At 70.3% G+C, this 110,616-nt stretch carries 116 protein-coding genes (2 of these 116 only partly in view); 35 read left to right on the top strand and 81 right to left on the bottom strand.

The genetic code is table 11. The features are described 5' to 3' along the window. Together J2Y42_RS04025 and J2Y42_RS04030 are read right to left on the bottom strand one after the other, a co-directional pair. Positions 1-434, bottom strand: the start of a protein-coding gene (locus tag J2Y42_RS04025; RefSeq protein ID WP_309855262.1) for a hypothetical protein. The gene continues 466 nt to the left of window position 1, outside the view; 434 of the gene's 900 nt are visible here — the first part of the coding sequence; its start codon is at positions 432-434; its stop codon lies off the left edge, out of view. After that, positions 431-1,921 carry an FGGY family carbohydrate kinase gene (locus tag J2Y42_RS04030; RefSeq protein ID WP_309855263.1) on the bottom strand — a complete coding sequence of 497 codons (1,491 nt, stop codon included), beginning with the start codon at positions 1,919-1,921 and terminating at the stop codon, positions 431-433. Before J2Y42_RS04030 ends, J2Y42_RS04025 begins: the two co-directional genes overlap by 4 nt. Positions 1,922-1,999: 78 nt before the next feature. Between J2Y42_RS04030 and J2Y42_RS04035 the strand changes: the two genes are divergently transcribed. The 7 genes from J2Y42_RS04035 (at position 2,000) to J2Y42_RS04065 (ending at position 12,247) form a co-directional block, all read left to right on the top strand. Next, positions 2,000-2,848, top strand: coding sequence for a DeoR/GlpR family DNA-binding transcription regulator (locus J2Y42_RS04035; RefSeq protein ID WP_309855264.1), 849 nt, complete (start codon positions 2,000-2,002; stop codon positions 2,846-2,848). Then, positions 2,848-4,209, top strand: a complete 1,362-nt coding sequence (locus J2Y42_RS04040) for a four-carbon acid sugar kinase family protein (protein ID WP_309858014.1) — start codon at positions 2,848-2,850, stop codon at positions 4,207-4,209. The genes J2Y42_RS04035 and J2Y42_RS04040 overlap by 1 nt, the downstream gene beginning before the upstream one ends. Next, positions 4,206-4,871, top strand: a complete 666-nt coding sequence (locus J2Y42_RS04045) for a class II aldolase/adducin family protein (RefSeq protein WP_309855266.1) — start codon at positions 4,206-4,208, stop codon at positions 4,869-4,871. The genes J2Y42_RS04040 and J2Y42_RS04045 overlap by 4 nt, the downstream gene beginning before the upstream one ends. 68 nt (positions 4,872-4,939) lie before the next feature. Further along, positions 4,940-6,949, top strand: a complete 2,010-nt coding sequence (locus J2Y42_RS04050; RefSeq protein ID WP_309855268.1) for an ABC transporter ATP-binding protein — start codon at positions 4,940-4,942, stop codon at positions 6,947-6,949. Further along, complete coding sequence (locus J2Y42_RS04055) at positions 6,930-8,672, top strand: ABC transporter ATP-binding protein (protein WP_309855270.1); 1,743 nt, start codon at positions 6,930-6,932, stop codon at positions 8,670-8,672. Before J2Y42_RS04050 ends, J2Y42_RS04055 begins: the two co-directional genes overlap by 20 nt. Then, the gene (locus J2Y42_RS04060; protein ID WP_309855272.1) at positions 8,651-10,528 is read left to right on the top strand and encodes a protein O-GlcNAcase; all 1,878 of its coding nucleotides are present in this window, start codon (positions 8,651-8,653) and stop codon (positions 10,526-10,528) included. The genes J2Y42_RS04055 and J2Y42_RS04060 overlap by 22 nt, the downstream gene beginning before the upstream one ends. 126 nt (positions 10,529-10,654) lie before the next feature. Then, positions 10,655-12,247 (top strand): stealth family protein, encoded by a 1,593-nt coding sequence (locus J2Y42_RS04065; protein WP_309855273.1) that lies wholly within the window; start codon positions 10,655-10,657, stop codon positions 12,245-12,247. Positions 12,248-12,364: 117 nt separating this feature from the next. On the opposite strand, the gene J2Y42_RS04070 is transcribed toward J2Y42_RS04065, so the two are convergent. Together J2Y42_RS04070 and J2Y42_RS04075 are read right to left on the bottom strand one after the other, a co-directional pair. Continuing rightward, a complete protein-coding gene (locus tag J2Y42_RS04070; RefSeq protein ID WP_309855274.1) occupies positions 12,365-13,288 on the bottom strand; it encodes a phosphodiesterase in 924 nt (307 codons plus the stop codon). A gap of 66 nt (positions 13,289-13,354) precedes the next feature. Beyond that, complete coding sequence (locus J2Y42_RS04075) at positions 13,355-15,919, bottom strand: glycosyl hydrolase 2 galactose-binding domain-containing protein (RefSeq protein WP_309855276.1); 2,565 nt, start codon at positions 15,917-15,919, stop codon at positions 13,355-13,357. A gap of 129 nt (positions 15,920-16,048) precedes the next feature. Between J2Y42_RS04075 and J2Y42_RS04080 the strand changes: the two genes are divergently transcribed. The 5 genes from J2Y42_RS04080 (at position 16,049) to J2Y42_RS04100 (ending at position 20,415) form a co-directional block, all read left to right on the top strand. Beyond that, the gene (locus tag J2Y42_RS04080; protein WP_309855279.1) at positions 16,049-17,059 is read left to right on the top strand and encodes a Gfo/Idh/MocA family oxidoreductase; all 1,011 of its coding nucleotides are present in this window, start codon (positions 16,049-16,051) and stop codon (positions 17,057-17,059) included. Positions 17,060-17,135: 76 nt separating this feature from the next. Then, positions 17,136-18,176 (top strand): Gfo/Idh/MocA family oxidoreductase, encoded by a 1,041-nt coding sequence (locus tag J2Y42_RS04085; RefSeq protein WP_309855281.1) that lies wholly within the window; start codon positions 17,136-17,138, stop codon positions 18,174-18,176. A 71-nt stretch (positions 18,177-18,247) separates the two neighbouring features. Then, positions 18,248-18,496: a hypothetical protein gene (locus tag J2Y42_RS04090; RefSeq protein ID WP_309855283.1), complete on the top strand. Its 249-nt coding sequence runs from the start codon at positions 18,248-18,250 to the stop codon at positions 18,494-18,496. Positions 18,497-18,598: 102 nt separating this feature from the next. Next, positions 18,599-19,294 carry a hypothetical protein gene (locus J2Y42_RS04095; protein ID WP_309855284.1) on the top strand — a complete coding sequence of 232 codons (696 nt, stop codon included), beginning with the start codon at positions 18,599-18,601 and terminating at the stop codon, positions 19,292-19,294. A gap of 98 nt (positions 19,295-19,392) precedes the next feature. Beyond that, positions 19,393-20,415, top strand: coding sequence for a hypothetical protein (locus J2Y42_RS04100; protein ID WP_309855286.1), 1,023 nt, complete (start codon positions 19,393-19,395; stop codon positions 20,413-20,415). 289 nt (positions 20,416-20,704) lie between these two features. Here the strand turns inward: J2Y42_RS04100 and J2Y42_RS04105 are convergent, their stop codons facing one another. The 6 genes from J2Y42_RS04105 to J2Y42_RS04130 all read right to left on the bottom strand — a co-directional run bounded on the left by J2Y42_RS04105 (position 20,705) and on the right by J2Y42_RS04130 (position 28,822). Further along, a complete protein-coding gene (locus tag J2Y42_RS04105) occupies positions 20,705-21,061 on the bottom strand; it encodes a DUF4190 domain-containing protein (RefSeq protein WP_309855287.1) in 357 nt (118 codons plus the stop codon). Further along, the gene (lepB, locus tag J2Y42_RS04110; protein ID WP_309855288.1) at positions 21,049-22,560 is read right to left on the bottom strand and encodes a signal peptidase I; all 1,512 of its coding nucleotides are present in this window, start codon (positions 22,558-22,560) and stop codon (positions 21,049-21,051) included. Before lepB ends, J2Y42_RS04105 begins: the two co-directional genes overlap by 13 nt. Positions 22,561-22,679: 119 nt before the next feature. Further along, positions 22,680-23,123, bottom strand: coding sequence for a hypothetical protein (locus J2Y42_RS04115; RefSeq protein WP_309855290.1), 444 nt, complete (start codon positions 23,121-23,123; stop codon positions 22,680-22,682). Between the two features lie 67 nt (positions 23,124-23,190). Further along, positions 23,191-24,123, bottom strand: coding sequence for a L,D-transpeptidase (locus J2Y42_RS04120; RefSeq protein WP_309855292.1), 933 nt, complete (start codon positions 24,121-24,123; stop codon positions 23,191-23,193). 58 nt (positions 24,124-24,181) lie between these two features. Further along, on the bottom strand, positions 24,182-27,442 hold the full coding sequence (locus J2Y42_RS04125) for a hypothetical protein (RefSeq protein ID WP_309855295.1): 3,261 nt from the start codon (positions 27,440-27,442) through the stop codon (positions 24,182-24,184). Positions 27,443-28,003: 561 nt separating this feature from the next. Next, a complete protein-coding gene (locus tag J2Y42_RS04130; protein ID WP_309855296.1) occupies positions 28,004-28,822 on the bottom strand; it encodes an SDR family oxidoreductase in 819 nt (272 codons plus the stop codon). A 56-nt stretch (positions 28,823-28,878) separates the two neighbouring features. Here J2Y42_RS04130 and J2Y42_RS04135 point away from each other — a divergent pair, with 56 nt between their 5' ends. The 4 genes from J2Y42_RS04135 to J2Y42_RS04150 all read left to right on the top strand — a co-directional run bounded on the left by J2Y42_RS04135 (position 28,879) and on the right by J2Y42_RS04150 (position 30,532). Continuing rightward, entirely contained in the window at positions 28,879-29,547 is a 669-nt protein-coding gene (locus J2Y42_RS04135) for an HAD family hydrolase (RefSeq protein WP_309855298.1), read from the top strand. A gap of 119 nt (positions 29,548-29,666) precedes the next feature. Further along, on the top strand, positions 29,667-29,966 hold the full coding sequence (locus tag J2Y42_RS04140; RefSeq protein ID WP_089879216.1) for a hypothetical protein: 300 nt from the start codon (positions 29,667-29,669) through the stop codon (positions 29,964-29,966). Beyond that, positions 29,963-30,310 carry a hypothetical protein gene (locus J2Y42_RS04145; RefSeq protein ID WP_309855303.1) on the top strand — a complete coding sequence of 116 codons (348 nt, stop codon included), beginning with the start codon at positions 29,963-29,965 and terminating at the stop codon, positions 30,308-30,310. The genes J2Y42_RS04140 and J2Y42_RS04145 overlap by 4 nt, the downstream gene beginning before the upstream one ends. Positions 30,311-30,337: 27 nt before the next feature. Continuing rightward, positions 30,338-30,532 carry a hypothetical protein gene (locus J2Y42_RS04150; protein WP_309855304.1) on the top strand — a complete coding sequence of 65 codons (195 nt, stop codon included), beginning with the start codon at positions 30,338-30,340 and terminating at the stop codon, positions 30,530-30,532. Between the two features lie 114 nt (positions 30,533-30,646). On the opposite strand, the gene J2Y42_RS04155 is transcribed toward J2Y42_RS04150, so the two are convergent. The 3 genes from J2Y42_RS04155 to J2Y42_RS04165 all read right to left on the bottom strand — a co-directional run bounded on the left by J2Y42_RS04155 (position 30,647) and on the right by J2Y42_RS04165 (position 34,305). Next, positions 30,647-31,021 (bottom strand): hypothetical protein, encoded by a 375-nt coding sequence (locus J2Y42_RS04155; protein WP_309855305.1) that lies wholly within the window; start codon positions 31,019-31,021, stop codon positions 30,647-30,649. A 22-nt stretch (positions 31,022-31,043) separates the two neighbouring features. Continuing rightward, entirely contained in the window at positions 31,044-31,256 is a 213-nt protein-coding gene (locus tag J2Y42_RS04160; RefSeq protein ID WP_309855307.1) for a hypothetical protein, read from the bottom strand. Between the two features lie 148 nt (positions 31,257-31,404). After that, a complete protein-coding gene (locus J2Y42_RS04165) occupies positions 31,405-34,305 on the bottom strand; it encodes a hypothetical protein (protein WP_309855309.1) in 2,901 nt (966 codons plus the stop codon). A 119-nt stretch (positions 34,306-34,424) separates the two neighbouring features. On the opposite strand from J2Y42_RS04165, the gene J2Y42_RS04170 reads away from it, so the two are divergent. Further along, a complete protein-coding gene (locus J2Y42_RS04170) occupies positions 34,425-34,652 on the top strand; it encodes a hypothetical protein (RefSeq protein WP_309855310.1) in 228 nt (75 codons plus the stop codon). An 87-nt stretch (positions 34,653-34,739) separates the two neighbouring features. Here J2Y42_RS04170 and J2Y42_RS04175 read toward each other — a convergent pair whose 3' ends face one another. From J2Y42_RS04175 to J2Y42_RS04200, 6 genes are all read right to left on the bottom strand, one after another. Then, on the bottom strand, positions 34,740-34,928 hold the full coding sequence (locus tag J2Y42_RS04175) for a hypothetical protein (protein WP_309855312.1): 189 nt from the start codon (positions 34,926-34,928) through the stop codon (positions 34,740-34,742). A 16-nt stretch (positions 34,929-34,944) separates the two neighbouring features. Then, positions 34,945-35,574 (bottom strand): TMEM175 family protein, encoded by a 630-nt coding sequence (locus J2Y42_RS04180; RefSeq protein WP_309855315.1) that lies wholly within the window; start codon positions 35,572-35,574, stop codon positions 34,945-34,947. A gap of 21 nt (positions 35,575-35,595) precedes the next feature. After that, positions 35,596-36,219 carry a response regulator transcription factor gene (locus tag J2Y42_RS04185; RefSeq protein WP_309855316.1) on the bottom strand — a complete coding sequence of 208 codons (624 nt, stop codon included), beginning with the start codon at positions 36,217-36,219 and terminating at the stop codon, positions 35,596-35,598. Then, the gene (locus tag J2Y42_RS04190) at positions 36,216-37,406 is read right to left on the bottom strand and encodes a sensor histidine kinase (RefSeq protein ID WP_309855318.1); all 1,191 of its coding nucleotides are present in this window, start codon (positions 37,404-37,406) and stop codon (positions 36,216-36,218) included. Before J2Y42_RS04190 ends, J2Y42_RS04185 begins: the two co-directional genes overlap by 4 nt. Positions 37,407-37,408: 2 nt before the next feature. Then, positions 37,409-38,983 (bottom strand): MFS transporter, encoded by a 1,575-nt coding sequence (locus tag J2Y42_RS04195; RefSeq protein WP_309855320.1) that lies wholly within the window; start codon positions 38,981-38,983, stop codon positions 37,409-37,411. 83 nt (positions 38,984-39,066) lie between these two features. Continuing rightward, positions 39,067-39,750, bottom strand: a complete 684-nt coding sequence (locus J2Y42_RS04200; protein WP_309855322.1) for a TetR/AcrR family transcriptional regulator C-terminal domain-containing protein — start codon at positions 39,748-39,750, stop codon at positions 39,067-39,069. A gap of 30 nt (positions 39,751-39,780) precedes the next feature. Between J2Y42_RS04200 and J2Y42_RS04205 the strand changes: the two genes are divergently transcribed. Continuing rightward, positions 39,781-40,533 (top strand): DUF4386 domain-containing protein, encoded by a 753-nt coding sequence (locus J2Y42_RS04205; RefSeq protein WP_309855324.1) that lies wholly within the window; start codon positions 39,781-39,783, stop codon positions 40,531-40,533. Here J2Y42_RS04205 and csrA read toward each other — a convergent pair. The 8 genes from csrA to fliO are packed head-to-tail and all read right to left on the bottom strand — an operon-like array spanning position 40,511 to position 46,998. Beyond that, entirely contained in the window at positions 40,511-40,747 is a 237-nt protein-coding gene (csrA, locus tag J2Y42_RS04210; protein WP_018188940.1) for a carbon storage regulator CsrA, read from the bottom strand. The genes J2Y42_RS04205 and csrA overlap by 23 nt on opposite strands. Positions 40,748-40,756: 9 nt before the next feature. Beyond that, entirely contained in the window at positions 40,757-41,485 is a 729-nt protein-coding gene (locus J2Y42_RS04215) for a hypothetical protein (RefSeq protein WP_309855327.1), read from the bottom strand. Then, positions 41,463-43,457 carry a flagellar biosynthesis protein FlhA gene (locus J2Y42_RS04220; RefSeq protein WP_396427148.1) on the bottom strand — a complete coding sequence of 665 codons (1,995 nt, stop codon included), beginning with the start codon at positions 43,455-43,457 and terminating at the stop codon, positions 41,463-41,465. Before J2Y42_RS04220 ends, J2Y42_RS04215 begins: the two co-directional genes overlap by 23 nt. Positions 43,458-43,516: 59 nt before the next feature. Further along, complete coding sequence (locus J2Y42_RS04225) at positions 43,517-44,611, bottom strand: EscU/YscU/HrcU family type III secretion system export apparatus switch protein (RefSeq protein WP_309855331.1); 1,095 nt, start codon at positions 44,609-44,611, stop codon at positions 43,517-43,519. Then, positions 44,608-45,369 (bottom strand): flagellar biosynthetic protein FliR, encoded by a 762-nt coding sequence (locus tag J2Y42_RS04230; protein ID WP_018188944.1) that lies wholly within the window; start codon positions 45,367-45,369, stop codon positions 44,608-44,610. Before J2Y42_RS04230 ends, J2Y42_RS04225 begins: the two co-directional genes overlap by 4 nt. Further along, complete coding sequence (gene fliQ / locus J2Y42_RS04235; protein ID WP_018188945.1) at positions 45,369-45,644, bottom strand: flagellar biosynthesis protein FliQ; 276 nt, start codon at positions 45,642-45,644, stop codon at positions 45,369-45,371. The genes J2Y42_RS04230 and fliQ overlap by 1 nt, the downstream gene beginning before the upstream one ends. Further along, positions 45,641-46,453 carry a flagellar type III secretion system pore protein FliP gene (gene fliP, locus J2Y42_RS04240; RefSeq protein ID WP_309855333.1) on the bottom strand — a complete coding sequence of 271 codons (813 nt, stop codon included), beginning with the start codon at positions 46,451-46,453 and terminating at the stop codon, positions 45,641-45,643. The genes fliQ and fliP overlap by 4 nt, the downstream gene beginning before the upstream one ends. A 38-nt stretch (positions 46,454-46,491) precedes the next feature. Beyond that, positions 46,492-46,998, bottom strand: a complete 507-nt coding sequence (fliO, locus tag J2Y42_RS04245) for a flagellar biosynthetic protein FliO (protein WP_309855334.1) — start codon at positions 46,996-46,998, stop codon at positions 46,492-46,494. A 136-nt stretch (positions 46,999-47,134) separates the two neighbouring features. Here fliO and J2Y42_RS04250 point away from each other — a divergent pair, with 136 nt between their 5' ends. Further along, positions 47,135-47,863, top strand: coding sequence for an SUMF1/EgtB/PvdO family nonheme iron enzyme (locus tag J2Y42_RS04250; protein ID WP_309855336.1), 729 nt, complete (start codon positions 47,135-47,137; stop codon positions 47,861-47,863). A gap of 13 nt (positions 47,864-47,876) precedes the next feature. Here J2Y42_RS04250 and J2Y42_RS04255 read toward each other — a convergent pair whose 3' ends face one another. From J2Y42_RS04255 to J2Y42_RS04275, 5 genes are read right to left on the bottom strand one after another with little or no spacing between them, the layout of a single operon-like run. Next, on the bottom strand, positions 47,877-48,872 hold the full coding sequence (locus J2Y42_RS04255) for a C-terminal binding protein (protein ID WP_309855338.1): 996 nt from the start codon (positions 48,870-48,872) through the stop codon (positions 47,877-47,879). Further along, positions 48,865-49,866, bottom strand: coding sequence for an agmatinase (gene speB, locus J2Y42_RS04260; protein ID WP_309855340.1), 1,002 nt, complete (start codon positions 49,864-49,866; stop codon positions 48,865-48,867). The genes J2Y42_RS04255 and speB overlap by 8 nt, the downstream gene beginning before the upstream one ends. 10 nt (positions 49,867-49,876) lie before the next feature. After that, positions 49,877-51,508 carry a thiamine pyrophosphate-dependent enzyme gene (locus J2Y42_RS04265; RefSeq protein ID WP_309855342.1) on the bottom strand — a complete coding sequence of 544 codons (1,632 nt, stop codon included), beginning with the start codon at positions 51,506-51,508 and terminating at the stop codon, positions 49,877-49,879. Then, positions 51,498-53,171 (bottom strand): amidohydrolase, encoded by a 1,674-nt coding sequence (locus J2Y42_RS04270; RefSeq protein ID WP_309855344.1) that lies wholly within the window; start codon positions 53,169-53,171, stop codon positions 51,498-51,500. Before J2Y42_RS04270 ends, J2Y42_RS04265 begins: the two co-directional genes overlap by 11 nt. Positions 53,172-53,173: 2 nt before the next feature. Next, complete coding sequence (locus J2Y42_RS04275; RefSeq protein WP_309855346.1) at positions 53,174-54,520, bottom strand: MFS transporter; 1,347 nt, start codon at positions 54,518-54,520, stop codon at positions 53,174-53,176. A gap of 211 nt (positions 54,521-54,731) precedes the next feature. Here J2Y42_RS04275 and J2Y42_RS04280 point away from each other — a divergent pair, with 211 nt between their 5' ends. Continuing rightward, positions 54,732-55,670 carry an Lrp/AsnC family transcriptional regulator gene (locus J2Y42_RS04280; RefSeq protein WP_309855348.1) on the top strand — a complete coding sequence of 313 codons (939 nt, stop codon included), beginning with the start codon at positions 54,732-54,734 and terminating at the stop codon, positions 55,668-55,670. Between the two features lie 10 nt (positions 55,671-55,680). Here J2Y42_RS04280 and fliN read toward each other — a convergent pair whose 3' ends face one another. The 6 genes from fliN to J2Y42_RS04310 all read right to left on the bottom strand — a co-directional run bounded on the left by fliN (position 55,681) and on the right by J2Y42_RS04310 (position 60,853). Beyond that, complete coding sequence (gene fliN, locus J2Y42_RS04285) at positions 55,681-56,397, bottom strand: flagellar motor switch protein FliN (protein WP_396427133.1); 717 nt, start codon at positions 56,395-56,397, stop codon at positions 55,681-55,683. 5 nt (positions 56,398-56,402) lie between these two features. Then, positions 56,403-57,287 (bottom strand): flagellar motor switch protein FliM, encoded by an 885-nt coding sequence (locus J2Y42_RS04290; protein WP_018188950.1) that lies wholly within the window; start codon positions 57,285-57,287, stop codon positions 56,403-56,405. Positions 57,288-57,384: 97 nt separating this feature from the next. Beyond that, the gene (locus tag J2Y42_RS04295) at positions 57,385-57,846 is read right to left on the bottom strand and encodes a hypothetical protein (RefSeq protein ID WP_309855352.1); all 462 of its coding nucleotides are present in this window, start codon (positions 57,844-57,846) and stop codon (positions 57,385-57,387) included. 151 nt (positions 57,847-57,997) lie between these two features. Next, entirely contained in the window at positions 57,998-58,465 is a 468-nt protein-coding gene (locus J2Y42_RS04300) for a hypothetical protein (protein WP_309855353.1), read from the bottom strand. Between the two features lie 80 nt (positions 58,466-58,545). After that, positions 58,546-60,504 carry an alpha/beta hydrolase gene (locus J2Y42_RS04305; RefSeq protein ID WP_309855355.1) on the bottom strand — a complete coding sequence of 653 codons (1,959 nt, stop codon included), beginning with the start codon at positions 60,502-60,504 and terminating at the stop codon, positions 58,546-58,548. A gap of 61 nt (positions 60,505-60,565) precedes the next feature. After that, the gene (locus J2Y42_RS04310) at positions 60,566-60,853 is read right to left on the bottom strand and encodes a hypothetical protein (protein ID WP_309855356.1); all 288 of its coding nucleotides are present in this window, start codon (positions 60,851-60,853) and stop codon (positions 60,566-60,568) included. Positions 60,854-61,036: 183 nt separating this feature from the next. Between J2Y42_RS04310 and J2Y42_RS04315 the strand changes: the two genes are divergently transcribed. The 4 genes from J2Y42_RS04315 (at position 61,037) to J2Y42_RS04330 (ending at position 63,788) form a co-directional block, all read left to right on the top strand. Next, entirely contained in the window at positions 61,037-61,363 is a 327-nt protein-coding gene (locus J2Y42_RS04315; protein WP_309855358.1) for a flagellar FlbD family protein, read from the top strand. Then, positions 61,363-62,181, top strand: a complete 819-nt coding sequence (locus tag J2Y42_RS04320; RefSeq protein WP_309855359.1) for a MotA/TolQ/ExbB proton channel family protein — start codon at positions 61,363-61,365, stop codon at positions 62,179-62,181. The genes J2Y42_RS04315 and J2Y42_RS04320 overlap by 1 nt, the downstream gene beginning before the upstream one ends. A 1-nt stretch (position 62,182) precedes the next feature. Beyond that, positions 62,183-63,010 (top strand): flagellar motor protein MotB, encoded by an 828-nt coding sequence (locus J2Y42_RS04325; RefSeq protein WP_309855360.1) that lies wholly within the window; start codon positions 62,183-62,185, stop codon positions 63,008-63,010. Between the two features lie 100 nt (positions 63,011-63,110). Then, positions 63,111-63,788, top strand: coding sequence for an SDR family oxidoreductase (locus J2Y42_RS04330; protein WP_309855362.1), 678 nt, complete (start codon positions 63,111-63,113; stop codon positions 63,786-63,788). Here J2Y42_RS04330 and J2Y42_RS04335 read toward each other — a convergent pair. From J2Y42_RS04335 to J2Y42_RS04445, 23 genes are all read right to left on the bottom strand, one after another. Beyond that, positions 63,785-65,290 carry an alpha-N-arabinofuranosidase gene (locus tag J2Y42_RS04335; RefSeq protein ID WP_309855364.1) on the bottom strand — a complete coding sequence of 502 codons (1,506 nt, stop codon included), beginning with the start codon at positions 65,288-65,290 and terminating at the stop codon, positions 63,785-63,787. The genes J2Y42_RS04330 and J2Y42_RS04335 overlap by 4 nt on opposite strands. 44 nt (positions 65,291-65,334) lie before the next feature. Next, positions 65,335-66,282 carry a carbohydrate ABC transporter permease gene (locus J2Y42_RS04340; RefSeq protein ID WP_309855365.1) on the bottom strand — a complete coding sequence of 316 codons (948 nt, stop codon included), beginning with the start codon at positions 66,280-66,282 and terminating at the stop codon, positions 65,335-65,337. Beyond that, the gene (locus J2Y42_RS04345) at positions 66,279-67,223 is read right to left on the bottom strand and encodes a sugar ABC transporter permease (protein WP_309855367.1); all 945 of its coding nucleotides are present in this window, start codon (positions 67,221-67,223) and stop codon (positions 66,279-66,281) included. The genes J2Y42_RS04340 and J2Y42_RS04345 overlap by 4 nt, the downstream gene beginning before the upstream one ends. Positions 67,224-67,304: 81 nt before the next feature. Further along, positions 67,305-68,630, bottom strand: coding sequence for an extracellular solute-binding protein (locus J2Y42_RS04350; protein ID WP_309855369.1), 1,326 nt, complete (start codon positions 68,628-68,630; stop codon positions 67,305-67,307). A 104-nt stretch (positions 68,631-68,734) separates the two neighbouring features. Continuing rightward, positions 68,735-69,748, bottom strand: coding sequence for a LacI family DNA-binding transcriptional regulator (locus J2Y42_RS04355; protein ID WP_309855370.1), 1,014 nt, complete (start codon positions 69,746-69,748; stop codon positions 68,735-68,737). 99 nt (positions 69,749-69,847) lie between these two features. Beyond that, a complete protein-coding gene (locus J2Y42_RS04360; RefSeq protein WP_309855371.1) occupies positions 69,848-70,597 on the bottom strand; it encodes an ABC transporter permease in 750 nt (249 codons plus the stop codon). Between the two features lie 128 nt (positions 70,598-70,725). Then, a complete protein-coding gene (locus tag J2Y42_RS04365; RefSeq protein WP_309855373.1) occupies positions 70,726-71,898 on the bottom strand; it encodes a flagellar hook protein FlgE in 1,173 nt (390 codons plus the stop codon). 31 nt (positions 71,899-71,929) lie between these two features. Next, complete coding sequence (locus tag J2Y42_RS04370) at positions 71,930-72,391, bottom strand: flagellar hook capping FlgD N-terminal domain-containing protein (RefSeq protein ID WP_309855374.1); 462 nt, start codon at positions 72,389-72,391, stop codon at positions 71,930-71,932. 12 nt (positions 72,392-72,403) lie between these two features. Next, complete coding sequence (locus J2Y42_RS04375; protein WP_309855376.1) at positions 72,404-73,891, bottom strand: flagellar hook-length control protein FliK; 1,488 nt, start codon at positions 73,889-73,891, stop codon at positions 72,404-72,406. Then, positions 73,888-74,565 (bottom strand): C40 family peptidase, encoded by a 678-nt coding sequence (locus J2Y42_RS04380; RefSeq protein ID WP_309855377.1) that lies wholly within the window; start codon positions 74,563-74,565, stop codon positions 73,888-73,890. The genes J2Y42_RS04375 and J2Y42_RS04380 overlap by 4 nt, the downstream gene beginning before the upstream one ends. Further along, positions 74,562-74,996, bottom strand: a complete 435-nt coding sequence (locus J2Y42_RS04385; protein ID WP_309855379.1) for a hypothetical protein — start codon at positions 74,994-74,996, stop codon at positions 74,562-74,564. The genes J2Y42_RS04380 and J2Y42_RS04385 overlap by 4 nt, the downstream gene beginning before the upstream one ends. Further along, complete coding sequence (locus J2Y42_RS04390; RefSeq protein ID WP_309855380.1) at positions 74,996-76,324, bottom strand: FliI/YscN family ATPase; 1,329 nt, start codon at positions 76,322-76,324, stop codon at positions 74,996-74,998. The genes J2Y42_RS04385 and J2Y42_RS04390 overlap by 1 nt, the downstream gene beginning before the upstream one ends. After that, entirely contained in the window at positions 76,321-76,929 is a 609-nt protein-coding gene (locus J2Y42_RS04395; RefSeq protein ID WP_309855382.1) for a FliH/SctL family protein, read from the bottom strand. Before J2Y42_RS04395 ends, J2Y42_RS04390 begins: the two co-directional genes overlap by 4 nt. Continuing rightward, positions 76,919-77,929 (bottom strand): flagellar motor switch protein FliG, encoded by a 1,011-nt coding sequence (fliG, locus tag J2Y42_RS04400; RefSeq protein WP_309855384.1) that lies wholly within the window; start codon positions 77,927-77,929, stop codon positions 76,919-76,921. Before fliG ends, J2Y42_RS04395 begins: the two co-directional genes overlap by 11 nt. Further along, positions 77,926-79,527, bottom strand: a complete 1,602-nt coding sequence (gene fliF, locus J2Y42_RS04405) for a flagellar basal-body MS-ring/collar protein FliF (protein WP_309855386.1) — start codon at positions 79,525-79,527, stop codon at positions 77,926-77,928. Before fliF ends, fliG begins: the two co-directional genes overlap by 4 nt. Further along, a complete protein-coding gene (gene fliE / locus J2Y42_RS04410) occupies positions 79,527-79,832 on the bottom strand; it encodes a flagellar hook-basal body complex protein FliE (protein ID WP_018188966.1) in 306 nt (101 codons plus the stop codon). Before fliE ends, fliF begins: the two co-directional genes overlap by 1 nt. Further along, on the bottom strand, positions 79,832-80,224 hold the full coding sequence (locus J2Y42_RS04415) for a flagellar basal body rod C-terminal domain-containing protein (RefSeq protein ID WP_309855390.1): 393 nt from the start codon (positions 80,222-80,224) through the stop codon (positions 79,832-79,834). Before J2Y42_RS04415 ends, fliE begins: the two co-directional genes overlap by 1 nt. Before the next feature lie 28 nt (positions 80,225-80,252). Next, entirely contained in the window at positions 80,253-80,594 is a 342-nt protein-coding gene (gene flgB / locus J2Y42_RS04420; RefSeq protein ID WP_309855392.1) for a flagellar basal body rod protein FlgB, read from the bottom strand. A gap of 358 nt (positions 80,595-80,952) precedes the next feature. After that, a complete protein-coding gene (locus tag J2Y42_RS04425) occupies positions 80,953-81,294 on the bottom strand; it encodes a hypothetical protein (protein ID WP_309855394.1) in 342 nt (113 codons plus the stop codon). Further along, positions 81,275-81,706: a flagellar export chaperone FliS gene (locus tag J2Y42_RS04430; protein WP_309855396.1), complete on the bottom strand. Its 432-nt coding sequence runs from the start codon at positions 81,704-81,706 to the stop codon at positions 81,275-81,277. The genes J2Y42_RS04425 and J2Y42_RS04430 overlap by 20 nt, the downstream gene beginning before the upstream one ends. Continuing rightward, on the bottom strand, positions 81,706-83,091 hold the full coding sequence (gene fliD, locus J2Y42_RS04435; protein WP_309855398.1) for a flagellar filament capping protein FliD: 1,386 nt from the start codon (positions 83,089-83,091) through the stop codon (positions 81,706-81,708). Before fliD ends, J2Y42_RS04430 begins: the two co-directional genes overlap by 1 nt. Before the next feature lie 86 nt (positions 83,092-83,177). Then, positions 83,178-84,023, bottom strand: coding sequence for a flagellin (locus J2Y42_RS04440; protein WP_309855400.1), 846 nt, complete (start codon positions 84,021-84,023; stop codon positions 83,178-83,180). Positions 84,024-84,178: 155 nt separating this feature from the next. Next, positions 84,179-84,991 (bottom strand): sigma-70 family RNA polymerase sigma factor, encoded by an 813-nt coding sequence (locus J2Y42_RS04445; protein ID WP_309855403.1) that lies wholly within the window; start codon positions 84,989-84,991, stop codon positions 84,179-84,181. Positions 84,992-85,378: 387 nt separating this feature from the next. Between J2Y42_RS04445 and flgN the strand changes: the two genes are divergently transcribed. Genes flgN through J2Y42_RS04465 form a run of 4 tightly spaced genes read left to right on the top strand, consistent with a single transcriptional unit; the run spans position 85,379 to position 88,566 of the window. Next, entirely contained in the window at positions 85,379-85,870 is a 492-nt protein-coding gene (gene flgN / locus J2Y42_RS04450; protein WP_309855405.1) for a flagellar export chaperone FlgN, read from the top strand. A gap of 4 nt (positions 85,871-85,874) precedes the next feature. Next, on the top strand, positions 85,875-87,299 hold the full coding sequence (gene flgK / locus J2Y42_RS04455) for a flagellar hook-associated protein FlgK (RefSeq protein ID WP_309855407.1): 1,425 nt from the start codon (positions 85,875-85,877) through the stop codon (positions 87,297-87,299). A gap of 14 nt (positions 87,300-87,313) precedes the next feature. Next, positions 87,314-88,186 carry a flagellar hook-associated protein FlgL gene (flgL, locus tag J2Y42_RS04460; protein WP_309855409.1) on the top strand — a complete coding sequence of 291 codons (873 nt, stop codon included), beginning with the start codon at positions 87,314-87,316 and terminating at the stop codon, positions 88,184-88,186. Continuing rightward, the gene (locus tag J2Y42_RS04465; RefSeq protein ID WP_309855411.1) at positions 88,183-88,566 is read left to right on the top strand and encodes a flagellar assembly protein FliW; all 384 of its coding nucleotides are present in this window, start codon (positions 88,183-88,185) and stop codon (positions 88,564-88,566) included. The genes flgL and J2Y42_RS04465 overlap by 4 nt, the downstream gene beginning before the upstream one ends. Positions 88,567-88,581: 15 nt before the next feature. On the opposite strand, the gene J2Y42_RS04470 is transcribed toward J2Y42_RS04465, so the two are convergent. Beyond that, positions 88,582-89,850: a serine hydrolase domain-containing protein gene (locus J2Y42_RS04470; RefSeq protein ID WP_309855414.1), complete on the bottom strand. Its 1,269-nt coding sequence runs from the start codon at positions 89,848-89,850 to the stop codon at positions 88,582-88,584. A gap of 165 nt (positions 89,851-90,015) precedes the next feature. Here J2Y42_RS04470 and J2Y42_RS04475 point away from each other — a divergent pair, with 165 nt between their 5' ends. Together J2Y42_RS04475 and J2Y42_RS04480 are read left to right on the top strand one after the other, a co-directional pair. Beyond that, a complete protein-coding gene (locus tag J2Y42_RS04475; protein WP_018188979.1) occupies positions 90,016-90,429 on the top strand; it encodes a DUF4383 domain-containing protein in 414 nt (137 codons plus the stop codon). A 29-nt stretch (positions 90,430-90,458) separates the two neighbouring features. Continuing rightward, the gene (locus J2Y42_RS04480; protein WP_309855419.1) at positions 90,459-91,001 is read left to right on the top strand and encodes a hypothetical protein; all 543 of its coding nucleotides are present in this window, start codon (positions 90,459-90,461) and stop codon (positions 90,999-91,001) included. A 43-nt stretch (positions 91,002-91,044) separates the two neighbouring features. Here the strand turns inward: J2Y42_RS04480 and J2Y42_RS04485 are convergent, their stop codons facing one another. Beyond that, on the bottom strand, positions 91,045-91,398 hold the full coding sequence (locus J2Y42_RS04485) for an FHA domain-containing protein (RefSeq protein WP_309855421.1): 354 nt from the start codon (positions 91,396-91,398) through the stop codon (positions 91,045-91,047). A 37-nt stretch (positions 91,399-91,435) separates the two neighbouring features. Further along, positions 91,436-92,752 carry an ATP-dependent RecD-like DNA helicase gene (locus J2Y42_RS04490; protein ID WP_018188982.1) on the bottom strand — a complete coding sequence of 439 codons (1,317 nt, stop codon included), beginning with the start codon at positions 92,750-92,752 and terminating at the stop codon, positions 91,436-91,438. Between the two features lie 93 nt (positions 92,753-92,845). Here J2Y42_RS04490 and J2Y42_RS04495 point away from each other — a divergent pair, with 93 nt between their 5' ends. Further along, positions 92,846-93,892: a hypothetical protein gene (locus J2Y42_RS04495; protein ID WP_309855423.1), complete on the top strand. Its 1,047-nt coding sequence runs from the start codon at positions 92,846-92,848 to the stop codon at positions 93,890-93,892. 34 nt (positions 93,893-93,926) lie between these two features. On the opposite strand, the gene J2Y42_RS04500 is transcribed toward J2Y42_RS04495, so the two are convergent. The 14 genes from J2Y42_RS04500 to J2Y42_RS04565 all read right to left on the bottom strand — a co-directional run bounded on the left by J2Y42_RS04500 (position 93,927) and on the right by J2Y42_RS04565 (position 106,218). Next, positions 93,927-95,837 (bottom strand): cytochrome c oxidase assembly protein, encoded by a 1,911-nt coding sequence (locus J2Y42_RS04500; protein ID WP_396427149.1) that lies wholly within the window; start codon positions 95,835-95,837, stop codon positions 93,927-93,929. A gap of 184 nt (positions 95,838-96,021) precedes the next feature. Next, on the bottom strand, positions 96,022-96,306 hold the full coding sequence (locus tag J2Y42_RS04505) for an HU family DNA-binding protein (RefSeq protein WP_018188985.1): 285 nt from the start codon (positions 96,304-96,306) through the stop codon (positions 96,022-96,024). Positions 96,307-96,552: 246 nt separating this feature from the next. Continuing rightward, on the bottom strand, positions 96,553-96,858 hold the full coding sequence (gene rpsN / locus J2Y42_RS04510) for a 30S ribosomal protein S14 (protein ID WP_018188986.1): 306 nt from the start codon (positions 96,856-96,858) through the stop codon (positions 96,553-96,555). Positions 96,859-96,860: 2 nt separating this feature from the next. Further along, on the bottom strand, positions 96,861-97,028 hold the full coding sequence (gene rpmG / locus J2Y42_RS04515; protein WP_018188987.1) for a 50S ribosomal protein L33: 168 nt from the start codon (positions 97,026-97,028) through the stop codon (positions 96,861-96,863). A 2-nt stretch (positions 97,029-97,030) separates the two neighbouring features. Further along, positions 97,031-97,267: a 50S ribosomal protein L28 gene (gene rpmB, locus J2Y42_RS04520; RefSeq protein WP_018188988.1), complete on the bottom strand. Its 237-nt coding sequence runs from the start codon at positions 97,265-97,267 to the stop codon at positions 97,031-97,033. A gap of 138 nt (positions 97,268-97,405) precedes the next feature. Beyond that, positions 97,406-97,822 (bottom strand): Fur family transcriptional regulator, encoded by a 417-nt coding sequence (locus J2Y42_RS04525; RefSeq protein ID WP_020076214.1) that lies wholly within the window; start codon positions 97,820-97,822, stop codon positions 97,406-97,408. Between the two features lie 6 nt (positions 97,823-97,828). Beyond that, positions 97,829-98,719 (bottom strand): metal ABC transporter permease, encoded by an 891-nt coding sequence (locus J2Y42_RS04530; RefSeq protein ID WP_309855431.1) that lies wholly within the window; start codon positions 98,717-98,719, stop codon positions 97,829-97,831. Next, the gene (locus tag J2Y42_RS04535; RefSeq protein WP_309855434.1) at positions 98,716-99,570 is read right to left on the bottom strand and encodes an ATP-binding cassette domain-containing protein; all 855 of its coding nucleotides are present in this window, start codon (positions 99,568-99,570) and stop codon (positions 98,716-98,718) included. The genes J2Y42_RS04530 and J2Y42_RS04535 overlap by 4 nt, the downstream gene beginning before the upstream one ends. Continuing rightward, positions 99,567-100,472, bottom strand: coding sequence for a metal ABC transporter solute-binding protein, Zn/Mn family (locus J2Y42_RS04540; protein WP_309855436.1), 906 nt, complete (start codon positions 100,470-100,472; stop codon positions 99,567-99,569). Before J2Y42_RS04540 ends, J2Y42_RS04535 begins: the two co-directional genes overlap by 4 nt. A gap of 98 nt (positions 100,473-100,570) precedes the next feature. Further along, positions 100,571-102,028 carry a dihydrolipoamide acetyltransferase family protein gene (locus J2Y42_RS04545; protein ID WP_309855438.1) on the bottom strand — a complete coding sequence of 486 codons (1,458 nt, stop codon included), beginning with the start codon at positions 102,026-102,028 and terminating at the stop codon, positions 100,571-100,573. A gap of 59 nt (positions 102,029-102,087) precedes the next feature. Further along, entirely contained in the window at positions 102,088-103,047 is a 960-nt protein-coding gene (locus J2Y42_RS04550; RefSeq protein ID WP_309858016.1) for an alpha-ketoacid dehydrogenase subunit beta, read from the bottom strand. A 386-nt stretch (positions 103,048-103,433) separates the two neighbouring features. Then, positions 103,434-104,573, bottom strand: coding sequence for a pyruvate dehydrogenase (acetyl-transferring) E1 component subunit alpha (gene pdhA / locus J2Y42_RS04555; protein WP_309855439.1), 1,140 nt, complete (start codon positions 104,571-104,573; stop codon positions 103,434-103,436). 4 nt (positions 104,574-104,577) lie between these two features. Further along, positions 104,578-105,687 (bottom strand): pyridoxal phosphate-dependent aminotransferase, encoded by a 1,110-nt coding sequence (locus J2Y42_RS04560; protein WP_309855440.1) that lies wholly within the window; start codon positions 105,685-105,687, stop codon positions 104,578-104,580. A gap of 42 nt (positions 105,688-105,729) precedes the next feature. After that, positions 105,730-106,218 (bottom strand): hypothetical protein, encoded by a 489-nt coding sequence (locus J2Y42_RS04565; RefSeq protein ID WP_309855442.1) that lies wholly within the window; start codon positions 106,216-106,218, stop codon positions 105,730-105,732. Positions 106,219-106,275: 57 nt separating this feature from the next. Between J2Y42_RS04565 and J2Y42_RS04570 the strand changes: the two genes are divergently transcribed. Next, positions 106,276-106,662, top strand: a complete 387-nt coding sequence (locus J2Y42_RS04570; protein ID WP_309855444.1) for a phage holin family protein — start codon at positions 106,276-106,278, stop codon at positions 106,660-106,662. A 69-nt stretch (positions 106,663-106,731) separates the two neighbouring features. Next, positions 106,732-108,111, top strand: coding sequence for an adenylosuccinate lyase (gene purB, locus J2Y42_RS04575; protein ID WP_309855446.1), 1,380 nt, complete (start codon positions 106,732-106,734; stop codon positions 108,109-108,111). A 35-nt stretch (positions 108,112-108,146) separates the two neighbouring features. Here the strand turns inward: purB and J2Y42_RS04580 are convergent, their stop codons facing one another. After that, positions 108,147-108,446 (bottom strand): hypothetical protein, encoded by a 300-nt coding sequence (locus J2Y42_RS04580; RefSeq protein WP_309855449.1) that lies wholly within the window; start codon positions 108,444-108,446, stop codon positions 108,147-108,149. Positions 108,447-108,472: 26 nt separating this feature from the next. Next, a complete protein-coding gene (locus J2Y42_RS04585) occupies positions 108,473-109,075 on the bottom strand; it encodes a DUF308 domain-containing protein (protein WP_020076203.1) in 603 nt (200 codons plus the stop codon). Positions 109,076-109,171: 96 nt separating this feature from the next. Between J2Y42_RS04585 and J2Y42_RS04590 the strand changes: the two genes are divergently transcribed. Continuing rightward, a complete protein-coding gene (locus tag J2Y42_RS04590; protein ID WP_309855452.1) occupies positions 109,172-109,882 on the top strand; it encodes a Pr6Pr family membrane protein in 711 nt (236 codons plus the stop codon). On the opposite strand, the gene J2Y42_RS04595 is transcribed toward J2Y42_RS04590, so the two are convergent. After that, positions 109,875-110,378 (bottom strand): hypothetical protein, encoded by a 504-nt coding sequence (locus J2Y42_RS04595; protein ID WP_309855453.1) that lies wholly within the window; start codon positions 110,376-110,378, stop codon positions 109,875-109,877. The genes J2Y42_RS04590 and J2Y42_RS04595 overlap by 8 nt on opposite strands. 85 nt (positions 110,379-110,463) lie before the next feature. Here J2Y42_RS04595 and J2Y42_RS04600 point away from each other — a divergent pair, with 85 nt between their 5' ends. Continuing rightward, a protein-coding gene (locus tag J2Y42_RS04600) for a gamma carbonic anhydrase family protein (RefSeq protein WP_309855455.1) crosses the window boundary here: on the top strand, positions 110,464-110,616 show its beginning. Its footprint extends 447 nt past the window's final position; the window shows 153 of its 600 coding nt (coding positions 1-153); it begins with the start codon at positions 110,464-110,466; its stop codon lies off the right edge, out of view.

The raw sequence follows: 110,616 nt of genomic DNA on the forward strand, positions 1-110,616 counted from the left end.
TCGACCAGCCGGACGCGCTGCTCGCGCTTGGCGTCGCGCCGCCAGATCACGAGCAGCTTCAGCGCGGAGACGCCGGCCAGATCGGTCTGGTCGAGGACGACCTCGTCGAGTGCGGTCTCCTCGACCGGACCGCCGTCCTCCTGCGTGAGGGCGTCGGCGGCGAGGATGAGGCCCGTCTCTGCGGGCAGCGCGTCGCGCACGGCCTCGAACCCGTAGTGCCGGTCGATCAGGAAGCCGGACGCCAGCGGGCCGAGCGCCTCGGCTACGTCGAGCTTGAACCGGATGAGCACGTCATCGGCCGGGCGTCCGGCGCCCGCCAGGTCGAACATGTGGCGGAGGCTCTCGCGCTGATCCATCGCGACCATCGCGAGGCCGCCGCTGGGGCGGGCGATGGCGTCGAGGTCGAGCGCCGGACGGGAGGTGGTGTCGGTCATGCGTGTTCCTTGTCGTGGAGCGTGGCCGCGCGCACGAAGGCGTCCAGCAGTGCTGGATCGCCCGCGGACGCGGCGCTGTCGGCGCTGCGCAGGGGCAGCGAGGTCGTGAGGCCGGTGACGCGGAGGGCGGCCAGCATGGCGGCGCCGGTGGCGACCGGCTCCGCAGCGTCCGCGCGACGCAACGCGCCGGGGACGAAACGCTGCTTGAGCCGCCACCAGGCACCGTTGGCCGCACCCGGACCGCCGAGCACGGCGAGGTCGGCGGAACGCGGGCCGGCGAGGTCGGTCTGGGCCGCATCCATCCACGCCAGCTGCAGCGCGAGTCCGGCGAGCACCGCGGTCAGCGTCGCTGCGGGGTCGGCCAGCCCGGTGGATGCGGTGCCCGCGTCGCCCGCGGAGGCGAGCTCGACGAGGCGCAGCGTCGCGGCGGGGTCCGGCGCGGGCGACTGACGCCCGCGGAGGTAGGGCAGCAGGACGGCCTCGACCGGGCCGCCCGCGAGCCCGAGTGCCTGCTCCTGAACGTCGTGGCGATCGGCCCCGGGCAGCAGCTCGGCGAACGCCCATTCCACCAGCGCACCGGCGGTGGGATTGCCCGCCAGCAGCGTCTCGTGGGCGCCGTCCACGGTGCGCGCGAGGCTCATCCCGTGGTGGCGCGCGCCCTGCCGGGAGACGTCGTCGGCGACCCGCAGCAGCGCCTCGGCGGTGCCGACCGAGTCGGCGGCCTGGCCGGGTTCGCGGACTCCCGCGGCCCAGGCGCCGACGGTGTGGTCGTGGCCGGCGACGACCACGGGCAGCCCGGCCGGGAGGCCAAGCGCGGCGGCGGCCGAGGCCGTCAAAGTCCCGGCGATAGCGCCCGGCTCGACGACGCGCGGGAAGCGCTCAGGGGTCACGCCGGCGAGCGCGAGCAGCTCCAGGTCGAAGGATGCGGCGAGCGCTCCCCCGCGCTCGGGCAGGCGATACGCCATGGTGCGGGCGGCGAGCGTGTGGTCCGTGGCCGCCTCTCCGGTGAGCGCCTCGACGATCAGCGCGTCGGCGCCGCGCCAGCGCGCGTCGCCGAGCCGCGCATCCCCGTCTGCCGCCAGCCGCAGCCAGTGCGTCAGCGGCGACTTGGCCGGGGCGGGCACGCCGGTCGCCGCGTACAGCGCTTCGGCGCCGGCGGCCGCGACCAGGCGGTCGGCGGTCGCCGTGTCTCCGTCGGCCCAGCGAAGGAGGTCGCCCTGGGGGCGTCCGTCCGGGGCGACCAGGCAGCCGGTCTCGCCCATCGAGGCCACGCCGAGCGCGGCGATCGGGTACGGGCTGTCGGCGGCGATCTCCCGGATCGCCCCCAGCACGACCGCCTGGAGCCCCGCGCCGTTTCCGGGCGTCGGGACGGTCAGCGTCCGCTCTTCCCGCACGGAATCACCCAGCAGCGCCAGGACCACCTTGGTGTTGGTGGTGCCGACGTCCACGCCGAGGGCGGCGAGAGAGGCGGAGGTCACGTGCTCCATTCTGTTCACTTCTGAACATTCACGTCAAGATTTGTGCGTTTGTTGACAAGCGTTCGGGGCAGCCGCTTGGATGGACGCGTGCGTTATACCGATGCCCCCGCCCGCCGCGAGGAGCTGCTCCGACGGCTCTCCGCCGAGGGCTACGTGTCGTCGTCGCGCGTCGCGGAAGAGCTCGGCGTCTCCGAGATGACCATCCGCCGCGACCTCCGGCAGCTCGAAGGGGAGGGGCTCGCCCGGCGGGTGATCGGTGGCGCCAGCCTCCCGAACCTCGGCCACGGGCGCCCCTTCGACGAGCGTGCGGTCACGGGCAGCGGCGAGAAGCGCGCCATCGCCGAGGCCTGCCTCGACCTTCTCGACGGGGCCATCACGGTCGCCCTCGACGCGGGCACCACCGTCGCACCGCTCACCGGGATGCTGCGGCCCGGGACCACGATCGTGAGCCACTCCGCGCCGGTCATCCAGGCGGCGATCGAGCGCGACGACGTCGAACTGGTCGCCGTCGGCGGCGTCTACCAGAGCGAGACCCGGTCCTTCGCCGGCGCCACCGCACGCCGGACCATCGCCGACTACTCCGTCGACATCGCCGTCCTCTCGGCGACGGCGGTCGACACCACCGGCATCCTCTGCGCCAACGCGCTCGACGCCGAACTCAAGCAGGAGCTCGCCCGCGCAGCCCGCACTACCATCCTGCTGGTCGACCACTCCAAGCTCGGGGCGCGCGCCCCCATCCGCGTCGGCGGTCTGGACCTGGTGGATGTGATCCTCACCGACCCGGGCGCCGACCCCGACGACCTGCAGGCGCTGCGCGACGCCGGTGCGACCGTCGTGGTCGCCGGCGAGCACGTCGCGCCGGGCGCTCTGACCGCCGGCACCGCCATGACCGCCGGCACCGCCCCCGCCGACGCACCGGGGGTCGGTGTCTCGTGATGCGGCTCGGCGCTGTCGCCGACGACGTCACCGGAGCCTGCGACCTGGCGGGACGCGTCGCCGAAGCGGGGCTTCCCGCGAGCGTGCTGCTCGGCATCCCGCGCACCGACACATCCCGTGATGACGTCTTCCCCTCGGCCGGTTCGTCGTGCGCGGTCGTGGCCCTGAAGGTTCGGACCGCGCCCGTGGCACACGCGGTCGCCGCCTCGTCGGAGTCCGCGCGTTTCCTCGTCGGTGCGGGCGCGACACTGCTGTACCAGAAGTACTGCTCGACCTTCGATTCGACGCCGGAGGGCAACATCGGGCCGATCGCGGACGCGCTCGCGGCCGTCGCCGCAGAGAGCGCCGCGCCTGACGCGCCGTCGCCCGTGACCATCGGCACGCCCGCCACCCCGGACGCCGCCCGCACCCAGTACCAGGGCGTGCTCTTCGTCGGCGGCGTGCCGCTCGCCGAGTCCCCGATGCGCGACCACCCGCTGACGCCCATGCGCGACTCGAACGTCGTCCGGCTGCTCGCCCCGCAGACCCCCGCGCCCGTCTCGCTGGTGCGCTGGCAGGACGTGCAGCGCGGGACCGACGCGGTCGTCGATCTCATCGGCGACGGACACACCCTCGTCGACGCCCTCACCGAAGACGACCTCGACACCGTCGCGGAGGCCGTCCTCCGTGTGGCCGCCGAGCGTCCCGTCGTCGCGGGCGGCGGGGCCGGAGTCGGCACGGCGCTGGCGCGTGTCGCGGTCCGCACGACCGAGACCACCGAGGGCGACGCCGCGACGGGCCCGGATGCATCGGTCTTCGCCGCGAGCGGCGCACCGCATTCGACGCGAGCCGCTGCGTCCCTTCCGGACGTACCCGTGACCGGAAGACTCATCCTGGCCGGGAGCGCCTCCGCCGCCACCCGCGGTCAGATCGCGGCCTTCACCGGCGAGCGCCACGAGCTGCAGCCGCTCGACCTCGCGCGCGACCCCGGCACGCTCGACCGGCTCCGCCGTTCCCTCGCGAATCGCACCGACCGGCTCGCGCCCGTCCTTGTGCATGCGTCGCCGGATGTGGCGACAGCGCAGCGCGAGCTGGGCGCCGACCGCGCGGCGGCGCTCCTGGAGGACGCCCTCTCCGCCCTCGCCGCCTGGGCCGTCGACGAGCAGAACGTCAGTCATCTGCTCGTCGCCGGGGGCGAGACCTCCGGCGCCGTGACCGCCCGCCTGGGCATCGAGCGGCTGCGGATCGGTGTGCAGGCCGCCCCCGGAGTGCCGTGGGCCGTCGCCTCCACCGGCTCGGGCCGCACTGTCGCCGTGCTGCTCAAGTCGGGCAACTTCGGCCGCCCTACCCTGTTCACCGACGCGTGGGAGGTCGCACCGTGACGCGCTCCGACGACACGGTCCTGCGGGAGAGGGGTGCGCGCGAGGCCGAGGCCCGCGCGGCGGTCGTCCGCGCCTGCCGCCACCTCTCGGCGGCCGGTCTGTCGCCTGGAAGCTCGGGCAACGTGAGCGTGCGCGTCGGCTCCCGCATCATCGCGACGCCCACCGGCTCCTCGCTCCGCTCCGTGACCGAGGAGCAGCTGGCCGCGACGCCCGCCGATCAGGAGGGCGCGCCGCGACCCACCAAGGAACTGCCCCTCCACGCCGCGATGTACGCCGCGCATCCCGACGCCACCGCGGTGGTCCACCTCCACTCCCCGTACGCCACGGCGATCGCCTGCCTCCCGGCCACGGAGACGGGGTTCGCCCAGCTTCCCCCGCTGACGCCGTATCGCGTGATGCGGCTCGGGGATGTTCCCCTGGTCGCGTACGCGCCTCCGGGAAGCGCTGAACTCGCGGCGGGCGTCGCAGCGGCCGCGCCCGGGCATCCTGCTCTGCTGCTCGCCAACCACGGCCCCGTGGTCGCCGCCGCGACCCTCGACGGGGCGATCGACCTGGTGGAAGAGCTCGAGACGGCCGCCCAGCTGACGCTCCTGCTGAAGCAGGCTCCGGCCGTCCCGCTCGACGCGGCGGCGATCGCCGCGCTCACCCCGCCGGGCCGCTGAGCCGCCGTTCCGCCCCACGCACCCCTCCCCACATCCCACACCCGCTCGATCCCCCCTCAGGAGCACTCGTGTCCAGCGTCCGCGCTGCTCGTCCGTCCGCCTCCCGTCCGCCCTCGCGCACGCCGCGCGGCGCCCGCATCCCCGCTGCCCGGCCCTCCGAACGGCACCTGTCGTCGGTGCCGCGGTTCCTGCTGTGGCAGGCTGCGCGACAGCCCGCCAGCCTCGGCGCCGGCATGCTGTTCGGCGTCGTGTGGATGCTGTGCCAGGCCGTCTGGCCCTACCTGCTCGGCCGCGCGGTCGACGAGGGCGTCTCCGGCGACTCCGGCCGCCTGTGGACCTGGTGCGGCGCGCTGCTGCTCGTCGCGGTCGTGCAGGCGATCACCGGGATGCTGCGTCATCGGATGGCGGTCTCGAACTGGCTGCGCTCGTCGCTGGGCGTCGCCCGGCTGATCGGCTACCACTCCGCCGAGACCGGTCCGGCGATCACCGCCACGACCTCGTCGGGCGAGATCGTCGCGACCGTGAGCACCGACTCGCTGCGGCTGGGTGCGATGTACGAGGTCACCGCCCGGCTCGGCGGCGGCGTCGTCGCGTTTGTCGTCGTATCGGTCATCATGCTGTCCGCCAGCGTTCCCCTCGGCCTCGCCGTCGTCATCGGCGTCCCGGCCGTGGCCGCCGTGCTCGCCCTGCTGCTGCGGCCGCTTCGCGCACGGCAGGCCGTGTGGCGCGAGGAGTCCGGCGGCCTCACCACCCTCGGCGCCGACACGGTCGTCGGCCTGCGCGTGCTGCGCGGCATCGGCGGCGAGCAGGAGTTCGTCGAGCGGTACGCCACCCAGTCGCAGCGGGTGCGCGCGGCCGGGGTCGGCGTCGCCAAGACGCAGAGCTGGCTCGACGGACTGCAGGTGCTGCTGCCCGGCGTCTTCCTGGTCTTCATCGTCTGGTTCGGAGCCCACCTCGCCGTCGACGGCACGATCACGCCCGGCCAGCTGACCGCCTTCTACGGCTACGCGACGTTCCTCGTGCTCCCGCTGCGCACCGCGGTCGAGGCCGCGCAGACCTTCACCGCCGGGGTCGTCTCCGCCCGCCGCGTGCTCTCCGTGCTCCGCACGCGGCCGGCCGCGCAGGACGCCGACGAGACCGCGGAGGCGCCGGCCTGGGGATCGGCGATCGAAGACCTCGCCTCCGGTGTCGTCATCCCGCCCGGCCGGTTCACCGCGATCGTGGATGCGAGCCCCGACGAGGCCGCCGCCATCGCGACCCGCATCGGCCGCTTCGACGACGCCGTGCACCGCGAGGCGCCCGTACTGTGGGGCGGCGTCGACCACACCCGCGTCCCGGTCCGCGACGTGCGCCGGCGCATCGTCGTGAACGACGCGAACCCGCACCTGTTCGGCGGTCGCCTGCTGGACGGCCTGGACACGCTGCCCGTGCGCGACGAGGAGACGGGCCGCCGGCGCGAGGACGACACCTCCACCGGGCGCATGCGCCGGGTCTCCGCCGCGCTCGACGCGGCGGCGGCGACCGAGACCGTCGACGCGCTGCCCGAGGGCGTGCACGAGCGCGTCGCCGAGCGCGGCCGCACCTTCTCCGGCGGCCAGCGGCAACGTCTCAGCCTCGCCCGCGCACTCCTCACCGACGCCGAGGTGCTCGTTCTCATCGAGCCGACGAGCGCGGTGGATGCGCACACCGAGTCGCAGATCGCCGAGCGGCTTCGGGAAGCCCGCGAGGGGCGCACGACCGTCGTCGTCACCGCCAGCCCGCTGCTCCTCGACCGGATGGACACCATCGCGGTGGTGCGGAAGGGCCGGGTCGTCGGAACCGGGACGCACCAGCAGCTGCTGCGCCAGGAGGACGACCTCGGCGACCTGTACCGCGCGATCGTCTCGCGCACCATCTCCGCCGCCGAGCCGGCCGAGGGCGAAGACCTCGACGCCGCCTGGACCGGGTCCATCGACGCGCTCTGGACGGCGACGCATCCCGTGACGGCGCAGCGTCCGGAGGGCGGCCGCACGGCCAAGAAGGCGAAGAAGAAGGACAAGCGGAAGAAGGGAACGGGCGATGCTGCTGCCGATCGCTAGCACCAGGACGGTCCGGGAGACCGGCGCGCGTCTCATCCGCCAGCATCGCGGCGGCCTGTCCGTCGTCCTGGCGCTGCACACCCTCGCCGCGGTCGCCGGTCTCGCCGGACCGGCCCTCATCGGCGTCATCATCGACGGCGTCACCGGCCATACCCTCGCCAAAAGCGGGATCGACACGATCGCGCTCATCCTGCTCGTCGCCATCGTCTGCCAGGCCGTCCTGATCCGGTTCGCCCAGCGGCAGTCGATGATTCTCGGCGAGGGCGTCTTCGCGCAGCTGCGGGAGGAGTTCCTCGCGACCGTCGCACGGCTCCCGCTCTCCACCGTCGAGGCGGCGGGAACGGGCGACCTGCTCGCGCGGACCACCAACGACATCCAGTCGGTCGCCCAGACCGTGCGGTTCGGCGTCCCGCGCATCCTCGTCGCCAGTGTCACGGCGGTGCTGACGGTCGTCGCGGCGTTCCTGGTGAACCCGGCCGTGGCCGTCGCCACGTTCGCCGGCGTGCCGATCCTCGTGATCGCGGCGCGCTGGTACCTCAAGCGCTCGGGGCCGGGCTACCAACGCCAGCTTGCCTCCTACGCCACCCTCGGCGGCACGATCAGCGAGACCGTGGACGGCGTGCGCACCATCGAGGCGCTCAGCCTCGCCCCAGCGCAGCGCGCCAAGATCGACGCAGCACTCCGCGAGCGCCGCGAGTCGGAGTGGTACACGCTCTGGCTGCGCTCCTGGTTCTTCCCGAGCACCGACATCGCGTTCCTGCTCCCGGTCATCGTCGTCATCGCGTGGGGCGCGTTCCTCGTCGGCAGCGGCGCGGCCACCATCGGCGCCGTCACCGCCGTCGCCCTCTACGCGATGCAGCTGGTGTCGCCGGTCGACGAGCTGATCAGCTGGCTGGACGAGATCCAGGTCGGCACCACCGCGCTCTCGCGCATCATCGGCGTCGCCGACGTACCGGAGGACCGCCACGCGACCGGCGAGCAGCCGGCCGACGAGCACGTGCTCGCAGAAGACGTGCGCTTCTCCTACCGCGAAGGCACCGAGGTGCTGCACGGCGTCACCCTCGACCTGGCCGTCGGCGAGCGCCTCGCGATCGTCGGGCCGTCCGGATCGGGCAAGTCGACGCTCGGCCGCCTGATGGCCGGCATCACCGAGCCGACCGGCGGACGTATCACCGTCGGCGGTGTCCGGCTGGTCGACCTCCCGCTCGACGACCTCCGCAGCCACGTCGCCCTCGTCACCCAGGAGCACCACGTCTTCGTCGGCACCATCGCCGAGAACCTGTCGCTCGCGAAGCCGGGCGCCGGTCGCGACGAGCTCGCCCGGGCGCTTCGGGTGGTGGATGCGCTGCGCTGGGTCGCCGCGATGCCGAAGGGCCTCGACACGGTCGTCGGCTCCGGCGGCGTCGTCCTCACCCCGGCGCAGGCGCAGCAGCTCGCGCTCGCCCGGCTGGTGCTGCTCGACCCGCACACGCTCATCCTCGACGAGGCGACCTCCCTGCTCGACCCCACCGCCGCCCGCGACCTGGAACGCGCGATGAACCGGGTGCTCGAGGGCCGGACCGTCGTCGCGATCGCCCACCGCCTCCACACCGCCCACGACGCCGACCGCATCGCCGTGGTGCGCGACGGTCACGTGGACGAGCTGGGCAGCCACGAGGAGCTGGTGGCCGCCGGCGGCGCGTACGCGGAACTGTGGGCGTCGTGGCACGGGGGCGAGCGGTGAGCGCCGCCGGACGGCCGGGCGCGCTCGCGTGGCGCGGCGTCGTCGAGGGTTTCTACGGCGAGCCGTGGTCGCATAGCGACCGGCTCGCCTGGTTCGAGCGCGGCGGCGCGATCGGGCTCGACCGCTACCTGTACGCCCCCAAGGACGACCCGTGGCACCGCGACGAGTGGCGGGAGCCGTATCCCGCCGACCGGCTGGCCGACCTGGCCGAGCTGAACCGGGCCGCCGCCGACCGGGGCGTGCTGTTCGTCTACGCGATCTCTCCCGGCCTCTCGATGCGCTTCGACGACGATGCCGAGCATGAAGCGCTCGCCGCGAAGTGCCGTCAGTTGCTCGGCGCGGGCGTCCGCTCGTTCGCCCTCCTCTTCGACGATGTGCCGATGGATGAGCCCGAAGCGCTCGGCCGCGCCCACGGCGAGGCGGCGGCCCGGTTCGAGCGCAACTTCCTCCGCCCGGCCGGCATCCACGAACCCGTCCTGCTCTGTCCGACCGACTACGCCGGCGTCGAGCGGACCCCCTACCGCGTCGGGCTCGCCGAGACGCTCCCCGCCGACGCGCGCCTGCTCTGGACGGGCGCCGACATCGTGGTCGGGGAGGTGACGGCCGCCGACATCACCCGGGCGGTCGAGAGCTTCGGCCGCGAGCTGGTGCTCTGGGACAACTTCCCCGTCAACGACTTCGACCGCTCGCGCGTCTTCCTCGGTCCACTCACTGGCCGCGAGGTCGCGCCCGGCCTCGTCGGAATCGCCGCCAACCCCATGGTGGAGGCCGCGCCCTCCCGCTTCGCGCTGGAGACCGTGGCCGAATGGGCGGCGGACCCGGACGGCTACGACGCATCCACCGCGGCCGAGCGCGCGTACCTCGCGGTCGCCGGCGACGACCCCGGGCTCCGGACGCTGGTGCGCGCGTGCAGCGCCTGGCCGCCGGGCGCCCCGCGCTGGCCCGACCTCGACGCCGCCGTCGACGCCGGACGATGGGATGCGGCAGGCAGCCTGCTCTCCGGGCTCGCCTCGACGCGCGGAACGACATCCACCCCGGCCGATCTCGCGGCCCAGCTGGAGCCGTGGATCGTCGCGGCGCGGGCCGCCGGGGCCGCCGGCGTGCTCGCATGCCGTGTGCTGGACGGTTCCGGCACGGGCGCAGAAGGCGGCGGCCCCGGAGACGCCGCCGCGCTCCTAGCCGCCCGCCGCGAACTGGAAGCCGAGTTCGCCGACGTGGCCCGTGGCGCTGTCCTCGCGCTCATCGACACTGCGCTCGAACGCCTGGGCGTCGAAACCCGTCGCACCTACGGCGACGGCGCGCTCGTCGCCGTGCTCAGCGGGCCGAACCCATCGCCGGGAGACCGCGAGCTCGTCGAGTTCCTCGGCCGGTCCGGGATGCGCGCGCAGCTCGGCGACGACCCGGACGCCGACCTGGTCATCGTGACCCGGCGTGCGTCCGAGGAGGCCGCCCGTGCCGCCGCCTCCCGCCCCGTACCGCTGCTCGCGTGGGGGCATCTGGTCGCGATCGGGCTGGCGTCGGCGTCCTCCGTCCCGCTGTCGGCGGACCGCATCCGCATCACCGCCGCCGAGCACCCGGCGGCTGCCGGTCTGGACGGCGAGGTGGTCGTCTTCCGCGGGCGTACCAAGCTGACCGTCGGCGATCTGCCCGCAGCCGCGGATGTCGTCGCGCGCGACCCCGAATCGGGTCGCGCGGTCATCGGCTTCACGCCGGCCGGCGCTCCTCTCGCGGACGGCACACGTGCTCCCGCGGCGCGGGCCACATTCTTCCTGGCGGCAGACGGCCTGGCACCGTGGCTCGTCACCCCCGAGGCGCGCGCCCTGCTGCTGGCAACCGTCCGCACCCTCCTCCCCTGACCCCCTCCCCCCGCAGATTCGTGCCGAATGTGCGGTATGGCGAGCCGTTAGCGCGCATTCGGCACGAATGTCGCGTAGGCGGCGGCGGAACGCACTGCCACGCGAGCGGCTTAGAGTAATGCGTGTATGGCTGAGCATCCTCCCGCATCCCTCTCCGACCAGCCCGAACCCGTTGTCGTCACCCACGACCCCGGTTCCGGCGCGCCCCGGTTCGCCCGCGACGACATCGTGCTACGCAAGGGGCTCTTCACGCTGGTCTCCGGCCCCTTCACGCCGCGGGAGTCCATGATCGAAGACCTCCTCGCCGTGCGCGACGCCCTCGACGCCGCCGGGCTCGAGTACCTGCTCGTTCGCGACGACGACAACCGCCTGATCGTGGCGCTGGACCGCCGGCGCCGCAAAGAGGTCTCGGCGGCCCTCGCGTCAGCGTTCGCCGACGAGCCCTTCTACTCCCGCAGCATCGACCCAGAGAAGGACGAGCACGGCGATGACCTGCTCATCGCCGACGGCCGCCTCTCCCGCCGGAAGGCCGACATCCTGCGGCTCTACCGCCCTCGGCTCGAGCCCATCGGCCGGCTGCGCTACGGCGCCGAGACCGCGTTCCAGTTCGAGTTCTGGCGGTTCGGCGACGATGAGATCACCGCACCGCGGGAGAACGCGCTCATGCGGCCGCGCCTGCCCCGCAGCGAGGCGGTCGAGGCCGAAGTGGAGCTGTACGGACGGCGCTGGCGCACCCTCCAGCACATGTTCGACCCGCTGGCGAGCGACATCGCCTTCGACGTCGACATCGTGTTCTCGTGGGTCGACGGCTCCAGCGCCGAATACCAGCGGCAGCGGGCCGCGCGGATGGCGGCCTACGTCGTCGGGGAGGGCGACGACAACGAAGCCCGCTTCCGGCAGATCGACGAACTCAAGTACGCTCTCCGCAGCGTCCACATGTTCGCGCCGTGGATCCGGAACATCTACATCGCGACCGACTCCCCGGTTCCGCCGTGGCTCGATCCGGAGCATCCGCGCATCCACATCATGCGGAGCGAGGACTTCTTCGCCGACACCTCCACACTGCCCACGCACAACTCGCACGCTGTCGAGAGCCAGCTGCACCACATCCCGGGCCTGTCGGAGCACTTCCTGTACAGCAACGACGACATGTTCATCGGCCGTCCGCTGTCGCCCGACGTGTTCTTCTCGCCGGGCGGCATCACCAAGTTCGTCGAGGCCGGCACCCGCATCGGGCTCGGCGAGACCGACCCGGCGCGCAGCGGATTCGAGAACGCGGCTCGCGTGAACCGCCGCCTGCTGTGGGAGCGGTTCGGCGCCGTCACGACGCGCCACCTCGAGCACTGCGCGGCCCCGCTGCGCATCAGCGTTCTGCAGGAGATGGAGCGCGAATTCGCCGAGGACTTCCGGCGCACCGCGGCCAGCCCGTTCCGCTCGGCGACCGACATCTCGGTCACCAACTCGCTGTACCACTACTACGCGCTCATGACCGGGCGCGCGGTGACGCAGACGCAGGCGAAGGTGCTCTACATCGAGACGACGCTGCGGCAAGCGCCCGACATGATGCGGCGCCTCCTGAAGCGCCGCGACCAGGACATGTTCTGCCTGAACGACGGCTCGAAGCCGGAGATCAGCCCCGAGGAGCGGACGCGGATCGTGACCGACTTCCTCGAGCGCTACTTCCCGTTCCCCGCCCCGTGGGAGCGCCCCGGCACCTGAGACCCGCTCCCGCCGCCGCCCGGGGTGGCTACGATTTGCGCCAAATCTCGGTTATGGCGCGTCCATAACCACGATTTGGCGCAAATCTCGGTCCGGACAGGGGCGCGGGCGCGACGGTCAGGCGAGGACCGCGATGGGCTCGGTGGGGGTCTCGTTGCGCGGCGCCGGGGGGATGCGGATGCCGTCGGCAGCCAGTCGCCGCGCCGACTCCTCGGGGTCCACGTAGTCGAGCGTCGGGTAGTGGCCGAGCGGCACCACGGAGTGCAGCACCGTGTTCGGGTACACGTGCACCAGGTTGAAGGCGAGCGCCCCATCCCGGCCGCGCGTGCCTCCCACGGGCACGTTGAGGTCCTGCGTGTAGCAGCTTGCGGACGACACCGACACGGGGATGCCCGCGAAGGTCGCCGTCGACGAGTAGTGCAGATGCCCGGCGAGGATGCTGCGCACGTCGCTGCCCTCCAGCACCTCGCGCAGCTGCGACTGGTCGCGCAGCTCCACGGAGACGGCGAGGTCGAGAACGCTCGGGATGGGCGGGTGGTGCATTGCGAGAATGGTGCCCTCCGGCGCCGGCATCGCCAGCTCGGCCGCCAGCCAGTCCAGCTGCGATTCGCTGACGTCGCCGTAGTGGTGTCCGGGCACAGTCGAGTCGAGGACGATGACGCGCAGGCCGCCGAGCCAGTACACGTCGTCGACCGGTGACGTGTCGCCGAGCTCGTCGCGGAGGCCCTGCCGGAACGACGCACGATCGTCGTGGTTGCCCATCACCCAGATGACGCGGGCGCCCATCCGCTCGGCCGCCGGGTCGACGAGGGCGCGCAGCCGCGCATAGGCGTCGGGCTGACCGCGGTCGGCGAGATCGCCGGTGAAGACGATCGCCTCCGGCCTGCCACCGGACGCCTCGACCTCCGCGAGAAGGGCGCGGAGGTGCTGTTCGCTGTCGACGGTGCCGTAGAGCTGTTCGCCTCCCGCCAGCAGATGGGTGTCGCTGATGTGGAGGAGGAAGTGGTCCGGCCGCGGGTATTCCGCGATTCGCGTCTTCACGGGGCTATCACACCACCTACGTCTGAACGGACCGTGAACGCTCACGGTGTGCCGCCTGCATTCGTTTCACGCCAGATCCGCCGGTTCGGCGTTCCAGGCCTCGACGCGCACGGGCATTCCGGCGGTCGCAGCAAGCGTCCGCTCCTCCCCAGGGAGCAGCGGTCGGGGGTCGCCGCCGACGCTCAGGATGCCGGGCGCACCGACCGGCCGTGGGTCCGTCAGCCGCACGGTCAGGGCGGCCTGCGGGCCGTCATTGCGGACGCGCACGGCTCCCGTTGCATCCCGCGCGACGGTCAGCACGGGCGCCGGCACGTCGAAGAGCGCAGCCCAGTCCGCGGTCGTCGTGGCGAGCATCCGTTCGCGGTCGAGCTCGCGGCCGTCCGCATCCCGCCACTCCGCCTCCCACAGGAACACCTCTGGCAGATCGGCGGTCGCGATTTCCAGCGTCCCGACGGGTTCGGGGTACCGCACAGCGCCCACGCGCACCTCGCGCGAGGCGAGCACGGCGCCGTCCAGGCCGCGAGCGCGCAACGTCAACTCGGAACCGGGCGGCACCGGATCCTCGGCCCACAGCCACGCGCCGACCGTCGCGACCGCCTCGCCGTCCCACACAGCGCGCGTCACGCGGAGCGTCGCACGTCGCCGCTCGTACGCGCGGGCGACAGCGAAGTACGCGGGCTTCGGATCGCCCCGGAAGTCGACCGCCGCCGTGCACCACGCGTTCGGGTAGCTCTCGTTGAGCTGCCACGGCAGCACCATGCTGCAGCGCGGCGAGCGCCGCCGGTCCGCCTCGACCGCGTACTGCAGCCCGGTGGCCTGGAGCAGCTGGGATGCGCAATTCAGCGTCTCGAGCGTGTCCGGACGCCCACCGAACAGCTCGACCACCTGGTCGGCGTTGTTCCACCACTCCCCGAGGTGCCGGTACACCGGGTTCGTCCGGTTCGCGGGCCAGCGATCCGCCTCGGGCACGAGCGCTTCGAGCGAGCGCAGGTTCGTCATCCCCTCAACCCCGAACTCGGTGTGCGCGAGGTTCGTTCCGGCGTTGCCGAGCGTGTACTGGCCGACGAGACCCTGGTGCTCCCACGGCCCGTGGACGTCATGCTGTCCGTCTGGGTTCGCCGCGATGCGGTCCAACCGGTTGTGAAACTCTGGACCGGTCGGCGAGGTCGGCAGCCAGCTACGGCCCGGATCGAGCCGCGCGACCGCGGCGGAGAGAGCGGCCAGCACGGGCGAACGGTCGTCGGAGAGCGGCACCCCGCCGTCGTCGAGCTCGTTCCCGCCGCCCCAGAGCAGCAGCGATGGATGGTGCACCCGGGTCGGGATGAGCGCCTCGGCCTCCGCACGCATCAGCGCCACGAACTCCGGGTCGGTGCTGGGCGCGCTCTGCATCCCGGAACTCGACTGCGAGAACTCCTGCCAGACCAGCAGCCCGAGACGGTCGCAGGTGGTGTAGAAGTGCTCGGTCTCGATCAGACCGCCACCCCAGACGCGCATCAGCCGAGCGCCGGAGGCCGCCGCCAGGCCGAGCAGGCGCTCGACCGTGCCCTTGTCGATCGATCCGAAGAGAGTGTCGGCGGGCGTCCAGTTCCAGCCGAGCAGCGGGACGGGGACACCGTTCACGACGGCCGTGTACGGGAGGGCGTCCGCCGGAGCGCCCGGGTTCGGCACAAGCGCTGCCGCCCGGAACCCGACCCGGCGCTCGGTGCGGTCGGTCTCGCCCTCCTCGTCCACGAGAACGACCGTGACCGTGTACAGCGGCTGGCCGCCGACCGTGTTCGGCCACCATAACTCCGGGTCCGGGATGCGCACCTCCGCCGACCCGTCGGCCGCGGGGATGCTGCGCTCGGCCACCGGGCGTCCGTCGCGCTCGACCGTGACCGTCACGGTCAGTGCCGCGTCCGACCGCTCCGCCGGTGGCGCGTCCCACGCGACGGCGACGACACCGTCCACGCCCGAGCCCACACCACCCGGCTGCTCGGTCACCGACGCACGGACCGTCACGTCGCCGAACAGGGCACGCCCGACGCGCAGGCGAACGCTCTTCCAGACGCCCTGGTGCCGCAGCCGCGGCGAGAAGTCCCAGCCGTAGCCGAGCCGCGGGGTGTGCACCCGCACCCGCTCGGTCCGTCCGACCTGCGGCTCGGAGTCCGGCGCGGGATGCACGCGCAGGGCCAGCTTGTGCCGCCCGGCCGAACGGAGGGATGCGTCCAGCGGCACCCGCAGGCGGTGGTACAGCCCCCGCACCGAGCCGATGCGCTCTCCGTCCCAGTACACGTCGGCTCCCGGGTCCACGCCGTCGAACTCGAGCACCGCCACGCCGTCGGCCGCGCGCACATCGAGCTCCACCGCCCGCCGGTACACCCACGACCGCTCGGCCACCCACTCCGCCGCGCGCGAGTTGCGGCCGACGCGCGGATCGGGCAGCTCGCCCGCGCGGTGTAGGTCGTCGATGACCGCGCCCGGCACGCGGGCGGGCAGCCAGCCGGGCGCCGCCGCGATCGCCGCGGACGCCTCCGCCACGTTGTTCCCGGCCTCCGGCAGCGGTGCCCCCAGGTACCACTCGGCGGTGTCGCCCAGGGCTTCGCGGATGGTCCAATCGCTGCCGTCGAGGGTGATCGTCGTTGAGCTCACCCCACGATCATGCCGAATCTGGGAACGATTCCAGAAATTTGCCCGAAGGACTATCTACTGCTCCCGAGCAGAAGGTACGCTTTCGTGGTTCGCGCGCATCGAATACCAGGCAAGGAGGCCTTGACAGGCATGTCCCACCCACTCGCTGTCGCAGCGATCGGCTTCTGGCACGTCCACGCGGGCGACTACGTGCGCAACGTCCAGCAGCATCCCGACACCACCCTCGTCGCCGTCTGGGACGACGACGAGCAGCGCGGCCGTGCGGCCGCCGACGAGTTCGGCGTGGAGTTCGTCGCCGACCTCGACGAGCTGCTCGCCCGCCCCGAACTCGACGCGGTGACCATCACCACGGCGACCGACCAGCACCGCGACGTCATCGGACGCGCCATCGCGGCCGGCAAGCACGTCTTCACCGAGAAGATCCTCGCCCCGACGGTCGCCGAAGCGGAGGAACTGGTCGACCTGGCCCGGGAGGCCGGCGTCGCACTCGTGGTATCCCTCCCCCGGCTCTCCGACGACTACACGGTCGCCATCGAGCGCATCCTTGACGACGGCACCCTCGGCGAGCTGACGTACTCCCGCGTGCGCCTCGCGCACGACGGCTGGGTCGCCGGCTGGCTGCCGGAGCAGTTCGCCGACCCGGCGGCCGCGATCGGCGGCGCCCTCACCGACCTGGGGTGTCACCCGGCGTACCTGACGCGGCTGTTCCATCGCGCCGAGCCGCTCACCATCTCGGCCGCCTACGGGCACGTCACCGACCGCGCGGTCGAAGACAACGCGGTCGTCACGGCCGAGTTCCCCGGCGGCCGCATCGGCGTCTTCGAGGCGAGCGTGGTGACCACGCCCGGCGCGTTCACGATCGAGCTGCGCGGCACCGCCGCGACGGTCATGTTCGGCTTCGGCGGCGAGCGCCTCCTCGCGAAGGGCGGCGCGTTCGGCGACGAGTGGCAGGAGCTCCCCCTCCCCGAGCGGCGGCCCGGCGCGTTCGCGCAGTGGGTGCAGCACATCCACGACGGCACGACCGCCGACGACAACCTGCGTCACGCCGTCGAACTGACCCGCATGGTCGTCGCCGCCAACGAGTCGGCCGCCACGGGTCGCGCGGTCGCACTGACCGGACAGCCGGCGCCGGTCGCCTGACCCGACCCACCATCCCCACTCTCCCCCCCTTTCCGTGCATCCGCACGCCCATCCACTTCTCCGAAGGAGCATCACCATGCCCAGCACCACCGTCCGTATCGGTCTCATCGGAGCCGGCGGCATCGCCGGAGCCCACGTCGCCGGCTACCTCCGCAACCCGGAGACCGTCACGTTCGCCGCCGTCGCCGACCCGGTCCGCGAGGCCGCCGAGCGCCGGGCCGGCGACAGCGGGGCCGAGGTCTACGCCGACTACGCGACCATGCTCGCCGAGGCCGACATCGACGCCGTCGACATCTGCCTGCCGCACCACCTGCACAAGGATGCGATCGTCGCCGCCGCCCGCGCCGGCAAGCACATCCTGTGCGAGAAGCCGCTGTGCCTCACACCGGAGGAGGCCGCCGAAGTGGATGCCGCGGTCGCCGAAGCCGGCGTCACGCTGATGTGCGCGCACAACCAGCTTTTCCTCCCCGCCGTCGCCACGGCCAAGGAGCTCATCGACTCCGGCGTGCTCGGCCGGGTCTACGAGGTGCGCACCACCGACAGCTTCTACAACGACTTCGACCCGTCGAACATGGGATGGCGGGCCCACGCATCCACGAGTGGCGGCGGCGAGCTGATCGACACCGGCTACCACCCGACGTACCTCCTGCTGCACCTCGCGGGCGGGTCGCCGGTCGAGGTGACCGCGATGCTCGCCACCCACCGCCTCTCGTTCATGGAGGGCGAGGATTCCGCGCAGGTGCTGGTCCGCTTCGACAACGGCGTGATCGGCAGCCTCGTCACCAGCTGGGCCTACCAGCCGGCGGACGGCACGGAGAAGTTCTCGGTGGTCGGCGAGCTGGGCAGTCTCGCCAGTGACGGCACGTCGCTCAGCTACCGGCTGCGCGGCGAGTCCGAGCCGACGGTGCTCGAGCTGGCGCCGGTGCACGAGTTCCAGGAAGAGGTGGGCCACTTCGCTCGCAGCATCCTCGACGGCACGCGCCCGCTTCACACGCAGAAGGAGGGGATCGAGGTGCTCGGCATCATCCTCGCCGCCTACGAATCGGCGCAGAACCGCACGATCGCGCCGGTCCGCTCGGTGCGCGAGCTGGTGACCGCCTCCACACCCGAGAACTGAGTTTCGAGAAAATTCACCCTGGGGTGAATTCAGGTATATCCAGGCGGTCGGCCGCGGAGTTACAGTTCAGCATGAGCATGCAGCGGACGGGGGCCCGCAACCGGTCACTGGAGCCCCATCGTCAAGATGATTTCGTCGCCGTCCCGTACCTGCGACAGGGCCAGCTGATCTCCCTGATCCGTTGGTCGCTCGTCGGAGGGGAGTGGAAGTACACCACGATCCTCGCGGAGTACCTCCATCGCGACGAAGGGTCGTGGTACCTCGTCATCAACGGCAGCCGCGCCAAGCTCGACCGCTCCGAGTGGGCGATCTTCAACTGACAGTCCGACCTCTCCGCCGAAGGCTCTCTCGGCGGAGAGGTCGCGGCACCGCCCCGCGCCGCCTCCCGCTCCACCGCGGGCCCCGGCGGTACTGTTCCCCCTGTGACCCAGACCGAGAACCGGGAGCGGTCGGCCCAGCCGGAGCATCGCTGGCCCGCCGTGATCGCTACGCTCGTCGCCCTCGCGGCGTACGCGTTCCTGCCCAGCGTCGTCCCCCTGCTGGAGCGCTACGCCGTCGTCGGGATCTGCATCCTCATGGTGGTCGCGCTGGTTCTCTACAACCCCCACCGGCTCAACCGGGAGTCGCGGTGGTCGCGCCGGGCGGAGATCGCCCTGGCGATCTTCATCCTGGTGGCCAACCAGATCGCGTTCGCGGAGACGGTGGTCCGCCTCCTCAACAAGCACGGCAACGGGTACGAGCTGCTGCTCGCCTCGATGCAGGTGTGGCTGACCAACGTGATCGCCTTCGCCCTGGTGTTCTGGGTCCTCGACCGCGGAGGTCCCGTCGCTCGCGCGACCGTTCCTCGGCCGAAGCTGGCGCTGGCGGACTTCCGGTTCCCGCAGGACGAGGACCACGACGCGGTGGACGAGGTGGCGCGCGGGTCCAGCAAGCAGGCGGACTGGGTGCCGAACTACATCGACTACTTCTACTTCTCGCTGTCGAACTCGATGGCGTTCAGCCCGACCGACACCATGCCGCTGACCCACCGCGCGAAGCTGCTGATGTCGCTAGAGTCGTTCGCCGGTTTCGCGCTCCTCGCCCTCGTGATCGCGCGTGCCGTCTCGCTGATCGGCTGAGCGGTGGGCGACCCCTCCTGTGGATGTCGTCCTCCTGCGTAATCAGCCGCTCCTTCCCGAGTCCTTATTAACGAGCGCTCAAGCGGAGGAGACCGTCGATGAACAAGGCCACCAGACGTCGCGTCGCACGGGTTGCCGCCGCCACCGCAGCCATCGCCGCGGTCCTCGGCGGAGCGAGTGGATGCGCGGGAGCGCCGTCGGCGCCGGCCGCCTCGACCTCGGCTCCCGCATCCACCGGTGCGTCGGTGTGGAAGCTGCCCTCAGGCCCGCGGATCGTGTTCCGGAACACCGCCCCCGGGCCCGACTCCGGGCTCGTCGCCTCCGTTCCCCTCTCGTCCCCGCAGTCGAAGAGGACCGTCTCCGACCTCGCCTGCGAGCGCGTCTACGCGACCCGCAAGGCGCTGTCGTGCATGAGCAAGAGCGGGACGAACCCGATCGGCTACCGCGAAACGCTGTACGACGCAGATGGGGTGGAGACGCGGTTCTGGCCGCTGCCCGGCGCCCCGAGCCGGACGCGCCTGTCGCCCGACTCCAAGCTGGCGGCCTGGACCTCCTTCGTCGAAGGCGAATCGTACGAGGGCGTGAAGTTCTCGACGCAGACCATCATCACGGCGCTCTACGGCACCTACTACGGCCCCCTCGACGCGTTCACCTTCCTCATCGACGCCAAGCCGTACACGGCCGTCGATCTCAACTATTGGGGAGTGACGTTCACCGACGACGGCAACACGTTCTATGCGACCGCCGCCTCGGCCGGGAGGACCTGGCTGGTCAAGGGCAACCTCCGCGGACGCACGCTGGTGGCCCTCCACGAGGGTGCCGAGTGTCCATCGCTGTCGCCCGACGGCACCCGAGTCGCGTACAAGAAGAACCTCGGGACGACGGATGCGCCGCGGTGGACGCTCGCGGTCCTCGACCTCGCGTCGGAGAAGGAGACGGTGCTTCCGCTCGAGGGGAACGTCGACGACCAGACCGAGTGGCTGGACGACCGAACGCTGCTGTTCGGCCTGCCCGCTGCGGGGAAGGACGGGGACTTCAACGTCTACTCGGCGCCGGCGGACGGTTCGGCGGCGGAGACACTGCTGATCGAGCACGCATGGTCGCCGTCGGTGGTGCGCTGAGCGCAGCGGACTGCCGGGGGGCGGGCCGCGGGCTGCCGGCAGTGGACCGCGAGCTGCCGGTCGCCGGGCTGGCGGCTGCCGGTCGCGCAGCCGCCGGTCGCGCGGCTGCCGGTCGCGCGGCTGCCGGTCGCGCGGCTGCCGGCCGCCGGTCGCGGGGTTGTCGATTGCCGGTCGCGCGGCTGTCGGTCGCGCGGCTGTCGGCCGCCGGTCGCGCGGCTGTCGACTGCCGGTCGCGCGGCTGTCGACTGACGGTCGCGCGGCTGCCGGTCACCGGTCGCGCGGCTGTCGATCAGACGGCGGAGTGCAGGAAGACGGCGACGGCGACGTTCAGCGACAGCAGGGCGAGCAGCAGGATGTTGAGGTAGCCGATCACGATGGCCGTCTGGGCGACGGCCCGACCCCGTCCTCCGTCGTGCTGGAGCGTGCGGGTGACCTTGTGGGCGAGCGGGATGGCGACGATGGGCAGCAGGAAGGCCAGGATGAGTGCGACCACGGCGACCGGGTGAACTCGTCGGGGCACGACCGTGGGGAGCGCATAGTCAGCGGCGTACTCGGACGCCGTGTGGGGCGCCGGTACTCCGACCGCGGACTCATCGAGTCCGTCGACCTCGTCGTCGCTCAGCTGATGAGCCTTCAGATGGGACATGTCTGGTTCGGAACGGACGCAAAAGTCTCTCGAGCCGAGGAGATCGGCGCGAGTTGGTTGAGGGGCCAGAGTTTGAGGGCTGCCTGGCCGACCACATCCACGATGGGGACGAACCCCTTGGTGGGCAGGTCTTGGGTGTGGCTGGAGTCGCGCGAGTTGTAGCGGTTGTCGCCGAGGACCCAGAGCTCTCCTGCGGGAACGGTGACGTCGAACTCGGCGGACGCCGGCTGTCCTTCGGGGATGACGGCGTACGGCTCGTAGAGCTCGACACCGTTGACCGTGACATGGCCGTTCGTGCTGCAGCAGGAGACCTTGTCGCCCGGTATGCCGATCACGCGCTTCACGAGGTAGTCGCCAGTGCCGGCCGCCGCTGCGGTGGTCGCGGAGTTGGAGCCGTCGAGCCAGCCGCCGGGATCACTGAAGACGACGACGTCTCCCCGGCTGACGGGCGCAGCCCCGTACGCGAGCTTGTTCACCAGAATGCGGTCGTCGGTGTGGAGCGTGTTCTCCATCGAGACGGAGGGCACGGTGAAGGGGGTGACGATGACGTTCTGGACGAGGATGGTCACCGCGAACGCGACCACGACGAGGAGGGTGCCGAGGATCACACGGCGCCGGGTGCGGCGGCGGCGCAGCATCGCCCTCCGCGGATGGCTGCTGTCGGCTACGCGACCGCGTCGACCGCGGGTCTTGGGGACGAGTGCGACGTGCCGGGACCGCCGCGCGTGACGCTGGTGGTCGGAGTCGTCGAGCGCGACGGGGCTGCTCGCCGAGACGGGAGGGGCGAATGCGTGCGCCTCCGCGCTCGGCAACGGCGACGCGGCGACGACGGGAGCCGGCTGCGCGTGAACTGCCGCGTGCCGGTTGGCTCGGCGGGACGTGGGCCGCGATTCAGTGGCCCGGGATACGTCACTCGGCTGCAGGGTGGCGGCAGGTGCCGGGGCGGCCATCGCGGGTGCCGCCGGAACGCCGGGCGCGACAGGGGCAACGGAGATATGGGCGGCTGCGGGCGCAGCGGCGGGCAGCGGTGCACCCTCCGGTGACAGCCCAGGCGCCTGGACCTGCCCGTCGGCGTGGCGCGGATCGTGAGGCGCCGGAGCCACTGTGCGGCTCTGCGGCGGTGCGAGTGAGACGTGGTCGGAGATCGATGCGGGAACGAAGCTGGTCTGGATGGTGCCGAAGTCGTCGTCTTCTTCGCGGAAGGAACGCTTGTCCCACCAGACGACGCCGAGCTGCTGGTTACGACCGTGGAAGTCGCCCCCGGCTTCCATCACGGCGAGGTCGATGACGCCGTACGGTCCGGCGTCGATGACAGTGCGGTCGGACTCGGTGATGCTCGCGGCCGTCCACGCAGCCGGACCTTTCGGGGCCGTGGTCGTGTCGTTTTGCTCGCGCCAGGAGAGAGCGTCAGGGACGACGCTGGAGCGGTTCGCCGGCGGTACGTACGAGGAGCGTCGCTGCTTCGACCTCCTCGACGGGATGCGAGGCATCACGGTCATCTCGCCTCCCTTTCTGAACGCTGGCGATACACGGGTTCACTGATTTAGACGGAGCCGGCGGCGCTCCATGACGCGGAATGCGAAGATCCCGATCATGTGAGCGCCGCCGTTGTGCTCCCTTACTTCTTGGGGACGACGGCGCCGAGGACGCAGGACACGGAGTCCGCGTTGGCGGGGAGGGTGGCCGTGGTGGTCCACTCCTTCTTGTCGCCGGCGGCGCCCTTGACGGTGGTGACCCCGCGCCCGTAGACGGACGAGTTCTTGGAGTTCACCCAGCTGACCGACACGACGACGTCGCCTTTGGTGTCCTTCGGCATCGTGACCGTGCCCTTGGCGGTGACGCTGGAGCCGGTCGTCTCGCAGCTGTCCATCTTCGTGGCGGAGATGACGCCGGTGCCGGTCGGGATGGTCGGCAGCGGCGTGGAGCCGCCTGCCGCCGCCGGGTTGCCGCCTGCGCTGCTCGAAGACGGCGACGTGCTCGGGGTGCCGGTGCAGCCCGCGAGTCCGGCGACGGCGAGGGCGGCCGCGGCGATCGGGAGGATGAGGTTTCTTCTCTTCGTCATGGTGTGATCCTTTGCTTCACGGAACGGTTGTTCAGGGTGCTGGGTTGGGCCCCGGGAGAGCTGACTCTCAGGGGACGATCGTGACGCTCGTGCCGAGGGGCAGAGCGTTGACGGCCGTGACGGCCTCGTCGGACAGGCGGATGCATCCGTGCGAGATGCTGCCGCTGTGGGAGGGGAAGTAGTGCATGCCGATAAGTCCTCCGTCCTCACCCTGGAACGGTTCGTCCTGAGCGGACGCGTGCAGGGATGTCAACTGAATCGGGTAGGTCGCCTGGCCCTGTTGGGGGTCGAGGTAACGCTCTTGCAGGTAGCCGGTCACTCCTGTGGGGGTCGGTGTTCCCGGCGCTCCGACGGCGACGTCGAACGTCTGCTCGACCGTGCCGGAGAAGTCCTCGATGCGCAGCTTCTGCTCGCCCGTCGACACGACCACGCGGCGGTCGAGCGTCGTTGTCCGGTCGAGGGCGTCGGTCCGCACCCATCCGGCCGTCTGTGCCGGCGCTGCGCCGTTCGACTGGGACGGCAGCTTCTGTCGCGCGGGTGTCATGACGAGCGTCCACGCGCCGTCGGAGCGCACGGGGACGATCACGGTCGGCCGTCCGGTGAAGTTCATGAACGCGAAGCGGGCGACCGCGACGTGTTCGTCGTTGTAGATGGGCGTGTCCGTCGCGATGGTGTAGACGTCGTGCGACACGGGGGGCACGTCGGAGCTCGCGTACGGGAGAAGTCCGGGGATGACCGCGTCGTACCGGGCTTCCGGGAGTGCCGCGACCTGGTCGGCGGTCAGCGCCGTGTGGTCGCCGGCGCGCACCGCCACCCCGCCGTCCTGCGTCGAGGAGCCGGAAGCGCGGTCGGCGCCTTTCTGCTGCGGTTGCGCGACGACGGTCGCCACGGCCCCGACCGCGAGGACGACCGCCGTCGCCCCGAGGACGACGGCCATGACGAGCCGGCGCCGGTGTCGGCGCCGGCGGTCACGCCGCGGGTGTTCGGGCAGCTCCGTCATCCCATCCCTCCCTCCGAGGACGGCGCCTGCATCGCCATGGCCTCACGGCCCGCGCGGATCATCCGGAGACTCCCGGGAGAGCGTTGCGCGGCAGGGGGGTGTCGACCGTGGCGGGTGGCGTGGCGGTTACCTTGCCGCCGCCGGGCGTGGTGCCCGTGACGAACGCCGTGTTGTCCACGTGTCCCGCATCCAGGTCAGCCTGCGTCAGCTGGTAGGTCGCCGTTGCCGTGACCTTCTGGCCCGGGGCCAGCGTGCCCGGGGTTCCCGGCCAGGCGTAGGTCAGCGGGGACAGGCCCGGCATCAGGTCGGCGACCGCCACGTTGCTGATGGTCACGTTTCCCGTGTTCTTCGACGTAAAGGTGTAGGTGACGACATCGCCGACCTTGGCCGGGTTCGAGACCCCGGCCGAGTTGGCCGACTTGGTCAACGTGAGGTCCGGGCCCTGCGTCAGCGGTACTTCAGCGGAAGCGGGAGTCGGCGTCACCGTGAGACCGCCGGCCGTGGCTGACGCGGTCGCGGTGTTGGGAACCAGGCCGTTATTAATGTCGGCCTGCGTCAGTTGGTAAGTCGCCGTCGCGGTGACCGTCTGGCCGATGCCGAGTATGCCGACGATTCCTGGCCAGTTGTACGTCAGAGTCGAGAGGCCGGGATGTGGGTCTGTGATGCTTGCGCCCGTGACCGCAATGCCACCAATATTCTTGAGCGCGAAACTGTAGGTGATCGTGTCGCCGACCTTCGCGGGAGACGCGACAGCGGAAGGATCTGCCGTCTTCGTGAGGGTGAGCTCCGTGATCTGAGCCCGCGCCTTACAGGCTGCAGCGGTTGAACCGGCGGGGCAGTTGCTGCCCTGCGTGGGGGAGACAATGACGTTGTCCATGATTTTGTTGCCGACGTCGGAGTGCTTGGCGGTCACCGAGTAGGTGATCGTCGCGGTGGCGCCCGGTGCGAGCGGACCCGACCATGCCAGGTTCGGCGCCGTGTACGCGACCGCCCCCGAGGACGCGGTCTGGTCGCCGTTGTAGGTGCTGTCGACCAGCGTGTCGGTCAGATCATCCGTGAATGACGCGTTTTCGTACGCCTGAGTGCCGGTGTTGGTCACCGTCACCGTATAGGTGAGCTTGTCGCCTATTCGGGCGACCGGCGCCGAGACGGACTTCTTGAACGCCAGGGAACACTGCGACGGGTCGGCCTGGACCGTGAAGCGGGTCGGGCCGGAGGAGTTGCCGCCGGGGGCATCGCTGCCGGCCGGGGAGGTGGTGACCGCGTTGGCGGTGTTCGAGAGAGTCACCGGAGCTGCCGCGTCACAGGAGACCGGCGGAGCGGTGGTCTGGAAGCAGAGCTGGGGAGCGTCGCCGTTCCAGTTGAGCTTGATCTGACCGCTCACGACACCGGAGGGGTCGTTGACGCCGTTCACCGTGACGGAGGCTGTGATCGAGGTGACCGTGGTGGGGATGGTCGCGAGATTGAGCGTGCCCCCCGCTGCCAAGGTGACGTTGTTGAAGCCGCTGATGATGTTGTTGTTCTGGTCACGCAAGGTGACCGACGAGTTGGTGTAGGTGCCCGCCACCATGCCCGGCAGGGTGAGCGAGGTCCAGCCGCGGAAGCTCGAGGATCCCGTGCCGCAGTAGTAGGCGGGCGGGTTGACCGTGATGGAGCTCGGCCCGGTGACTCCGACGCACCCGCCGCCGGTGATCGCGTTGAAGAAGGTGATCTGACCGGAGTCGCCGGTCGCGACGAGACAGTTCGGGGCGACGTCATAGGCCGTGCGCGTCGTGTAGTTGATCCGGTTCTGCGGCTGAGTGAAGCCCGCGCACGCGGGAACAGCACCCGTGCCGCTCCAGAGGGAGAAGTCGCGACACGTGACGTTGTTCGTTGCCGCCGTGTACACCTTGGTCCCCAGTTGGAACCCCTCACCCATGAGATACGTGAAGTTGGCCCCCGTGCCGGTGTACGGGTTGGCCGTGGTATTGCCGTTGGTGTCCCAGCACGCGGAGCTGCCGCTGTTGGCTGTACTTGCCATGGCGCAGATACCCTTTTGGGCGCCGGTCGTGGTCAGAATCGGCGCGTACACGACCGAGCCGTTGGTCGCGAGACCCGGGTCCACGACGGGCCAACTACCGGCACATGCACCCAGAGTCGAAATGCTGAAGCAGTAAGTGCGGAAGGACGTGCCGGCGACCGGTGAAACCGGCGCACTGACGTATACGGCGTTCCCGTACACGGCGGACGAGCCGGAAACGTTGGTGACGGCAACGGCGTTGGGCAGCAAGACGCTGTTCTGCAGGGTTCCCGTCGGGGTGATCTGGAGAAGGCGCACGCCGCTCGTCGTCATCACGGCCGCGTACGTGAACCCGTTGTAGAAGAGTCCGGTGCCATTGATCATGGCACCGATGTTCGTGTCGATGTCCGGTGCCGGGAACAGCGGCCGGAATCCACAGCTTGTCGGGGTCGTAGTCGACAGATCGAGACAGGCTACGCCCACCTGACCGGTCGAACTGTCGGTAGTTCCGCTGCCGGCGTACCAGTACATCTTGTTCGCGTTGATCCACATGCCGTTCTGCATGGCGGAGAACCCGACGAACTCGGTGCCCGTACCGATCGGCTGGCCGACCGTCGAGGACCAGTACTGGTTGTTCGCGTTCGTGGGCCAGCCGGGGCAGGTCGTGCCGTCGGTCTTGGCGCAATAGACGATCGGCCCGTTGCGGTGGTGATACACGTTGTACGTCAGGCCGTTGCGCGAGAGCGTCATGTAGGCGTCACCGGACGCCGTCGTCAGGATGTTCGAGGTCGGGCTCGGGAACTTGGCCGACACCTGGGCAGTGCCCTGCGGCACCACCGTTCCGGTGTAGCCGAGACCGTTGGCGTTCGACGGGGGCGTGCCGTTCGTCCAGGTGACGCCGCCGTTCGTCGAGTACTGGGGCGTGACCGCGCCCTCGGCGTTCTGGTTGGGCGGGAGCTGCAGCGACCCGGGGACGTACGTGCCGGAGCTGGAGATCACGTCTTTGAGGTTGACGGATCCGTTCTCACCCGTGTTGTTCTGGTAGCTGACGACCCACTTGAGGTTGTCGCCGGGCTTCGCCGTGCCGGTCGCCGCGCCGCCGGGGGCGTCGGAGGATCGCGCCACGGAGCCGTTCGTCGTGTTGGTCGCCGTCTTGAAGATGGTCGAGACGGCGGTGGTCGCGGCGTTGGAGTAGTACTGCGGGAGGATCAGGGTGCCGACGAGCGCGCCGACGGCGACGCACGCCGCGACGAACATGCCGAGGCTCCAGCGGCGAGCCAGCTTGACCCGGCGGGAACGGCTTCGGATTTGACGCGTCATGGTCAGCACTCCCCCACTCGCGCCCAGTCGTTGCACAGGGGGGACCAGCCGACCAGGGGTCGGTCGGTGAGCACGTGTGTCGTCACGAGTGAGCGCTTCAAAATGTTCCTCAACGTTCAGCGATCGCAGCGCCTCCGACGAGTCGGAGGAGCGCCGCTTTCACGAGCGAATGCGTTCGGGGACCAGGTGTCCTCACTTATGAGGACGATGGTTCCGGTGTTCTATTACGCGACGACGGCCAGGTTTTTATTACCGAACTATCACCACGTCCGGAACGGACCCGAAAGACAGCTGTCGAAGAAAAACACCTGATCAGGCAAAAGAAACGCTGCAAGGACAGCACGCGAGAAGGGAGGCGCCGGCGGGTTCGCGGGCACCCGAAGCCAGGCGAACCCGCCGGTCTTCATCTCGGGGCGGCGGATGGGAGACGCCGACGCGGGAGATGGCCCCGGACCGATCACAGCAGGCGGCCGCCGACAAAGAAAGACAGCTGACGCAGAAAGACCGCGCCGCCGCACGACGGGGTGCGACGGCGCGGCCGTCAGAACGTGACGAGTCGGACTACAGGCGACGCCAGTCGTCCGAGGTCAGGTGCGACCCGGCCTGCGGGCCCATCTGCAGCATCCCGCCGTCCACCGCCCAGGATGCGCCGGTTACGTACGAGGCCGCCGGTGACGCCAGGAACGCGATGACCGCGGCGATCTCGCGTGCGTCTCCCGGACGTCCGAGCGGGATGCCGGGGCGGTGGACCTCGCGCGGGTCCTCATCCTCCGCGTCGTTCATCGGCGTCGAGATCTCGCCGGGCGCGACGGCGTTCGCGGTGATGCCGTACTCGCCGAGCTCCAGCGCGAGGGTCTTCAGGAGGCCGCCGAGCCCGTGCTTCGCGGCATCGTACGCGGCGGATCCGACCCGCGGCTGGTGCTCGTGGACGCTGGTGACGCCGATGATGCGGCCGCCGCGTCCCGCATCCACCATCCGCCGGGCCATGCGCTGGATGCAGACGAACGCGCCGTCGAGGTCGGCGCAGACGGTCTTCCGCCAGGTCTCCCAGTCGGTCTCGAAGAAGGGGGTGCCGCCGTTCAGGCCGGCATTGTTGACGAAGACGTCGCAGCCGCCGAGCTCGTCGGCCATGCGGTCGACGACGTCGCCGCAGGCCGGGGCGTCGGTGGTGTCGAGCTGCGCGACGACGGCACGGCGGCCGGTCTCGCGGACGAGGCGCGCGGTCTCCTCCGCGCCCTCCTCGTCGGAGTGCCAGGTGATGCCGACGTCCATGCCTGCCTGGGCGAGGGCGGCCGCGGTCGCTCGGCCGATGCCGGAGTCGGAGCCGGTGACGATGGCGGTGCGCGGGTCGGTGAGTTCCGGATACGAGTGATCAGCCATGCCCGGAACGGTGCACCCCATGCCGGGCGTGCGCAAGGGGTGGTAGTCGTGGAGCCATGACGATCTCCGCAGTGCTCTTCGATGTCGACGGGACCCTGGTCGACTCCAACTTCCTTCACGTCGACGCGTGGAGCCGCGCGTTCGCCGACATGGGGACGCCCGTCGACTCGTGGCGCATCCACCGGGCCATCGGGCAGGACTCCGCCCGGCTGCTGGAGGGGCTGGTCGGCGATCGCGACGACGACTGGATCACGCGGGCGAAGGACCTGCACTCGCGGTACTACCGCGAGCAGGCCGGGCGGCTGCGGGCGTTCGAACACGCGGGCGACCTCCTGCGGGAGCTGTCGTCGCGCGGGATCCGGGTGGTGCTCGCGACCTCCGCGCCGACGGACGAGCTGGAACTGCTCATGGATGCTCTGGATGCGGAGGACGCCATCCACGCGACCACGAACGCCGACGATGTGGCGACGGCCAAACCCGAGCCCGGGATCATCGAGGTCGCGCTGGAACGCGCGGGATGCGCGCCATCCGACGCGCTCTTCATCGGCGACTCGACGTGGGACATGATGGCCGCGGCGCGCGCGCACGTCCGCGCGGCGGGCGTGCTCTCCGGTGGGGTGGGGCCCTCCGAGCTGCTCGAAGCCGGAGCGGTGTCGGTGTTCGACGATCCGGCCGACCTGCTCGACCGCATCGACGGCGTTCTCAGCGGTCGACGGTCGGCCTGAGAGCCCGCTGGGCCTGCGGCGAGCGCGCGCTCCGCAGCGACCGCTCGCGACATCCCTCTTGCCAAGCGCGGGCGCTGGGCGTTCGATAGGTGCCGACGAGTCCGACGAGAGGAGTCGCCATGTCGGCGAGCGAGCTCGAGATGTCCAGCGTGCGGTACCCGTACCGGGGCCGCATCTTCCACGTGGAGAAGAAGACGGCGGGGGTGTGGGTCGTCCTCGACGAATCGCACGCCGAACTGGGGACCCTGATCCGCGTCGCCGTCGAAGGGGAGGAGCACGAGCCGGTGTTCGGCGCCGTGCCCCCGGGCTACACGGAGACCCTGCACGAAGGATCCGACTGGAAGATGCTCGTCGCATCCCTCATCAACGAGTCGCTGGACGCGGAGACGGCCGCGACGGGCAACCAGGGAGAGGCATGACGGTCCGTCTCAACAAGAAGGCGCTGGAGCACGCCAGAAAGCTGGTCGAGCAGGGCAAGGTCGTGCACGACGAGCGCGACGACTGGAGTGAGCACGCCCCCAGTGCCGACGAGGAGAACCGGTACGTCGAGAAGAACGGCTGGGACGACTACGCGCTCTGGCACCTCGGCGAGGATCCGGACAAGAGCGAGGAGACGAAGGGCCGCTTCAGCTTCCCGTTCGGCGACTTCTCCAAGGTGCACCGCTGTGCGGTGATCTCGCTGGAGAGCCGCGCCGCACAGAACGACCACGACGACATCGCCCGCGAGACCAAGCGCCTGCTCGACCTGATCGACGGGGAGTAGCCCGCGCGACGGGCTACGATTGCCCGGATGAACGCGACGTTGCGCACGACACTCGGCTGGGTCTCCGCCGTGACGCTCAACGTCGGCGCGCTGCTCTTCGTCGTCGGACTGCTGCTGCCGCGGACGGGTGGCGACGCCCCGGTTCTCGGCGTCGGCGTGGGGATGTGCGTGGTCGGTCTCGTCGCGGGCGGCTGCTGGCTGGCCGGGCGGCCGCACGTCTGAGTTGTGCGGCTGCTCGCCGACGGCCGCACCCGGACAGCGAGCAGCCCCGCCCTGGGATGAGGAGGGCGGGGCCGGTCGGGTACCGGTGTGATGCCGGTGGCTGGATGCGGTGGATCAGTCCGGGGGCTCGACGTGCCCCACGAGGTCCGGGTTGGACGGCTGGTCGGCCGGATCGAAGTCGGCGGGCGGCGGCTCGGCCTGGTCGGTGCCGCTGTCGGCGGCCGTCACATCCTCCGCCCCCTCGGGAGCGACCCCGGTCTCGTGCGGTGCGGAGACGTCTCCGGACTGGCCGGCTTCCGTCTCGGCGGGCTCGGCGGCCTGGGCGTCGCGCTCGGCGCCGGCTGCGGTGTCCGATCCGGCCTCCTCCGCGCCCGCGACATCCTGATCGGAGGTGTCGACGGCGCCCTGGCCCTGCTCGAAGCGCTCGGGCTTGTCCTCGGCCGGAACGCCCTCGGCGTCCGTGTTCGGCAGTCCGCTGGTGTCACTCATGCTTCGCTCCTTCCCGGGCGCCTCACGGCTTGCCCTCTTCGCTGTACGAGGTGGCGGAGTTTCCGTCATCCGGTTCTTCGCGGGCGTCGTCGAGATCCGGAATGACCTCCTGGATCACGTCCTTGTCCGCGGTGGGCTCGGCGGCACCGCCGTCGTCGCCCTCGAGGTCGCCGGCCAGACCGTTGGTGGGGTCGTTGCCGTTGATCGGCTCCTGTGCGTCTCGCGAATCGGTCATGGGCCCCACGAAACGCCGCACCCCCGCCGCCCGCAAGGGGGGTGCCCCGCCGTCGCGCCTCGGCGTACCGTGGCTGCCCCTCCCCCGCGCCCCCTCGCCAACGGCTCCGGAGTTTTTCCGCGTTTCGCGGTCGAAAAGGGCGAAAAAGTCAGGAGCTGCGGGATGGGTTGCCGGGCGGGGGCGGAGGCGAGGGCGGGGCGGGGGTGTCGAGGCGGGCGATGAGGTCGAGCAGCGCGACGCGGTACTGCGGGGCGGACTGGTAGTCGGGATGCGTCGCCACCTTGACGAGGTAGCGCGGCGGACCGAACTCGTCGGCGCCCCGGTCGATGTCGTCCGGGCGGCGGTCTTCGAGGCGGTAACTGTTGACCGGGAAGCCCAGGTAATCCGTCCGGCGCCACAGGTTGATCCAGGCGACCGAGCCGTCCTCCTGCGTCAGCAGCTGGACGAGCGACGGGTCGGATGCGCCGGACGCACCCACGACGACCGGGTCGCCGTCCTGATCCCGCTCCACCTGGGTGAACCACGGGTCGGCTTTGCCCAGCAGCGGACGCCGCGAGCCGAGGGTGCCGAGAGCATCCGGCCCGAACAGTTCGGGGAAGAACCGGCCGAAGTAGACGCGCAGCTGCGACCCGTAGGTGAGGAGGGCGACGTTGCGCAGCCGGTCGGCGTCGTCTGGTCGCAGGGTGAACAGCGTCGAGACCGCCAGCACGGCGCCGAGGCTGTGGGCCGAGAGGACCACGCTGAACGGGCGCTTCTCGCCGAGCGCGGCCTCCTCCTGCTCGTCGCGCCAGCGGAGTCGTTCGGCCAGCGTGAGGCCTTCCGGCGGCTCCAGGTCGTGCGTCAGCCAGTCGGCGACGCGGTCGCGCAGCTCGGGGACGACGCGCTCCGCGTAGCAGGGCGGCCCGAACGGATGGCCCGCCCGCGGGAGGAAGCACATGAGGTCCCACATGATGCTGATCGGGCGCTCCTTGGCGGTCAGCGCGTTCTCCACCACCACGGCGAGGATGGCGGCGGCGATCACCGCGAGGGCCGGTCCGACGAGGGCGTCGATCCAGCGGAAGACGACCGAGTACGAGACGGCGAGCGCCACGACGAAGCCGACGGCGAGCAGCGCGGCGAGGATTCCGAGGATGGGCTCGCCTCGGTGCACCAGCGCGGCCAGTCGCCGCGCACGCAGGATCTTCAGCGCCAGGCGGTCGGCCGTGGTGCTGGCGGCGATGCGGCCGTCGCGGTACGCATCCACCTGCTCCAGCAGCGGGCGGCGCCCGTCGCGGGTGCGGGGCGTCGTCAGCAGCGGAACCCAGCGCAGGACCGCGGCGGCGACGCCGATACCGACGAGGGCCAGCGCGATGGCGATGAACGGGAGCACGTCGCCGAAGTTGTGATAGACGATCGGCGGTCTCAGCACCGCGTGCGGCGGGGTCGCACAGCCGCATGGCGGAGACCCGCTGACGAGCCAGCCCTGCACGCCGAGCACGAGCAGGGTGGAGAGGATCATCGCGGCGCCCAGCGACCACAGCATGACGACGCCGGGGCCCATCCCCGCCCAGCCTTCGGCCCGGAATCGCTCCGGCGGCCCGGCCCGGCGGCCGCTCGGGAAGTACGGCCAGCGCCAGACGAGGATCAGCTGGGCGAGGGTCAGCACGGCCGCGATGGCGAACAACGGCAAACGAAGCGGACCCGGCGCTGCGTTCTGCGTCGGCGGATTCTGCGCGACCCCGGCGAGGAAGGTCAGCCCGGCACCGGTCATCAGGGCGATCGACAGCCAGTGCGGCACCCCGCGCCGCCATCCCAGCGCCGAGACGCAGATGGCGAGCAGTACGCCGAGGATGATGGATGGGGCGGTCGCGAGCCCGAGGAACGCCCCCGACGGCGGCGCCGCGTACTCACCGCCGAACCACAGCGAGGCGCCGACATACAGGTAGACGAGGACGGACACCACCAGCACCCAGGCCGTGACCGTCCCGGTCGTGCGGAGGCGGTCGCGCAGGAACTCGTCGACCGAGGTGTCGCCGGCATCCCCCGTGCTCGTCGTCTCGGCGAACACCCCCACCAGGACGATCACGATGATCAAACCGAGCGCCGCGATGAGCCCCCCGCTGAGGGCGAGGAGGTCACGTGATCCGAATGCCGCGCCGAGGCACTCCCCCGACACGAAGGTCTGGAGTTTCACGCATGCAGCGGCGCCGGCGAACATGCGGTCCCAGGCGAGCAGGAGGGCGACCAGCAGGAACGCGGCCGCGAGGTGCAGACGCTCGGTCGGGGAGCCGACGCGCGCCGTGCGCCAGAAGCCCTCCGACGCGAGCGGACGCAGCCGGCCGCTGCGCCGGACACCGCGGCCGCCCATCCGGTCGGCGGCGTCGAAGATCGCCGCCTCGTAGCGCGCACGGGCCCGGCGCGACACCAGGAACAGGAGCAGGACGCCCGCGATCGGCACGAGCGAGAGCAGCGACAGCTGCGGCCCGCGCCAGCTCAGCGGCGCGTTCGCGAAGAAGCCGGTGACCGCCTCCGGAAGAGCGGTGCATGCGGTGCCCGTCACGCACTGGACGCCCAGGTCGAGGCTCACGGAGCCGAGGGCGCAGACGTAGAGCAGGGTCAGCCCGAGCGCGAAAATGCGCAGTGACGCGCCGCCGACCCCGGCATCCCATTCGCCGCCCGGCCGCTGAGTCGGGATGCGCCGGGTCCAGTACGCCGCGTTCGCCAGGCCGAACGGGGCCAGCAGCAGCCACGCGAGCTGGACGAACAGCTGCCCGATGAACAGGAACGGCCCCGCACCGTACCGCGCCAGCCGCCCCCACGAGTAGGCCTCGGTGCGCACGCCGTCCGGCGGAACGGCCGGGTCGATCGTGCCCGGGGCGTCGTCGGGATCGCGGTCGGGCTCATCCTGCTTCGGGGCCCACCAGAAGCCGCCGTTCTCGTCGCCCTGCGTCTGCCGAAGCTCGCTCTGCTCGCGCCCCAGCATCTCCGTCGGCGGGGTGTTCTTGATGCCGTGGATGCGCAGCTCGAGCACATGATGGGGCCAGTCGTGGGGTCGCGCCTCGTCGCTCATCCCTCCGCCGATCGTCCGGGTGACGCGCGCAGACTACTCTCGGCCGCGCCCGGACGGCTACAGCGATGTCGCCCCCGCACCTGTAGCCGAGCGCGGCGGCACGGCGTAGTGTCCCTGCTATGAGCAACCCAGAGCAGCCGACCGGCGACGCACGCGAGAACCTCGAGGGCAGCTACACCGAGGTGGATGGCGAGGTGCCGCACGAGCGCAGCGTTCACGGTCAGTACACCGAGACCGAGGAGAACCCCGGCCCCGACCCCTCGGTCGAGGGGACCTACACGGACGCGGACGAGCCCGCCGACGCCCCCGAGGGCGAGTACACCGACGGGGATTACGACGAGCCCTGAACCTCGCTGACCCCGTCGGATCCACTCGGGCGGGATCCGCGCGGGTCAACCCGCGATCAGGTCAGGCGATCAGGCCCGACAGAGCCGTCAGGACAGGCGCTTGCGCGTCTTCTGAGCCTGCGCCACGGCCTTTTTGCGCGCCTTCTTCACATCCGGCGCGTTCCAGAACGACGTGACGGCCTCGGTGATCTGCTCGTAGCGTTCGCGCCCGGCGCGGGCTCCGAGCAGGTAGGCGACGGCCACGACGACGAGGATGAGAAGGGTCTTCAGGCGCATGCCCCGACGCTAGCCCTCAGGCTGTCGTCTGGGAAGGGCCGTACACCAGCCTGTGGAGAAGGGCGTGCACGGGGCCCGACAGGAAGAGCAGGAACAGCCAGAACAGGTTGATGCTCGGGAACAGCACGGCGAGCACGAGGGCGACGGCCATGATGCTCGCCTCGGCGATGCCGTTGGTGCGGTCGATCTGCGCCCGCGCCTCCTCGGTGAGCAGCTCCGGGTTGCGATAGAGCACCTCGGCGATCAGCCGGGTCGCGATCGTCGCGACGAGCATGTCGCCGATGTAGAGCGCGTAGACCTCCGCCCGCTGCCCATCGGACTCGGCGAGAACGTTGGCGCTGAACGGGATCGCGACGATGGCGAGCAGCCAGAGGAAGTTGAACCAGACGACCCAGGAGTTGTAGTCGCGCACGCTCTCGAACATGCGGTGATGGACGACCCAGAAGCGCGCAATCACCGCGAACGAGATGACGAAAGCGAAGATCTCCCAGCCGTTCTCGGCGAGGAAGTCGCCGAACGACTTGCCGCCCAGCTTCGAGGCCTGATCGACGAGCGGCAGGATCAGCAGCGTGATCGCGATCGCGACCGTCGCGTCGGAGAAGTTCACGAGCCGGTCGAGCCCGCGCTCCGTCCTGATCACCGCCATGCGGACATTCTGCCGCAGCGGTCAGTCGAGGAGGCCCAGTTCGAGGGCGCGGCGCACCGCGGATGTGCGGTCCGAGACGCCCAGCTTCTCGTAAGCGCGGCTGAGGTACGTCTTGACGGTCGCCTCGCCGATGAAAAGCCGCGCGCCGATCGCCGCGTTGGTGAGGCCGTCGGCGGCGAACCGCAGCACCTTCACCTCCTGGGCGGACAGAGCCGGATCGGCCCGCCGGCCCTGCACCCGTCCCAGCAGCGCCGTGGCGGCCGAGGTCGCGAGCACCGTCTCCCCCGCCGCGGCAGAACGCACGGAACGCGCCAGCTCCGCCGGGGCGATGTCCTTCAGCAGGTATCCGCTCGCACCCGCCTCGATGGCGCGCAGGATGTCCTGGTCCGTCTCGTAGGTCGTCAGGACCACAACGCGGGTCGCGGGATGCGCGGACGCGATCGCGCGCGTCGCCGAGACCCCGTCGCCGCCGGGCATGCGCAGGTCCATCAGCACGAGATCCGGGCTCAGCGCGGCCACGAGGTCGACGGCCTCCGGCCCGCTCCCGGCCTGACCGACCACCTCGATATCATCGTAGCCCTGCAGCATCCCCCGGATTCCCTCACGCACCACGGGGTGGTCGTCGGCCAGCACGATGCGGATCACGGCACCTCCTCGATCGGGGCGGGAAGCCGGACGGTCAGCAGCGTCCCCTCGCCGAAAGCCGTGGTCAGCGCGAACGTGCCCCCTGCTTCCCGGACGCGGGCCTGCATCCCGTCGAGGCCGTATCCGTCGCGCGGAGCCGACGCGTCGAACCCGCGCCCGTCGTCGTGCACCGTGAGCACCAGGGCGTCGGGCTCGTAGGCGAGGGACGCATCCACCGAACCAGCAGCGGCGTGCTTGCGCACGTTGGCGAGCGCCTCCTGGAACACGCGGAGCGCGACCACTTCGAGGGCGGGCGGGGCCGGCCGCGGGTCACCGGTGACGCCGAAAGCGACAGGCACGCCGGCCTCCTCCTCGAACCGGCCGGCCACCCGCCCCAGCGCCTGTTCCAGCGTCGACTCGGCCAGCCGACCCGGCGTCAGGGCGGCGATGATGCGCCGCGACTCCTGCAGGTTCTCCTGCGCCGTATCGGTCATCAGCTCGATGTGCCGCCGAGCGGTCGCCGGGTCGGAGTCGAGCTCGCCCTGCACCGCATGGCCCAAGGTGACGATGCTGGTGAAGCCCTGCGCGAGCGTGTCGTGCATCTCGCGGGCGATCCGCTCGCGCTCGGCCGCCGCTCCCTGTTGCTCCGACAGCTCGGCGATCTCGCGCTGCTGCTCGCGCAGCCGCTGGATGAGGAGCCCGCGTTCGCGGCTCTCCTTCGTCACGGCGGTGATGCGGTTGCTGAAGTAGACGGACACCGCGATCACCAGCACGGTCAAACCGAGCGTGCCCGCCACATCCCCCGGCTCCAGGTCGCCCACCAGCCAGCGGACGAGCACCCCGCCGAGATTGATGACGACGATGGCGACGGCTGCGGGCACGGCCGAGAGCACGAGGAAGAACTGCGGCGAGACGATGAACAGCGCGATGTTGGCCCAGTTGTTGAAACCGTAGGCGACAAAGTAGACCGCGGTCGCGATGCCGACGTACAGCCACGCCCGCCAGCTGTCGCTGCGCACTCCGGCGCGGCTCGGCCGCGCCAGGAACCAGTAGATCGGGAAGAGCGCCAGGACGAGGACGGCCGAGGCGATCGTCCGCGGCCAGCCGGTGATCGGATTCGCCAGGATCAGCAGCACCGACGCCAGCGTGGCGGCGGCGGAGTACCCGATCCAGTCCCCGAACCAGCGGTCGTCCGCGCGCTCTGCCACGATCAGACTGTAGCCGCTCGCTGGGCCGGCTCGGACGGGGCGTCCGACTCCGGGAGGGACGTGCGGCCCGCTGGATAGAAGAGGCCCACCACGGCGACGATCGCCATCGCCGCGGCCATGCCCCAAAACGCCCACTGCACGGCGGAGGCGTAGTCGACCCGTACCGCGTGCATGATCTGCTCCTGGATGGCCTGGGACAGGTTCGACATCCCGTCACCGGAGTCCGAGGCGCCGCTGATCCGCTCCACCGCGGTCTGCGCGTCCGCGGCCGATCCGCCGAACTTCGCGAACGAGTCGGTCAGCAGGTCGGTCAGTCGCGAGGTGACCACCGTGGTGAACACCGCCAGACCGAGCGCGCCGCCGAAGTTCTTCATGGTCTGCGTGATGGCGCTCACCTCGCCGTAGCTCGCGCCGATCGCGCGGTTCACGGCGTCCGTCGAGACCGGGCTGAACATGAGCCCGATACCGGCGCCGGCCACCACGATCGGCCAGGTCTGCGGGTTGAAGAACGCGTCGGCGTGGATGCTCAGATCGGTCACGCTGACCGCCAGCCACCCGAAGCCGAACGCCCCGATCACTCCGCCGAACAGCACCACCAGGCGGGCGCCGCTCTTGTCGAAGCGCACCGAGCCGATGCGACTCGCCACGACGAACCCGATGAAGAACTTCAGGAACAGCAGCCCCGTCTCCGCGGCGGACAGCTGCAGTGACACCTGGCCGTAGACGCTGAGGAAGAAGAAGGTGCTGATGAACGCGATGGAGGCGAACAGCGTCGCCACGGTCGACAGCATGAACCCGCGGTCGCGGAACGCGGCGATGCGGATGAGCGGCTGCGCGATCCGCCGCTGCACGAGGACGAATACCACGAGCAGCGCGGCGCCGACGACGAGGGAGGCGATGACGGCCGGGCTGCCCCATCCCCATGGGCTCGCCTGCTGCAGGCCGAACACGATCAGGCCCATCCCGGCGGCGACGATCGCCGCGCCGAGCCAGTCGATGCGCTCACGGCGCCGGACGGACGGCCGCGCCGCGACGGCGACGATGACGAACGCGGCGAGGGCGATCGGGACGTTGACCCAGAAGATGGCTCGCCAGGTCCAGATGGTCAGGTAACCGCCGGCGATCGGTCCAAGGGCGGTCATGGCGCCGGTGATGGCGAAGAAGATCGCCATGGCCCGGCCGCGGCTCTCGCGGGCGAAGCCCTCGACGACGATGCCGATGGCAGCAGGGAACATGATCGCCCCGCTCACGCCCTGCAACGCGCGCGCCGTCACCAGCCACGGCTCGGCCAGGTCACCCGTGGGCGCCAGGCCGCAGAGCAGCGACGTGATGCCGAAGCCGGCGATGCCGACCAGGGCCATGCGCTTGTGCCCGACGACGTCGGCGATGCGGCCGCCCAGAAGGAAGAAGGCGGCGGTAGTCAGGAGGTAGACGTTGACGGCCCACTGCATCCCGTCGTGGGTGAGCCCCAGGTTCTGCTGGATGCTGGGCGCCGAGAGGGCGACGATCGTCTGGTCGATCGTCGTCATCGAGACGGCGAAGATGAGCCCGGTGAGGGCCAGGGTTGACGACTTCATGCCCTCAGCCTCGCGGAGCGGCCGCGCGGGCGGCACCGGCGGGCGGACGTCATCCGTGTCCGCCGATCGGTGGACGCGGGGCGTCAGTCGGCCGCGATCCACTCCGGGCGCAGGCGCTCCACGCCGTCGAGGATGAGGTCGAGGCCGGTGAGGAACGCCTCGTCGTAGTCGTACCCGGCGCGGGCGAGCTCGGAGACCACCTCGAGCAGGTGCGGGAACTGCTGCGCCAGCTCCGGAGGGGTGGCGTCGAGCTTGGCGGCGGCCGCATCCCCCGACTCCTCGGGTGTGCCGAACGGGAGCGTCTTCTCCTGCAGCGCGAAGCCGTACACGTAGGCGTCGAGGGCCGACGTGACGTGCACCGTCGTGCGGAACGTGAAGCCGGCGGTGCGCAGGCAGCCCATCATCGCGTTGTGCTGGCTGAGGTTCGCCGGGCCCGGACGCATCCGGGCCTCCAGGAGCCCCACCGCCCAGCGGTGCCGAAGGAGCGCGTCGCGCAGAGAGATGGAGCGGCGGCGCATCGCGTCGCGCCAGCCGAGTTCGGGCGAGGGAGCCTCGACCTCCGCCCACACGGTGTCGACCATGCCGTCGAGCAGGTCGTCCTTGTTGGCGACGTGCTTGTACAACGCCATCGGGACGACGCCGAGGCGCTGCCCCAGTTCGCGCATGCTCAGGCCGTCGAGTCCCTCGCGGTCGGCCAGCTCGACGGCGGCGGCGATCACCCGGGACGTGGTCAACGTCTGCCGGGGTGCCGCGGCGTCTCTTGACATGGTGTACAGCGTACGCCTACTCTGATCCCGATGAAGGTGTACGCCGTACACCTCGTCTTCCGAGAGGACATCATGGACCCGGACCGTCGCCGCTCGCTCCTCGCGGGCGTGCTCTTCCTGCTCACCTTCGCCACCTCCATCCCCGGCGCTCTGCTCTACGGACCGGTGCTGAACGACCCGCGCTTCGTGCTCGGCTCTGGGTCGGCGACACCGGTGCTCGCGGGCGCTCTGCTCGAGATCGCGTTGGTCATCGCCAACCTGGGCACGGCTCTCGTGCTCTATCCGGTGCTCCGGCGGACCAGCCCGTCGCTGGCGCTCGCCTACGTCGTCGCCCGGGTGATGGAGTCGACGCTGATCGCGGTCGGGATCCTCAGTCTGCTCTCCGTGGTGACGCTGCGCGAAACCGATGGTGGCGCGGCGGGGTCGGCCGTCGTCGTGGCGCATGCGCTCGTCGCGCTGCACGGCTGGACGTTCCTCCTCGGGCCCGGCTTCGTCGTCGGCATCGGCAACGGCCTGATGCTGGGCTGGATGCTGCACCGGGCCGGACTCGTGCCCCGCGGCTGGGCGTGGGTCGGCATGATCGGCGGGCCGCTGGTGTCACTGTCCGGCGTCGCCGTGCTCTTCGGCGTCTGGGATCAGGTGTCGCCGTGGTCGGCGGTGCTCACGCTGCCCGAGATCGTGTGGGAGCTGTTCCTCGGCATCTACCTGACCGTCCACGGGTTCCACCGGCGGGCAGCGCAGACCGTGCCGGGGCCGGCGGTCAGAGTCCCAGCGACTTCTTGATCAGCGCCTCGGCGTCGTCGGTGCCGGCGGCGCGCTCGGTCGCCTCCTGGTTGGCCTCGGTCACGGCCTTGACGACCTCGTCGCGCTGGATGCGGATGCCGCGCGGAGCGTCGATGCCGATCCGCACGCCGTCACCACGCGCTTCGAGGATCGTCACGACGATGTCGTCGCCGATGAGCACCCGCTCCCCCGCCTTGCGCGTCAATACCAGCATCCGTCCAGCCTATCCGCCGGGCGGCGCGTCCAGCCAGAGCACCGGCAGACCGAGCCGGTGCACGTCGTCCGGCGTCGAGGTGAAGGATGCGCCGGTCGCCGCCACCGCGTCCACGGCGAGCACCGCATCCACCGCCCGGACCCAGGTGCTCGTGTCGCCGAACGTGCGCGAGACGTCGACGGCGACCCAGACCTGATCGGGGGCGATGCCGGCCAGGTCGGCGGCGAGCGCGGGCACGGCGGCGGGCCCGGCGAGCGGGAACGCGGCCACCACGGGGATGTCGCGGCGCACGCCGTCCGCGCGGGCGGCGAGGGCGTCGCGGCGATCGGCGACGTGCTGCACCTCGGCGCCCGCGTCGGCGGAGGCGGCGAGGACGCGCGCGGCGGCCTGCGCGTCCGCACCGAGCCCCACGACGAGGGTGAGGTCGCCGCGGCCGCGCAGCCGCGCCGGAGGCGGCCCGGCGGGCACCACGCCCTCCACGCCCTCGACGCCGTCGAAGTGCACGTCGTGGCTGCTATTCGAGCCGTTTTCTCGCCACAACGTGCCCTTCGGCTCAGAGGTGGGCGGGGTGGGAGGGGCGGGCGGGGTGGGCGGGACAGGCGGCGGAGCGAGGTCGGGCGCGTCGACGGCTCGGACGAGGTCGTCGAGGACCGCCTGGAACGCGAGCGACGACGTCGAGACGGCGGGGAGAACCTCCTCGTCGCCGCCGACCCACTCAGGCCGCGATCGACTCCGCACCGCGGACCACCCCCACCGTCTCGATCGCCGCCTGCACGGCGGTCACCTCCTGGTAGGAGAGCACCGCGAGTCCCGCGATCTGGCCGGCGACGAGCCGTCGGATGGCCGGGCGCAGCGCGGGGGCGCAGACCAGGACCGCCGAGACGCCCGAGTCGTCGAGGCGGGCCGCGGTGTCGCGCACGGACGCGAGCACCGCCTCCAGCCGCACAGGGTCGAGCACGATCTGGGTGCCGCCCTCCGACGGACGCAGGCCCTCGAGCATCGACTGCTCGAGCCCGGGGTCGATCATGATGACCCGCAGCGTCCCCTCGTCGAGGTGGGGGGCGACGACGGCCGGTCCGAGGGCGGCGCGGGCGGCCTCCACCAGACCCTCCGGGTCGTTCGACACCTTCGCGCGCAGGGTCAGCGCCTCCAGGATGCGCGGCAGGTCGTTGATCGGCACCTGTTCGGCGAGCAGCCCCTGCAGCACGCGCTGCACTTCCGCCAGGGAGAGAAGAGCAGGGATGAGCTCCTCCACCGCGGGCGGGTTCACCTGCTTGACGCCCTCGGTGAGGAGGCGCACATCCTCTCGGGTGAGAAGGCGAGCCGCGTTCGCCGTGATGATCGACGACAGGTGCGTGATGAGCACGGAGACGCGGTCGATGACCGTGGCACCGCCCAGTTCGGCGCTGTGTCGCATCTCGGAGGGGATCCACTTCGCCGGGAGTCCGAACACCGGCTCGACGGTCGGCGTGCCCGGCAGGTTGTCGAGGGCGTCGCCGAGGGCGAGCACCCGGCCGGAGGGCGCCTGTCCGCGGCCGGCTTCCACCCCGGCGATCTTGATGACGTAGGTCGACGGCGGCAGCTCCGCGCTGTCGCGGGTGCGGACCGGCGGGACGATCACGCCCAGTTCGAGCGCGATCTTGCGCCGCAGGGCCCGCACCCGGGCGAGCAGGTCGTCGGAGGCGCCGCTGACGATGTCGACGAGGTCGGGGGCGAGCGTGATCTCGAGCGCGTGGACGCGCATCTGCTCGATCAGGTCTTCGGTCGTCTCCGACTTGGTCGCCGTGGCGACGGCGTTCTGCGCCGCCTGCGCCTTCTTCGCCGCCGCCTGCGCGGTCTTGATGCGCTGCGACGCGAGGATGAGGAACGCGCCGACGAGCACGAACGGGATGGGCGGCATCCCGGGGATGAGCGCCATCACGATCGCGGCGCATCCCGCGATCATCAGGGCGTTGCGCGACTGGCTGAGCTGGTTGCTCGCCGTCGTGCCCATCTCGGATTCGGCGTTCGACCGGGTCACGATCATGCCCGTCGACACGGCCATGAGCAGCGCGGGGATCTGCGACACGAGACCGTCGCCGATGGTCAGCAGCGTGTACGAGTTGACCGCGTCGCCGAGCTGCATGCCGCGCTGGATCATGCCGATCGCGATACCGCCGACGACGTTGATGACGATGATGAGGATGCCCGCGATCGCATCGCCCTTGACGAACTTCGAGGCGCCGTCCATCGCGCCGTAGAAGTCCGCCTCGGCCGAAACCTCCGCGCGCCGCGCCCGCGCCTGCTCCTCGGTGATGAGCCCGGCGTTGAGGTCGGCGTCGATCGCCATCTGCTTGCCCGGCATGGCGTCGAGGGTGAAGCGGGCGCCCACCTCCGCCACGCGCTCCGCGCCTTTGGTGACGACGATGAACTGGATGACCACCAGGATGAGGAACACCACGGCGCCGATGATGATCGAGCCGCCGACCGCCACGTGCCCGAACGCCTGGATGACCTGCCCGGCGAACCCGTCGCCCAGCACCAGGCGCGTGGAGGCGACGTTGAGCCCGAGCCGGAACAGGGTCGCGACGAGCAGCAGCGACGGGAAGACGGAGAAGTCGAGCGGCTTCTTGACGAACATCGTCGTGAGCAGGATGACCAGCGCCAGCATGATGTTGACGATGATGAGCATGTCGAGGATCCACGACGGCACCGGGACGACGAGCAGCATGATGATGCCGACCACCCCGATCGGCACGGCGACCTTGGCGGCGAGACCCTTGTTCGGTTTCACGACATCCCTCCCTGGAGCTGCGGTCGCATCGTGTGGAGTCCGGCCGCGGAACCGCGCTGCTTGAGCGACATGACGAAGGCGAGCACCCGCGCGACCGCGTTGTAGAGCTCGACGGGGATCTCGTCCCCGACCTCGCAGCCGGCGTGCAGCGCGCGGGCAAGCGGGATGTCCTTGACGATCGGCACGCGCTCCTCCTCCGCCTTCTCGCGGATGCGCAGGGCGATCGCGCCCGCGCCCTTCGCGACGACCCGCGGGGCCGACTTGCCCGGTTCGTACTTCACCGCCACGGCGATGTGCGTCGGGTTGACGAGCACCACATCCGACCCGCCGATCGCCGCGATCATGCGGTTGCGGCTCATCGCCAGCTGCCGGGAGCGGCGGTGCGAGCGCACCAGCGGGTCGCCCTCGGTGTTCTTGTTCTCGTCGCGCACCTCCTGCTTGCTCATGCGCGTGTGCTTGCGGTTGCGGCGCATGACCACGAGCACGTCGAGTCCTGCCAGCACGAGACCCGCGCCGACCGCCGCCTGCAGCAGCCCGGCCGTTCCGCCGGAAGCGGCCGAGAGCAGGGAGGCGAGCGGCATCGAACCGGAGGTGAGCAGCACCGGCATCAGCCCCTGGACGACCAGGAACAGCCCGATCGCGACAACCGCCGACTTCAGCAAGGTCTTGGCGCCCTCCCAGAGGGCGCGCATCCCGAACACCCGGCCGATGCCCTGGACCACGTTGAACTGCTCGTACTTGCCCTCGAGCTTCTTGAAGTGGATGCCGCCCTGCACGGCCGCGGCGCCCACCACGGCGAGCGCGCCCACCGCCAGCAGCGGTCCGATCGTCGCCATGATGCTGCCGAGCCCGTCGCCGAGCGCGGCGACCGCCTTCGCCGGGTCGGGGCTCTCGATCACCGAGCGGATCGAGAACAGCTGCTCGATCGCGGCGGTGCTGCCGGCCTGAAGCGTGAACGGCAGCATGACGGCGGCGGCTCCGACGCCGACCCAGGCCGTCAGGTCGGTCGACTTCGAGAGGCGGCCCTTGGAGCGCGCCTCCTTCATCCGCTTCTCGGTCGCCTGCTCGGTGCGTTCCTGCGCGTCGCTCATCGGCCCACCCCCAGCATGGTCTTGACGGCAGTGTCGGTGAGGCCGGAGACGACGCCCGGAAGCGCGACGAAGACGATGGCCGCGAGCACGACGGTGAGCATGATCTTCAGCGGGAAGCCGAGCGAGAACGCGTTCAGCGCGGGGGCGACCCGGGTGAGGAGGCCCAGGCCCACGTCGGCGAGGAACAGCACCACGATCAGCGGCCCGGCGATCTGCAGTGCCGCGAGGAACATCTGGGTCAGCCCGTCGACCATCTGCTTCGCCGGGTCGGCCATGCTGAGGCCCGCGGCGAGCGGGACGGCGTCGAACGTGCGGATGAGCCCGCCGATGATCAGCTGGTAGCCGCCCGACGCGAACAGCAGCGCGAGGGCGGTGAGCTGGAACATCCGCGTGAACTGCGCGCCGTTGATCATCGACTGCGGATCGAACGCCTGCGCCAGCTGGAAGCCGCCGAACAGGTCGATCAGGCTGCCCGCCGACTGGATCGCCGCGAACACCACGAAGACCAGGAACCCGAGCGTCGCCCCCACAGCGAGCTCGCGCACCATGTCGAGCAGGAAGGCTCCGGTGTCGGCCGACCGGTAGCCGGCGCCCACGCGCGGAGCGACGGCGACGGCGAGCCCGATGGCGAGCATCCCCTTCACCTGCGCGGGGAAGCCGTTGTACGAGAACGGCGGCGCGATCACCAGGAAGGCGACCATGCGGAGGGAGGCCAGCGCGATCGCCTCGATCGCGGCCAGGTCGATGGGGATGGACATCAGCCACCGCCCAGCAGCTGCGGGATCTTGTCGAAGAGGACGTGGGTGAAGGAGACCAGCTCGGCGATCATCCACTGCCCGCAGATGATCAGCGCGATGGCCACGGCGGCCGCCTTCGGCACGAACGAGAGGGTGACCTCCTGGATCTGCGTGATCGACTGCACCAGCGAGATCGCGAAGCCGACGACCAGCGCGGTGACCACGATCGGCGCGGCCAGCTTCGCGGTCACCATGAGGCCCTGCATGGCGATGTCGAGGACGGCGTTCGGGTTCATCCGCCACCACCCCCGTAACTCGTGATCAGGCTCGTGATGATGAGTCCCCAGCCGTCGACCAGCACGAACAGCAGGATCTTGAACGGCAGCGAGATCATCACCGGCGGGAGCATCATCATGCCCATCGACATGAGCGCCGCCGAGACCACCATGTCGATCACCAGGAACGGCACGAAGATGACGAAGCCGATGATGAACGCGGCACGCAGCTCGGAGATCATGAACGCAGGGATGAGCGTCAGCAGTGGCACCGCGCTCACGCTGTCCGGGTTGGGGCGGCCTGCGGCACGGGTCATCAGCGCGATGTCCTCCTCGCGGGTGTGCGCTGCCATGAACCCGCGCAGCGGCGCCTCCGCCGCGTGGGCGGCCGCCGTGAAGTCGATGTGCCCCGCGAGATAGGGCTGCACGGCGGTGTTGTTGATGTCGACGAGTACTGGGCTCATGATGAACAGGCTGAGGAACAGCGACAGCCCCGCGAGCACCTGGTTCGGCGGGATGGACGGGAGCGCGAGCGCGTTCCGCGTGATCGCGAGCACCACGAAGATCTTCGTGAACGACGACATCATCAGCAGCAGCGCGGGCGCCACCGACAGCACGGTGATGCCGAGCAGAGTCAGGATGGCGGCGCTCGGCGTGCCGTTCGGGCCGTTGATGTCGAGGGTGATGCCGCCGGAACCGCCCGTGGGTCCGGCCGGCCCGGACGGGGTCGGGACGGGCGTGGGCACGGCGTGCGCGGCGGTGGCGCTGAGGAGGACGATGGCCGCGACGATCAGTGCGACCAGGACGCCGGCTACCGCGAGGCGGGGCATGCGGGCGCGCGCTGTGCGCGCCGTGACCTCCGGCGCCGTCACTTCTTGGGGCGCACCGCCGAACTCGCCTGACGCCACGTTGCCGGGGACAGGATCGAGCCTTTGAGTGCCTCGTCGAAGAGCGAGGCGCGTCCCTGCGCCGTGAGGAAGTCGGCATCCTGCCTGGTGGTCGTCGTGGTGCTGGTGCTGCTGGTGGTGCCTGTGGTGCCTGTGCTCGCCGGCGCGTCGGTGGTGCCGGTCCTGGCCTCCACCTCGCGCACGGGCTTGAGCGGGGTGACGTCCGCATCCTGCGGGCGGTCACCGGAATGGAGGACGCTGACCTGGCGCTCGGTGACGCCGAGGACGAACCGGCTGCCGTCGACATCCACGACGACGACCGACGCCTTCTGGCCGATGCCCTGACGTCCGACGACGGTCACCGCGTTGCCGCGACGGCCGCGTGCCGAGGTGCGCCCCTTCGTCACCCGTCGCTGCACGAACCACAGCAGCGCGACGATGACGCCGAGCACCACCGCGACGCGCAACGCAACGAACAGGGTCTCCACGCTGCGCACTATCGGCCGCCGGGTCCGTGCCGTTAGGGGTTCGCCGAGGTGCGCGTCGTGGTCGCTATTCGCGCCGAATACCTGCCACGACGTGCACTTCGGCGCTGCGTGGGAGGGTGGAGGAGTGGAGATAGAGATGGCGAGCGTTGGGGGCGGGACCGTGCAGCTGCACGATGCCCGGCGCAAGCGGCGCTGGTCCGTGGAGCTGGAGCCGTTCGAGATCGGCGTGTTCGCGGTGACCGAGGAGCAGGTCGCCGAGCTGATCGGCGAGCCGGCCCCGCATCCCCGCCGTCCGGCGACCGGGATCAGCTGGCTGCGGGCTGTGCGCATCTGCAACGCGGCCTCGGAGTGGGAGGGACTCGACCCCGCGTACACCTTCGACGGCGAGGACGTGACCTGGCACGTGGATGCGGACGGCTACCGTCTGCCCACTGAGGCCGAGTGGGAGCACGCGTGCCGCGCCGGATCGACGACTCCGCATTACGGGCCACTGGCGGAGATCGCCTGGACGAGCGCCGACGGCCTGACCGCTCCGGCGGACGTCGGGCTGCGGCTGCCCAACCTCAACGGGCTCTTCGACACCCTCGGCAATGTGTGGGAGTGGTGCTGGGACTTCTTGGACCCGGGCCGGTACCGCGACTACCGGGTGTTCCGCGGCGGCGGGTTCGCGGACGACGCGTGGAACGTGCGGGCGTCCGTCCGGCGCGGCGGCCCGCCGCGCACGCAGCATGAGGACGTCGGCTTCCGCCTGGCCCGTGGCGGGTTCGACGCCGAAGGCGCGGCGCAGGGCTGGTCGGCGGCGGCGGATGCGGAGCGCGCCGGACTGGGCGGCGCACTGCCGCCGGGGTGGACGCCGCTGCGGTGAGGGACGGCGGGAGTCAGCCCGGACGGTTCACCGGCGAGTCCGGGCTCCCTGTCGCCAACGCGGTCACGGCGTTCTGCGCCTGGATGCGGACGTACTCGATCTCGGTGCGCCGCGAGAAGTAGGCGATGTGCGGTGTCAGCACGACGTCATCCCTCCCGACGAGCGGATGCTGCGGGCCCGGCGGCTCCTGGTCCAGCACGTCGAGCGCCGCGCCGGCCAGCCGCCCGGAGTCCAGCGCAGCGACCAGGGCGGCGTTGTCGATGAGACCGCCCCGCGACACATTCAGCAGCAGGGAGCCGGGGGGCATGTCGTCGAGGAAGGCGGCATCCACCATCCGCTCGGTCCCCGGGGTGAGCGGGACGTGCAGCGAGAGCGCGTGCGAACGGCGGCGGACCTCGTCGAGCGACGCGCGCTCGATCCCCAGCGCGCTGAGGTCGGCGGCGGTGGATGCGGTGTCCGGCAGCATCGGGTCGTAGCCGAGCACGCGCCCGAACAGCGGACCGGCAACACGGGCGAACTCGCGACCGATCCGGCCCAGGCCGACGATGCCGAGCGTCAGCTCGCTGAGCCGCGGCGGCGCCGGGACGGCACGATCGTTCCACCGCTCCGGCGTCGCGGACGCCGTGTAGAACCGGAGCTGCCGCGCACTGGCCAGCAGCAGGGCGAGCGCGTGGGTCGCCACCTCCTCCGTCGCGGCGCCCGGCACGTTCGTCACCCAGACCCCGTGTTCCGTGGCGGCATCCACGTCGACGTAGTCGAATCCCATCGACATGAGCGCGATGATACGCAGCTGCGGGAGGGCCTCGATCATCTCGCGCGTGATCGACGCGTAACCGGGCAGCAGGGCATCGGCATCCCGAGCGCCCGCCACGATCGCCTCGGGGTCGCGGGTGCCGAGAACGCGCACCTCGAAGCCGTTGGCCTCGAGAAGCGCGATGCCGGGCGCCGGGTCGGTGTCGTCGACATCGGTGTAGACGGCGACCGGGCGGCGGGTGGCTGCGTCAGTCATCCGAATCCGCCGCACTCCGGGGATGCGCGCTGCCCTCCCGCACGATGACCTGCGCCATCGCCGTCATCAGCTCGTAGGCGACGTGGGCGGCGGCGATCCCGGTGATCTGGGCGTGGTCGTAGGCGGGCGCCACCTCGACCAGGTCGGCCCCGACGATGTTGAGGTCGGTGAGTCCGCGCAGCAGGCGCAGCAGCTCGCGGCTGGTGAGACCACCCGCCTCCGGGGTGCCCGTGCCGGGCGCATGCGCGGGGTCGAGCACGTCGATGTCGATGGAGATGTACAACGGTCGATCGCCCACCCGCCGGCGGATGCGCTCCAACGCGGCCGGGACGCCGTTCTCCTCGATGTACTCGCTCGACACGATCGCGAACCCGAGCCGCTCGTCGTCCTCGAGGTCCTGCTTGCTGTACAGCGGGCCGCGGGTGCCGACGTGGACAGACGCGGAGCGGTCGAGGAAGCCCTCCTCGGACGCCCGCCGGAACGGGGTTCCGTGCGTGATCGGCTCGTCGAAGTAGGTGTCCCAGGTGTCGAGGTGGGCGTCGAAGTGCAGCACGGCGACGGGTCCGTGCTTCTCGCTGATCGCCTTCAGCAGCGGATACGCGATGGTGTGATCGCCGCCGACCGTGAGGATGCGCTGCACCCGGCTGCCCAGGTCACGCGCCGCATCCGCGATCTGCCGAACGGCTTCGTCGATGTGGAACGGGTTGACGGCGATGTCGCCGGCGTCCGCGATCTGCACGGCCTCCCACGCCGAGAAGTCCTGCGCCGGGTTGTAGGGCCGCAGCAGACGGCTGGAGGCGCGCACGTGCTCCGGACCGAATCTCGCGCCGGGCCGGAAGCTGACGCCCGTGTCGAACGGGATGCCGACCACGGCGAGGTCGACGGCGGGGACGTCCTCGAGGCGGGGCAGGCGGGCGAAGGTGGACAGCCCGGCATAGCGCGGGGTCTTCGACGCGTCGGACGGGCCGATGGGCGGGGTGCTGGGGGTGTTCATGGGTGGTTCCTTACGCGGAGAAGTCCGTCTGGGGCAGGTGGATGAGGTGCAGACCGCCCGCATCGCTCGCGACGGCGACCGCCTCGGCCAGCTCGCCTGCGGATCGGACGCGGTGCCCCGTCCCGCCGAACGCCGCGGCCAGGGCGGCCCAGTCGGGCTGCGCGAGGTCGACCCCGATCGGCGCGATGCCGGCATCCGCCTCGTTCTGCTTGATCTCGGCGTAGCCGCCGTTGTCGACGACGATCACGGTGATGTCGAGCCGCTGCTCGACGACCGTCATGAACTCCTGCAGCGAGAACATCAGCGCGCCGTCGCCGACGACGGCGAACACCGGCCGGTGCGGTGTGGCGATACGTGAGCCGATGGCCGCGGGCAGGCCGTACCCGAGCGTCGCATACGTGGCCATGTAGGGCGTCGAATTCGGGGTGGCGACCCGGAGCCGGTTGAGCAGGCCCCAGTAGCCGATCTGCGACGAGTCCGTGGTCACGATCGCGTCGGCGGGGAGAGCGGCGGCGATGGCGTCGGCGATGGCGGTGTTGACGGGTGACAGGTCGGCGCATTCGGCGGCGACGGCTGCGAGGGTCTCCTCCACGCGGGCGTCGGTCGACGGCTCACCGGCTCCCAGGGCTTCGGCGAGCGCGGCGAGCGCCGCCGCTGCGTCCGCCACGATGCCGATGTCGGCGGGCTGGTTCTTGTCCAGTTGCGACTCCAGCACATCGATGCGGATGACGCGGCCACGCGCCTCCAGCCTCTCGACCCACAGCTCGGCCTCGCCGAGCTTCGAGCCGACGACCAGGAGCACATCCGCATCCCTGGCCCGGTTGCGGGCGGCGGCCAGCCGCAGGTTCGCACCGAGCGACAAGGGGTGGTGCTCGTCGAGCACGCCCTTCGCGTTCAGCGTCGTGATCACCGGTGCGCCCAGGCGTTCGGCCAGGGCGCGCAGTTCGGCGGTCGCACGGCGCGACCCGCCGCCGGCGAGGATGACGGGGTCGCTCGCCGCGGCGAGCAGGCGGGCCGCGTCCGCGATCGCGGCACTGTCGGGCGCGGGGATACCGGCGGGGCGGCGTGGTGCCACGACCTCGGGTGACAGCTCCGTCTCCTCCTCCAGGAGGTCGAGCGGCACCTCGATGTAGACCGGGCGCGGTCGCCCGGTCGCGAACAGCGCGAACGCGTCATGAACGGCCTCGACGGCCTCCTCGTCCGACTGCACGCGGCGCCCCCACTCGACGATGGCGGAGGCGGCGCCCAGCTGGTCCTTGGTCTCGTGCAGAGTGCCCACGTCCGCGAACTCGTGCCCGCGCGCGGGGCCGGGCGCCAGAAGGATCATCGGCCGCGACTCGCAGTACGCCGTCCCGGCGGCCGAGAGCGCGTTCAGCAGGCCCGGTCCGCTCGTCGTGATCACCACGCCCGGCTTGCCCGTCTGCAGCGACCATCCATCGGCCGCGTATCCGGCGCCCTGCTCGTGGCGGGTGGTCACCGGATGGACACCGAGCGCGGTGAGCGGGCGGTAGAACTCCAGGTTGTGCGTGCCCGGGATTCCGAACACGGAGTCGACCCCGTAGCCGCGCAGCGTCTCGATGACGGCCCAGCCCGTTGTGCGCCGGGCCTGCGTCTCCCTCTCCTCCGTGGTCTCAGGCGACATCGACGCGGTGCCTTTCGGTGCCGTCCACCCAGGTCGCCACGACCGGGATGTCCGCGATCGTGTCCGCGTCGGCCGTCAGCGGATTCGCGCCCAGCACGACGAAGTCGGCCCGCTTGCCCGGTTCGAGCGACCCGAACTCGTTCTCGCGGCCGAGGGAGATCGCCCCCTCCAGGGTGTGCGCCCGCAGCGCAGCCTCCGCGCTGATGCACAGAGAGTCCGGGCCGAGCTTGTGGCCGCGACGCGTGACCCGGGTCACGGCGGCCTGAATCGCCTCCAGGGGCCGCGGCTCCGCCACGGGAGCGTCGGACGAGATCGTCACCGGCACTCCCGCGTCGACGAATTCGCCCAGCGGATTGAAGCGTTCGCCAGGTGTCCCGATGGCCTGCTCGACGCCCTCGCCCCAGTTGTAATAGTGCTGGGTCTGGTTCACCGGCCGGATGCCGAGACGCGCCATCCGCTCGATCTCGGCGGGGGCCGGCAGCCCGCAGTGCTCGATCCTGTGACGCGCATCCGGATCGGGATGCTCGCTCAGCACCTGCTCGACGGCGTCGACGACCATCGCGATGGCGGTCGGCGACTGCGCGTGCGTCGCCGTCTGCAGCCCGGCGGCATGCGCCTTCGCCACCAGTCCCGCGTACTCTGCGGGCTCGTGGTACAGCTGTCCGCGGCGGCACGGGTCGCCCACGTACCCTTCCGGGAAGTACGCCGTCCAGCCGCCGAGCGTGCCGTCGGCGTACAGCTTGATGCCCGCGACCGAGAGGAAGGCGTTGCCGAACGGCCCGGTGAGGCCGATGTCGATCGCCTGGTCGAGCAGATGCGACAGGAGGTACATCGAGACCCGCATCGAGAGCGCGCCGCGGTCCGCCATCGCGAGGTAGGCGGCGAGCTCGCGCTTCGAGACCTGCGCGTCGCCGAGCGCGGTGACGCCGGAGGAGAGGAACTCGCGCTGCGCGATATCGAGCTGGCGCTGGTGCTCGGCCGGCTCATCCCCGAGGTGGAAGTTCGGGCCGTGGTGGCCGATCTTGACGCCGTGCAGACCGGTGAGCACGTTGCAGGCCGCATCGGAGAGCTCGCCCGTGAGCTCGCCGTCCGCGTCGCGGAAGAACTCTCCGCCCTCCGGGTTCGGAGTATCGCGGGTGATGCCGTACTTGTCGAGCGTGAACGTGTTGACGACTCCGCCGTGACCCGAGGCGTTCATGACGTACACCTCGCGGTCGGTGGCGATCGCGTCCAACTCCTCCTTGGTGGGATGCCGACGCTCCGCGAGGTTGCGCTGCTCGTAGCCGTAGCCGCGCAGCGGGACGCCGGGCGGGAGCCGGTGGGCGCCCTCGCGCATCCGCTCCACGATCTCCGGGATCGAGCCCGCCTTCTCGGGGCTCACATCCACCCAGGTGAGCAGCTGCCCGTACATGAGGGGATGCGCGTGCGCGTCGACGAAACCCGGCACGATCGTCGCACCCGGGAAGTCGGCGCGACGTGGTTCGAGGCCCAGCCTTCGCGCCTCCGCCTCGACCTCCTCCCGCGAGCCGACGGCCACGACCCGCCCACCGGCGGTGAGCATGGCCTCCGCGCGCGGGGCGCTGTCGTCGACGGTCAGGATGAGGTCGGCGGTCACGAGCGTCGGGGCCGAGTCGCGGTCATCGAAAGTGGCCAGGTGTCGCACGGTCAGATCCTCGTGGTCTTGATAGCGGTCGTGTCCAGGCGCGGGTTGAACGACCCGGTCACCGGGGCGGAGTCGGAGTGCTGCGGGGCGAACCACGTACCGATCACGGCGATGAGCGCGAGCGCCCCGAAGAACCAGATCGCCGACCAGAAGGTGCCGGTGGCGACGATCAGCCCGGTCGCGATCGCGGGAGACAGGCCGCCCCAGACGGCGGCGCCGATCCCGTACGACAGCGACATCGACGTGTAGCGGGCCTGCGGCCGGAACATCTGCGTCATCACCGTGGACAGCGGGGCCCACGCTCCGCTGAGGGTGATGCGGATGACGCTGACGAACACGTAGATCAGGGCGACCTGATGGTTCTGGATCACCAGCACGAGCGGGATCACGGCGACGAAGGAGAGCACCGAACCGAGGATGATCACGCGCTTGCCTCCCCACTTGTCGCCCAGCATCGCCAGCGGCAGGGTGACCAGCGCCTCGATGAACGACGCGACCGTCATGGCACCGAGGATGATGCTGGCCTGCAGCCCCACCTCCGGACTGGTGGCGAAGTTCTGCACGAACGTGGTGGCGATCACGTAGCCGCCCGACGACATCGCGATGATGCAGAAGCCCAGCAGCATCGGCAGCCAGTTGTTCCGCAGGGCGAACAGGATGGGGGTCGACTGGGTGTGGCCCTCGATCTTCTCCTCGAAGACCGGGGTCTCCTCCACCCGGTACCGCACCCAGATGCCGACGCCGATCAGCACGATGCTGAACAGGAACGGGACGCGCCAGCCCCAGGTCAGCAGGACGTCGTCGCCCGCCGCTGCGAGGATCCAGAAGGCTCCGGAGGCCAGGAGCGCTCCGAGCGGGTTGCCGAGCTGGGTGAACCCGCCATAGAAGGTCTTGTACTTCGGCGGCGCGCTCTCCACCGACATCAGGCTCGCGCCTCCCCACTCGCCGCCGACCGCGAGGCCCTGGGCGATACGGAGGAGGATCAGCAGGATGGGCGCGGCGATCCCGATGGCGGCGTAGCCGGGCAGGCAGCCGACCAGGACGGTGGCGACGCCCATGATGAACAGCGTCAGGGTCAGCGCGCGCTTGCGGCCGAGCTTGTCGCCGATGTGCCCGAAGATGATGCCGCCCAGCGGACGCATGAAGTAGGCGACGGCGTACGTGCCGAACGACGCGAGCGTTCCGAGCGCGTGGTTGACCTCGGGGAAGAACACCTGGGGGAAGACGATGGCCGCGGCCGTCGCGTAGACGTAGAAGTCGTACCATTCGATGGTCGTCCCGACCACGGAGGCGAGACCGGCTTTCAGCGCCCGCCGGTGTCCGACGGGGCGTGCTTCGGTGACAGACACACACAGCTCCTTTGCTCGTATTGTCATCAAGTTCGTCGTGAAGTCTCACGCCGTCCGGCCGCGGGCGCAAGCGCAGTTCCGCGTGACGGAACGCCTCTCGCCGTCGATCTGCCGACTTTGGTCGTCATTTGCAGCGCGGATCGTCACATCCATTGTCCTTGCGTCGATGATTCGACGCGCACGGGGAGCGATTCCGGGTATTCTGCCCGATGTGCCGATCCGCCACGACCGAAGCACCCCCGATCGCGACAGCGACGCGCTCGACAGCAGCCTGGTGCGCGCGCTGCAGGCGGACGGCCGCGCCAGCATCCACGAACTCGCCCGAACCCTCGGCGTCTCACGCGATCTCGTCTCCCGGCGTCTCAGCACGCTGATCGGCCGCGACGGTCTGCGCGTCGTCGCGGCGCTCGACCCCGGCTTCGCCGGCCTCAACGTGCTCATCCACGGGCTCGTCGACGTGGACGGGCCGGCCCGACCGGTCGCCGAGCGGATCGCCGAGCTGCCGGACACGGTGTTCGTCTCCCTGGTCGCCGGCGCGTCCTCGCTGGTGTTCGAGTCGCGCCATGGGGATGCGGACGAGCTGAGCGCCACGCTGGCCGCCATCCGGGCGATCCCCGGCGTCCGCCGGGTGCGCGTCACGACGTACGACGCATTGCTGAAGGAGTTCATCACGGCCGCGTCGGTCAGCGATGTGCGTCTCGATCGGCTCGACCACGACCTCATCGCGATCCTGCAGGACGACGGTCGCGCCAGCTATCGGGCTCTCGCCGACGCGGTCCGGCTCTCCCCGTCGTCAGCGCGCGCTCGTGTGCGTCGGCTGCTCGACGCGGGCGTCATCCGCATCGCCGCGATCGACGCCGGTGGCCTCTCCCGCAACCGGGTCGCCGTCGGCGTCGGGATCGCCCTGCGCGGCGACCCCGGGCCGGTGCACCGGTACCTCGTCGCGACCTCCGCCGTCGACCTGGCGGCGGCCGCGCACGGTGCTTACGACGTCATCGCGACGATCGTCGGAACGGCGACCGCGGGCGTGCTGGCCGTCATCGAGGAGTTGCGCGCGCTTCCCAGTGTCGGGTCGTTGGAGACCTGGGCGCACCTCGACATCATCAAAGAGGACTACACCCGTACGCTCGGCCGCATCGTGCGGCCGTAGCGAGCCTCGGTCAGTCCAGGTCTTCCGCCGTGTCGAGGATCTTCGTGATGCGGACCGCGTAGTCCTGGTCGACGACCACGATCTCGCCGTGCGCGATCAGACGGCCGTTGAGCAGCACGTCGGCGGGCGACCCGGCGGAGCGGTCGAGCTCGATGACCGCGCCCGGCTCCATCGCGAGCACGTCGCGCACGGCCATGCGGGTGCGGCCGATCTCGACGGTCAGCGCCATCTCGACGTTGCTGATGCGCGCGAGCTTGCCGCCCAGCGCGCTGTTGCCCGTACGCTCGGCGACCGACGCGCGCCCGCGGACCGCGAACCAGCCGGCGATCCCGGACGGGCCGGAGAGGGCGAAGACCGAGGTGGCCGGGTCGGCGAACAGTTCCGAGGCGTCGTCCGGGCGGGCGTCATCCAGGACGCCCGCGCCGAGCGTGTCGCTGGCGGCCTCGAGGGCCGGCTGCAGCACATCCTGGAGCGCCACCACCGGCGCGCCGTCCGCACCCTCGTCGACCAGCTGCGGCGCCTCGAGCAGCACGACGGCGAGATCGGCGGAGACGGCGCCGACGAAGGTCGCGACAACGGCACGCGCGGCGTCCTGCACCTCCGACCCCTGCGACAGCAGCGGGGTCAGCGGCGCGCCGGTCGGCAGCACGCGGGCGAGCGCCTCGGCGGCGGCCTGCGCCTGCCCGAGCGAGAGGCCGGAGGCGTGTGCGGTGCTGGTCATGCTCATCGGAATCAGTCCTCTGTGTTGACGATCACGCAGGCGAGACGCGAGCCGCTGGAGCCGAGAGCGGCCGAAGCGACGGTCTGCCCGCCGACCGTGAGATCGAAGGGTCGGTGCTGTGGATGCGGGAGCGGCAGCAGGTCGCCGACCGCCAGCCCCAGCACAACGCTGGGACGCACGGCCGCCGGGGCCAGCCGCAGGGCCACATCCACGGGGACGCGCGCCAGCTGGGCGTCGACCAGCTCACGCGCGTTCTCGGTGCTGTGGGTCGGGTTCGTCTCGCCCAGCTGCGGGAGCAGGGCGACGGCGGGCAGGGCGACGGTCGCACGGGCGACGTTCTCGCCGACACGCAGCTCGAAACCCGCCACGATCATCAGCTCGGAGGTCGCGGCGGCCTGAGCGAACTGCGAGTTGTACTGGATGGCGTCCACGGTGATCGGCGCGAGCAGGATGGAGCCGAGCGAATAGCGCAGATCCTCCAGTGCGTCATCCATCAGCCGGCGCACCAGCGCGTGCTCGATCTGGGTGAAGGTGCGCTCGTGATCGACCGGGGTGCCCTGACCGCCGAGCATCGCGTTCACCCACGACAGGGCGGCCGTGGTCGGGAACTGGATGACCGCCTTCGGGGCGATGTGCTCCAGCTCGCACAGCACCATGGCCGTGGTCGCCGGAAGCGACGCCGCGTACTCGTCGTACGTCTGCAGCTGAACGAAGTCGCACTCTACCTGGCTGAGCACACGCACCTTCGCGGTCAACTGCGTGCCCCACTGCCGGGCGAACGTCTCGAACGCCAGCTCCAGCACGCGCGAGTGCTCGCGCGCGAGCGTCGTCGGCCGCCGGAAGTCGTAGACCGGCGCCTCGGGGGCGTCCGGCGACGGGGCCTGCAGAGTCGTCACGGGAGGGACTATCGGCAGGTGGGCGGCTCTTGTTAGGGAACGAGGTGGACGGACGGGTTCGAGGCGGACACCTGGTTGGCGGTCGCCCCGACGCGGGTCAGTCCCACTTAGTGCACTCGCCGGAGGCGGAGATGCCCAGGATCTCGGTGTTCGCGGAGAAGCTGATGGAAGCGCTATGCGGCAGGTCGACGATGATCGACCGGTGTCCCCCGCTGTCCTGCGCGGCAGGCCCGATCTGACGGACCCGGTATCCGAGACCCTCCCAATAGGAGCGCACCTTCGCGCTCAAGGCATCAGGATCGAATTCGGACGACGGACCGGCCAATTGCCGCACATTGACGTCGTATTGACCCGTGGTGGCTCGGTGGTCGCACGATAGCCAGGACCAGCCTTCCCTGTCTTCAAGGCTGAAAACAGTGGGAGGCACCCCGGCATCGAGCCATTCGCCGCCGACGAGTTGGGCGACTTCATCGACATAGTTGAGCGCTTCGTCGAGGAGTTGAGTCTTGGATTTGGTCGAAAGCCCGTCATGTGGGGTGTTGACGCCGGGCTGCGGCATGGGCCCTCCTTGATAGACGCATCCTGTGAGTGCGGAGACGATGACGAGGCCTAATGCAGTTCGAATGCTGCGGATGCGCCTCAAGGGATGCCTGCCTTCGAACCACCCTCCATACCGGCCGAAGCACCGTCGTCGACCGGCCGTAGGCGGGTCAGTCCCACTTACCGCACTCGCTGGAGGCAGAGATGCCCAGGATCTCGGTGTTCGCGGAGAAGCTGACGGAAGCGCTATGGGGCAGGTCGACGATGATCGACCGGTGACCCCCGCTGTCCTGCGCGGCAGGCCCGATCTGACGGACCCGGTACCCGAGACCTAGCCAATAGGTGCGCACCTTCTCGCTCAGGGCATCAGGATCGAACTCGGACGGGCCGGCTAGTTGCCGCACATTGACGTCGTATTGGTGGGTGGTGGCCCGGTCGTCGCACGGGGCGCGATGCCATGCGTCGCGTTGTTCGGCGTTCGCGGGATCGAATGCGACGGGCGGGGTCCCCACATCCAGCCAGTCACCACCGACAAGCTGCGCGACATCGTTTACGTGTTGCAGCGCTTCATCCAGGAGCTGGGCCTTGGGCTTGGTCGAAAGTCCGTCGTACGGGGTGTTGATACCGGGCTGAGGCATGGGTCCTCCTTGATAGACGCATCCTGTGAGTGCGAAGACGATGACGAGGCCGAATGCAGTTCGAATGCTGCGGATGCGCCTCATTTTCCGCCTCCACCTCGGTCGTGCGGGACGACCGAGGGTTGGTTGCGCGGGATGCTCCGGGTGCCGCCATTGATTCTTCCATCCGCACCAACGGCTGCTGCTGCGGTGTTGCGGAGCGACTCGGTGTCCTTGTTGAGGTAGCCATGGCCCGAGCTGGCGTGCAGGTTGAAGGCGCCGCGATCATTGCCGTATCCGAAGATGTCGTGCCCGTCGGTGGGTTCAAGGCGCTGGGCCGCGTCGCCTTCGGAGGAGAACACCTGGGCACCGTAGCGGTCGTCCCGGGGATCGACCCGCCCCGAGTAGGCGCGGCCGGTGCCCGCGATGGCGTCTTGCGAGGATTCGCTGGCGTAGACGTGCTGCATGCCGCCGTCCACCTTCAGGTCCCTCGCGGCGGAGTAGCCACCTTCGACACCGGCCGAGGCGAGGAAGACGACCGACTGCACGTTGTGGCTCAGACCACTGATCGCGTTACTGGCCACGGTCGTACCGTACGAGTGGCCCACGACCGCGGTGAACGGACGGGGGTTGCCGCCGAGGATGCTGTCAGCGGCCCATTGCCCATCCAGCTCCGCCGACAAGCGACGGCCACCGGACTCGGCCTTGTCACCGTGGAGCACCGAATCCATACCCGGTGCGTCGTACCCGATCCAGGCGACCACCATATGTGGCAGGCCATCCAAGATGCCGTGCTCGTTGTAGAGATTGATGCCGGCGTTAGCCCAGCTCTCGAGGCGTCCATCCACGCCGAGTCCGCTGTCCATGCCGGGGACCATCCAGGTCACCTTTCCCGAGGTCTCCGCGCTCGCCTCCCCGATGGCCACGGCTGCCAGAGGGGGCTCGTGACGGAGGTTGTAAGAGAGCAACCCGCGGGCCGGCTTCTGGGCCTTCGCCAGCGCCTCGTAGCCGGCCGCGGTACCACCCGGCAGCTTCTCCACCCCGAGCGCCGCGAGGATGTCCCTCAGCGTCCTGCCCCGCGCCGAATCCGGGCTGATCGTCGGGTCCTTCAGGTCGCGCGCGAGTTGGATCGCATTCGCGTGGATACGGGTGTCGGCGTCGAGCCCGGGCAGGTTGCCGATGACCTCCGGGGCGGACTGACACCATCGTTCGCGGACCTCGGACGGCAGCTTCTTCCACCAGGCCGCCACCTTCTCCGGTGCGGGCGGGTTGTCCCAGAACTCCTGTGCCAGCTTCGGGTCGGCGGCGAGAAAAGCCGCCAGCGTCTCCGGCTTGAGCAGGGTCAGCATGTCCAACAACGCGGAGTCCGCGTCGGTGGACGGCGGGAGCAGGGCGAACTCGCTGACCGTTGTGACGAAATCATCCAGCTGGGAGGGCGCGAGTGCGGGCATCGCGCCGTAGAGCGTCGCCTGCAGAGCACGGACGAGGACCTGTTCCTCGGTCTCGTACTGTTCCTTCGCGGTGTGCGCCTGCCGCTTCGCCTGCTCCAGCCGCTCCTGCGCGTCCTGAAGCCCCGACCGCGCGCTCCGCAGCTCATCCTCGGCGGCCTCCGCCCGGCGCCGGACTGCCGCAACCTCCGTCGTCGTCGGCGCGGTGGTGCCGGCAGGCGGCGGAGTGGTCGCGTACTGTCGCTGGGTCTTCTGGAGGTGGGCCAGGGCCGCAAGCAGGCCGGCGTGTTCGGTGTTCAGCAGCCCGAGGGTGGCTTCGGCCCTCTCGATCTCCTCCAGAGCCTGCTCAGCTGCGGTGAGGGCTGCATCGGCGGCGTTCTGCTGGCCCCACAGCGCCAGGACCCACTTCAGCGCCGCCTCGCGCGCCTCCATGAAGCGCTTCGACGTGTCCCTGCACGCCCGGCTCACCGTGCGCAGGCGCTCACCGAACGCGTCGGCCGCGTACCCGGACCAGTGCGGCTCACCGACCCGCTTCAGAACGTCGTCGAGCCGATCGGCCCGCCACCACATCCATTCGGCGGTGGTCTCGAACTCCTTGGCTTGCTGGTCCACCGTCTCCGTATCACCCGGCGTCGGGTCGTCGTCCAGGCCGACGGGAGACCAATCCGTCGAGCTAGAACGCACGGGGAGCACCCAACGTGAATGCCTGAGCGCTCTCCGCATCACGTCGCTCATACACGTCGGCGGCGGACACGAGCGCCTCCCGCAACGAGACGACGCTCTCGGACACGGCGCGCAGAGCGGGACTCCAGTACCCGTCGAATTCGTCGAACGCACCGATCGCACTGGCGGCGCCGAGACTGCCCGGCGCCGACGGCGAACTCGACCGCTCGGCGTTCACCTCGCTCAAGCTCTGGGCGTTCAGTCGGAGCTGCCCGGTGTCGACGTGGACCCTCTTCACCGTGCCGCCTCTCTCGTGTACTCGGAGCGAGGCGAGACTAGCATACGTACACACATATCGGTGCGATGTGCTGCACATTAACGGCATCCCGCATGCACCGAGCGTCCCCCTAACGACCGACCGGCGCAGGCCGATAGTGCACTCGTGACGGCTCACCCGGAGCCGAGACCAGGATTCGCGCCCATGATCGTCGTCACCCGACTGAACGACAGCCAGTTTGCGGTCAACCCCGACCTCATCGAGCGCATCCACGCCAGTCCGGACACCACTCTCGTCATGGTCGACGGGGCGAAGTTCATCGTCACCGAGTCCCTGCCCGAAGTGATCGAGAAGATCGCCGCGTACCGGGCGCATGTGATCGCGCTCGCCCACGATCTGCCCGCCGCCGGCCCTCGACCCGTGCCGGCGCCGCCGCTCGGGCTCGTGCCCCTGACCGGCCTGGAAGACGACGAGACGGGGAGGGCTCACCCCGAAGCCCGCGCCGTCCCCCTGCGAGCAAGGAAGAAGTAATGGATCCGGCAACGATCATCGGCATCGTCCTCGCGTTCGGCGCCGTCGTCGCGATGGTGACGATGGAGGGCGCGCACCTGAGTGCGCTGCTGCTGCCCGCCCCCATGGTGCTGGTCTTCGGGGCCACCATCGCGGTCGGGATCGCCAGCGGCACGATCAAGGACTTCCTCACCGCGGTCAAGGCGCTCCCGCGCGCGCTCCGCGGAAAGGTCGAGCCGCCGCAGCACGTGATCGACCAGGTCGTGGGCCTGGCGGAGAAGGCCCGCGCCAACGGCCTGCTCGCCATGGAGCAGGAGGCCGACAACGTCGACGACCCGTTCCTCAAGCGCGCTCTGCAGAACATCGCGGACGGCACCGACGGCGACGAGCTGCGCGTTCTGCTGGAGGACGAGATCGCGACCCGGTCGAAGAAGGACCGGGTCGCCGCGAAGTTCTTCAGCGCGATGGGCGGGTACGCGCCCACGATCGGCATCATCGGAACCGTCGTCTCCCTCACCCACGTGCTCGAGAACCTTGCCGAGCCGGGCGAGCTCGGTCCGATGATCGCCAGCGCGTTCGTCGCGACCCTCTGGGGTCTGCTGTCGGCCAACTTCCTCTGGCTCCCGCTGGGCGCGCGCCTGCGCCGGCTGTCCGAGCTGGATGTGGAGCGCATGACCCTGCTCATGGAGGGCGTGCTCGCGGTGCAGTCCGGCTCGCAGCCGCGCCTCCTCGGCGAGCGCCTGCGCGCGATGGTCCCCGACGGCGACGCCGAGAAGGGCACCGCGAAGGCCGCCAAGCCCGCACGCGGTTCGAAGGATCCCGTCGAGGAAGCGGCCTGACATGTCGGCCCGCCGTCGGAAGAGGCACGAGGAGCCGGAGGAGCACGAGAACGAGGAGCGCTGGATGGCCTCCTACATGGACATGGTCACAGTGCTCATGTGCATGTTCATCGTGCTCTTCGCCATGTCGACGGTGGATGCGAAGAAGTTCGAGCAGCTGAAGGACTCGCTGGCGACCGGCTTCGGGCAGGTGAAGACGCAGAAGGTCGACACCGCATCCGGAGTCGTGGTGCCGCCCAAGCACGTCGACGAGTCCGGCAAGTCGACCGACTTCGCCCTCGCTCAGCAGGAGGCGCAGAACCTTCAGCACCTGAAGGACCTCATCCAGGCCGCCCTCACCCGCGATGGACTGCAGGATGCGGTGGAGCTCAAGATCGACGAACGCGGCCTCACGATCGGGCTGGTCGGCAACTCGACGTTCTTCGACTCGAACCGCGCGGAGCTCAGCGCGCGCGCGGTGGCCGTCCTCAACGACATCGGGCCCGTGCTCGCTCCGGAAGCGTACGAGGTCTCGGTGGAGGGGCACGCCGACCTGCGGCAGCCGGGGGCTCCGTATCCGACCAACTGGGAGCTCTCCGCCGGCCGGGCGACCAGCGTGCTGCGGCACCTGGTCGAGGTGAACGGCTTCCCGCAGGAGCGCATCGCCGCGGTCAGCTTCGGCTCGGCGCGTCCGGTCGCCGGGCACACCGGCACGACCGACTCCGACCTGGCGCAGAACCGCCGGGTGGATGTGGTGGTGCTGTCGTCGCAGCCGGACGCCATCCGCAAGCTCATCCCCCAGGCGCTGCAGTCCCCCGCACCCACCACGGCCCCCGCCGCCTCCCGCTGACGCCTCGCCCCCATCCGCCCACCGTCGAGTACGCACAAACTGCACAGAAACCACGGCTCAGGCGTGCAATTTTTGTGGACTCGACGGGGTTGGGACGGGTATGGATCTTCAGCTTGAGAATCGCGTCGTCCTCGTCGTCGGCGGCACCGGCTTCATCGGCTCGGCGGTCGCCGACCGCCTCCGCGCCGAGGGCGCGACCGTGGTCGTCGCCTCCCGCAGCGCCACCGAAGGAGTCACGCTCGACGCCTCGGACGAGGAGTCCGTGCGCCGCGGCATCGACACCGTGCTGGAGCGCCACGGACGCATCGACGGCCTGGTCGTGACGGCGGCGCCGCCGGCGCAGACCCTCGACCCCGCCCGCAGCTCCGACCCCGAGCAGATCCTCAGCGCGATCGACGGCAAGGCGCTGTCGTTCCTCCGGGTCGCGCGCGCGGTGATCCCCGCGATGCGGGAAGCCGGCTTCGGCCGGATCGTCGCGATCAGCGGCCAGAACGCCTACATCAGCGGCAACATCACGGCCGTGGTGCGCAACGCATCCACCATCCTGATCGCGAAGAACCTCGCCGACGAGCTCGCGGGGACCGGCGTCGCCGTCAACGTCATCAACCCGGGCCTCGTCACCGAGACCCCCGACGCCCAGGTCGCACCGGGGCGAGGCGGGGAATCGTCTCCGGACCAGATCGCCGACCTGGTCGCCTTCCTCACCTCGCCCCTCTCGGCGGTCGACGGCGAGTCCATCGCCATCGGCCACCGGATGCTGGGCACGACCCTGCTCTAGCCGAGCGAGACGCCCGTCCACGAGACGGGCGGGAGCTCGAGCGTGAGCACGCCGTCGTCGAGGGATGCGGTGGGCGTCGGGCGCAGGCCCACGCGGTTCTGGTCGTGCAGCGTGTTCTTCGCGTACACGTCCTCATCCCACAGGGAAACGGCTTCGCGCACCGAGGAGACACCGAGGTCGCGCACGTCCACCCGGACGGTCTGCGTCTCGGTGAGGCTGCGGTTCACGACGAAGAGCGCGGCCGAGCCGTCGGCCTCGTCGAAGGTGGCCACCGCATCCACCAGGTCCGCTTCGCCGTAGACGGCGGTCTCGTACGAGCCGGTCTCGATGCGCGGGCGCAGGACCTCGCCGCGGGCCAGCCGGCTGGTCACCGAGAACGGGAAGAACGTGGTCTGGCGCCAGGCGTCGCCGCCCGGCTCGGTCATGATCGGAGCGATCACGTTCACCAGCTGGGCGAGAGACGCGCTGGTCACGCGGTCGTGGTTCTTGAGCAGGGTGATGAGGAGGTTGCCGAGCACGACGGCGTCGGCGGCCGAGTAGACGTCCTCCAGCTGCCGCGGGGCGTACCGCCACTCGTCGTTGACCTCCTCCGACTCCTTGTGCTCGTCGAGGTACCAGATGTTCCACTCGTCGAACGAGATCTGGATCTTCTTCTTGCTCTTGAGCCGGTTGCCGACGTGATCGGCCGTCGAGACGACCGTGTCGATGAAGTACTGCATGTCCACGGAGGAGGCGAGGAACGAGCCGAGGTCGCCGCCGCGCTCCTGGTAGTACGCGTGCGCCGACACGTAGTCGACGTGCTCGTAGGAGTGCTCGAGAACGATGCGCTCCCACTCGCCGAAGGTCGGCATCCCCGAGCCGGAGGAGCCGCAGACCACGAGCTCGAGGTCCTTGTCGGCCATCTTCATCGCCGCGGCGGTGCGGGCGGCGAGCTTGCCGTAGTCGTCGGCGGTCATGTAGCCGGTCTGCCACGGGCCGTCCATCTCGTTGCCGAGGCACCACATCCGGATGTCGTGCGGCTCCGGCGTTCCGTTCGCGATCCGCTGGTCGCTGAGCGCCGTGCCGGACGGGTGGTTGGCGTACTCGAGCAGGTCGAGGGCCGCCTGGATGCCGCGGGTGCCGAGGTTGACCGCGAGCATCAGCTCCGAGTCGGTGAGCTTCAGCCAGCGCGAGAACTCGTCCAGGCCGACCTGGTTGGACTCCAGCGAGTGCCAGGCGAGGTCGCGGCGCACCGGGCGCTTGACGCGCGGGCCGACCGAGTCCTCCCAGCGGAACCCGGAGACGAAGTTGCCGCCCGGGTAGCGGATCGTCGTCGAGCCGAGCTCGCGGACGAGCTCCACGACGTCGAGCCGGAAGCCGTCCTCGTTCGCGGTCGGGTGCCCCGGCTCGTAGATGCCGTCGTACACGCAGCGTCCCAGGTGCTCGACGAACGAGCCGAAGATGCGGCGGTTGACGGTCGCGACGCGCGCGGTGCGGTCGAGGGCGATGCGGGTCTCAGACAAATGGATCTCCTGTTTTCGAATTTCTGTAGCTGTGCCGTGAGGCTTTACTTGACGCTGCCGATCGAGAGCCCGCCCTGCCAGTATCGCTGCAGGGTCAGGAACGAGACGATCAGCGGCACGATCGAGATGAGCGCGCCCGTGATCACGAGGTTCCAGAGCGACTGGCCGCCGGTGTTGACCTGGGCCTGCGACTGCAGGGCTCCGAGGCCGACGGTCACCGGGAACAGCTGCGGGTTCGAGAACATCACGAGCGGCAGGAAGAAGTTGTTCCAGGTGCCGACCACCGACAGCAGCAGCACGGTCACGACCGCCGGCCGCATGAGCGGGAGGGCCACCCGGGCGAAGATCCGGATCTCGCCCGCGCCGTCGACGCGGGCCGCATCCACCATCTCCGAGGGGATCGCCTCGTCGGTGTAGACCTTCATCAGGTACACCGCGAACGGGTTGAGCATCGAAGGCAGGATGACGGCCCAGATCGTGTTGGTCAGGTGCGCGCCGCTCATCAGCACGAACAGCGGGATGACGAGCACGGTCGCCGGGACCATGACCGACCCGAGCACGATGGCGAAGAACGCCCTCCGCCCGCGGAAGCCGTACATCGAGAACCCGTACCCGGCGAGGACCGAGAGGACGGTCGCCCCGATGCCGCCGGCGATGGCGTACAGGAACGAGTTGCCGAGCCAGTGCGCGTACAGGCCGCCCGAGTAGCTGAACAGCGACGAGATGTTGCCGAACAGGTCGAACGATCCCCCGAACCACAGCGGGCTCGTCTTGCCGTCGAACAGGGTCTGCTGGCTCTTCGTGCTGGCGACGATCAGCCACCAGAACGGCAGGGCGAAGTAGACGATGAAGGCCGCGAGCACGATATGCGGGATGACCAGGCGGCCCGTCCGGCGACCGGCCGGGGCATCACGTCGAGCGCGGACGGGACGGCCGGTACGGATGCTGCGGGTGTCGGCGGCCGGCTCGATGCCGGCGAGTTCTGTCGTCATTTCATCAGTCCGCTTCTCTTGCGCGTGGCGAACATGAACGCGTACGACCCGATGAAGACCACGATCCCGAGCGCGAAGGCGATCGCGGAGGCGTAGTTGAACTGGTGGTACGAGAACGCCACCGTGTACGCGTAGATGTTCGGCGTGTAGTTGGAGGTGATGGAGCCGGACGCCATCCCGCGCAGCATCTGCGGCTCGTTGAAGAACTGCAGCGTCCCGATCAGCGAGAAGACGAGGACGAGCAGCAGCGAGGAGGCGACCATCGGGATCTTGATCCGCAGCGCGATCTGCCAGGCGTTGGCGCCATCCACTCGCGCCGCTTCGTAGATCGTCGGGTCGACGCCCTGGAGAGCCGCGTACAGGATGATCATGTAGTAGCCGGCCCACTGCCAGGTGACGATGTTCACCAGCGAGCCGAAGACGTTCTGGTCGGAGAAGAAGTTGGGGGCCTGCAGGCCGACGAACCCGAACAGCTGCTGCGCCGGCCCGAAGCTCGGGCTGTAGAGGAAGCCCCACATGAGGGCGCCGATGACCACCGGCACCGCGTACGGCACGAAGATCAGGAGGCGCGACACCTTCGCGAAGCGCGTCGTCAGCGCGTCGATGAGGAGCGCCGCGATGAGCGCCACCACCATCTGCGCCGGGATCATGACGACGGCGAAGAGCAGGACGCGCCAGACGCCCTCGAGGAAGAGCGGGTCGGAGAACGCCCGCATGTAGTTGGCGAAGCCCACCCAGGAGGTGCCCCCGGCGAGCGTCGTGTTCTGCAGGCTCAGCACGAAGGCGTAGACGAGCGGGATGAGCAGGAACGCGACGAGGAAGACGGCGAACGGAGCGGTGAACGCCCAGCCCCAGCGCGCACGGCGGAGGCCGACCATGTCACGGCGGCGAGGCGTCCGCGGCGTGCGCTGCCGCGGCGGTGCGACGGCGGTTTGGGTCATCGGTGAAGCCCTTCGGAGTGGAACGGATCGAGGGGATGCGCGGTGCCCGGGCCGGGGGAACCCGGGCACCGCATCCTGTCGCTACTTGACGGTGTAGCCCTGCTGCTTGGCGTAGCTCACGACCGCCTTCTGGTAGGTCTCGAGCGCTGCCTCCGGCGTCGCCTTGCCCTTGTTGGTCGCGTTGACCGCGTCGGTCAGCTTGTCGTACACGAGGTTCTGGAACGGGCTGAACTGGAAGCCCTTGTAGTCCTTCGCCGCGGTGAGGAAGACATCCTTGTTGATCTGCTGCCCGCCGAAGAAGGGGTACGCCTTCGACGTGAAGTAGTCGGACTCGAGGATGGGCTTCCAGAGCGGGAACAGCGCCGCCTTCTCGATGCCCAGCTTCCAGGCCTCCTCGGTGCCGAAGATCTCGGTGGCGACCTTGGCCGCCGCCTTCTGGTCCTGCGCCTGCTTGCTCACCGCGAAGGCCGAACCGCCGATGTTGATCTGGACGGGGTTCGCCGGGTCCCATTGCGGGACGGGAGCGACGGCCCACTTCGCCGTCTTGTCGGCGCCGGTGAAGCCCTGCAGGTAACCGGGCAGCCACGCGGCCGCGATCACCGAGGCGTAGGTGCCGTTGACGAGGTGCGTGTTGTAGTCGGTGGTGGAGGAGTCCTCCGTGCCGACGAGCTTCTTCTGCACGAGTCCGTTCCAGTAGGTGAGCACCTTCTGGCTGGCCGGGTCGTCGAGGTCGACCTTGATGTCCTGCTTGCCGCTCAGCTCGAACGGAGCGGCGCCCGCCTGGGCGAACAGCGCCGTCTGGTAGGCGCGGCCGTTGCCCGGGAAGTCGGTCATCAGGGTCTTGCCGCCGGTCGCGGCCTTGATCTTCTCGGCGTCGGCCGCGTACTCGTCCCAGGTGGTGGGGACGGTGAGGCCGTACTTGTCGAAGAGGTCCTTGCGGTAGAGCAGGCCGACCGGGCCGCCGTCCACCGGGATGGCGTACGCGGAGCCGTTGCTGCTGACGTCGCTCCAGGCGCCTTCGGAGTAGTTGTCCTTGACCTTGTCGGCGCCGAGCTTGCTCAGGTCGACGATGGAGCCGTCGGCGATGTAGCTCGGGACGACCTCGCTCTCGAGCATCACGACATCGGGGGCGCCGGAGCCGGCCTGGATCGCCGTCGAGAACTTCGTGTACTCGTCGTTACCCGCACCGGTGTTCGTCCAGCAGATCTGGACGTCCTTGTGGTTCTTGTTGAACAGGTCGACGACCGGCTCGAAGTTGGGATACCAGGCCCACATGGTGACCTGCTTGGCATCGGAATGGACGATCTTGTTCTGGCAGCTGGCTGCTGCGCCGCTGCCTCCGGAACACCCGGTGAGCGCCGCGACCGCGACTGCGATCACGCCGCCCGCTGCAAGGAGCTTCTTCATTGGATTCCCTTCGCGGTGTGCTGACACCCTTGTCTACAACGTTAGAGAACAACGTTGTAGAGACCATGATGCAGAACGGATGTGACCGTGTCAAACGGATTTCGTCAGGCCCGTGTCGACTCGCGTTCGACCAGCCGGAACGGCATCGGCAGCCGCTCGGGGACGAACGGCTCGTCCGGGTGCTCGATCCTCCGCACCAACAGGTCGATGGCCGTGCGGGCGATCCGCTCCCGGCCCGGGTCGATCGACGACAGGCTCGGGATGGAGTACTCCGTCTCCTCGATGTCGTCGAAACCGATCACGGCAACGTCCTCCGGGACCCGTCGTCCGGCCTCCTGGAGCGCGCGCAGCGCCCCGAGCGCGATGGCGTCGTTGAACGCGACGACGCCGTCGAACCGCATCCCCGTCGCGAGCAGTTCGCGCATCGCGTCCGCACCGTTGCGCCGGTGCCAGGGGTCGACCGGAACCACCAGCGTCTCGTCGAACGGCAGGCCGGCGGCCTCCAGCGCCTGGCGGTATCCCTCCAGACGCAGCGCGGCCGAGCCGACCTGGTCGGCGGGATGCGCGCCGAACGCCACGATCCGCCGGCGGCCGGAGTACAGCAGGTGCTCGGTCGCCGCACGGATCCCCTCGGTGTTGGCGATGATCACATGGTCGCGCGGCACATCCACGTTACGGTCGCCCAGCAGCACCACCGGCGTGCCCAGCTCCGCCAGCAGCTCGACGTCGCTCTGATCGAGGGCGAGCACGCTGTGCAGCACACCGTCGACGGTCTGGGCGTGCGGATGCCGCAGCGCGCCGATCTCCTGGCGACGGTCGAGGCCGTACTGCTCGATCAGGACGGCCAGCCCTCGCTCGGCCGCCGCCATCATCACCGCGTCCGCGAGTTCGGCGAAATACGCGTTCCGCAGATTCGGGATCATCAGCGAGATCACATTGGTCCGCCCCGAGCGGAGTCCGCGTGCGAGGAAGTTGGGCCGGTAGCCGAGCACGTCGATCGCATCCAGCACCTTGCGCCGCGTCTGCTCACGGACGTGAGGGTGGTCGTTGATCACGTTCGAGACGGTCTTGACCGATACTCCGGCGAGCACGCTCACGTCCTGCATCGTCGCGGCCATGCACGCTCCCCTCTCGCAGCCCTGCTGTGACTTTATAACGTTGGAACGACGATCGTCGTCGCAGCGGCCGGAACGCGCGCCGAGCCCCGCTGCGACGGGTCAGCGGAGGGCGGCCGGCCGAACCCGGACGGGCGCGAGCCACGCCGAGACGATCACCGCCGTCAGGGCGCCCGCCGCCATGATCGCCGCCAGCACGACCACCTGGAAGCGGCCGGCCTCGAGCGGGGACACGCCTCCGAAGATCGCCCCGACGAAGGCGCCGGGAAGCGTCACCAGGCCGGTCGTCTTCGTCTGGTCGACGGACGGGATCAGCGCAGAATAGACGGCGTTGCGCGCCAGCTCCAGCGTCGACTGCCGAGGGGTCGCACCCAGCGCGAGCCAGCCCTCCACCTCGTCCCAGTGATCGCCGACCGCCTCCGTGAAGCGGCGCCCCGCCAGCGTCGCGATGCTCATCGAGTTGCCGATCACGATGCCGCCGATCGCGAGGGCGTAGCGCGCGCTGAACTCGATGGCCCCGGTGAGGAAGACCACCGAGAACGACACGATGACGCCGACCGCCATGGCGGTTGCCATCATCACGGCGTGCTCCGACGACCATCCGATCCGGCGCGTCGCCGTCGCGGCCGCCACGGAGAACATGACGAGGAGGGCCAGTGCGACCCAGAGCGGATCGGTGATGACGCCGGCGAGCACAACGCTGATGACGGCGAGCTGTGCGGCACCGCGGAGGATGGCGAGGGCGGGCGCCCAGCGATGCGGCACGCCGTAGGCGGCGAGCACCCCGACGGCGACGAGCGCGAGCACGGCGACGCCCAGCAGCGTGGGCGCCAGCTCGTGGACGATGGGCACCCGACGAGCCTACGGCGCGGCGCGGGAGCAGCGGAAACGGAGGAGATCCGGACGGGGGATGCGGCCGGATGCATGAAACGGAGGGGACCCGGCCGGCAACGCACCGGAGCCCCTCCGTTTCGACGAGATCAGCGCTTGAGGTTGGTGAGCTCCTGCAGCACCTCGTCCGAGGTCGTGATGATGCGGGCGTTCGCCTGGAAGCCGCGCTGCGCGACGATCAGGTTGGTGAACTCCTGCGAGAGGTCGACGTTCGACATCTCCAGCGAGCCGCCCTGGAGCTGGCCGAGGCCGTCCTCGCCGGGGCCGCCGAGCTGGGCCGCACCCGAGTTGACGGTGGCGCGGTAGGTCGAGCCGCCGCCCTTCTCGAGGCCGCCCGGGTTCACGAACGTGGCGAGTGCGATGCGGCCCACCGCCTGCTTGTCCCCGTTCGAGAAGAGTCCCGTGATCGTGCCGTCCTTGTCGAGGGTGAACGACTCGAGGGTTCCCGCCGCGCGGCCGTTCTGGTCCTTGAAGGCGACCGTGGTGATGCCCGAGTAGCCCGTGACCGCGCCGAGGTTGACCGCGACGCCGCCGACCGTTAGCGCGCCGCCGCCGGTGAGGACGCCGTCGGTGAAGGTGAGGGTGCTGTTTCCGGTCGCGCCCGTGGCGTCCGTGCCCGCCACATCCCAGCCGGTGCCCGTCTTGGTGAACGTCAGGGTGAGCTTCCGGGCGGTGCCGTTCGCGTCGTACACGGAGATGTCGCGCACCAGCTGGTCGCCGGCCGCGGCGTCGGAGGGCAGGTTGCCGGTGACGTTCGAGGTCGTGGTGGCCGAGGCGGGGGTGACGGCCTTCAGCGGGATGGTGATGTCGCTCAGCGCGCCGCCCTGCTGGATGACGCCGTTGACGGCGTTCCAGCCCTGCAGGATGGCACCGCCCGGACCGACCAGGCGGCCGAGCGCGTCGGGATCGAGCGACCCTGCGCGCGTGTAGACCGTCTCGCCGCCGACCTTCATCACGAAGAAGCCGTCGCCGTTGATCATGATGTCGGTGGAGCGGCCCGTCGCCTGGGCGGCGCCCTGCGTGAAGTTGGTCGAGATGCCCGCGACGAGCACGCCGAGGCCGATCTGGGCCGGGTTCGTTCCGCCGGTCTGGCCCTGCGGCGCGCCGGCGCCCTGCACCAGCTGCGACAGGGTGTCCTGGAACTGCACGGCGGACGACTTGAACGCGGTCGTGTTGACGTTGGCGATGTTGTTGCCCGTCACATCCAGCATGGTCTGGTGCGAGCGGAGGCCGGAGATTCCGGAGTAGAGCGAGCGGAGCATGGCGTTTCCTTTCTGAGGAAGGTGCGTGAGGTCAGGCGGTCGGCGTCGTGGAGCCCGAGCCGGCTGGGGCGGGGGTGACCACGCCGAGGATGGCGTCGAGGGCGAGCTTCTGATCGCCGACCGTGACGATCGGGACGGCGCCGGCGTAGGAGACGGACGAGGCGAGCCCGGTCTGGGTGTCGCCGTTCTTGTCGAGGTAGCTCACGGTGTGACCGATGAGCGCGGCCGCGGCCTGCCGCATCTGGAGGGCGAAGCCCTCCTGCGCGGTCGTGTCCATGTTGGTGAGCTTCTCCATCATGGCCAGCTGCGTCGTCTGGGCGATCATCTGGTTGGTGTCCATCGGCGAGCTGGGGTCCTGGTTGCGGAGCTGCGTGACCAGCAGCTGCATGAAGGCCTCGCTGTCGAGCGACTGCTTCGGTGTCCGCGTGGGCGGAGTGGAGTAGATGCCGCCCGTGGGGGCGGTGTCTGCTCCGGTGATGGGGTCGACGGCCACGGTGGCTCCCTTCTAGACGATCAGGTCGATGGTGTGCGCGGACCCGTCCGCGGGTGCGGACGGGGTGGATCGGGGGGCTGCGACGCCCTCGGAGGCTCGGGTCGCGGTCGGGCGTCCCTCCGGTGCGCCGTGACGACCGCCGCCGGGTGCGTCGTGCTGCGGCGCCGGCTGGTTCTGCGACGACAGGTCGAGGGTGCCGGTGAGGCCTGCGCCGCCGAGGTCGCGGCGGAGGTCCGGGAGGATGGCACGCAGCGCATCCCTCCCGGCATCCGTCGGCGCGAACAGCTCGACGCGGACGCCCTCTCCGCCGACGTGCGCGCGGACCGTGACCGGGCCGAGCGTGTCGGGGGTGACGTGCACGGTCATCACGTGCTCGCCGGCGCCGGCCGCGGCGAGGGTGAACACCGGGCGGGCGAGTTGGGCGCCGAGGGTGGGCTGGGGTGCGGAGGACGCGGGGGCGGCGACCGGTTGCGCGGCCGGAGCGCGGTCGAGACCGGGCAGCGGCTGCGGGGCGGCCGTCGGTGCGGCGACCGGGTCCGTCTTAGACGGCTCCGGGCGAGTGGATGCGGTGGGCGCGGCAGCTGCGGACGTCACCGCCGCGGCTGAGACTCCGGCGGTGGCGGTCTGCGGGGCCGGAAGGGGCGCCGTCGGCCCGGCGTCTGTTCGGGCGACTGCCGCTGGAGCCGTGGACGCGGGCGCCGCTCCGCCGATTCCCGTTGTGGGAGCCGCGGCAGCGCCGGCCTCGCCGGAATTCGCGCGCGAAGCGGCAGCGGGGTCGCTCGCACCGCGAGCTGGTCGAGGCGAGGCGCCCGCCTCTCCGCTCTCCGCCGCGGCCGCGACCGCGGCGGTCGCCACGAGTGGTGACTCGTTGCCCTGATTCGGGCCGAGCGGTGACGCGATGTCGCTGCTCGGTGCCGGGGCGCCGGAGACCGGGGACGTCGCGGCGGTGGGTTGGGGCGCGGCGGCGGCCCCGGACGACGCGCCGACGATCTGGGCGACATCGGAAGGCGCGACAGCGGCCGTGGCGGCGGCGAGCGGGGATGCGGCGGCCGGGGCGGGTGCGGCTGGGGCGGATGCGACTGGAGCGGTCACGACGGGCGACGTCGTAGCGGCCGGCAGACCAGGAACGGTGGTGGCGGCCTGCGTCGGCGCGGTCGGCGATGATGACGCCGTTTCCGTGCCGGTCGCTGCGGCACCCGCTGACGTGCCGTCAGTGCCGGCGGCAGCATTCTTCTGACCGTCCGCACCCCCGGCCTCCGCCGGTCGGGCGGTGTCTCGCGTGGCGGCAGCTCCGGACGCATCCGGCTTGTCCACACCCCGGTCGTGCTCGCGCGCCGCCTTCGGCCGCGATCCGCCGTGCGCATCCCGCGGGGTGGCATCCACCGCGCCCTGCAGGAAGGCGTCGAACGCGTCGGCGGAGCCCTTCGTCGCGCCGGCGCCCGGCCGGGCCGCTGTGGACGGCGCGGCGGGCGAAGCGGAGGTGACCGTCGCCGGGCTCACAGGGAGCCTCCCTGAACGAGCGACGCGAACAGCGAGCGCATCATGTCCGCCTGGGCGGAGGACGCGGACGACGCAGAGCCACCGAGCCCCGAAACCGCCGACGCCGCACTCGCCGGCGCCGCCTGGGGAAGCACCCGCCGGATCGTCACGATGTCGGAGTCGCTCATCCAGTTGTCCACGAGGCTGACGTTGCGCCCTTCGCTCGGAGCGTGGATGACCTTGCCGTCTCCCGCGTAGATGACAATGTGCTCGCCGCCGTTGGTGACGATCAGGTCGCCGGGCTGCGCCTGAGCGAGTGACGGCACCTCGGTGCCGACCGTCGACTGCCCGGAGACGAGGCGCGGCACGTCGATGCCGAGATCCTTGAACACGCGCTGCACCAGCCCGGAGCAGTCGAGCCCGGAAGCACTGGTGCCGCCGAAGACGTAGGGGACGCCGAGGTACTTCTTGGCGTCCGCGACGACATCGGCGCCCGTCGGTGATCCCGAACCGCTCGTCGCACCGAGCGCGCCGGACAGCGCAGCGGCGAAGTCGGTGGCCGACGTGGCCGACGCGCCCGATGTCCCGGAAGCGGACGACGCCGACCCGGCAGCCGCCGTCTTCGCCGGGTTCTCCAGCTGCACCAGCGTCGCCTGGATCTGCGCGATGCGCCCGATGGCGTCCGTGACGGTCATGCCTCTCCCCCTTCTCGCGCGCGCTGCCACGCGCCCGTGGCCATCTCGTCGATGGCCGACTGCTCGGCGCTCAGCTCGCCGGCGATCACCTCGGCACGGTGGCGGTTCTCGAGCTTCTCCAGCCCGACCGCGCGCTTCTTCGCCTCGGTGAACGCCTCCTGCGCAGCAGCCGCATCGGCTTCGCGTTGTGCGGCGAGCGCCGACAGGTCGGCGAGCATGCTGCGGCTGGATGCGCGCGCGGCGGCCATGGCGAAGAGCGTCCCCGCATCGGTCGCCTCCGCGGGCACGGCGTGCAGCGCGGCGATGGCGCGCGCCTGCCGCTCCCCCGCATCCCGCCGGAGGGCGTTGGCCGCGGCGAGGTCGCTCGCGGCGTGCTCCTTCTCGATCTGCCGCAGCCGCAGCAGACCGGCCAGTGCGAATGCTCGTGCCATCACACGCCTCCCAGCATCCCGATGAGTGCCTGCAACCGGGCCCACGACTCCGCCGACGGGGCCGGTTCGCCGATTCCCTGGCGCAGGAAGGCGTCGATCGCGTCGGCGTTGGCGACCGCCGCATCCACCTTCGGATTGGTCCCCGGCTTGTAGGCGCCGACATCCAGCAGGTCTTGTGCCGCGACCTTGGCGGCCAGCACGCTGCGCAGGGCGATCGCCGCCGCGCGCTGCTCGGGGGTCGTCACGCGGGAGGCGAGACGGGAGACCGAGCCCAGCACATCCACCGACGGAAAGTGCCCCACGACCGAGAGCCTGCGGTCGAGCACGACGTGACCGTCGAGGATGGAGCGCGCCGCGTCGGCGATCGGCTCGTTGTGGTCGTCGCCGTCCACGAGCACGGTGTACAGGCCGGTGATCGAGCCGGTCTCGCCCGTCCCCGCCCGCTCGAGCAGTTGCGCGAGCAGCGAGAACGTCGACGGCGGGTAACCGCGCGTCGCGGGCGGCTCTCCGGCCGAGAGGCCGATCTCGCGCTGCGCCATGGCGACACGGGTCAGGGAGTCCATCATCAGCACGACGTCGGCGCCCTCGTCGCGGAACGCCTCGGCGATGCGGGTCGCCGCGAACGCCGCACGCAGGCGCATGACGGCCGGTTCGTCCGAGGTCGCCACGACCACGACCGAGCGTGCGAGGCCGTCGGGGCCGAGGTCGTCTTCGAGGAACTCGCGCACCTCGCGCCCGCGCTCCCCCACCAGCGCGATGACCGACACCTGCGCGTCGGTCCCCCGCGCGATCATCGAGAGCAGCGACGACTTGCCGACGCCCGAGCCGGCGAACAGACCCAGGCGCTGGCCGCGGCCGGTGCTCACCATCGTGTCGAGCACGCGGACGCCGAGGCCGATGGGCTGCAGGATGCGCGCGCGGCGCATCGCGTCGGGTGCGCGGTTGCCCAGTGCGACGAAGCTGTCCGCCTCGATCGGCCCGCGGCCATCGACGGGGCGGCCGAGCGCGTCGACGACGCGGCCGAGCATCCCCCGCCCGGTCGGGACGAGCAGCGGGGCGCGCACGGCACGCGCGGCGGCACCCGCCGCCACACCGGTCAGCGGGCCATACGGCATCACGCGGACACGGTCGGCCGTCGTCGCCACGACCTCGGCGTGAACGCCCGGCTCCTCCCCGATCACGACGACGTCGCCGATCGCGGCGGGTACTCCTTCGAGTTCGGCGCCGAGGCCCACCACGGCGCTGACCCGGCCGACGGTCTCGACCTGCGCGGCCGCGACGGCCGCATCCCAGCGACCGCCGACGACCGGGTTAAGCACCGCGCTCACGACAGGGCCTCCTTCGCCCGGTCGAGGGCGGCGTGGATGCGCGCATCCAGCCAGCCGTGCGGGAGCTCACCGATGGCGTCGCCCGGCGCGAGCGTCGGGTCGGCGACCAGCTGCAGGTCCTCCCCCGCCCCGGCCGCGCGGAGGGCGGCGATGTCATCGGGATGGAGGCGGACCGCCGGCACGATGCCGCCCGGCGCTGCGGAGACCACCCGTGCGACGGCAGCGCGCGCGGCGGCGACCCGGTCCTTCAGCGCGACGCCGACGACGGCCGTCGCCAGCTCGAACGCCGCATCCACCAGCGCGGACTCCGCGTCGGCGAGCACCGGAACGGTCGCCTCCCGCAGCTCGACGGCCGCCGTGCGGAGCGCCCGCGCGAGCACCGCGACCTGCTCGGCCGCCTCCGCCGACTCCGCGGCACGGGCCGCGTCGGCCCGGTCGACCCACTCCGCCTGCTCGCGCGCGGCCGCACGGCGTCCCTCGGCGTAGCCGGCCGCGTAGCCGCGGGAACGGGCTGCCGTCATGGCGGCGCGCTCGTTCTCCGTCTCGGCCAGCACCGGGACGGTCAGCGGCGCGAAATCGCGCACGAGGGCGGCGTCATTCGACATACGCGTCCTCGTCCCCGCGCTGCACCGTGATGGCGCCCGTCGCCTCCAGGTCGCGGATGGCCCGGACGATCTCGGCCCGGGCGTCCTCCACCTGCGACACCCGCACCGGACCGAGGATGCGTACCTCGTCCTCGAGGATCTCGCGGTTGCGCTCCGAGAGGTTCGTCGTGATCACCTCCGTGACCGCCTCCGACGCGCCCTTCATCGCGACGGCCAGGACGGCGGCGTCGACGCCGCGCAGCACCTGCTGCACGTCGCGCGATTCGAGCCGGACGATGTCGTCGAACGTGAGCATCCGCGACCGCACCTCCTCGGCGAGCTGCGGGTCGCGCTGCTCCAGCGCCTCCAGCAGGGCCTTCTCGGTGGCCGCATCGGACCGGTTGATGATGTCGACGAGCGGCTGCACTCCCCCGACGGCGTCGGACGCCGCCCGCGACGACACGACCGCGCTGGCCCGCTGCTTGAGCGTCTCGGCGACGACCCGCACCGCGTCGGGACTGGGCGATCCCATGGTGGCGATGGCGTGGGCGACCTCGGTGCGTGCCGTGTCATCCAGCCCGGCGAGCACGCGGGACGCGTGATCGGCCCGCAGGTGCGCGAGCACGAGCGCGCTGGTCTGCGGCAGCTCCCCGGCGAGCAGCATCTGCACCTGCGCCGGCTCCACCGCGTCGAGGAACTCGAACTGCTTGCCCGCCAGGTTGGATGCGACCCTGTTGAGCACGCCCGTCGCCCGTTCGGCGCCGAACGACGCCTCGAGCAATCCGACCGCGATGTCCCGGCCGCCCCGCGTGGTCACGGCACCGCGGGTCGCCAGGTCGTGGAACTCGCTGAGCGCCTTCTCGGCGACGCCCGGATCCACCCGGCGCAGCCGCAGGATCTCGGCGGTGATCTCGTCGGCCTCCTCGTCGGAGAACTGCTTCATCACCTGGGCGGCGCGCTGCTGATCCATGTTCATCAGCACGACCGCGACCTTCTGCGCGCCGGTCAGGACGGTGTTCATACGCCCGCCCTGTCATCCATGAGGCTGCGGAGGAACTCCGCCGTGCGCTGCGGGTCGCGCTCGGCGAGCGCCTCGATCTCGGCACGCCGCCGGTCGGCCTCGACCTCGGCCGGGTCGGGCGTCGGGTCGGGAAGCGGGTCGAGCTGCATCGGCACCGTCGGCGCGGCCTGCTCCAGCGCGATCGGGAAGGCCGCGGCGTCGAGGGCCAGCGTGTCGGCGTCCTCGGCGAGCGCCGCCGTCTCGGCCGCACGGCGCCGGCCGCGGCGGAACAGGAGGAACGCGATGATGGCCGCGGCGACGATCGCGGCTGCGATCACGGAGGTCCGGATGATGCCGCTGAGCTGGTCGGCCGCGGCGGCATCCTTCGCCTCCTGCAGCGCCTTGGCCGCCTCGGTCGCACCGGTCTTGCTGAACGGCACCATCTCGACGCTGACCGAGTCGCCGCGTTTGACGTCGATGCCGGCGGCCGCGTTCACCAGATTGCGGATCTCGTTGGCGCTGACATCACCCACGGCGTCCGAGTTCAGGGCGACGGAGACGGTCTGCCGGTTGATGGCACCGGCCGGGATGGTGCGCTGCTCGGTGACCTTGTCGACCGCGTTGTCCTTCGTGCTCGACTCGGAGTTGAAGGTTCCGTTGCCGTTGGTGCCGTTCGGGACCGCGATGTTGTCGGGTCCGAGCACACCGGCGTTGCTGCCGCCGGAACCCGTGTAGGTCTCCTTCTGGGTCGTCTCGCTGAGCGACGGCGCATCCGTCGGGGCCGAATACGACTCCTCCGTGCGCTGCGCGCTCTCGGTGCTGACGTCCGCCGCGACGGCGACGGTCGCGTTCCCGGCGCCGACGACCTTGTCGAGCATCTCCTGCACCGCGGACTTCACCCGGGTCTCGTAGTCGCTCGCCTGCTTGTCCGCTCCCCCGGTCGCTCCGCCGCCCACCGTGCTCAGCACGGTGCCGTCGGCGTCCACGACGGCGACGTCCGTCGGCTTCATGCCGGGAACGGCAGCGCTGGTCAGGTGCACGATGGCCTGCACCTGGTCGGCGCTGAGGGTCACCCCGCTCTGCGTCTCGACGAAGACCGACGCGGTCGGGTCCTTCTTCTCGGCCGCGAAGACCGTCTCCTGGGGGATGGCGAGGCGCACCGACGCCGCCTTGACGCCCTTCATGGCGGCGATCGTGTTGCCGAGCTCGCCCTCCATCGCGCGCTTGTAGGTGACGTTCTGCTGGAACTCCGACGAGGTCACGCCCATCTTGTCGAGCAGCGAGTACCCGCCGGTGGTGGATGCCGGGAGACCGGCCGAAGCGGCCTTGAGGCGCTCGTCGTAGACCTTCTCCTGCGGGACGAGGATGGTCGAGCCGCCATCGGTGAGCTGGTACGGCACGCCGTCCGTGCGCAGCTGGTCGACGATCGCGGAGGCGTCCGACGCCGCGACACCCGAGAACAGCGGCGTGTACGACGGCTGCGACGCCCACAGGGCGAGACCTGTCGCGCCGAGGGCGACGACCGCGACACCGATGATGGCGATCACCCGCTGGGCCACGGAGAAGCCGCGGATCGAGTCGCCGATCCGCCGGAAGAAACTGGTCACCTGCTGAGGCATCAGGCCTGCATCCGCATGATCTCGTTGAAGGCGTCGACCGCCTTGTTCCGGACGCCGGCGACGAGCTCCAGGGTGACCTGCGCGCGCGTGGAGGCGAGCGTCGCGTTATGGATGTCGTCGAGGTTGCCGGTGACGGCCTGGATCGCCAGGCGGTCGCTCGTGCCCTGCAGCCCCTGTAGGTCGTCGATCGCCCCGGTGAGGGCGTTGCCGAAGGCGGCTCCCCCGGTTCCGCCGGTCTGCTGGGTCGCTGAGACCCCGGCGGTGGCGTCGATGCCGGAGAGCGCTCCGATCGCGGGGATGGGCATCAGTTCCTCCCGATCTGGAGTGCTGCCTGATAGGTCTCCTTGGCGCGGTCGACGACGGCCGCGTTGGCCTGATAGCCGCGCTGCGCCATGATCAGCGAGCCCATCTGCTCGGACAGGTCGATGTCGGGGTACCGTACGTACCCCTTCTCGTCGGCGACGGGGTTGTCCGGCTCGTAGACCATGCGTCCCTCGGCACTTCCGAGGGCGGCGCCGGCGACGTAGACGCCCGAGACGCCCTCGCCCTCCTGCGCGACCACGTAGCGCGCCTGGAAGGCGGCCCCGTCCGTCGGCTTCGCGGTGTTGATGTTGGCCAGGTTGTCGGAGATGGCGTCCAGCCAGTGGCGGTGCAGGTTCAGCCCCGTCCCGGCGATCCCGATGGCGTCGAAGGTCATGTCGTGCTCCTCTCGTCGGTGTCCTGGCTCAGGTGGTCTTCAGGGCGGCGCGGATGGCCGAGAACTGCCCGCCTGCGGCTTGCGAGGCGAACTGGAAGCGCAGCACCGTGTCGACGTTCGAGAGCGTCTCGGTGTCGAGGTTGACGTTGTTGCCGTCGAGCCGCGTCGGCTCCAGAGAGCGAGCGGTCGTCGCGGCGGCGTGTCCGTCGTGGTCGGCGACGGAGGCGGCGAGGGCGTCCTCGAACGACACGCGCTCGGCGGTGTAGCCGGGGGTGTTGACGTTGGCGATGTTGTTCGCGATGGCGCGTTGGCGCGCGGCGAGGCCGTCGAGGGCGCTCGCGAGGGCGGCGCTGGTCACGGATTCGAGCACAGCTGCACTCCTGGGTCGGGGGCGGCCCATCCGTGGCCAAGTCGATGAGCGATCCGTGCTCGAAAGGAGCTATCGGCAGCTCTCCCCCGACCGTTAGGGACGACGTCCCGGGCGTGTTCGCCGGGCGATTTCCCACACCGTCATCCACAGCGTGTACCCCGATGTGAATTACACCGGTGTGGTTTCGAAGGGGTGTTCGATCTTCACAGACTGGGAGGGAAACTCCTGGTCAAGCCGGGTTTTCAGAACCTGGGAATCTGAGAGTGCACACATCTCGCGCGTGTCCTCCACACCATTCGCGCTCTCATCCACTGATTCTGCACAGAGTTATCCACAGGTGGAGAACTGCTATGGGGAGTCAGCCGATCAGGTCGAAGTAGACCGGGTGCGCGCCGACCTCGGACCGGGGTACAGCACGCACCGCCGCGAGGTGCCGCGCGGTCGTCTGACGCACGTCCTCGAGGTAGCGGATGGTGTGCAACTGGGCCTCCAGGAGACGCGTCGCGCGCTCCTGCAGCTCCGGCGGGATCGGGCCCAGCGCGATCGGCGGACGCCAGGGCACCGGGTCCACCTGCGCCAGCGCTCCGTGGAGCTCCTGCTCCATCCGGTCGAGTGCATCGGCCCAGGCAACGGCATCCGGCGGAGTGTCGCGCACCGTCTCGTCGGCGCGCGATGCGCCGTCAGGCGACGCCGAGGTCACGACCGGTCTCCGCGGTGACACCGACCGCCGGCAGCAGCGCGGCCGCCTCGTGCCAGGTCTGGCGCAGCGGCTCGGCCAGCGCGATCGCCTCGCGCACCTTGCCCGGGTCGCGCTCGATCATTCCGCCGACGATCAGATCGGCCAGGTAGCCGTACAACTGGAGGAGGCCCTCTGCGCCGTCCCACAGGTCCACGCGCAGGGTTCCCGCCAGCTCGGCGACGATCTGGTCCGCGTGACGGAGGTTCTCCCAGGCCGTCGGCCACTGCTCCGCGACGAGGGCGGACTCGCCGCGGGACAGGTCGAGAAGCAGGCGGTCGTACAGCATCGTGAGCAGCCGGGCCGGACTGGCCGACAGGACGCTGTCGCGGTTGTAGGCCGAGAGCTTTGCGGCGGCGGAGGTGAGGACGTTCATCATTTGCTCGCAGAGGGGAGGGAGGACAGCTGGCCGGTCAGCCACGACGACTGCGACTGCAACTGCTGCAGCTGGACCTCGAGGTTCGCGTAGGTCTTCTCCAGCGAGGACCTGCGGTCGGACAGCCGGGTGTCCCAGTCGGTGATCTGGTCGTTGAGGCTCTTGACGGTCGCCTGCTCGCCTTGGATCTTGAGCGAGAGCGAGCCCGAGTACGTGTCGCTCGCACCCTTCGACGTGTCGGCGACGCGCTGCGCGATGACGGCCACCGCCGCGTTCACCTTGTCCGGGTCGGCGGCCATCGCTTTCGCGAAGACGTCGGGGTCGAAGGTGACCGCGCCATCCCGCGTGATGCTGATGCCGTAGGTCGACGGGGAGACGCCGTCGATCGGAGCGATGATCGCGTCGACGAGCTTCTGGTTCACGTCGCGCGTGACGGACTCACCGGTGAACACGCCCGCGGTCACGACCGTCCCGCCGGCAGTGTCGGTGGAGGTGGAGACGGCCTGCTTCGCGCTGATGTAGCTGAGGATGTCGTTCACCGTCGAGACGAGCGATTTCGCGGCATCCGAGATGGCCTTGTCGTCGCGCGCGACCGTGAGCGTCACGGGGGTGGTGGATGCCGCGGTCGCCGTCACCGTCACGCCGGGCAGTACGTCGGAGAAGGTGTTGGTGGCGCTGGTGACCGCCTGAGCGGCGCCGGTGCCCGCCCAGAGGGTGAGCTGTGCATCCTGCGCCTGGCGGACCTGAGACGCCCCGGCGTCAGCGAGGAGGTTGGTCGCAGTGCCCGCCGTCACATCCGCCGACGTTCCGCGATAGGCGGTGAATGCGGCCGCTGCGCCCGTCTTGGTCGAGCTGAGCTGAAGACGATAGAGCTGCTGGCCGGTCGCGGGGTCGAGTCCCGCCGCGACGCGGGTGGCGCTGACGCCGGCCCCCGCCTTGTTGATGGCGGCGGCGACATCGGCCAGGGACGAACTGCTCGCGGTGACCTGGGTCACGGTCCCGTCGGCGGCGACGAAGGTCAGAGTCGGCGGCTGGTCCGGCCATTCGGTGAGTGGCCCGGTGACCATGACCTGCGACTGCGCCAGGCGGTCCACAGTGAAGTCGATAGTGCCGTCCACGGCCCCCGTGCCCGCGGTCGCGGTCACGGTCGTGGAACCGGTGGTGGCGGTGTGCAGATCCGTGCCGGTCGGCAGAGCCAGCTTGGAGGCGGAGTCGCTGAGGGCGGCGATCTTCGAGTTCAGCGCCTGCATCGCCGAGATGAAGCTGGAGGAGTCTGCGACCTTGTTCTTGAGGAGGGTCTGCGGAACCGCCTCGGCCTGCATGAGGCTGTCGATGAGGTCCGTGGTCTTCAGGCCGCTGATGAGGCCGTCGATGGCCATGCCCATGCGGTGATCTCCCTCCTACGACGTGGTATGCGGTTGGTCGGCGGCCGGGGCGCGCTTTGGGGACTACGCCCCGGCCGCCGGGCCTATCAGCGGAGCAGCTGCAGGACGCCCTGGTTGCCCTGGTTCGCCTGGGCGAGCATGGCGGTGCCGGCCTGCGACAGGATGTTGGAGCGGGTGTACTTCACCATCTCCTCCGCCATGTCGGTGTCGGTGATGCGGCTGGACGCGGCCGACAGGTTCTCCTTCGAGACCGCGAGGCTGCGCGACGCCGACTCGAGGCGGTTCTGCGAGGCGCCGAGCTCCGCGCGAGCCGTCGACACCGAGGTGATGGCGGCGTCGATCGCGGTGATCGTCGTCTTCGAGGTGGCGTTGTCGGTCACCGCGAAGCCGGCGCCGGCGGCGATGCCGTCCGTCGAGGCGAGCGTGCCCACCGCGGTGGAGACGTTCGCCAGGTTGACGTCGATCGAGTCATTCGCGGTGTCGCCCGCGCCGACCTGGAACGTCAGCTTGCCGCCCTTCAGCAGGTCGATCCCGTTGAAGTTCGTCCCGTTGGTGATGCGGTAGAGCTCCTTGCTCAGCTCGTCCGCCTCCTTCTGGATGGCCTTGCGGGAGTCGACCGAGTTCGAGTCGTTACCGCCCTGCACCGCGAGGTCGCGCATGCGCTGCAGGATGGAGTGGACCTCGGTGAGCGAGCCTTCAGCGGTCTGCACGACGCTGATGCCGTCCTGAGCGTTGCGGGCCGCGACGGTCAGACCGCCGACCTGTGACTTCAGGCCCTCCGAGATGGCGAGACCGGCCGCGTCGTCCGCCGCACGGTTGATGCGGAGGCCGCTGGACAGCTTCTCGAGCGACTTCGAGAGGTCGCTCTGCGTGTTGTTCAGGTTGCGGTAGGCGTTGTTCGCCGCGATGTTGGTGTTGATCTGCATACCCATGATGTTTCCTCCATGACTGGGTGGTGATTCGCGGCCCTTCCGTGGTCCGCATCAGCCTCTATCGGCTGTCTTGTCCGTCCCGTTAGCAGCAATCCGCTCCTGACTTTTTCGCTCTTTTCGGCCGATTCAGGCGGAAAAAGTCAGGAGCTGATGGCTCAGGACGCCCGGGCAGAGCTCGGGGACGTGGGGGAGAGGCGCGAGACGCCCGCGACCGCGTGCTGCGCGAGACGCGCCAGATAGGCGCTGCGCCGGGCCTGCGAGGTCTTCGCCTCGATGATGACGGGGTCGCCCTCGTCGGCGTAGTGGGTGGCCATGCCTTCGCGCATGAGGCGGATGGCCTCCGAGCGCTGCTGCGACACAGCGGAGTGGGTGATCCCCAGCTCCTCCGCGATCTCGGTCACCGTGCGGTCGTCGAAGTAGATGGCCTCGACGATGGATCGCATCCGCTCGGGGAGGGCGGCGACAGCCGCACGAACGTAGGCGGTCTGCTCATCGGCCAGCAGGGACTCCTCGGGGCCGACCGTCTCGGAGACGAGCAGCGGCTCGATGGTCTCGTCGAGCGCCGTCACCGTGCGGGAGGCGTCGGCGAGGCCGGCCGCGGCCGTTTCGCGGTCGACGCCGAGCGCCCCGGCGATCTCGTCGACGGTGGGCTTCCTCCCGAGAGCGGAGGTCAGGCTCTCCTGCACCGCGAGGGTCTCCTTGATGCGCTTGCGCGCGGAGCGTGTGGCCCAGTCGGATGCACGCAGCTCGTCGGCGAGTGCGCCGAGGATGCGGGTACGGGCGTAGGCGCCGAACGGGACGCCCGTGGTGGAGTCGTACGCGTCGGCCGCCTGGACGAGGGCGACGGCGCCGGCCGAGGCCAGGTCGTCGCGCGACAGGTGGGTGGCACGGGAGCACAGGTCGGAGACCAGATAGCCGACCAGCGGCAGGTTCTCCACGACGAGCGTGTTGCGTTCGTTCCGGTTCACGCTGGGCGACCCCTCTTCATCGGACGGGTACCGCGCGTCGACCTCGTTCGGGGAGGGCGTCACGGGTACTCGGGCGGTGCGGTGGACGCTCGGGCTGGGTCGGGTGCCGAGCGAGGTGCTAGGAGTCTTCCGCTGTTCACGGTAACAATTCGAGACTGTTCAGATTGCATGCTTTCTGTCCCCATTATGGGGCAGTGCGTACCCCCAGTACGGGGAATACTGGCAGCACCCCGGAAAGCGGTACGTCGTGCCTCTCGCCGGGGTGGTCACGCGCCTAACATCGGGCGCAAGCGTGCCGATGGTCTGGGGTGGCGGAACACATCCACCGCCTTCGGAACCCGAGGAGACCAGGTGCGCACATCGACTCACGAGGAAGTTGGTAGCGACATGGCCGCGAGCGAACTCTCTGCGCAGCTCTGGAAGGAACGCGAGCTCCTCGAGCTGCTGCTGTTCAAGCTGGAGGAGGAGCAGCTGCTGCTCATCGCGGGCAAGTCGCGGTGGATCTCGCACGCCACCCGTGAGGTCGAGCAGGTCATCGAGCGGATGCGCGCTGTCGGCCTCGCCCGCACCGTCGAGGTCGCCGCGCTGGCAGAGGAGTGGGGCCTCGGCCAGGATGCGACCCTCCGTGAGCTCGCCACCGCCGCCCCGGACGGCATCTGGTCCGACATCTTCGGGTCGCACCTCGCGGCCATGACCGAGCTGACCGCGCAGATCGCCGAGGTGCGCGACACGAACGAGCGCCTGCTCCGGGAGGCGGCCCGCTCCACGCAGGAGACGCTGAGCTCGCTCTCGGGCGCCGGCAACGACCCGGGCGTGTACGGAGCAGGCGGCACGGATCGGGCGGGCGACACCGCGCGCTTCTTCGACACGGAGGCCTGACCGGATGAGCACCTTCAGCGGCCTGAACACCGCGTACACCGGGCTGGTCGCCGCCAAGGCGGGCCTCGACGTGGTCGGTCAGAACCTGGTGAACGCGAACACGCAGGGCTACACCCGGCAGCGCGTGACGACGTCGGGAGTGCCCGCGCTGTCGTCCGCCGGGCTCTTCAGCGGCGGCGTCCGCCCGGGTCAGGGCGTCACGATCGACGGCATCCAGCGCCTCGACGACGCCGCACTGGATGCGCGGGTCCGCACCACCACCGCACTGTCCGGCTACACGAACACGCGCGCCGACGCCCTGGCCACCCTCGAGCAGTCGCTCAACGAGCCGGGGACCAACGGTCTGTCGGCCCAGCTGCAGAAGTTCTGGTCGGCCTGGGGCGACGTCGCCAACCAGGCGGGGGAGCAGGCGCCGGCCGGCGTGCTGCTCGGCCAGGCGGGCAGCCTCGTCACGCAGCTGCAGACCGGGTACCGTTCGGTCGACGACCAGTGGAGCACGCTCCGCGCGTCGATGGACGGCATGGCCTCCGACCTGAACACGGCCGCGACCGCCGTCGCCGACCTCAACGGCCGCATCCGCTCCGCACTGGCGTCGGGTCAGTCGGCGAACGAGCTGCTCGACAGGCGCGACCTGCTCACCGCATCGATCGCCAGGCTCGCCGGGGGAGTGGTCCGGCCGAACGACGACGGCACGGTGGATGTGCTGGTCGGCGGAAACGCGCTGGTCTCCGGCACCAGCACCAACCTCGTGAAGGCAGCCGGGGCCTCCCGCATGACCGACGCCGCGACCGACCCGGCGCGCCTCGAGTGGGCGTACCGGCCCGGCGCCGCGATCGCGCTCGAGGGCGGATCCATCGCCGGAGCCGTCTCCACGCTCGCCCCGGCCGACGCCTCCGGAACCGGGGGAGTGCTCGCGGAAGCAGCCGTCAGCTACAACGCGTTCGCCGTGACCCTGGCCCAGCGCGTCAACGCCGTCCACTCCACCGGGGCGACGCCCACCGGCGCCACCGGCCTCGACTTCTTCGCCATCGACCCCACGAAGCCGGCCGCGCTGGGCCTCTCCGTCGTGCCGACCGGCGTCGGCCAGATCGCCACGGGCACCCCCGGAGCGGGTGGCAGCGACGGCAGCATCGCCGACGCGATCAGCCAGCTCGGCACCGGCGCGAACGGCGTCGACAAGCAGTGGTCGTCTTTCGTCGTGCGGGTCGGCGTCGCCAGCCGCACGGAGAAGCAGCAGTCGGACCTCGCCGACCTCGCGAGCAGCGCCGCGACGAACGCCCAGCTCGCCGGCTCCTCCGTCGACCTCGACGAGGAGAACATGAACATGCTGTCCTTCCAGCACGCCTACCAGGGCGCCGCGCGCGTGATGACCGCCGTGGACGAGGCCCTCGATGTGCTCATCAACCACACCGGACTCGTCGGGAGATAACCGTGATCAGCCGCGTGACCAACGCCACCCAGACCCTCAATGCCCAGCGCAACCTGCAGCTCAGCCTGCAGCGCCAGGCGCAGTTGTACGACCAGGCCACCAGCCGCCGGCTGCTGAACAAGCCGTCGGACGACCCCACCGCCACGGCGAGCGCCATGGGCGTGCGGTCCGATGCGGCCGCCACCGCTCAGTACCAGCGCAACGTCGACAACGGCGACGCGTGGCTGACCACCGCCGACTCGGCCCTCAGCTCGGTGGAGACGCTGATGCGCCGGGTCCGCGACCTCACCCTGCAGGGCGCCAACGACGGCGCCATGTCGCCCGCGGCGAAGGAGTCGATCGCGACGGAACTCGACGGTCTGAAGAAGAGCCTCCTGTCGCTCGCGAACAGCACCTACCTGGGCAGGACGGTCTTCGCCGGCAATTCGGACGCGGGCGTCGCCTTCCAGCCGGACTACTCGTTCACCGGCGTGGCGGGAAGTACAGTGGAGCGCAGGATCGGCCCCGACACCACGGTGCGGGTGGATGCGGACGGTGCCGCGGTCTTCGGAACCGGCGCCACGTCGGTGTTCGCGCTGATCGACAACACGGCGAACGATCTCCGCACGGGCGTGAACGTCGCCCCGCGGCTCGGGGAGATCGACGACAGGATGAAGGCGATCGTGGGAGAGCACGCGGAGGTCGGGGGTCGGCAGACCCGCATCGACAAGGCCAAGGACGCCCTCGCCGTCGGAGCCAACGCGCTGGAGGGCCAGCGCTCGTCGCTGGAGGACGTCGACCTGAGCAAGGTGATCCTCGACCTGAAGACACAGGATGTGAACTACCAGACCGCGATCGCCGTCACGGCCCGCGTGCTCCAGCCGACGCTGATGGACTTCCTCCGGTGAGCGCCGTCCGCTTCCTCACCCCGCCGCCCGGACTCGAGCCGCTGGACGTCTTCGACCTCGACCCGGTCGCCGGCGCCGACGGGCTGTACACACTGGCGTCCGTCGAGCGGCCCGAGATCCGGCTGTTCACCATCGACGCCGAGCGCCACCTCCCCGGCTATTCGCCGGAACTGCCGGACGACCGCGCCACCGAGCTCGCCATCGCCGAGGCCTCGGACGCACTGCTGCTCGTCGTGGTCACGCCGTCGCGCGAAGGCAGCACGGTCAACCTGCTGGCGCCCGTCATCGTCAACCGGGCGACCGGGTCGGCGCTCCAGCTGGTGCTCGACGACGACGCCTTCCCGGTGCGCGCCGAGCTGGCTGCTCTCGCAGGAGCATAACCCCGCGTTCGCCGGCTAACCGGCCTTCTTGGCCGGGCAGGGGGCCGACTTGGTCATGCCGTCGACCGTCTGCTGCTCGGACCAGGGCAGCGATGCGACGACCTTCGCACCCTTCTCCTTCGCCGGCGTCTTGGAGACGATCGAGGCGAGGCGCTGGGCCAGGAGCTGGGCGAAGCCCGGTCCGGGGGTGGAGTTGTTGAGCGCAACCACGATCGTCAGGCCGGACGCCGGATCCGCGTACACCGCGGACAGGTATCCGGGCACCGCGCCGCTGCTGCCACGCAGCGGGCCGAGCATCTGCATCCCGAGCCCGTAGCTCTCCCACGACTGGCCGATCACGATTCCGTCGGCCTGCGCCTTGCGCGACTTCTCGCTGAGGAGGCTGCCCGACGCGAGCGCCTGGCCGAACGCCTTCAGGTCGGTGACGGTGGAGACGACTCCGGCCGACGTCCAGCCCTGAGACGGCGACATGCTGCTCACATCGCGCATCGGGTCGCAGACGATGGCGCCCGCCCCGTCCAGCCCCACCGAATACCCGGTGGGATGCGGCCCGGGCACCCTGAACTGCGCGCTCTCGGGCAGGGAGCTCGCCGTCATCCCGAGCTTGTCGAAGATGTACTGCTTGTAGAGGTCGTGCCAGCCGCGACTCGTCGCGTTCTGGAGGGCCATGCCGAGCAGGACCGCGTTCGTGGAGGAGCGACCCCACTTCTCGCCGGGGTTGCCGTAGCGCTGCATCGCGATCCCGTCGCTGGCCAGCTCCAGCGGGGGCCACTGCCGCGTCGGGTTCATGATGAACTCCGGGTTGAGCTGCGCCAGGTAGTCGCCGATGCCGGACGTGTTCTGGCAGAGCTCGCGCAGAGTGACGCCCTCGACCCCGACCAGCCCCGGAAGCCATTTGGTCAGCGGGTCGTCGAGCCCCACCTCACCGTCGTCGACGAGCTGCAGCAGCACCGTGCAGGTCATCGGCGTGGTGTTCTGGCCGATGCGGAAGCGCATGTCCGCGCTGACCGGCTTCGAGCCTCCCCGCGTCGTGGTCCCCTGCGCGGTGGTCCAGGTTCCCGACCACGGCGCCCAGACTCCGGCGAACCCGGCCGAGGCATCGGCGAGGGTCATGGCGTCGGTGACCGCCGAGTCGAGCCGCTTGTCCACGTCGGCCGAGAACCCGCCCTTCTGCTGCTCGGGGAGGTTCGCGCCCGCCGTCGAGGTGCAGGCCGAGAGGACGAGCGCCACGAGTCCCGCGGTCGCGGCGAGCGCGATCCGCCCGAACTTCGTGTGACGTCGCATCGATGAAACTCCCCGGGGTGTCGGCCCTGCGTGTCCAGCGATTGTAACGTGCGGCAGAAAGCGAGCGGTCGCGCAAGGGGCTGTGGCCGCAATCCGATCGGGCCGATGCTGCGAATGGACAAGTGAGGCGCGCGTCCGTGCGCCGTCCTACGGAAGGAACGAACAATGCGCACATCTCCGAACCGCCTTGTTGCCACCATCTTCGGAGCGGTCTACCTGCTCGTCGGGCTGCTCGGCTTCGCCGTCACCGGAGGCGTCGGATTCGTCGCCACCAAGGGCGGACTGCTGCTGGGCATCTTCGAAGTGAACCCGCTGCACAACATCGCCCACCTCCTCATCGGCGCCGCGCTGCTGATCGCCGGCCTCACCCGGGTCGCTGCCGCGAAGGCCGTCAACATCACGGTCGGTGCGGTCTACCTGCTGCTCGGTATCGTGGGCTTCTTCCTCGTGGGCACCGACGCGAACATCCTCGCGCTGAACACCCCCGACCACTTCCTCCACCTGGTGAGCGCGATCGTCCTCCTCGGCACCGGCCTCGGCGCCGACCGCGGAACGCGCGCCACGACGGCCGCCGCCTGACCGGCGGGGCCACGGCTCCCATGAGCAGGATGACAGGAACGCTGCGGGTCGCCCCCGCCGCCTCGGCCACCACGGCCGTCGCGGTGGGCTCGGCGACCCGCGCCTTCCTCGCCGTGGCCGCTCTGGGGGCGGGGCTGCTTCACGCGGCGCTCGCCCCCAGCGCACCCCCTGCTCTGCTGGCCGCCTTCCTCCTGCTCGCCGTGGCGGAGCTGGGATGGGCGGCCGCGACCCTCGCGCGCGATCGTCCTCCGGCGTTCCGCCTCATCCCCGCGCTGGCCCTCCTCCCGGTGGGGCTGTGGGCGGCGCTCGCCATCGTCGGGGCCACGGCGTCCGGCGGCACGGTGATCGCCCTCCCGCTCATCCCCATGGGCGCGGCCTCCCTGCTCGATGTCGCCGTCGCCGCGACCGCAGCGGTCGTCATCCGCGCCGGCAAGGCCCGACCCCACCAGGGCGGACTGCGCTTCTTCCTCGCGCTCGTTCTGAGCGCCTGCGCGGTCTGCGCCGTCACCATCCCGGCGCTCGGACTCACCGACGCCGGCATCGCCGCCGTCACGGTGCATCACCACCACTGACGACGCGCCGACCGCGCTCCCGCGCGGCCGGACAAGAGCCGGATCAGCGGCGGGTCAGTGCGAACGACTCCGCGCCGAACCGCACGACCGACCCCGGGTCGACCTCGTGCCGCGTCTTCGGGTCGCACGCGAACGTGCCCTCGCCCGGGTAGGTGATCGTGGTGCCGTTGGCCGACCCCAGGTCCATCACCCAGAACACGCCGTCGTACTGACCGAACGCCAGATGCGCCCGCGACACCGACTTCACGTCGTCCTGGATCGTGATCAGCTGCACATGGCCGGGGTCGTCCATCTCCGTCCCCGGCGTGTGGACGGCCGGATTTCGGCCGATCACGCCGTTGCCGCTCGTCTCGATGTGCTGTCCGTCGCTGAAGTCCAGCACGAAGGTCACCGCCACGTCCGACCCCTCTCCCGATCCACCGTCGGCACTCGTCTCATCCGGCCTGCTGAGCACCCGCGACCGGGATGGTCACCGGCCGGGCGTCGCGCATGAAGCGTTCGACATCCGGGTCGACCGTGATGTCGCTCGGCCGCAGCGGCCTCGTGAGGTACAGCCCGTCGAGAGTCGTGATCCGGCTCAGCGCGACGTACGTCTGGCCCGAGGTGAACGCACGCGTCCCGAGATCGACGATCGCCGCGTCGTAGGTCTTGCCCTGCGACTTGTGGATGGTGACGGCCCACGCCAGCCGCAGCGGGAATTGCGTGAACTCCGCAACGACGTCCTTCGTCAGCTTCTTCGTCTCGGGCGACCAGGTGTACTTGAACTTCTCCCAGATGGCCGGCTCGACCTCGTGCACCTCGCCATCGACGTCCACGTAGACGTTGGAGTCGATGCGCGTGACCGTGCCGATGGTGCCGTTCACCCAGCGCGGCCCGTCGCCCTGGCCCACGTCGTTGCGCAGGAACATCACCTGGGCGCCCACCTTGAGCTCGAGCGACTCGTCGGCCGGGAAGTTGCGTCCGCCGAAGTCGCCGCTGACCTCGGCCTTGGCGGTGAGTGCGCGGCCAGGCAGTCGCTCCAGCGCCTGCGCGTTGATCCGGTTCACCGTGTCGTTGCGGGTGGCGAGCGTGATGGTCCCGTCGTCGGGCGCCGGGCGCGCGCCGACCTCGTTCAGCCGGTCGGCGATCTCCTTGGTGACCTGTCCGTGGCGCACGGCATTGAGCATGAACCGGAAGTCGGACTCGTGCTGGCGGTGCACCTGCAGCAGCTCGACGATGCGCAGGTCGGTCTCCTGCCAGACCCGCGCGTCGAAGAACCACATCGAGCGGTAGGTGTCGGCGAAGTAGGCGCGCTCCTCGCGGTCGCCGGGGACCGGGGCCAGCTGGTACGGATCGCCGAACAGCACGACCTGGACGCCGCCGAACGGCTCGCCCGCCCGCTGACGTGCCTGACGCAGACTGCGGTCCACCGCATCCATCAGGTCGGCGTTCACCATCGAGACCTCGTCGATGACGAGAGTGTCGATGCTGTTCAGCAGCTTGCGCAGCTCGGCGCTCTGGTCGATGGCGTGGTCGGCGATGACGCCGATCGGCAGCCGGAAGAGCGAGTGGATGGTCTGGCCGCCGACGTTGAGCGCCGCGACACCCGTCGGGGCCGCGATGACCAGCGACTTCTCGGTGTTCCACGAGAGGTGGTTGAGCAGCGTCGACTTGCCCGTGCCGGCTCGGCCGGTCACGAAGACATGCTCGCGGGTGTGCTCGATGAGCTCGAATACCGCCTGCTGCTCCGGCGAGAGGGAAAGCCGGCCCATCCCCGCCCCTTCCGTGTCGCCCGACCTGCCGGACTACTCTAACCCGGCGCAGTGCCCCGGAGCCGCTCATCCACAGGACCCTAGGATGGCCTCATGGCTGTGGGGGATGCGCACGCGCACCGACGCGCCGTCCTGATCTGGTCGGGTGTCGGCGTCCTCCTGATCGCCGCCTTCCTGGCGGGGCTCGGCGCCGTCCAGCGCGCCTACTACAGCCCGAGCGGTTTCGTCACGGCCTTCGCCGAGTCGATCGCCGCCCATGACGTGTCCACTGCGCTCGCGATGCCGGGAGCCGACCCCACCGCCTCGGCGCTGGACGCCGCCCGCCTCCCGGTGGGTGCCTCCCGCGAGCTGCTGCGCTCGGACATCCTCCCGACCGTGCGCGACATCGAGGTCACCTCCGACACCACCGGTGGGGATGGTGTCCACACCGTCGTCGTGCGGGCCGTCGCGAACGGCGATCCCGTCTCCGCGACCTTCCGCGTGCGCAAGACGGGAGCCGCGCTCGGGATTCTGCCCACCTGGTCGTTCGCGACCTCGCCCGTCGGCGTCGCGCGCATCACCGTCGCGCACGCACCCACCTTCACGGTCGGAGGCCACACCGTGAACCCGCGGGCCGCGTCGCCGGATCAGCCCGCGAACGCCTTCACGGTCTCCGCCGACTACCTCGTGCTGCCGCTCGCGCCGCTCGAGCTGACCCACAGCTCGCGCTACGTCCGTGCCACGCCTGTCGCCGCATCCGCCTCGCCCGGCCGGATCACCGAGACGACACTGGATGCGCAGCCCACCCCCGCGTTCACCTCCGCGGTGCAGAAGCAGGTCGACGGCTTCCTCGACCGCTGCGCCGAGCAGCACGTGCTGCAACCCGCCGGGTGCCCCTTCGGCGTCGAGATCGACGACCGGGTGCAGGGCGACCCCTCCTGGTCGATCGACACCTACCCTGACGTCCGGCTGCAGGCGGGCGACGCGGGATGGGTCACCGGCCGGATGGTCGGCGTCGCGCACCTCGACGTGACCGTGCAGTCGCTGTTCGACGGAACGGTGACCCCGCGCAGCGATCCCGAACCGTTCGCCATGAGCCTCAGCAGTGTCACCATCCGCCCGGACGGCTCGCTCGACATCGTCGTCGCGCAGGAGCCCTGAGCCGGGCCTCGCTCGGGCCTGCCCCGCGTGACGGTCAGCGGGAGACGCGGTCCCGGTCGGCCATGCGCGCCAGCCGCTCGTTGTACGCGTTCAGCTCCGCGTCGCCGGTGCGATCCGCATTCCGGTCGCGCCGCTTCGTCTCACGCTCGTCGCTGCGGCTCCACTGGATCGCCACGACGATGGCGAGGATGACCGTGGGGATCTCGCCGATGCTCCACGCGATCCCGCCACCGGCCTGCTGATCGACCAGCGGGGAGTCGCCCCACGTGCGGCCCATGGCGCCGAACCAGTCGGCCAGCAGCAGCCCGTGCATCTGCATGATCGAGAGCCCGAAGAAGGCGTGGAACGCCATCGTGAGCAGCAGCAGGAGCAGCCGGAACGGGTAGGGGAGCCGGTACTTGACCGGATCGATCCCGATCAGCGACTGCACGAACAGGTAGCCGGTGATCAGGAAGTGCACGATCATCCACTCGTGCCCGATGTGGTCGGTCGTCGCCCACCGGAAGACAGGCGTGTAGTAGAAGACCCAGAGCGACCCGGCGAACAGGATCGCCGCGACGATCGGGTTGGAGATCACACCCGCGAAGCGCGAGTGCACGGCGAGGAGCAGCCACTCGCGGCCGCCGCGCGAACCGTCGCGACGCTTCCGGATCGCCCGCGCCGCCAGGGTGATCGGAGCACCCGGGACCAGCAGCAGGGGCACGCCCATCGTCAGCACCATGTGCGCCGACATGTGGGCCGAGAACAGGTACTTCTCGTAGACGTTGACGCCGCCGTTGGTGATGTAGAACAGCAGGACGATGCCCAGCGTCCACAGCACCGTGCGGTAGATCGGCCACGCGTCGCCGCGTTTGCGCAGCCGCCAGACCCCGGCGAAGTAGAAGAACAGGCCGAAGGCGCAGGCCAGCACCCACAGCAGGTCGAAGTTCCACGAGGTGAAGAGCCGGTCCCAGGTGAGCGCGGGAGGCAGCTTCTCTCCGGTGAGGATCTCGGCGGGCGTCGGGGTGGCCGCACGCGTCTCCGGGACGGGCGTGACCGTGCGTGCGAGCGCTGCGGCGACCCCGGACGCGATGCCCATGAACGCCAGCTCGGCCACCACGATCCACCAGAAGCTCCGCGGCTCGCCGGACTGCTTGAGGCGACCGATCAGGTACCGCCGCTGCGTCAGGCCGAACAGGCCGAGCACGACGAGGGCTGCCACCTTGACCAGAACCAGGATGCCGTACGGCGTCGCCAGCTCGGCCAGGGTTCCGACGCGGAGTTCGGCGTTGACGTACCCGGAGGCGGCGACGACGACGAAGCAGATCAGCGCCACGGTCGAATACCGCTCCAGGACGGTGACGAGGCGTCCGTTGCCCAGCCGCTGCTTCACCACGATGAGCGTCACCAGGCCGCCCAGCCAGATCGCCGCGAACAGCACGTGGAGACCGAACGACGTCACCGCTGCGTCGTGGCCGGCCGCCTCGGCGCTGTGGCCCTGCTGCGCCATGGGCACGACCGTGGCCATGGCCAGGAGGGTGACGAAGACGATCGCCGTCTGGTTGCGCACGGCGAAGCAGAGCACCGTGACGGCCGCGGCGATGAGGGTGATCCCGAGCCACGCCTGGCCGAGCGAAACACTGGTGATGAACGAGCTGAGCCCGTTGCTGAACGTCGCGTCGAACGACCAGGGCACGTTCGAGACACTGACGAAGGTGAACAGTCCTGTCGCAGCTGATGCGACCGTCATCACCGCGGCGCTGCCGGCCGCGAAGTCGAGCGCGTTGCCGTACTCGTCGCGATCCGGGCTGAACGCGAAGCAGGCCAGGACGAGGGCGCCCACCGTGCCCGCCAGGCTGAGGTTGACCACGAGGGTCGCCGCGGGGAGTCCCCAGCGCACGAGCGCACCCGGGTCGGCCAGCAGCGGCGCGTTCGCTCCTCCGCCGTACGCGAGGGCGGCGATCATCGCCGCCACTGCTGCGACGAGCAGCGCGGCAGGGCCGATCACGCGGAGGATTCGAGGCACCCGTCCAGCCTACGTCCCCGGCCCTGGACGGCCGCCCACAGACTGTTCGCCGTCAGCCCGCCGGAGATACGACGAGGGCGGCGCCGCACGATGCGGCGCCGCCCTCAGGCAAAGCTGGGAAGGACTACTTGACGGCAGCCTTGAGCTTCGAGCCCGCGGTCAGCTTGACGCGGTGGCCGGCCGGGATGGAGATCTCCTCGCCGGTCTGCGGGTTGCGGCCGGTGCGGGCAGCGGTCTCGCTGCGCTCGGCGGCGAGCCAGCCGGGGATGGTGACCTTGCCGCCCTTGGCGACGGTCTCGCTGATGGTGCTGAAGAACGCGTCGACGACGCTCGAGACGGTGGCCTGGCTCTGACCCGACGCCGCAGCGACGGCAGCAACGAGCTCGGTCTTGTTCAGGTTGTCAGCCATTGAGTGTCCTCCTCGGACCTTGTGCTGGATCTACAGCTATCTTGTGGAACGGTTGAGGCCACTGAGGGCCGTAACGTTTGGTCGGTTGACCGCCTTGAATGTATCAGAAACCCGCGGAAACACGCGGAACTTCGCCCTCTTTCACCGACATCGGACCGGATGCGCAGCTTCGAGCATCCATTCGGGTACGGCAAAGGGGCGCCCGGCCGAAGCCGGACGCCCCTCGAGGTGCGTTGTCGCGCTGGGTTACCAGCTCGACTTGGTGATGCCGGGCAACTCGCCGCGGTGCGCCATGTCACGGAAACGGACACGCGAGATACCGAACTTGCTGAGGTTTCCGCGCGGACGGCCGTCGACCGCGTCGCGGTTGCGCACGCGGATCGGGGAGGCGTCGCGGGGCAGCTTCTGCAGGCCGAGACGTGCGGCCTCGCGCGACTCGTCGGAGCCGTTCGGGTCGACGAGAGCCTTCTTCAGCTCGGCACGCTTCGCGGCGTAGCGCTCGACGATGACCTTGCGCTGCTCGTTCTTGGCGATCTTTGACTTCTTGGCCATGTTTAGCGCTCCTCTCGGAAGTCGACGTGCTTGCGCACTACGGGGTCGTACTTCTTGAGCACGAGTCGGTCGGGGTCGTTGCGGCGGTTCTTGCGGGTCACGTAGGTGTACCCGGTGCCCGCCGTCGAACGGAGCTTGATGATCGGACGGACGTCCTGCTGCTTCGCCATGCTTAGATCTTCTCCCCACGGGCCAGGAGGTCCTTGACCACGGACTCGATGCCACGGGCGTCGATGACCTTGATGCCCTTGGCGCTCAGGGTCAGGGTGACGTTACGGCGAAGCGACGGCACGTAGTACGTCTTCTTCTGGATGTTCGGGTCGAACCGGCGCTTCGTGCGACGGTGCGAGTGCGAGATGTTGTGACCGAAGCCGGGAACGGCTCCAGTCACCTGGCACACTGCTGCCATTGCTTTCTTCTCCAATACCGTGGTGCCGGTCGGCACCACCCAAGGTCACTTGTCGGCATACGACTTCCCCGTCTTCTTCGTGATGGGGGTTTCGCATACGATCTGAGCGGGAGGAGCCCACTCAGCCAAACATCCATGCTACGGCATGGATGCGGTACCGGCCAAATCGCTCTTGGCCGTGCACGCGGCGCACAGTCCGAAGACGTCGACGACGTGCTGCGCCTGCGTGAATCCATGGGCCGCGGCGGCCTGCCGCGCCCACTGCTCGACCGCATCCGCCTCGATCTCCACCGTCAGCCCGCAGTTGCGGCAGATCAGGTGGTGATGGTGGCCGGTGGTGCAGGCGCGGTACAGGCTCTCGCCCTCGGGCGACTGGAGCGAGTCGGCGTCTCCTTCAGCCGCGAGGTCGGCGAGCGCGCGATACACGGTGGCCAGGCCGATCGGGGAGCCCGCCTCGTGCAGGCTCAGGTGCAGCCCCTGCGCGCTGATGAAGCCCTCCGTCGAGGTCAGAGCCTCACGGACGGCCTCCCGCTGCCAGGTGTTCCGCTTCACCATCCCAGGCTAGCCCGCCTGGCTCACGAGTCGCCGAGAAGTCGTCGCCGCACCACGGCGGCGCACGCGCCGGCCGCCCACGATGCGGCACACGACGTAGATCACGAACGAGATCGTCGTCACGTAGGGGCTGATGGGGAGCGCGCTGCCCAGAGCGAGCAGGATCCCGCCGACCACCGAGACCAGGGCGAAGACCACGCTGAGCACCGGGACACCGAGCGGCGACGACGAGATGCGCATCGCGGCCGCGGCGGGTGTGACCAGCAGCGAGAGCACGAGCAGCGCGCCCACGATCTGGACGGACACGGCGACGGCCAGGCCGAGCAGCACCATGAAGGCCAGGGCGACGAACCGGGTCGGGACGCCGCGTGAGGCGGCGACGTCCGCATCCAGACTGTCGAAGGTCAGGGGCCGCCACATCAGCAGCAGCGCGACCAGCACGATCGCGCCGATGATCAGCAGCCAGCCGAGCTGCGGGTCGTCGACCGAGACGATCTGCCCGGTGAGCAGCCCGAACTTGTTCGCGCTGCGACCGGGGTAGAGCGCGAGCGCCAGGATGCCGAGCCCGAGGCCGAAGGGCATCAGCACGGCGATGATCGAGTTGCGGTCGCGGGCTTTCGCCCCGAGGAGACCGATCAGCACGGCCGCGACCAGCGATCCGGCGAGCGACCCCGCCACGACGTTGACGCCGAACAGCAAAGCGATCGCCGCTCCGGCGAACGACAGCTCGCTGATCCCGTGCACGGCGAACGCCATGTCGCGCTGCATCACGAACACGCCGATCAGACCGCCGACGATGCCGAGGATCGCCCCGGCGAAGATCGAGTTCTTCACCAGCAGGAGCAACTCGCCGTAGTCGGTGAAGTCGAACAGCTGCTGCCAGATGTCAAGGTGCATCATGCCGCCGGCTCCGAGTGCTCGGTGTGGATGTGGTGGTCGTGCGTCTCGGCGTCCGGGATGCCCACGACCACGATCCTGCCGCGGCTGCGGATGACATCCACCGGCGTCCCGTACAGGTCGGTCAGCACGTCGCTGCGCAGGACCTCGTCCGGTGTGCCCGTGCGGAAGCCTCCGCCGGCCAGGTACAGGACGCGGTCGACCATCCCGAGCACCGGATTCACGTCGTGGGTCACGAAGACGACGGCGCTTCCGTGGTCGCGGCGCCGGCGGTCGATGAGCTCGCTCACGCCGCGCTGGTGCTGGAGGTCGAGCGAGAGCAGCGGCTCGTCGCAGAGCAGCAGGGCCGGGTCGCCGGCGAGCGCCTGCGCCACACGCAGCCGCTGCTGCTCGCCGCCGGACAGCGAACCGACCGCCGTGTCCGCGTAGCGGCGGGCGCCCACGGAGTCGATGAGCCGGTCGACCTGCTCGCGGTCGGAGCGGCGGGGGAGCGGCAGCCCCCAGCGGTGACCGTTGACGCCGAGGGCGACGAGGTCGCGGGCGCGCATGGGCGTGCCGGCCGGGATGAGCTTCTGCTGCGGGATGTAGCCGATCCGTCGGTCGCCCCGGCGTACCGGGTGCCCCTCGAAGGCGATCTCTCCGCTGTCGAGGTGCTGCTGCCCGAGGATGGTCCGCAGCAGACTCGTCTTGCCGGAGCCGTTCGGCCCGAGCACCGCGACGAACTCGCCCGCGTGCACGTCGAGGTCGAGACCGCTCCAGAGGGTGCGGTCGCCGAAGCCGAGCGACGCATCGCGCAGCCGGAGCACCACGTCCCGGGAGTCGGGGACGGGCACGCGTTCGAGCGGTTCGGTCACTTCGCCAGCGCACCCTTCACGGCGTCGAGGGTGCCGCTCATCCACTCGATGTAGTGCTTGCCCTCCGGGAGGGTCTCGGTGACCGGGACGACCGGGATGCCGGCCGCCTTGGCCGCAGCGAGGACCTTCTCGGTCTCGGCGCCGGTGGTCTGCTCGTTGTAGGCGAGGAGCTTCACCTGGTGACCGCTGAACAGCTGGAGGGTGTCCTTCAGCACGACGGGGGAGACGTCGTTCTCCTCCTCGATCGCCTCGCTGAACTTCTCGGGGGTCTTGTTGACCAGCCCGATGGCGTCGAGCAGGTACAGCGGAACGGGCTCGGTGATGGCCACGCCTTCGCCGGCGTAGGCCGACTTCAGCTGCGCCTCGGTGGCCTCGAGGGCCGACAGCTTCTCGCCGAACGCCGCGGCGTTCTTCTCGAACGCGGCCTTCTGAGACGGATCCGCCGCCGACAGCGCGTCGGTGAGCGCGTCGGCGAACTTCTGCACCGTGGGGACGTCGTACCAGACGTGCTCGTTGAGTTCACCGTCGACGGGCTTCTTGCCCGAGAGGTCGACGACGTTCAGGACCTTCACGTCGCTGTTCTTCGCGCCCTTCACCAGGTTCTGCATGTAGTCGTCGTAGCCCCCGCCGTTCTCGATGACGACGTCGGCCTTCGACACCGCGAGCTGGTTCTGGGCGCTCGCCTCGAAGGAGTGCGGATCCTGTGCGGGGTCGGTCATCAGCGAGGTGACGTGCACGGCGTCGCCGCCGATGGTGGTCGCGATGTCGCCGTACACATCGGTGCTGGCGACGACGCGCACGGTGCCATCGTCGGAGCCGGCCGACGACGAGGAGGAGCAGCCGGCCAGGGTCAGGCCGATGGCGGCTGCGGTGAGGGCGGAGACGAGAGAACGCGTCTTCATGGGTGAGCCTGTCTAAGTCGCGAGCGACGTGAAGAAGTGGATGCCCGCGGTCGCGGGCACCGGCTCACATTACGGCTTATTGAAAATGATTGTCAAATTCAGTCGAGGAGCAGCGCGGGCTCTTCGATGATCGACGCGACATCCGCCAGGAAGCGCGACGCCACGTCCCCGTCGACGACGCGGTGGTCGAACGACGCGCCCAGCGTGGTGACGAAACGCGGACGAACCTCGCCGTCGACCACCCAGGGCTTCTGCTTGATCGTGCCGAGCGCCACGATGCCGACCTCGCCCGGGTTCAGGATGGGCGTACCGGTATCCATCCCGAACACACCGATGTTCGTGATGGTGATCGTGCCGCCGCTCATGTCGGCCGGCGGCGTCTTGCCGTCGCGCGCCGTGAGGGTCAGCTGCTCGAGGGCTCGCGCCAGCTCGAGCAGTGTCATGCCCTGCGCCTCCTTGATGTTCGGCACGATGAGGCCGCGAGGGGTCGCTGCGGCGATCCCGAGGTTCACGTAATGGCGGACGATGATCTCCTCGTCCGTCCATGCCGAGTTGACGGTGGGGTTGCGGCGGACCGCCCAGATGATCGCCTTCGCCATGATCAGCAGTGGGGACACCTTGATGCCCGCGAAGTCGGTCGAGTTCTTGAGGCGCTTGACGAACTCCATGGTGCGGGTGGCGTCCACGTCGACGAAGAGGCTGACGTGCGGAGCGCTGAACGCACTCGACGTCATCGCGGTGGCGATCGCCTTGCGGACGCCCTTGACGGGGATGCGCTCCTCGCGGTCGTCCGGCCACTCCGGCGTCTGGACATTGCGGAACACCGTCACCTGCGAGGCTTCGCGCAGCACGTCGTCGCGGGTGACGTCGCCGACCGGACCGGTCGGGGTGACGACGGTGATGTCGACGCCCAGGTCCTTGGCGAGCTTGCGCACGGGCGGCTTGGCGATCACCGGGCCGCCGGTGTGCGGCGTCGGAGCGGTGTGCGCCGCGGGTGCTGCGTGAGGAGCAGGCGCGGCAGGAGCCGGGGCCGGGTTCGCCTGTGCGGCCTGCGCAGCGGGAGCGGACGGAGCGGGAGCGGCGGGAGTCGCAGGCGCCGCCTGCTGTGCGACGGATCCGGAGAAGGTGACGGGCAGGGATGCCGTGCCCGGGTGCGTGACCCGCCGGCGACGGCTCGATCCGTGACCGGCGGAGCCGTAGCCGACGAGCACGGCGCCGGCCTTCGGCTCCTCCTCGTGCGAGACGCTCGCGGCGGTGTCGGCCGCGACCTCCTCGGCGGGCTCGGGCTCACGGACGGGAGCCTCGGCGGGCTCCCCACCGGCCGTCACCGTGAAGATCGGGGTGCCGACCTCGACGGTCTGGCCTTCGGAGACGAGGAGTTCGCCGACCGTTCCCTCGAACGGCGACGGCAGCTCGACGAGCGATTTCGCGGTCTCGATCTCGACGATCACCTGGTTGACCGCGACCTGCTCGCCCGGGGTCACCTTCCACGAGACGATCTCCGCCTCGGTCAGGCCCTCGCCCACATCGGGCAGGAGGAACTGGGACTCGCTCATGTGCGACTTCTCTCTGTCGGTCTCGCGGCGGGCAGCCCCGCCGATGTATGCGCCGGGCGTCAGTAGGCGAGCGCCCGGTCGACGGCCTCGAGGATGCGGTCGGCGTCGGGGAGGTAGAGCTCCTCGAGCTTCGCCGGCGGGAAGGGGACGTCGAAGCCGGCGACGCGCATGACGGGCGCCTCCAGCGAGTAGAAGGCCTTCTCGGCGACGGTCGCCGCGACCTCGGAACCCACCGACACGTTGCTCGGCGCCTCCTGCGCGATGATCAGTCGGCCGGTCTTCTGCACGGATGCGATCACCGGACCGTAGTCGACGGGCGAGAGGGAGCGGAGGTCGATGACCTCGAGGCTCCGGCCCTCCTCGGCGGCGAGTTCGGCGGCACGCAGTGCGACGCTCACCATGCCGGCCCACGCGACGATGGTCGCGTCCGTTCCGGCTCGGACGACCCGGCTGGCGTGCAGCGGCATGGGGTTCTCGACCAGGTCGACTTCGCCCTTCGGCCAGTAGCGGCTCATCGGCTCGAAGAAGACGACGGGGTCGTCGGAGCGGATCGCCTCCTGGATCATCCAGTAGGCGTCGTGCGGCGTGGACGGGGCGACCACGCGCAGACCTGCGGTGTGCGCGAAGTACGCCTCGGGAGCCTCCTGGTGGTGCTCGACGGCCCCGATGTGTCCGCCGTGCGGGATCCGGATGACGACAGGGAACGGGACGCGGCCGCTGTGGCGGTTGGTCATCTTCGCGAGCTGCGTCGTGATCTGGTCGAAGCCGGGGAAGACGAAGCCGTTGAACTGGATCTCGACGACCGGACGGTATCCACGCATAGCGAGGCCGATCGCCGTTCCGATGATGCCGGCCTCGGCGAGCGGCGTGTCCATCACCCGTTGCGGCCCGAACTCCTTCTGCAGCCCCTCCGTGACGCGGAAGACGCCGCCCAGCGGGCCGATGTCCTCGCCCATCAGGATGACGCGTGGATCGTCGGCGAGCGCTCGGCGCAGACCCGCGTTCAGCGCCTTCACCATGGGGAGCGATTGGATGCGCGGCTCGGGCGCCGCATCCACAGCCGGCTCGGACTCCGCGACCGCCGGACCGGCGTGCTCGGCCTCTGCCGCCGCCTCTCCGACCTCGGCCGACGTCTGGAGGTCCGCCTGCGCGGTCTCCTGCTCCTCGACCCGGTCGGTCTCCTGCTCATCGTCGATCACGAATTCACGCGTCCACTCCTGCTCGGCGACGTGCTCTTCGAGCACCCGCGAGCCGGGGTCACTCTCGATGATTTCGACGACATCGATCGCCTGCGTGTCGAGCGACGCGGTGTCGCCGGACGCCCCGTCGTCGCGTGACTCTGCGCTATCGCCCGGATTCTCGATCAGCTCGGCCTCCACGTACTCGGCCTCGCTCCTCACGTCACTCATGCGTCACCTCCGAACGACGCCTCGTACTCCTCGAGCCAGCGTCGTTGCTCGTCCGTCACGGGATGCGGCTCACTGTAGACGTGCTGGAACATCGACGCGACAGACGGCGGTGTCAGCTCGAGCGTGCGTCGGCGAATGTCGGCGGCGAGGTCGGCCGCCTCTTCGTCCGCACTGTCGAAGAAGCCCTGCCCGACGCCCTGCTCTTCGAGGAAGACGCGGAAGCGGCGGATCGGATCGCGCTCGGCCCAGGAGGCCAGCTCCTCGTCGGTGCGGTACTTGCTCGGGTCGTCGCTGGAGGTGTGAGCGCCCATCCGGTAGGTGAGGGCCTCGATCATGCTGGGGCCTTCGCCGTTCCTGGCGTCGTCGAGGTGCTTGGCGGTCACGGCGTAGGCCGCGAGCACGTCGTTCCCGTCGATCTGGACGCCCGGGATGCCGAACCCGCTCGACCGGAGGTACAGCGGGGTACGCGACTGCGTGCTGACCGGCACGGAGATCGCCCAGTGGTTGTTCTGCAGGAAGAACACCTGCGGGGTCTGGTAGCTGGCCGCGAAGACGTACGCCTCGTTGACATCGCCCTGGCTGGTCGCGCCATCGCCGAAGTACACGATGGATGCCTCGTCCTTCGACGGGTCGCCCGTACCGACCTTGCCGTCGAGCTTCATGCCCATCGCGTAGCCGGTGGCGTGCAGGGTCTGCGAGCCGATGACGAGCGTGTAGAGGTGGAAGTTGCCGACGGCCGGGTCGGTCGGGTCCCATCCGCCGTGCGTCGTGCCGCGGAGGAGGCCGATGATCCCGATCGGATCGATGCCCCGGACCATCCCGACGGCGTGTTCACGGTAGGAGGGGAAGAGGTGGTCCTGCGGCTTGGCGGCATGCGCCGAGCCGACCTGGGCACCTTCCTGCCCCTCGCTCGGGACCCAGAGCCCGAGCTGTCCCTGCCGCTGCAGGTTCGCCGCCTCATGGTCCAAAGCGCGCACGCGAACCATGTCGCGGTAGAAGCGGCGGTAGTCGTTCTCGTCGAGCCGCTCCAGGTAAGGGAGGTATTCGGCCGACGTCTCGCTCGGCTGGAACCGGCCGTCAGCGGTCAGCAGCTGGACGGTGTTCGCCGGGCGCGGGATCTCGTTCGTCGCAACCACCTGTCTAACCTAACCGCTTGCCCGGGTGCCCATTTGGTAGGTTCCGCACAAGATCACCCGTGACCTGCAGGAGTTTCTCCACAGATTCCTCCTCGCCGACGCTGATGCGGATGCCCTCCGGCGGGAAAGCCCGCACGGTCAGCCCGGCGTCGAAGAAGGCGTCGTTGGCCTCCGCGGTCTGCTCACCGGTTGCGAGCCAGACGAAGTTGCCCTGTGCCTCCGGAACCGCCCAGCCCTGCTCGAGCAGAGCGTCGCGGAGCCGGTCGCGGCGCATCGCGACTCGAGCGACGCGCTCCATCAGCTCGTCCTCCGCCTCGATGGACGCGAGGGCCGCGACGCGGGACGCGTCGGTGACCGAGAGCGGGATGGCCGCCGAGCGGGCAGCATCCAGCACCGCCTGCGGGCCGACCGCGTAGCCGATACGCAGCGCCGCGAGCCCGTACGCCTTCGAGAACGTGCGGAGCACGACGAGGTTGGGGTAGCGGGAGAGCAGCGGGATGCCGTCGACAGCCGCATCGTCGGTGACGAACTCGTAGTACGCCTCGTCGAGCAGCACGAGCAGGTCGGACGGCACCCGTGCCATGAACGCCTCGAAGTCGGAGGCGGTCACGATGGTGCCGGTGGGGTTGTTGGGCGTGCAGACGATGACCACGCGCGTGCGTTCGGTGATCGCGCCGGCCATCGCCTCCAGGTCGTGGCTGCCGTCCGGACGGTTCGGCACCTGCACACTGGTCGCGCCCGCGACGGTCACCAGACCGGGGTAGGCCTCGAACGACCGCCAGGAGTACACGACCTCGTCGCCGACACCGGCCGCGGCCGAGATCAACTGCGAGAGCAGCGCAACGGAGCCGCTGCCGAGGTGGACCTCGCCGACGCTCACGCCGTGCCGCTCTGCCAGGCGCTCGCGCAGATCGGCCCCGCCCGCATTCGGGTAGCGGTTGAGCTCGCGCAGGGTGGCCGCCACGGCTTCGACGACCGAGGGCAGCGGCGGGAAGGGATTCTCGTTGCTCGACAGCTTGAAGCCGTCCGCCGGCGCGGGTCGACCCTGCCTGTAGGCGGGCACCGCGACGATCTCGGGCCGTAGTCTCACGCCGAGCGTGTCATCCGAACTCACAGACCCAACTTAGCCGCGCCCGCATACCGCGGGAGGAATTCCCTAGATCTGTGGATGACGCCGCCGGGCTGTGAGGCGAATCGACGAGTTGAGGAAAGCGAGGCCCAAGAAGGCGGTCTCCACGAACACGATCGCCCAGCCCGCGTCACGGAGGCGGGGGTCGAAGAGCGGGGTGGAAGCGCCGAGGAGGTACATCGCCGCCAGCCACCAGCCGATCAGCGGGCGTGCCGACAGCCTCCACCATGCCCTGGGCGCGGCGACGGGCTCTCCGAAGCCGCGGAACGAGCGCGCCGTCGCAATGACAGTGACAACCACGAGGGTCTGGGTGACCACCGAGTTCACCATGGCCGGAAGCACCAGACCGAGGCCGAGGCTGACGAGACGAATCGCCGCGTTCTGCACGACGAGCACCGCGAGTTTGTGCCACGGGTTCATCACGCGGAGCGGCCACCACTGCAGTGGCGGGTACACCTTCTTCGCCGGGACGGCCCGCAACGGCTCCGGTTCGATCAGCCCATCCGCTCTCGCCACGCGCCGACTCTAGCGCCACCCCTGTACCCCGACCCCGCTCACTGGAAGGATGAAGCCATGCGATTCCTGCTCAGACTGATCGTCAACGCCCTCGCCCTCTGGCTCACGACGCTGATCGTCAGCGGTGTGACCGTGCACCCGTACGCTCCGGACACCACCGCCACGGTGCTGACCTACCTGCTCATCGCGCTGATCTTCGGCGTGGTGAACGCGATCGTCGGCACGGTCATCCGGGTGGTCGCGTTCCCGCTGTACATCCTCACGCTCGGGCTGATCTCGCTGCTCGTCAACGCGTTCCTGCTGTTCATCGTGTCGTGGATCAGCGACGCGATGGGCTTCGGACTGCACATCGACGGCTTCTGGTGGGGCGTCCTCGGCGCGCTCGTACTGGGCATCATCGCCTGGCTGCTCGGGCTGCTCATCCGGCCTGTCCGCCGAGACTGACGTCCGCGGGCGCAGCGCGCGTGCGGGAGAATGGTCGGGTACCCGCCGCCTGATCCCGCGAGGAGCACCATGTCCGCCCTGCCTCCCCAGCCGCTCAGCCCCCTCGACGGCCGCTACCGGTCCGCCGTGATCGGCCTCGGCGACCACCTGTCGGAGGCCGGTCTGAACCGTGCACGCGTCCAGGTCGAGGTCGAGTGGTTGATCTACCTGACCGAGCACCGGATGTTCGGCTCCTCCCCGCTGACCGGTGAGCAGAAGGCCATGCTCCGGGCGCTCGCCGACGAGTTCGGGCAGGCGGAGATCGACCGGCTCGCCGAGCTGGAGGCGACGACCAAGCACGACGTGAAGGCGGTCGAGTACCTGGTGCGCGAGCGGCTGCACGCGCTCGGACTCGACCACATCGCCGAGCTCACGCACTTCGCGGCGACCAGCGAGGACATCAACAACCTCTCGTACGCCCTGACGGTGAGCGCCGCGGTGCGCGAGTCGTGGCTGCCGAAGTTCCGGGCGGTCATCGCGGAGCTCCGCGCGCAGGCGAGGCAGTACCGCGACGACGCGATGCTCGCCCGTACGCACGGGCAGCCGGCGACCCCGACGACGATGGGCAAAGAGCTCGCCGTCTTCGTTCACCGCCTCGAGCGCGTGCGCGAGCAGGTCGAGGGCGGCGTGCACCTGGGCAAGTTCAGCGGAGCGACCGGCACCTTCGCCGCGCACCTCGTGGCCGACCCGGACGCCGACTGGCCGCGCATCTCGCGCGAGTTCGTCGAGAGCCTCGGCCTCGACTGGAACCCGCTGACCACGCAGATCGAGTCGCACGACTGGCAGGCAGAGCTGTACTCGCGCATCTCGCACGCCAACCGCATCCTGCACAACCTGTGCACGGACATCTGGACGTACATCTCGCTCGGCTACTTCCGGCAGGTCCCCGAGCCGGGCGCCACCGGCTCATCGACGATGCCGCACAAGGTGAACCCGATCCGCTTCGAGAACGCCGAGGCCAACCTCGAGCTCTCCAGCGCGGTGCTCGACTCGCTCGCCGCGACGCTGGTCACCAGCCGCCTGCAGCGCGACCTGACCGACTCGACCACGCAGCGGAACATCGGCGTCGGGCTCGGTCACTCGCTGCTCGCTCTCGACAACATCGAGCGCGGACTCGGCCAGATCGCCATCGACCGCCAGGCTCTCGCCGACGACCTCGACGCCAACTGGGAGGTGCTCGCCGAGGCGATCCAGACGGTCATCCGGGCCGAGGTCACCGCCGGCCGTTCGACGATCACCGACCCGTACGCGCTGCTGAAGGAGCTGACGCGCGGCAAGCGGGTCGACCACGCGGCGCTGACCGAGTTCGTGAACGGGCTGGAGATCGGCCAGGCCGCGAAGAACCGGCTGCTGGCGCTCACTCCGGCCGGCTACATCGGTCTCGCATCGGAGCTGGTCGACTACCTGTAGGGCGCGGCGACCCCGCCAGCACGTGCGGGGAGCGGTCAGTGGCCGCGGGGCCGGTCTTCGCCCTCGGCGCGGGCCTGCGCCTTGGCGCGCGCCTCCGCATCCTGTTCGTGGATGTCCTCCACCTCGGCCTCGGTCGGCTTGAAGGCGAGCGCGAACAGGGCGAGCAGGACGACGCTGATGATGAAGGTGACGCCGAAGCCGACCCCGGCGAGCACGAACTCCCGCGTCGCGATCAGCACGATCAGGCCGACGAAGACGGCGAGCGCGGCGGAGATGCCGAGCAGTTCGACGGGCAGGAAGCGGTCGCGGCGCGTCGGCTGCAGGCTCTGGTTCACTCGGGGATCCTTCTTGCTGCGCCGGCTCACGATCCACTCTCCGCTCCGCGCGACGGGGTCCGCTCGTGCGCCGCGCTCCGCAACGTCGCCGCGCCGATGCCCTGGAAGACGCCGACGATGACGGCCCAGGCCCCGAACAGGCCGATCGCGAGCACCGCGTCGGCGGGCACGAACAGCAGGACGAGGGCCAGCACGGCGGTCAGGGCGCCGGTGATGAGCCAGTCGCGGGCGGCGGCGTCACGGCCGCGTTCGCGGACACCGTTGTAGAGCTCGAGGATGCCGGTGAGCGCCGCCCACACCGTCACCAGGTAAAGGAAGAGGCCGAGCCCGGAGTGCGACAGCACCAGGGCGAGCACGCCGGCGATCACGCCGATCGCTCCCTGCACTGCGAAGAGCACGCGGGTGATGCGGCGGCCGGCGAGCAGTGCGCTCAGCACGCCGGTGGCGAGCCCGTCGACGATCGCGAAGACCCCGAACACGATGAGGCCGAACATCGCCGTGTGCGCATCCCGGGTGAACGTGATGACCGCTGCGGCGGCCAACGCGACGACGGCACGGACGGCGGGGACGACCCAGTACCGGCTGTGCGCGTGGATGTCGGAATGCTGGGCAGGGACGGCGGTAGCCACGTAGGCCCTCTTTCATACGGGATTCGCCAACCATTCTAGTCGGCGGGTTCCTGCGCGTTCGCCCACCGACGGCCGCTCGCTCGCTACGATCGCGGCATGCGGATCGGTTTCGCGGTACTGCGCGCGGTGTTCTTCCTTCTCACCCTTGCGGCGATCATCGCCCAGTTCACCACCAGCGTCCGGTCCATCGGCGATCGGGGCGGGAACGTCGCCGGGCTGGTTGCGAACTTCTTCAGCTTCTTCACCATCGACTCGAACGTGCTGGGCGTCGTTGTGCTCGGAATCGGCGCGGTTCTGCTGATCGTGCGGAGGGGCGACGACCCGGGATGGTTCACCGGGCTGCGCGCCGCATCCGTCACCTATCTGGTGACCACCGGGGTGGTCTACAACCTGCTGCTGCGCAACATCTCGCTCGCGCAGGGGACGACGGTCGGCTGGTCGAACGAGGTGCTGCACGTCATCGCGCCCGCGTATCTCCTGATCGACTGGCTGTTCGCACCGGGTCGCACACCGCTGCGCCTGCGCTCCGTGTGGGGGATCGCCGTCTTCCCGATCTTCTGGGCGGTGTACACGCTGATCCGCGCTCCGTTCGCCGCCGACCCGGTGACGGGGAAGTCGCCGTGGTATCCGTACCCGTTCCTGAACCCGCAGACGAGCCCGAACGGCTACCTTTCCGTCGCGTTCTACGTGGTGCTGATCGCCGTCGTGATCCTCGCCGCGGGCTACGGGGTCGTGTGGATCTCGCGGCGCTGGCGGGGCGGTCGGCCCCTGCCCGACGCGGCGGCTGCGGCAGCCGGAGTCAGCTGAGCTGCGGTTCCGGCTCTTCCGCGCGGGACCAGAAGACGACAGCGGCGAGCGCCCCGACCGCGAGGAGGAACGCGCCCGTCGGCGTCACCGTGTCGGGCATCCCGTGCTGGACGAGGACGGCCGAGACGATGCCGGCTAGTGCCCCGCATCCCGCCACAACGGCGAGCGCGACCGAGATGGCGCGGGCAGCGCCGTCCAGGATGAGCCCACGGACGACCAGAGCGACAGCACCGATGAGCCACAGCGCAGAAACCGGGAACGCGAGCAGCAGCCCCAGCGGATCACGCAGCAGCACGCCCGGCGTCGCATAGATCAGGGATGCGGCCAGCACGAGCACCAGGCCCAGACCGGCGAACCCGGCGAGACGAGCCCGCTCGGTCCGCAGCCTGAGGAGCGGCGCCAGGAGAGAGGGCCAGCTGAACGCCAGGGCGAACGCCACGAACGCGAGCGCCACACTGCCTGCGCCTTGCAGCACCGGGAGGAGGATGCCGATCATGCGTCCATTGAACGCCTTCGGACGGGTTCGCGCGTCCTCCCCGAGGATGATCCCCGCCGAGGCGGGGATCGGCCATCATGGGCCCATGCTCATCCGACACCGCGGCATCGAACCGTCGATCCACGCGACCGCCTATGTCGCACCGTCCGCCGTCCTCGTCGGCGACGTCCGGGTCGGCGCCGGCGCTCGCATCCTCCACGGGGCCGTGCTCAGTGCGGAGGACGGCGAGGTGACCGTC

The sequence above is a fragment of the Leifsonia sp. 1010 genome (assembly GCF_031455295.1).
In the GTDB taxonomy this organism is placed as follows: Bacteria; Actinomycetota; Actinomycetes; order Actinomycetales; family Microbacteriaceae; genus Leifsonia.

What these genes read in the sequence shown, in the direction of transcription:
- J2Y42_RS04525 (WP_020076214.1), bottom strand. Translation starts at nt 97,822, where the DNA reads ATGGTGAAGCGGAACACCTGGCAGCGGGAGGCCGTCCGTGAGGCTCTG.
- rpsN (WP_018188986.1), bottom strand. Translation starts at nt 96,858, where the DNA reads ATGGCCAAGAAGTCAAAGATCGCCAAGAACGAGCAGCGCAAGGTCATC.
- J2Y42_RS04230 (WP_018188944.1), bottom strand. Translation starts at nt 45,369, where the DNA reads ATGTCCATCCCCATCGACCTGGCCGCGATCGAGGCGATCGCGCTGGCC.
- J2Y42_RS04145 (WP_309855303.1), top strand. Translation starts at nt 29,963, where the DNA reads ATGACGGTCCGTCTCAACAAGAAGGCGCTGGAGCACGCCAGAAAGCTG.
- J2Y42_RS04295 (WP_309855352.1), bottom strand. Translation starts at nt 57,846, where the DNA reads ATGCCGCAGCCCGGCGTCAACACCCCACATGACGGGCTTTCGACCAAA.
- J2Y42_RS04160 (WP_309855307.1), bottom strand. Translation starts at nt 31,256, where the DNA reads ATGACCGATTCGCGAGACGCACAGGAGCCGATCAACGGCAACGACCCC.
- J2Y42_RS04495 (WP_309855423.1), top strand. Translation starts at nt 92,846, where the DNA reads ATGGCTGTGGGGGATGCGCACGCGCACCGACGCGCCGTCCTGATCTGG.
- J2Y42_RS04140 (WP_089879216.1), top strand. Translation starts at nt 29,667, where the DNA reads ATGTCGGCGAGCGAGCTCGAGATGTCCAGCGTGCGGTACCCGTACCGG.
- fliP (WP_309855333.1), bottom strand. Translation starts at nt 46,453, where the DNA reads ATGCCCCGCCTCGCGGTAGCCGGCGTCCTGGTCGCACTGATCGTCGCG.
- J2Y42_RS04085 (WP_309855281.1), top strand. Translation starts at nt 17,136, where the DNA reads ATGCCCAGCACCACCGTCCGTATCGGTCTCATCGGAGCCGGCGGCATC.
- J2Y42_RS04115 (WP_309855290.1), bottom strand. Translation starts at nt 23,123, where the DNA reads ATGACGAAGAGAAGAAACCTCATCCTCCCGATCGCCGCGGCCGCCCTC.
- J2Y42_RS04040 (WP_309858014.1), top strand. Translation starts at nt 2,848, where the DNA reads ATGCGGCTCGGCGCTGTCGCCGACGACGTCACCGGAGCCTGCGACCTG.
- J2Y42_RS04355 (WP_309855370.1), bottom strand. Translation starts at nt 69,748, where the DNA reads ATGGCCGCGACGATGCAGGACGTGAGCGTGCTCGCCGGAGTATCGGTC.
- J2Y42_RS04220 (WP_396427148.1), bottom strand. Translation starts at nt 43,457, where the DNA reads ATGCTGCTCGTCGTCCCGGTGCCGTCGTGGATCCTCGACATGCTCATC.
- purB (WP_309855446.1), top strand. Translation starts at nt 106,732, where the DNA reads ATGTCCGCCCTGCCTCCCCAGCCGCTCAGCCCCCTCGACGGCCGCTAC.
- J2Y42_RS04080 (WP_309855279.1), top strand. Translation starts at nt 16,049, where the DNA reads ATGTCCCACCCACTCGCTGTCGCAGCGATCGGCTTCTGGCACGTCCAC.
- J2Y42_RS04055 (WP_309855270.1), top strand. Translation starts at nt 6,930, where the DNA reads ATGCTGCTGCCGATCGCTAGCACCAGGACGGTCCGGGAGACCGGCGCG.
- J2Y42_RS04540 (WP_309855436.1), bottom strand. Translation starts at nt 100,472, where the DNA reads ATGAAGACGCGTTCTCTCGTCTCCGCCCTCACCGCAGCCGCCATCGGC.
- J2Y42_RS04505 (WP_018188985.1), bottom strand. Translation starts at nt 96,306, where the DNA reads ATGGCTGACAACCTGAACAAGACCGAGCTCGTTGCTGCCGTCGCTGCG.
- csrA (WP_018188940.1), bottom strand. Translation starts at nt 40,747, where the DNA reads ATGCTGGTATTGACGCGCAAGGCGGGGGAGCGGGTGCTCATCGGCGAC.
- J2Y42_RS04365 (WP_309855373.1), bottom strand. Translation starts at nt 71,898, where the DNA reads ATGCTCCGCTCGCTCTACTCCGGAATCTCCGGCCTCCGCTCGCACCAG.
- J2Y42_RS04590 (WP_309855452.1), top strand. Translation starts at nt 109,172, where the DNA reads ATGCGGATCGGTTTCGCGGTACTGCGCGCGGTGTTCTTCCTTCTCACC.
- J2Y42_RS04175 (WP_309855312.1), bottom strand. Translation starts at nt 34,928, where the DNA reads ATGCGCCTGAAGACCCTTCTCATCCTCGTCGTCGTGGCCGTCGCCTAC.
- J2Y42_RS04530 (WP_309855431.1), bottom strand. Translation starts at nt 98,719, where the DNA reads ATGATGCACCTTGACATCTGGCAGCAGCTGTTCGACTTCACCGACTAC.
- J2Y42_RS04350 (WP_309855369.1), bottom strand. Translation starts at nt 68,630, where the DNA reads ATGAAGAAGCTCCTTGCAGCGGGCGGCGTGATCGCAGTCGCGGTCGCG.
- J2Y42_RS04385 (WP_309855379.1), bottom strand. Translation starts at nt 74,996, where the DNA reads ATGGCACGAGCATTCGCACTGGCCGGTCTGCTGCGGCTGCGGCAGATC.
- speB (WP_309855340.1), bottom strand. Translation starts at nt 49,866, where the DNA reads ATGAACACCCCCAGCACCCCGCCCATCGGCCCGTCCGACGCGTCGAAG.
- flgN (WP_309855405.1), top strand. Translation starts at nt 85,379, where the DNA reads ATGGCCGCGAGCGAACTCTCTGCGCAGCTCTGGAAGGAACGCGAGCTC.
- J2Y42_RS04475 (WP_018188979.1), top strand. Translation starts at nt 90,016, where the DNA reads ATGCGCACATCTCCGAACCGCCTTGTTGCCACCATCTTCGGAGCGGTC.
- J2Y42_RS04065 (WP_309855273.1), top strand. Translation starts at nt 10,655, where the DNA reads ATGGCTGAGCATCCTCCCGCATCCCTCTCCGACCAGCCCGAACCCGTT.
- J2Y42_RS04480 (WP_309855419.1), top strand. Translation starts at nt 90,459, where the DNA reads ATGACAGGAACGCTGCGGGTCGCCCCCGCCGCCTCGGCCACCACGGCC.
- J2Y42_RS04330 (WP_309855362.1), top strand. Translation starts at nt 63,111, where the DNA reads ATGGATCTTCAGCTTGAGAATCGCGTCGTCCTCGTCGTCGGCGGCACC.
- J2Y42_RS04200 (WP_309855322.1), bottom strand. Translation starts at nt 39,750, where the DNA reads ATGTCAAGAGACGCCGCGGCACCCCGGCAGACGTTGACCACGTCCCGG.
- J2Y42_RS04500 (WP_396427149.1), bottom strand. Translation starts at nt 95,837, where the DNA reads ATGATCGCCGCCCTCGCGTACGGCGGAGGAGCGAACGCGCCGCTGCTG.
- J2Y42_RS04325 (WP_309855360.1), top strand. Translation starts at nt 62,183, where the DNA reads ATGTCGGCCCGCCGTCGGAAGAGGCACGAGGAGCCGGAGGAGCACGAG.
- J2Y42_RS04030 (WP_309855263.1), bottom strand. Translation starts at nt 1,921, where the DNA reads ATGGAGCACGTGACCTCCGCCTCTCTCGCCGCCCTCGGCGTGGACGTC.
- J2Y42_RS04265 (WP_309855342.1), bottom strand. Translation starts at nt 51,508, where the DNA reads ATGTCGCCTGAGACCACGGAGGAGAGGGAGACGCAGGCCCGGCGCACA.
- J2Y42_RS04125 (WP_309855295.1), bottom strand. Translation starts at nt 27,442, where the DNA reads ATGACGCGTCAAATCCGAAGCCGTTCCCGCCGGGTCAAGCTGGCTCGC.
- J2Y42_RS04090 (WP_309855283.1), top strand. Translation starts at nt 18,248, where the DNA reads ATGAGCATGCAGCGGACGGGGGCCCGCAACCGGTCACTGGAGCCCCAT.
- fliF (WP_309855386.1), bottom strand. Translation starts at nt 79,527, where the DNA reads ATGCCTCAGCAGGTGACCAGTTTCTTCCGGCGGATCGGCGACTCGATC.
- J2Y42_RS04470 (WP_309855414.1), bottom strand. Translation starts at nt 89,850, where the DNA reads ATGCGACGTCACACGAAGTTCGGGCGGATCGCGCTCGCCGCGACCGCG.
- J2Y42_RS04225 (WP_309855331.1), bottom strand. Translation starts at nt 44,611, where the DNA reads ATGAGCGACGCGCAGGAACGCACCGAGCAGGCGACCGAGAAGCGGATG.
- J2Y42_RS04130 (WP_309855296.1), bottom strand. Translation starts at nt 28,822, where the DNA reads ATGGCTGATCACTCGTATCCGGAACTCACCGACCCGCGCACCGCCATC.
- J2Y42_RS04490 (WP_018188982.1), bottom strand. Translation starts at nt 92,752, where the DNA reads ATGGGCCGGCTTTCCCTCTCGCCGGAGCAGCAGGCGGTATTCGAGCTC.
- J2Y42_RS04300 (WP_309855353.1), bottom strand. Translation starts at nt 58,465, where the DNA reads ATGCCTCAGCCCGGTATCAACACCCCGTACGACGGACTTTCGACCAAG.
- fliE (WP_018188966.1), bottom strand. Translation starts at nt 79,832, where the DNA reads ATGCCCATCCCCGCGATCGGAGCGCTCTCCGGCATCGACGCCACCGCC.
- J2Y42_RS04340 (WP_309855365.1), bottom strand. Translation starts at nt 66,282, where the DNA reads ATGACGACAGAACTCGCCGGCATCGAGCCGGCCGCCGACACCCGCAGC.
- J2Y42_RS04180 (WP_309855315.1), bottom strand. Translation starts at nt 35,574, where the DNA reads ATGGCGGTGATCAGGACGGAGCGCGGGCTCGACCGGCTCGTGAACTTC.
- J2Y42_RS04595 (WP_309855453.1), bottom strand. Translation starts at nt 110,378, where the DNA reads ATGATCGGCATCCTCCTCCCGGTGCTGCAAGGCGCAGGCAGTGTGGCG.
- J2Y42_RS04345 (WP_309855367.1), bottom strand. Translation starts at nt 67,223, where the DNA reads ATGACCCAAACCGCCGTCGCACCGCCGCGGCAGCGCACGCCGCGGACG.
- J2Y42_RS04395 (WP_309855382.1), bottom strand. Translation starts at nt 76,929, where the DNA reads ATGTCGAATGACGCCGCCCTCGTGCGCGATTTCGCGCCGCTGACCGTC.
- lepB (WP_309855288.1), bottom strand. Translation starts at nt 22,560, where the DNA reads ATGACCGTGATGCCTCGCATCCCGTCGAGGAGGTCGAAGCAGCGACGC.
- J2Y42_RS04255 (WP_309855338.1), bottom strand. Translation starts at nt 48,872, where the DNA reads ATGACTGACGCAGCCACCCGCCGCCCGGTCGCCGTCTACACCGATGTC.
- fliG (WP_309855384.1), bottom strand. Translation starts at nt 77,929, where the DNA reads ATGAACACCGTCCTGACCGGCGCGCAGAAGGTCGCGGTCGTGCTGATG.
- fliD (WP_309855398.1), bottom strand. Translation starts at nt 83,091, where the DNA reads ATGGGCATGGCCATCGACGGCCTCATCAGCGGCCTGAAGACCACGGAC.
- J2Y42_RS04440 (WP_309855400.1), bottom strand. Translation starts at nt 84,023, where the DNA reads ATGGGTATGCAGATCAACACCAACATCGCGGCGAACAACGCCTACCGC.
- J2Y42_RS04170 (WP_309855310.1), top strand. Translation starts at nt 34,425, where the DNA reads ATGAGCAACCCAGAGCAGCCGACCGGCGACGCACGCGAGAACCTCGAG.
- rpmG (WP_018188987.1), bottom strand. Translation starts at nt 97,028, where the DNA reads ATGGCGAAGCAGCAGGACGTCCGTCCGATCATCAAGCTCCGTTCGACG.
- J2Y42_RS04570 (WP_309855444.1), top strand. Translation starts at nt 106,276, where the DNA reads ATGCGATTCCTGCTCAGACTGATCGTCAACGCCCTCGCCCTCTGGCTC.
- J2Y42_RS04195 (WP_309855320.1), bottom strand. Translation starts at nt 38,983, where the DNA reads ATGAAGTCGTCAACCCTGGCCCTCACCGGGCTCATCTTCGCCGTCTCG.
- J2Y42_RS04550 (WP_309858016.1), bottom strand. Translation starts at nt 103,047, where the DNA reads ATGGTGAAGGCGCTGAACGCGGGTCTGCGCCGAGCGCTCGCCGACGAT.
- J2Y42_RS04150 (WP_309855304.1), top strand. Translation starts at nt 30,338, where the DNA reads ATGAACGCGACGTTGCGCACGACACTCGGCTGGGTCTCCGCCGTGACG.
- J2Y42_RS04430 (WP_309855396.1), bottom strand. Translation starts at nt 81,706, where the DNA reads ATGAACGTCCTCACCTCCGCCGCCGCAAAGCTCTCGGCCTACAACCGC.
- J2Y42_RS04155 (WP_309855305.1), bottom strand. Translation starts at nt 31,021, where the DNA reads ATGAGTGACACCAGCGGACTGCCGAACACGGACGCCGAGGGCGTTCCG.
- J2Y42_RS04315 (WP_309855358.1), top strand. Translation starts at nt 61,037, where the DNA reads ATGATCGTCGTCACCCGACTGAACGACAGCCAGTTTGCGGTCAACCCC.
- J2Y42_RS04205 (WP_309855324.1), top strand. Translation starts at nt 39,781, where the DNA reads ATGAAGGTGTACGCCGTACACCTCGTCTTCCGAGAGGACATCATGGAC.
- fliQ (WP_018188945.1), bottom strand. Translation starts at nt 45,644, where the DNA reads ATGAACCCGAACGCCGTCCTCGACATCGCCATGCAGGGCCTCATGGTG.
- J2Y42_RS04545 (WP_309855438.1), bottom strand. Translation starts at nt 102,028, where the DNA reads ATGAGCGAGTCCCAGTTCCTCCTGCCCGATGTGGGCGAGGGCCTGACC.
- J2Y42_RS04165 (WP_309855309.1), bottom strand. Translation starts at nt 34,305, where the DNA reads ATGAGCGACGAGGCGCGACCCCACGACTGGCCCCATCATGTGCTCGAG.
- fliN (WP_396427133.1), bottom strand. Translation starts at nt 56,397, where the DNA reads ATGAGCATGACCAGCACCGCACACGCCTCCGGCCTCTCGCTCGGGCAG.
- J2Y42_RS04120 (WP_309855292.1), bottom strand. Translation starts at nt 24,123, where the DNA reads ATGACGGAGCTGCCCGAACACCCGCGGCGTGACCGCCGGCGCCGACAC.
- J2Y42_RS04105 (WP_309855287.1), bottom strand. Translation starts at nt 21,061, where the DNA reads ATGTCCCATCTGAAGGCTCATCAGCTGAGCGACGACGAGGTCGACGGA.
- J2Y42_RS04320 (WP_309855359.1), top strand. Translation starts at nt 61,363, where the DNA reads ATGGATCCGGCAACGATCATCGGCATCGTCCTCGCGTTCGGCGCCGTC.
- J2Y42_RS04135 (WP_309855298.1), top strand. Translation starts at nt 28,879, where the DNA reads ATGACGATCTCCGCAGTGCTCTTCGATGTCGACGGGACCCTGGTCGAC.
- rpmB (WP_018188988.1), bottom strand. Translation starts at nt 97,267, where the DNA reads ATGGCAGCAGTGTGCCAGGTGACTGGAGCCGTTCCCGGCTTCGGTCAC.
- J2Y42_RS04250 (WP_309855336.1), top strand. Translation starts at nt 47,135, where the DNA reads ATGGCGAGCGTTGGGGGCGGGACCGTGCAGCTGCACGATGCCCGGCGC.
- J2Y42_RS04380 (WP_309855377.1), bottom strand. Translation starts at nt 74,565, where the DNA reads ATGACCGTCACGGACGCCATCGGGCGCATCGCGCAGATCCAGGCGACG.
- J2Y42_RS04100 (WP_309855286.1), top strand. Translation starts at nt 19,393, where the DNA reads ATGAACAAGGCCACCAGACGTCGCGTCGCACGGGTTGCCGCCGCCACC.
- flgK (WP_309855407.1), top strand. Translation starts at nt 85,875, where the DNA reads ATGAGCACCTTCAGCGGCCTGAACACCGCGTACACCGGGCTGGTCGCC.
- J2Y42_RS04415 (WP_309855390.1), bottom strand. Translation starts at nt 80,224, where the DNA reads ATGACCTTCGACGCCATCGGGATCGCCGGGACGGGGCTGAACCTGCAC.